Source organism: Bacillus sp. SYZHCR11 (genome assembly GCF_057196865.1).
This window is the reverse complement of the sequence record NZ_JBXUND010000002.1, coordinates 229558-344900: the sequence shown is the minus strand read 5'-3', so window position 1 is coordinate 344900 and position 115343 is coordinate 229558. Positions and strand designations below refer to the sequence as shown.

Below are 115343 nucleotides of genomic sequence, written 5' to 3'. Positions count from 1 at the left end.
AATGTGACGGCGTTTTTACTATCGGTGTTTTTATCAGTGTGGATGACGCCCTTTATTGTGAAAACATTAGGTGTTGAGGCTTTTGGGTTTGTCCATCTGACACAGAATATCATTAACTATTTCTCTATTATTACCGTTGCGCTGAGCTCAGTCGTTGTGAGGTTTTTCTCCGTCGCCGCCCACAGGGGGAACAGGGACGAGGCCAATGCGTATGTAAGCAATTATTTAGCCGCGTCTGTCGTGATATCTCTATTACTCGCTGTGCCGCTCGCCGGGACTGCTTTTTTTATTGACAGGATTATGAATGTACCGGCCGGGCTCTTAACGGATGTGAGGCTGTCTATCGTAATCGGCAGCGTGCTGTTTATGCTGACGTTTTTTATGGCGGGGTTCGCGACGGGGCCGTTTTTTGCCAACAAGCTTTATATCACAAGTTCCATTCAGGCCGTGCAAATGCTGGTCAGGGTGCTGTGTGTGCTCGCTCTGTTTACGTGCCTGCCGCCGAAGATCTGGCAGATCCAGCTTTCGGCATTAGCGGGAGCCGTCTGTGCAGCTGTGCTGACTTTTTTCTTCTTTAAGAAATTGATTCCGTGGTTTTCTTTCAGCCGTAAAACTTTGTCATTACAGACGAGCAAAGTGCTGTTTTCGGCCGGTGCCTGGAGTTCTGTCAACCAGATCGGCGTGCTGCTGTTTCTGCAGATTGACCTCATGACGGCCAACCTCGTGCTGGGGCCGTCTGAAGCGGGTGTCTATGCGGCGATTATTCAATTCCCGCTTCTGCTCAGAAGTCTTGCCGGGACGCTTGCTTCACTGTTTGCGCCGGTTTTGACTTCCTATTATTCAAAAGGCGATATGGAAGGTCTCCTGTCTTACGCCAATAAGGCCGTGCGGATGAACGGGCTTCTCCTCGCGCTTCCCGCCGCATTATTAGGAGGGCTTGCCGAACCGTTTCTGGCGATTTGGCTGGGCCCGTCGTTTGTGCAGACGGCGCCGCTTTTATATATTCACGCCGCGTATTTGGCGGTCAGTCTCTCTGTCATGCCGCTTTTTTACGTATGGACGGCTTTTAATAAACAAAAAACGCCCGCCGTCGTTACTTTATGTTTAGGCGGACTGAATGTCATATTGGCCGTGGTTCTCAGCGGACCGGCACATCTCGGGCTGTACGGCATCACCATTGCCGGGGCTGTCTCCCTCATTTTGAAAAATGCCGTCTTCACGCCGCTGTATGTTTCGCATATTACCGGCTTTCAGAAAACCGCGTTTTACAAAGGCATGTTCGGCCCGTTGGCGGCGGCCGTATTTGCCTGGGCCGTCTGCCGGGGTATCCGGCTGTTTTCACCGCTTGACAGCTGGGCCGGTCTGATCGCCGCGGGGCTTGCCGTATGCATAAGCTATGCCGCATTCGCTTTTTTCTTCATTTGTACGAAAGAAGAAAGGCGGCTTGCTTTACAGAAATGCCGAAAAGTGAAAGGAGCTGTTCAGATTTGAAGGTGAAACGTGTATTTGATATAGCGGCCGCGACGCTGTTATTGTGCGGCGCGAGTGTCATTCTTCTCTTCGCCATGGCAGCCGTCAGATGCGCCATCGGGTCTCCGGTATTGTTCAAACAGACGAGACCGGGGCATAACGGGCGTCCGTTTACGTTGTATAAACTCAGAACGATGACGGATGCGCGTGATGAAAACGGTGTGCTGCTTCCGGATCATCTGCGCCTGACCAAAACGGGAAGGCTGATCAGAAAACTGAGCATCGACGAGCTTCCCCAGCTTTTTAATGTGCTCAAAGGCGATATCAGTCTGGTCGGCCCCCGCCCTTTGCTGATGGATTATCTGCCGCTTTACACGGCGGAGCAGGCGCGGCGGCACGAGGTGAAGCCGGGGATTACGGGCTGGGCGCAGGTCAATGGGAGAAACGCGATTTCATGGGAGGAGAAATTCAAGCTCGACGTGTGGTACGTCGACAACCGCACCTTTCTTCTCGACTTAAAGATTCTGCTTTTAACAGTGAAAAAAGTTCTCGTGTCAGAAGGCATACACCAAGCCGGCCATGTGACGGCAAAGCGCTTCACAGGCAGCGGAGATATGTCATCGTGAAAAAGGTCGTGCTGATCGGAAACGGCGGACACGGAAAAGTCGTGACGGAAATCGTGCAGGCCCGTTCCGATATGGAGCTTGCGGGCATATTGGACGACGGATTCAGCGGTTTTACCGCTCGGAACGGTTTATATACGGGCCGGACGGAAGACGTGCACATGCTTCGGAAACTCGTCCCCGAGGCCGTGTTCACGATATGCATCGGCCGCAACGGCGTCAGAAAGCAGTTCGCTGAAACGCTTGGGATTGAAGATGCCGATTATGCTTCACTCATTCACCCCGGGGCGATCGTCAGTGAAACGGCTTCCGTCGGACACGGAACGGTTGTGATGGCGGGCGCCGTCATTCAGGCGGGCGCTGACATCGGCGCCCATTGCATCATCAATACGGGGGCGGTTGCCGATCACGACAATGCAATCGGAGATTACGTCCATCTTTCACCGCGCGCGGCGCTTGCCGGCGGAGTGAAAGTCGGGGAAGGAACGCACATCGGAATCGGCGCGTCCGTCATACCGCAGATGGACATCGGCCCTTGGTCCGTTATCGGCGCGGGGGCTGCGGTCATCAGCAGAATTCCCGGCCATGTGACGGCGGTCGGCGTTCCGGCCCGCGTCATCTCCCCTATCCATAATGAAAAAGGATGATTTCATGCAAACAAACAAACGGATTTATTTGTCTCCGCCTCATATGAGCGGAAAAGAACAGGAATACATCGCAGAAGCCTTCCGAACCAATTGGATTGCCCCGCTCGGTCCGCTCGTCAATTCGTTTGAAGCGCGGCTCGCGGAATATGCGGGAGTGAAAAGCGCGGCGGCCGTAAGCTCGGGAACGGCCGCCATCCATCTTGCCCTGCGGCTTGCGGGTGTGAAAAAAGGAGACGTTGTATTTTGTCCTTCCTTTACATTTGTCGCCACGGCGAATCCGATTGTGTATGAGCAGGCTGAGCCCGTTTTTATTGATTCGGAATGGGAGACGTGGAATATGTCGCCCGCTGCGCTTGAGCGGGCGCTCCGGGATGCAAAGCGGCGCGGCAGACTCCCGAAAGCGGTGATCGCCGTCAATCTTTACGGCCAAAGCGCGAAAATGGATGAATTAATGAGCCTTTGTGACGCATACGGCGTCTGTCTGATTGAAGACGCTGCCGAGTCCTTAGGATCAACATATAAAGGCAGGCGGAGCGGCACGTTCGGCCGTTTCGGCATTTATTCCTTTAACGGCAACAAAATCATTACAACATCGGGAGGCGGCATGCTCGTGTCTGACGATGAAGCCGCGATTGAAAAAGCGAGGTTTCTTGCGTCACAGGCGAGAGATGCCGCCGTTCATTACCAGCACAGCGAGCTCGGTTACAACTACAGGCTCAGCAACATTCTCGCAGGCGTGGGTATATCGCAGCTGGAAGTGCTTGAAGATCGCGTCCGGGCGAGGAGAGAAATCTTTCACCGGTATCGGGAAGCGCTCGAAACATATCCGGGCATCCGCATGATGCCGGAGCTTGAAGGAACGGTTTCAAACCGCTGGCTGACGGCTCTGACGCTTGATAACGGCGTGACGCCGGAAGAAGCCGTCGCCTGTCTTGCGGAACAGAATATTGAGGCCCGGCCGCTGTGGAAACCGCTGCATACGCAGCCGCTTTTCTCATCTTCCGTCTTTTATCCTCACAGCGACCATGAGCGTGTCTCTGAGAACCTTTTCAGCCGGGGGATTTGTCTGCCGTCCGGGTCTGACCTGTCTTCTGAGGAGCAGCAGCGTGTCATTGACGCACTTGCGCAACTGTTTAAAACGAAAGGGGAGAAAACATGGACAGCCGCCATGTTATGAGCCGATTAAAAGAGACGCTGACGGGTCTGCTCAGCGTTATACCGCCGCAATCCGACATCATATATGCCGACTATCCCCTCTACGGAAATGTAGGGGATTTATTGATTATGAAAGGGACGGAGGCGTTTTTTAAAGCGCACGGCATCCGCGTGAAACAGCGCTGGAATCCCGACAATTTTCCATTCGGGCGCCGGGCGGACAAAAAGACGATCATCGTCTGTCAGGGTGGCGGAAATTTCGGGGATCTCTATCCGTACTATCAGACGTTCAGGGAAAAAATCGTCAAATCCTTTCCGGAAAACAGGATCGTCATCCTGCCGCAATCGATTTATTATCAGGATGAGACACGGCTGCAAAAGACATCGGCGCTTTTTGCGGAGCACAAGGATCTCCACCTGTTTACGAGAGATCATGTGTCATGCGAGACTGCGAAACGCTTTTTTTCGGCGAATCATATCGGGCTTATGCCTGATATGGCCCATCAGCTGTATCCGATCGCGGCGTCAGCGGTTCCGTCACGCGGCAGGCTTTATTTTATCCGCACGGATGGGGAAATCAACCCGAAGCTGCAAAACAATTCTTCCGTTAAAAACTGTGACTGGCAGGATGTTCTGTCAGCAAGCGACCGCAGGGGAATCGCTTTTTTCCAAACGCTGAATGTTTTGAATAAAAAAGCAGGAAACCCGCTGCCGATTGCGCGGTTTTGGAAACGCTATTCCGATTACTTAACGAAAAAAGCGGTACTGTTTTTCAGCAGGTACGAATCGGTGGAAACGTCAAGGCTCCACGGCCACATCCTGTCCTCGCTTCTCGGGAAACCGAATACCGTCATTGATAATTCATACGGGAAAAACGCGAACTATTATTACACCTGGACGCACGAAGCGCCGGACGTCCGGCTGATCGGTGAAACCGCCGGCACGAAGGAAAACCTTCCGCTTTGAATGAGCGGAAGGTTTATTTTGTTTCTCCGCGTTTTACTTTGTTGTACGCCTCATCCAAATGCTGAATTCTTTTGAGCACAACCGAGTTTTTCGTCAGCTGATCCTGTACAAGGGTTGAGACGACGGAGCGGTAATAGCTGTTCATCGCATGAATTCGGTCTTCATTCGGATTCATTTCAATGTGCTGTGTAAAGTTTTCAATAAAATAGGGAACAGAAAAAAGTTCTGACATCTATAAAGCAACTCCTTTTAATAAGTATATACGGTATGAAACCAATCATGTACAATGAAAAAAGGGGAGTGAGCATGATGGATATCAAACTTCAGCAAACACAAATGTTAAAGCCTCAATTAACGCAAGAGCTTAAACAGGCCATCACATTACTCGGATACAATTCCGCGGAACTGGCCGGATATATTGATGAGCTCTCACTGGAAAACCCTCTGATTGAACGAAAGGAAACAGACACGCCGCCACTATCTTACCATAAAACAAATAAAAACAGGATGAAAGAACGGGACGGAAGCCAGCAGATCAGACTTACCCGCAAAACGCTGCAGGATTCGCTCAAACAGCAAGCCTTAGACATGAAGCTGTCCGATGATGAGAAAAAAATTTTCAATTATCTGATACATTCATTGGATTCAAACGGTTATTTAAAAGAGGACATACCAGCCGCCGCCGACCATGTATCCGCTTCACAAGAGGAGACGGAAGCGGTTCTGAAAAAGCTTCAATCCCTTGAGCCCGCGGGAATCGGCGCCCGGTCTTTGCAGGAATGCATCCTTCTTCAGCTCCGCCGTCTGCCCGAGCGGAACGAACAGGCGGAATGGATTGCCAAAGCCTATTTTGAGCTATTTGCAAGAAAGAATTGGAAAGCGCTTACACAGAAAACGGGCATTCCGCTTAAAGACATTCAGGACATCGCTGACATGATCAGCGCGCTTGATCCGAGGCCGGGGCTCCGTTATGCGCATGAGGAGCCGGGTTTTTACGTAGAACCGGATATTTTCATCACGGTGAAAAACGGCATCATTCAAGCGCGGCTCAACAGCCGTTCGTTTCCTGACATCCAGCTTCATGCCCATTATCAGCCGCTCCTGTCAGCCGCCGGGTGCCGTGACACGAAAAATTATCTGTCGGCAAAATATCAGGAATGGCGCTGGCTGAACCGGGCTTTGTCGCAAAGAAAACAAACGATCACGAGAATTATCGGCGTCCTGACTGAACGGCAGGAATCCTTTTTTCTCACAGGAAAAAGCGGAATGCAGCCGCTGACCCTAAGAGAGGTGGCGGAAACGCTGGAGCTCCACGAATCAACGATCAGCCGGGCCATCAAAGGGAAGTACGTTCAGACGCCGTACGGACTGTATGAAATGAAAACATTTTTCTCGGCGAAAGCTGAATCATCGGGGGACGGCGGCGCCTCCAATTATGCCGTAAAAGCGCATCTGGAAGCATTGGTCCGTAAAGAAGATAAAAAGAAACCTTTTTCAGACCAAAAGCTTGCCGATCTGCTGCATGAACAATATGACATCCGAATCTCAAGGCGCACCGTCGCCAAATACCGTGACCAATTAAATATTCCGCCGTCATCGGCGAGAAAACGGTACAGCTGAAACCTCCCCGAGCCAAACCCCGGGGAGGTTCTCCGTGTTACGGGATCATCCATGAAAACAGATGATGCTGTAAAAATGTAATGAGACAGACGAGCAGAAGCAAAAACAGACTGTGCTTAATCGTAAAGCGGAAAAGGTCGGCTTCCTTGCCCGCCAGACCGACAGCGGCGCAGGCAACCGCAATGGATTGCGGAGAAATCATTTTTCCGGTGACACCGCCTGATGAATTGGCGGCAACGGAGAGAACCGGGTCCATCCCGACAGATAGCGCCGTCACCTTTTGCAATCCGCCGAACAATAGGTTGGCCGATGTATCAGAGCCGGTAATAAATACGCCGAGCCAGCCGAGCACCGGCGAAAAAAAGGTAAACATCGCGCCCGTCATGGCAAGCGCAAGACCGAGTGTCGTGCTCATGCCGGAAGCATTCGTCACATATGCAAAGCCGACAACAGAAACAATGGTCACGACCGGAAGCGTTAACTCTTTCACCGTTTCTATAAACGCTTCGCCCCACGTCTTCCACGACATGCCGAGGGCGAACTTGGAGATGACGGCGGCAATCAGAATCGCCGTTCCCGCTGAACCGAAAAGCTCAAGTTTGTACACGGCTTCAATCGGCGTGCCGTCCGCCTGAAGAATCTGCTGATTTACAAATGGGACGGGAGGCGTGAAGGTCAATGCTTTCCCGGCTGCATTCAGCCAGGAAAGCCACATTGACGTTCCTTCATAATGACCGGTTAAAGCAGCCTTCACGCCGGGAATCCCCCAAACGGATATCATGGCCGTCAGAAGAAGGAAAGGAGACCACGCTTTAAACACCGCGGCGCCCCCGTACTTGATCGGCGCCCGGTCAGCGGCCGCTGCTGATTCCCGTTCTGCCGCGAAACGAAAGGCCGTTTTCGGTTTCCAAAATTTCAAAAATACAGCGAGCGCGGCCATGGAAACAAGCGCCGACAGCACATCCGGAAGCTCAGGCCCTAAAAAATTCGAGCTTGCGTACTGCACGGCCGCAAAGGAGACGCCGGAAACAAGAATGGCCGGCCATACTTCAAAAGCCTTTTTAAACCCGCTCATCAAAATGATTAAGTAAAGCGGAATAAAGACGGATAAAAAAGGAAGCTGCCGGCCGACCATTTGGGAAATTTCCATTGCCGGTATCCCGGTCGGACCTTCGACGGCGGTAATCGGAATGCCGATCGCGCCGAAGGCAACGGGCGCCGTATTGGCAATCAGGCAAATTCCCGCCGCATACAGCGGCTGAAAACCAAGTCCGACGAGCAAAGCGGCCGAGATCGCGACGGGAGCGCCGAAACCGGCGGCGCCTTCTAAAAATGCCCCGAATGAAAAGGCGATGAGCAGCGCCTGCAAACGCCGGTCATCTGTAATTGAGAGCACCGAACTCCGGATAATCTCAAACTGTCCCGTTTTCACGGTGATTTTATACAGAAAGACCGATGTGACGATAATCCAGCCGATCGGAAGCAGCCCGTACACCGCTCCCTGAGAAGCGGACATCACCGCTTTTTCCGCCGGCATGCCGTAAACAAATACCGCGATTAAAAGTGAAACGGCTAACGTTAAAAGCCCCGCTATGTACCCCTTCATCCGTTTCACCGCAAGCGCCCAAAAAAAGAAGATAATCGGCACGAGCGCGCAAGCTGCCGATAAAAGCAAATTTCCCCCTAAAGGAGCGTACCCCTGTGTCCATTGCATCCCTAAAAAACCCCTCCTTATGTCATGTAAACGATTACTTTTTATGATAAGGTCATCTGATGACCGGGTTAATTAGCATTATATTTTGAAAGTTTTGAAAGTACAATACTTTTCTTGAACAAATTGTCTGAACCTGTCGGCAACACAAAAAAAGAAGTATAATAGACGATAAACATCAAGATTCACAAGTGACGGGGTGATCGCGTTGAAATATAAACAAATTAAAACGAAAAAAATCTACGAAGAAGTCGCTGACGCATTGCTGGAGAAGATAAAAGCGGGCGAGCTTAAGCCGGGTGAAAAGCTTGATTCCGTTCAGGCGCTTTCCGAGAGTTTTCAGGTCAGCCGCTCGGCGGTCAGAGAAGCGCTGTCGGCTTTGAAAGCGATGGGGCTCGTCGACATGAAGCAGGGAGAAGGCACATACATAAGAGAATTTGAGCCGTCTCATGTTTCCCAGCCGCTTTCTTCCGCCCTCTTGATGAAAAAAGAGGACGTCAAACAGCTGCTCGAAGTCAGAAAGCTGCTTGAACTCGGCGTCGCCGCCATGGCCGCTGAAAAACGCACCGAAGACGATTTGCAAAAAATCCGCCAAGCTCTCATGGAGATGAAAGACATTGACGGAGACGAAGAATTGGGCGAAAAAGCAGATTTCTCCTTTCACATGGCGCTGGCGGAAGCATCACAAAACGGGCTGCTTAAGCATCTCATGAATCATGTCTCCGCGCTCCTTTTGGAAACAATGAGAGAAACGAGAAAAATTTGGCTGTTTTCTAAACGAACGAGCGTGCAGCGATTGTATGAAGAGCATGAACGCATTTACAGCGCCGTCGCCGCCGGAGACGCGGATGAAGCGGAAGCCGCGATGACGGCGCACCTGACGAATGTGGAAGAAGTGCTGGGGGCTTATTTTGAAGAAAATGTATAGAAGCTGACTTGTGAAAGGGGATAACATCACATGCAGGCCGAATCTTTTTTTTCTGACCATGTAAAGAAAGCTCTGACAAATGATCCTCCCGGGGAATGGATGCCGGCAGTTCCGAAAGCGTGCATCCCTCTGCATTCCGGCTATCCCGATCCCGCGCTCGTTCCTGATAAGGAGCTGAAAGAAGCCGTCTCCCGCCTTCTGGATGAGGAGCGCGATCTGCCGCTGCATTATATAGGAAGCCCGAGGACGGCCGTTTTCAAAAAGCAGATTCAAGAACGGTTAGCCATCCGCGGCATTCACTGCCGGGACGATGAGCTGATCGTGACGTCAGGCGCCTGTCAGGCGATAGATCTGGCTGCGCGGGTTTTCCTCGATGAACAAACCGCCGCTGCCGTTGAAGCACCGGTCTATATGGAAGCGCTCGAGATTTTTAAAAATTATACACCGCATATCATGAGCATTCCGACAGATCAAGAGGGCCTGCAAACAGAAACATTAGCCTTCATGCTTGAGGAAAGAAAACGAAAAGGGCTTCTGCTTCCCCGTCTTCTCTACACGACACCCGCTTTTCAGAATCCTGCGGGAACCGTAATGTCAGCGAAGCGGAGAACCCGCCTGCTTCAGCTTGCCGAAACGTATGATTTTCTCATCTTGGAGGATGATGCATACGGCGAGCTCGGATTCACCGATATTCCGCCGCCCTTGAAAGCCATGGATCAAAACGGCCGGGTGCTGTACGCCGGTTCATTATCAAAAGTCATCGCCCCGGGTATGAGGATCGGCTGGATTGCAGGAGACGCCGCATTCATCACGGCATTGTCATGGTTAAAAAAAGACTTAGGCCACCCGTTTTCCCAAGCGGTGACCGCCGTCTATCTGGAACAAACGAATATTGAAGAACGGCTCGCCGCCTTGCGGGAAGCATATCGAAGCAAACGTGATGTTTTGCTCGCCGCATCAGCGCGATATCTTCCGGAATCCGCATCCTGGCACGTACCTGAAGGCGGTTACTTTGTATGGGTGAAAGCGCCGGGGGCTGATACGTCCGCACTGCTGGCGAGGGCTCTGTCTCACGGCGTTTCCTATGTACCCGGAAAATATTTTTTTCCGCATCAGGAAGACGGTGCCGAATATCTCCGCCTGTCGTTCAGTTTTCCCGGTAAAGCCGCGATAAAAGAGGGTGTGCAAAAACTGGGACACCTGCTGAAAAACGGGATCTAGAGGAGCATGGGAAGCTTTCAGGCTTCTCTTTTTTTGCACCCTTCAGCGCATCGGGCGAAAGGATTTTTCAGAAAAACCTTCCAATCCATATTCAGAATAGTGTAGGATATTTATAGAGCTTTCCAAAAACAGGTCATCAGATGACCGGATCACATACTGAGGATGAAAGAGGGGTTCATCATGAAAGTCTCATTATTTGTCACGTGCCTTGTGGATATGTTTCAGACCAATGTCGGAAAGGCGACGGTTGAGGTGCTGGAACGGCTCGGGTGTGAGGTGGATTTTCCCGAGGGGCAGATTTGCTGCGGGCAGCCCGCATACAACAGCGGGTATGTGACGGATGCGAAAAAAGCAATGAAGCGGATGATTGCCGCGTTTGAAGAAGCGGAGTACGTCGTCAGCCCGTCAGGTTCCTGTACGACGATGTTCCGTGAATATCCGCATCTGTTTCAGGACGATCCGAAGTGGGCCGCAAAAGCGCAGCAGCTTGCGGACAAAACATATGAGTTAACGGATTTTATCGTCAACGTTCTCGGGGTGGAGGATGTCGGGGCGGTGCTGCATAAAAAAGCGACAGTCCATACATCGTGCCACATGACGAGGCTGCTCGGCGTGTCGGAGGAGCCGATGAAGCTTTTGCGCCATGTCAAGGGGCTCGAGCTGACCGCGCTTCCCGGAAAACACCAATGCTGCGGATTCGGAGGAACATTTTCTGTGAAAATGGCGCAAATCTCTGAACAAATGGTGGATGAAAAGGTCGCCTGCGTGGAAGACACGGAGGCCGAGGTGCTGATCGGGGCGGATTGCGGATGTCTGATGAATATCGGCGGGCGTCTTGACCGTAAGGATAAAAACGTCAGAGTCATGCACATCGCAGAAGTGCTGAACAGCAGATAAGACGAGAAACAACAAGGGGGTAAAATCATGGCGATGAAAATCGGTACCGCCGCTTTTAAAGAGCGGGTATCAGAAGGAATAGATAATGAGTTTATGAGAGGAGCCGTCTCCGGAGCGCAGGAACGGCTCAGGATAAGGAGGCTTCAGGAGGCCGAGGAATTGGGAAACTGGGAGGATTGGCGTTCACATGCGGAAGAAATCAGACAGCATGTGCTGGACAATCTTGATTTCTATTTGGAACAGCTCGCCGAAAACGTCGCCAACAGAGGCGGGCATGTCTTTTTCGCCGAAACGGCGGAAGAAGCGTCCTCCTATATCCGCGATGTCATCCGGCAGAAAAACGCCAAAAAAATCGTAAAATCCAAATCCATGGTGACAGAAGAAATCAATATGAACGAAGTGCTTGAGGAAGAGGGCTGTGAAGTCACAGAAACGGATCTCGGCGAATACATTCTCCAGATTGACGATCACGATCCGCCGTCACATATCGTTGCTCCCGCTCTTCACAAAAACAAAGAGCAGATCCGTGACGTGTTTAAAGAGAGACTCGAATACAAACAGACGGAAAAACCGGAAGAGCTCGTCATGCACGCGCGCAGCGTTCTCCGGAAAAAATTTCTCGAAGCGGATGTCGGCATCACGGGCTGCAACTTTGCAATCGCGGATACCGGATCGGTCAGTCTCGTGACAAACGAAGGAAACGGCCGCCTTGTGTCAGCGCTGCCGAAGACGCAGATCACCGTGATGGGAATGGAGCGGATCGTTCCTTCATTTTCTGAGTTTGAAGTGCTTGTCAGCATGCTGACGAGAAGCGCGGTCGGCCAGCGGCTTACAAGTTACATTACGGCGCTGACGGGCCCCCGGCAGCAAGGAGAAGCTGACGGGCCTGAGGAATTTCATCTCGTGGTTGTGGATAACGGGCGTTCCCGCATACTCGGCACGGAATTCCAATCGGTGCTGCAATGTATCCGCTGCGCCGCCTGCATCAACGTCTGTCCCGTGTACCGGCATGTCGGCGGACACTCGTACGGGTCCATCTATTCGGGTCCGATCGGCGCCGTCTTATCGCCTCTTCTCGGCGGATATGACGAATACAAGGAGCTCCCGTACGCATCTTCCTTATGCGCGGCCTGTACGGAAGCGTGTCCGGTTAAAATTCCGCTGCACGAGCTGCTGCTCAAGCATCGGCAGAACATTGTGGAAAAAGAGGGCAAAGCGCCGATCAGCGAAAAACTGGCGATGAAAGCCTTCGGGCTCGGCTCGTCATCCCCGTCCCTTTATAAACTGGGATCGAAATGGGCGCCTGCCGCCATGACGCCGTTTACGGAGGATGACAAAATATCAAAAGGGCCGGGGCCGTTAAAAGAATGGACGGCAATACGGGACTTCCCGGCGCCGCATAAAGCGAGATTCAGAGATTGGTTTAAAGACCGGGAAAAACAAAAGGGGGAAGAATGATGATGAAAGGGACGGTTACACATCAGGAATCCTTTCTAAACCGGATCGCCGGAAGTCTGGGCAGAGAGCGCAGGAAATCAGGCGTGTCCCTGCCTGAATGGAAGTATCAGCCTCAATATCAAACGCATGCGGACTGTACGGAAGACGATCTTGTCACGATGCTGAAAGACCACTGCGTCAACATTCATACCGAACTGATCGAAACGGATGCAGCCGGGCTTTACGACGCTTTGCGCACGCAGGTGAACCGCTTTGAAGGAGGGCCTGTCATCATTCCGAACGACAGCCGGTTTGAAATGTACGGCTTGCAGACCCTTATGACAGAAGAGTGGCCGGACGAAGGGATTCCCGTTTGGGAATGGGACGCGGAACAAGGAGCGAAAAATATTGAAAAAGCGGAACAAGCGAATGTGGGCATCACATTCAGCGAGATCACGCTTGCGGAATCAGCCACCGTCGTTTTGTATGCGTCAGAGCATGCCGGCCGTTCCGTCAGCCTGCTTCCGACCACCTATATCGCAATCATCCCGAAATCTTCCATTGTGCCGAGAATGACACAGGCCAGCGATATACTGAAACAGCAGATCAGAGACGGCGTCACCGTTCCTTCCTGCATCAACTATATTACCGGACCGAGCAACTCGGCCGATATCGAAATGGATTTGGTTGTCGGCGTCCACGGACCCGTTAAAGCCGCTTATATCCTTGTGAATGACCGATAAAAAACAAACCCCGGTTTGCGGCCGGGGTTTGTTTTTATATAAACGCGTTAATGATCATGATAAAACAGATCGCACTGACAGAAATAATCGTTTCCATCGCCGTCCATGTCAGGAACGTTTCTTTTACCGTCATTCCGAAATACTCTTTTATGAGCCAGAAACCGGAGTCATTGACATGTGACAGAATCAAAGAGCCCGCTCCCGTTGCCAAAACGAGAAGCTCGCTGCTGACGCCCGGCATGACAGATGCAATCGGAGCAACAATGCCGGCCGCCGTCATCATGGCGACAGTCGCTGAACCTGTGGCGACACGGATGACCGCCGCGATCGTCCAGCTTAAAAGAACGGGAGATAAGCTTGAGTGCTTCGCCATGTCAGCGATATACGTGCCGACGCCTGAATCAATCAGGACGTTGTTAAAAGCGCCGCCGGCTCCGATCACAAGCAGAATGGAAGCGATCGGTCCCAGACAGTCATTGCTGAATTTTAAAATGCTTTCCCTGTCGAAGCCCTGATAAAAACCAAGGCTGAAAAAGGAGTAAACCGTGGCGATCAAAAGCGCCGTGACAGGGTCTCCGATAAATTTAAAAGTTTCATAGAGCGTGCTTTTTTCCGGAAGCGCAATTTCGGCAAGCGTTGCCATAAGCATCAGGATCACCGGTACCAATATCGTAAACAATGTATTTGCGAATCCCGGAAGCTTGCGTTTTTCATTCCGTTCAATAAATTGTTTTTTCAACAGTTCGGGAACGGGTTTATGAATGCGCTTACCAATCCATTTTCCGTAAAGAGGCCCCGCGATGATGGCAGTCGGAATACCGACGATTAAAGAATACAAAATCGTTTTTCCGACATTGGCGTGATAAATGCCGACAGCCGCCATCGCCGCCGGGTGGGGCGGAACCAATCCGTGCACGACGGAAAGTCCCGCAAGGAGAGGAATCCCGATCGTCACTAATGAAACCCCGGTTTCAATCGCAATCGTAAACAAAAGCGGCACGAGCAGGACGAAGCCGACCTGGAAAAAGACCGGGATGCCGACAATAAAAGCGACGGCCATCATCGCCCAATGCACTTTCTTTTTGCCGAAGCGGCCGATCAGGGTGTGGGCGATCCGCTCCGCACCGCCTGATTCAGCCATCATTTTTCCGAGCATCGTACCGAGGGCCAGCACGATCGCAAGCAGAGACAGCGTATTGCCGAGCCCGGTTTTCATCGAAGTGATAATGTCCGGCAGATTCATGCCCGTTGCGAAACCGACAAGGATGGATGTAATCAAAAGACTGATAAACGGATTTAATTTAGCGACTGTAATCAATAAGAGTAAAACGATAATAGCGGCAATGACAATAAACAGTAACATGACCTTTTCACCCTTTCAAAGAAGAATTAACGGCTTTGTTTGAGCTGAAATTCACTGATGACGTCAAATTCATCTTTGAGCTTGTCATACAGCCGCTCGTATAAGTAAAACAGCTCAATATATGTTTCGCTGTTTTTGACGTTCGGTTCATGGCGGTGCGAAATTCTGATCCAGTCCTGAACATCCTCGATCCGTTCCATTTCGCCAAGGCTGTGCAAAGCGAGAACGGCCGCTCCGAGCGCAGAGGCTTCGTAACTTTCCGGAACGAGGACTTCCCGTCCCATCGTATCGGACAAAATCTGCCTCCACAGCGGCGATCTCGCAAATCCTCCCGAAGCCCGCACGTCTTTTGCGGGGCCCGCCAAATCTCTCAATGCGACACCGATTGAAAAGACGCTCATGATGACGCCTTCCAGCACCGCTCTGATAAAATGCTCCCGTTTATGGCGGAGGCTGATGCCGAAAAACGTTCCGCGGGCATTCGGGTTCCAAAACGGCGCGCGCTCCCCTGATAAAAACGGCAGAAACAGCAATCCCTCAGAGCCTGCGGGCACTTTATCAGCAATATCAATCATTAAATCGTACGGATCAATGCCGAGCCGCTTCGCCGTTTCAACTTCCGGAGAAGCGAATTCGTCTCGAAGCCAGCGCAGCATAATGCCTCCGTTATTCGTCGGGCCTCCGATGACCCAATGCTTGTCAGTCAGCGCGTAACAGAATGTCCGCGCTTTTTCATCCGTAATCGGCGCATCCGTCACCGAACGCACGGCTCCGCTTGTTCCGATCGTAACGGCCACTTCGCCTTTGCCGATCGCGCCGACTCCCAGGTTGGCGAGCACGCCGTCATTTGCGCCGATAATAAACGGTGTATCCGCATGGATGCCCATCCGTGCAGCGATTTCCGGCGCAAGGCCGCGCAGCTGATGAGTGGTCGGCACAATGTCCGACAGCTGATCTTCCCGGATTCCGGCAATCCTGAGCGCTTCTTCATCCCAGGAAAGCGTATCTAATCGGAACAGTCCCGTTGCCGAAGCGATCGAATAATCGACGACATAAGTTCCGAAAAACTCGTGCAGAATATATTCTTTAATACTGATGAATTTGGCGGTTTTCGCGAATGTCTCCTTGTCCTGTTCTTTCATCCACACAATTTTGGAAAGCGGAGACATCGGATGAATCGGCGTACCCGTTCTTTTATAAATATCAAAACCGTTCATCTCTTTTAAAATCCGTTTTGATTGCTCGGCGCTGCGGTTGTCCGCCCAAATGATGCTTTTGGTCAGCAGGCCGCCGTTTTGATCGACAGCTATCAATGAGTGCATGGCGGTGCTGATGCCGATCGCAAGCAGATTGTCAGGACTCAGTCCGGCCTTTGTGACGGCGCCCCTGATGCTTCCGATCACCGCTTCCAAAATGTGCTCAGGATCCTGCTCGGCCCATGCCGGCTTTGGCTGTATTAAATCATAGTGAACCGAATGCTTGGCTAACACTTTGCCTCTTGGTCCGAACAGAACGGCTTTCGTACTGGTCGTGCCGATATCCAGACCGATAACAGCTTGGGTTTCCTTCATAATATATCCCGCCTAATCTGATTGAATAATAAGATAGATTTATAATGTATGCCCTTACAAAGTCAATTATAGGAATAATTTTTTTATAAATCAACGATGAAGAAGAAAAATTTTTTCATAAAATTGCCTCAATTCCCGCTGTATCGGCTTTCTCTCTTTTGAAAAAAATATTTAGAAAACGATTACAAACGTTTGTGCGCGATCATTTTTCTGATTTGCTGCAAGTTGGCGAGCGTTTTCTCCTGCCGCAGCCGGGCCGTGGCGAAATACAGTGTATCAATGACCGACAGCTGGGCAAGCCTTGCGGACATCGCCTCCGTTCTGAAAGCCGTCTCCCTTGTTGATGTATACAGCACAACGTCGGAAATCTGGGTGAGCGGCGACTTTTGGTAGCTTGTAATGCCGATCGTGCCGGCGCCGAGCGATTTGGCCGTTTTCACCGCGTCGAGCACGTCCTTGTTGCTCCCCGAATGAGAAATGCCGATGACTGCACTCTCAGGACCGAGAAGACCCGCTGACATCGCCTGAAAGTGAGAATCCGTGTGCGCGATGCAATTTATACCCGTACGCATAAATTTATGATACGCGTCAGTGGCGATCAGCCCGGAACCGCCGTTTCCGTAAAATTCGATTCTGTCTGCGCGGTGGATCATTTCTGCCGCTTTTTCAACGTCGGCCGGATCTAATAATTGAAAGGTATCGGTCAGACCGGAAATGTTTGTGCGGAAAACTTTCCGGATGATGACTTCGATATCGTCGTCGGGGCTCATTTCTTCATGAATGTGCTGCACCGGCTCCTGAACGATCTCCTGAGCCAGCGCGATTTTTAAATCCTGATAGCCGGAAAAACCGAGCCGCTTGCACAGCCTGAAAATCGTCGCTTCAGAGCTTTTCGTTTTTTCGGCCAGCTGAATGATGGAAAGGTGAACCACGTCTTTCGGTTCCTTCACGATATGGTCTGCAATCGCTCTCAATTTTGGCGACAAACCTTTGCTGGCCGCCTGAATCTTCCCGATGCTGCTTGAATTCACAGGGGTCATACTATAACCTCCCTACTCGAATGTAAACGCATACTTTTATGATAAAGCAAGTTTCAATATAAGGAAAACAGAATTTTAAAATTGTTTTTTCAATTTTGTGTATAAAAAAAGAGAAAAAGCCGCCGATGATAGAAAGTGAGGAGGCATCTGAATGAAAAAAGCATGGATTCTCGTCATATCATTCGGCATTGCGCTTGCGCTGTTTTTATACGCAAACACAAAGGTGAAAGCGGAAAGCGCGGCGCCGGAAAGCAAAGCCTTGTGTCCGGATTTCAGCTGAAATTTCCGAATCACCGGGAAGGACAATAGACGGAAAAAATTAGTATTGACTTTGAAAATAGAAGACTGTATATTATGTTACTATATTCAGAAAATAAAAACTCAAGAGATTCATTTAACATAAAACACTGTGAACGGGAGCAGTAAGAGAATCCAGTCAGAAAAAGAGAGCCGCGGGTTGGTGAAACGCGGACTGATTGTTCTTTGAACTCGCCCGGAAGTGGCAGGGCGGAACGGAATTGTCGGAATATTCCCTATGTCCTAACGGCTGACCTTCGTTAAAAGGTTTTTAAGCTGGATTCCGGATATTCGGGATCAACAAGAGTGGTACCGCGGCTGCCTGAGGCACGCCGTCTCTTTTCCTAAAGAGGCGGCGTGCTTTTTTATGTGATGAACACTTTTTGCGAGAGGGCGTGTGATAGATGGAAAAGGACAAGCAAACGTTAAAACGGACGATGTCGTCCAGACACATTATGATGATGGCGCTTGGAGGCGCAATCGGGGCCGGGCTCTTTAAAGGCAGCAGCACGGCGATTGATGAAGCGGGGCCGTCCGTGCTGTTGGCCTACCTCCTCGGCGGAATTATTCTGCTGTTTATTATGCAGGGGCTGGCCGAAATGGCCGTCAGAAACAAACATGCAAGGACGTTCCGTGATTTGGTTCAGCAGTCTCTAGGATCGTACGCTGCATACTTTTTAGACTGGATCTATTGGAAAATGTGGGTGCTCAATATTGCCGCGGAGGCGGTCGTAGCCGCCATTTTCATTCAATATTGGCTGCCGGAATGTCCGATATGGATACTGGCTTTGATCATTTCCATCGTGGTGACGGTCGTAAACATGCTTTCTGTGAAACTGTTTGCCGAGACGGAGTACTGGCTCGCGCTCATTAAAATTACGGTGATTGTCATCTTTATATTATGCGGAATTCTGCTATTATTTTTCTCATTCGGCAATCACACGGCGCCGGGGCTGTCTCATTTAACGGATCACGGAGGGTTTTTCCCGCATGGAGCGGGGGGCGTCATTACGGCGATGCTCGTCGTGATCTACTCATACGGCGGAACGGAAATCATCGGCGTCACGCTGGCGGAGACAAAAAACCCCGAAAAGGTGATTCCGAAAGCTGTCCGAAGCACGTTAACGCGGATTGTCGCTTTTTACTTGCTGCCGTTTTTCATCATCGTCAGCCTGATTCCTTGGAATCAAGTCAACAGCGTTCCCGAAAGCCCGTTTGTCATAGTATTTAAGATGATCGGAATTCCGGGTGCCGACCATATTATGAATGCCGTCATTCTTCTTGCGATTATCTCGTCTATGAACTCGGGACTGTACGGATCATCCCGCGTCTTATTTACGCAGGCTTCTGACGGCCGGGTGCCGAAAATCTTTTCAAAACTTTCGAAGAAAAAGGTTCCTGTCTATGCGATTCTGACTTGTACGTCATTTTTATATGTAGGCGTCCTGATTTCTTTATTCGCAGGAAGCCGGACGTTTAATTATTTGATGGGTTCCCTCGGCTATACCGTGCTGTTCATCTGGCTGATTATCGGATTCGCCCATTTAAAATCAAGAAAACATTCAACAGAACAGCCGGCTTATTACGTCAAATGGTTCCCGTACACGACATGGTTCGCGGTGCTTGCGCTTTTGGCCATCCTGATCGGCGTAATTGCGACGACATCCATCGTCATCACATGCATCACTGCGGCCATCTATCTCCTCATTACGGCTGCGTATCTCGTAAAAGGGAGACGTCAATAAATAAAAAAACTCTTGCCCCGCGGCAAGAGTTTTTTTAATGAACGGCCTTTTTTTCTGCGGCCAGAGCAGGTGTTTTCAGTTTCTTCGGTGTTATATTCACAAAACAAATGCTTGTGACGATCAGAAGCAGTCCGGCTAAAAGGCTGACGGTCAGCGGCTCATGCAGAAATATCGAGCTGACGACAATGGATATGAGCGGGATCAGGAAGGTGTAAGAGGCAACCTTGCTTGCTTCCCCTGAACCGACAAGCGTAAAAAAGGCGAGCCAGCCGAGTGCGATGACAAATACCGAAATGAACAGAAGGCTGAGAATGAACGGAGCTTTCCATTGAATCGCTGAAAAGCTTTCTGAAAAATGGCCGGAGCTGACAAGCAGCACGCCGCCGATCAGAAGCTGAAGAGCGACCATCCAGATAGAGTCCGCGCGTCCGCCCGTTCTTTTCACATATACCGTGCCGAGCGCCCAGCTGACCGCGGAGCCCAGAGCCAAAAGAATGCCGGCGATGGAAATATGGCCTCCGAAACCGGCTGCGCTGATGACGGCGACACCGGCAAAGCCCAGAATAAGACCGGCTATTTTTAAAGGATACATCGATTCCCCGAGCCACAGCCAAGAAAAAACGCCCATTAACACCGGCTGGAAAAACACGATGGCTGAAAATAAGCCGGCAGGCAGGTAATTCAAGCCGACCGTTTGCAGGCCGTAAAATAAAGTAATATTTAAAATGGCAGAAATAAGATAGATCGGCCACGTTTCTTTAAAACGCAGCTTTTTAAAACGGGGCAGCGCCACCATTAATAATAGAAGTCCGCCGATCAGCGTGCGGATTCCGGCAAACAGAAGAGGCGGCGAATAGGCGAGCGCGGCTTTTGTCAGCGGCCAGTTAATTCCCCATACCGTGACTAGAAACGCCAGCATAAGAGCCGTCTGTATTTTCGAAAGCTGTTTCACGTCGTTCACTCCTTGTAGAACAATTCCATCATATGATACGGTAATCAGTAAGATAAATAAAATGAATCTTTTTTATAAGGAGCATAAGTAAAACGTTATGACGATTACACAACTGCGGGTTTTTGTTCAAATCGCTGAAACGGGAAGCTTTACAAAAGCGGGGCAGGCGCTGAATATGACGCAGCCCGCCGTCAGCCATGCCATCTCGGCGCTTGAGTCAGAGCTCGGCATCAAGCTGATCATCCGCGAGCGCCGCAACGGCGTAAGGCTCACGGACACGGGCGGAAAAATTCTCGTTCATATCAGAGAGGTGCTCAAAGGCATAGAAAAAGCCGAGCAGCTGGCGGCCGCGGAAAGAGGGCTTGAACAGGGAACGATTCACATCGGCACATTTCCGGCCGCTTCCGCTTATTTCATTCCAAAACTGATCAGCGTGTTTAAAAAACGGTATCCGAAACTTGAGTTGGTGCTTCATGAAGGAACGGTTAACGAAGTAAAGGAATGGCTCCGCTCCCGGGTAATAGATGTGGGGATCACTCTTTTTCCTACGGAAGACATGGAATATCTGCCGCTGAAAAAAGATAAAATGGCCGTCGTGCTTAGAAATGATCATCCGCTTTGCAGCTGTGAGTCAATTACTCTGAAAGATCTTGACCGCCAGCCGATGATCATCTGTGACGGAGGATACGAATCACCGTTTATTGATATGTTTAAGGAGGCAGGGTCTGTGCTGACTGCCGCATTCACTGTTTACAACGTCAATACGTCCATCAGCATGATCAAAGAGGGGCTGGGAATAGCGATATTATCACAAATGTCTATGTCCGGAATATCGCTGCCGGAAAATGTCGTGACAAGGGAACTCAATCAGGCGGTGTATCGTGATGTTCTGCTTGCCGTTCCTTCTGTAAAAGAGGCTTCATTGGCGGCAAAACTTTTTATTCAAATCGCGCAGGAGCTCACAAAGAATGAATAAAAAGACCCTAATGATCTTAGGGCCCTGAATCTTATCGGTTAATTTTAAAAGAGTTTGTCGTATTGACAAGTTTTGAACCGCTGAACGTAGCTTTGACACGATAATAACCTGTCTTGCATCCTTTTAAAGAGAATGACTTAGTCACCCTTACTGAGAAAGAAAAGGTTGTTTTTTTGCAAGTCGTCCATTTCTTTCCGGACTTTCGCTGTAAGTATAGGTTTCCTTTAAAGGTTCGATCTGACGGATACGCTGTACTGAGAGTGAAATCGACACTTTTCGCTTTTTTCGTGTAGTAGGAGGCATCGGTAAATCCGCTTACATTTAAATGCTGCTGAGTGCCGGAATAAAAGTCTGCGGCATATGCCTTATCGGTGTTTCCGGTAAAGAAGATTGCTGCCAGTAAAGCTGTTGTGAGTGCCATTAAGATTTTTTTACGCATATAGACTATGACTTCCTTCCTATTCAATATATGACATATGTTAACATTATTGGTTCTGTTCTTTCAATGATATCTTTTCATTTTTATATCATTCTAGGCTCTTCATATCTGAATGTAATAGATTCATTCATACAGAGTTCACTAGTGACGATCGCTGACTGATTGTTCGAAGATCATCGAATCAAATTGTTTAACTCACGGGAAAAGCTGTGGTAAGGTGTGTGGTAGAGACCTTGTTTAAGATCTGCTTACACTAAACCATAAAGGAGAAAACGATGGCTGAACATACATTGAAAGATACTGCGTTTTCCGTATTGAATTTATCGCCGGTCGTACAGGGGGGGACGGTTGCTGAATCGTTCCGCAACAGCATGGATTTAGCGCGCCGCGCCGAGGAGTGGGGCTATAACCGCTATTGGCTTGCGGAGCATCATAATATAGAAGGAGTCGCCAGCTCGGCAACGGCGGTGCTGATCGGCCATATCGCCGGCGGCACGAAAAAAATCCGTGTCGGTTCAGGGGGCATTATGCTGCCGAATCATTCGTCACTTATAATCGCGGAGCAATTCGGAACCCTTGAAACGTTATATCCGGGGCGGATTGACCTGGGGCTCGGGCGTGCGCCGGGAACCGACCAATTAACGGCGAGGGCCTTAAGAAGAAACATAAACAGCGGGGAGGATTTCCCGGAGCAGCTTGAAGAATTGAGAAATTACTTCAAACCGTCAGGCAATGTGCGCAATCAAGTCCGCGCCATTCCGGGCGAAGGGCTGGACGTGCCGATTTGGCTTTTGGGATCGAGCGGCTTCAGCGCGCGTCTTGCGGGAGAGCTCGGGCTTCCGTTCGCCTTTGCGGCTCACTTCTCACCGAAAAACACCGTGCCCGCCCTTGAGCTGTACCGAAGCTCCTTCCGTCCGTCAGACGTACTGGATCAACCGTACGCGATGGTCGGCGTCACCGTCATTGCCGCCGATACGGATGAAAAGGCGGAGCATCTGGCGACATCGCATTATCAAAGATTTTTAGACCTCGTCCGCGGCACGCCGAACCAGCTGAAGCCTCCTGTTGAAGACATGGATCAAATCTGGTCGCCGTATGAAAAAGCGATGGTCAATGAACAGCTCAGTTCAACGATCGTCGGCGGACCGGAGCGTGTGAAGGAAAAGCTGGAAAGCTTCATCCGGACAACACAGGCGGATGAAATCATGGTGAATTCAGAAAGCTTTGAGCATGCCGACAGAATGAGATCATTTGAGATCATCGCCGAATTAAAAAGCAGCTGAGCAAAAAAGCAATGTGCCGCGCACATTGCTTTTTTTATTCGCCGATCCGCCTGACGGAATTTCGGATGACGAGTTCCGGTTCATACACGACGTCATCCTTCTTCGGTTTTTTATGCTCTAAGCAGTCGATGACGTATTTTGCCGCCGCTTTCCCCATAATGGATTTCGGATGCTTGACAGAGGTGAGCTTCACCTCGGAAATCTGGGCGAAATGTGAATCATCATAGCCCATGATTGACACGTCATCAGGCACCTTTAATCCGAATTCTCTGAGAAGATTAATCGTCTTCAGCGCAATTTCATCATTATAACAAAGAATGGCCGTCGGGTATGATCCGCTGTTTTGCTCAAGGGTATGCTTAATTTTTTGAAGAAGCACGGTTTCTTTTTCTTCAGTCGTGTAAGTCACGATCATGTCCGGAGACGGAAAAATCCCGCGCTCCCGGTGCGCCTGAAGATAGCCGTTCATCCGTTTGACGCCCTGCGTGTCATCCGCTTTAAAGATTCCCATAATGTGCGTGTGGCCGAGGGACATGACGTATTCGCAAGCCATCATGCCGCCTTTGACATCATTGACGGAAAAGCTCGGTGCGGCCAGCTCCGCATAAGAGGCGTTAATCATGGCAAACGGAATGCCGTTTTTCTCCAGGTTGAGATAGTAGCCGATGTTGGGCGTCTGCAGCGCGCTTTTCGTAGGCTCGACAATCAGCCCGTCTATATTTTTGGACAGCAGGTTTTCAAGGCCCCGCCGCTCACTTTCTGTATTGTTGTTGGTGCTCGTCAGCAGCATGGAATAGCCCTGTTCGCTTAAATAAGATTCAATTCCCCTGATGATGCTCGGGAAAATATAGTCTGATATGTACGTTGTAATGACACCGATCGTTTTGTTTGAATGCATGGCTGATTTCGCCGTGCGTGAAGCGACAAAGGTGCCTCCGCCCTGAACGCTGTACAGCAGCCCCTGCGAGACCAAATCTCCGATCGCCTTTCTGATGGTATGGCGGCTGACCCCGAACTGCTGCATCAGCTCATTTTCCGTAGGCAGCTTTTCGTCCGGCTGTATTTTCCCCTGATTCAGCCATGAACAAATTTCTTCTTTTACTTGAGCATATTTCGGTAGCATATCAATTCCTCCAAAATGTATACGGACAAATTCCAGTATAACATAGTAAGCCCTTTCATCAAGCTGTAAAAATAATTGACAGATTATGAAAAACTGCTTATTCTTTATTTGTACGTACTAATTTTCCTTATTTTTAGATAAAATTCTTTATAAGTACGTACAAATGTGGCGGTTCTGAAGAAAACAAAGCAACTCAAGCGCCGCACTCTGTTTTGTAAGCGTTTTTATTCTATTATTCGCGGGAGGGTAAAATTCATGAAGAATCACCCGGCACCAATTGGCTCAAATGTACCTGTCACTCGGCAGCATTCGAAGTGGTTTGTCATTCTCATCTCATGCGCGGCCGGACTGGGAGGGCTTTTGTACGGTTATGACACGGCGGTGATTTCCGGCGCCATCGGTTTCCTGAAAGATTTGTACCGCTTAAGTCCTTTTATGGAAGGGCTCGTGATTTCAAGCATTATGATCGGCGGTGTTTTCGGCGTCGGAATTTCCGGATTTTTGAGTGACCGGTTCGGACGGAGAAAGATTTTGATGGCAGCGGCGCTGTTGTTTGCGGTGTCAGCGGTTGTCTCTGCGCTTTCTCAAAGTGTGTCTTCCTTAGTGATCGCCAGAGTCATCGGCGGTCTGGGAATCGGCATGGGCTCCTCGCTTTCTGTCACGTATATTACCGAAGCCGCTCCGCCGGCCATACGCGGCAGTCTTTCCTCACTGTATCAGCTGTTTACGATATTAGGGATCTCCGGCACTTATTTTATTAACCTTGCCGTCCAGCAGTCCGGCTCGTATGAATGGGGGGTGCACACCGGCTGGCGGTGGATGCTCGCTTACGGCATGATTCCGTCCGTCATCTTTTTTATCGTGCTGCTTATCGTGCCGGAAAGTCCGCGCTGGCTTGCGAAAGCGGGGCGCCGGAATGAAGCCCTCGCCGTGCTGACGCGCATTAACGGCGAGCAGACCGCGAAAGAAGAAATCAAACAAATCGAAACGTCTTTACAATTAGAAAAAATGGGTTCATTGTCTCAGCTGTTTAAACCGGGGCTGAGAAAAGCGCTTGTGATCGGGATTCTGCTGGCTTTATTCAATCAGGTCATCGGCATGAACGCAATTACGTATTACGGGCCGGAAATTTTCAAAATGATGGGCTTCGGACAAAATGCGGGGTTTATCACGACATGCATCGTCGGTGTCGTTGAAGTGATTTTCACCATTATCGCGGTTCTTTTAGTCGATAAGGTAGGCCGGAAAAAGCTGATGGGGGTCGGATCAGCCTTTATGGCGCTGTTCATGATCTTAATCGGGGCATCCTTTTATTTTCAGCTGGCGAGCGGTCCGGCTTTAGTCGTCATCATATTGGGATTCGTCGCCGCTTTCTGTGTATCAGTCGGGCCGATTACGTGGATCATGATTTCGGAAATCTTTCCGAACCACCTCCGCGCACGCGCCGCCGGTATTGCGACGATATTCTTATGGGGGGCCAACTGGGCGATCGGCCAGTTCGTGCCGATGATGATCAGCGGGTTGGGGCTCGCGTACACCTTCTGGATATTCGCCGTCATTAATATTCTCTGTTTCTTGTTTGTCGTGACGATCTGCCCTGAGACGAAAAATAAATCATTAGAAGAAATAGAAAAACTCTGGATAAAATGAAAGCGTTTTACGACAAAAGTCCGCTCCGGCGGGCTTTTGTCTGTCACCTTCATTCCGTTTCTGTATATAATGACTGTATCAAGGAGATACTGGTAAATCCTGCGAAGAATGTCGAGGAATTGACCTTTAACAGTTGAATTAACAATGTCATCCTGTTAAAATAATTAAAGAAAGCAGACATAATTTTTTTTGGCTATGATGGGACGTTTTTTGTCATAGCGGGACATTTTCTGTCCAGTATGAATAGGAAGGAACGTTTGAGTCATGAACCAGTTAATACAAGCTCAAAAAAAATTATTGCCTGATCTTTTGCTTGTGATGCAGAAAAGATTTGAAATCTTGCAGTATATCAGGCTTACAGAACCGATCGGCCGCAGAAGTCTTGCAGCCAGTCTCGGATTGACCGAGCGCGTTCTCAGAAGCGAGGTTCAGTTCTTAAAAGAACAAAATCTCATCGATATTAAAACAAACGGCATGACAATGACGGAAGAGGGCTATTCACTGCTTTCGATTCTGGAAGATACGATGAAGGATGTTTTAGGATTGACGCTTTTGGAAAAGACATTAAAAGAGCGGCTCAATCTGAAAGACGCCATTATCGTTTCCGGAGACAGCGACCAATCTCCTTGGGTCAAAAAAGAATTAGGGAGAGCGGCCGTTGCATGTATGAAAAAGAGATTTTCAGGCAAAAATATCGTCGCTGTAACCGGCGGTACGACAATTGAAGCCGTCGCCGATATGATGACGCCGGATTCAAAAAACCGCGAGCTCCTGTTTGTGCCCGCAAGAGGCGGTTTAGGCGAAGATGTGAAAAACCAGGCGAACACCATATGCGCGCATATGGCGGAAAAGGCTTCAGGCACTTACCGGCTTTTGTTCGTTCCCGGCCAGCTGTCACAAGGCGCCTACTCATCTATTATTGAAGAGCCTTCCGTAAAAGAGGTGCTTCACACGATTAAATCAGCGAGTATGCTCGTTCACGGAATCGGCGAAGCTAGAACAATGGCGGAGCGAAGAAACACGCCTTTGGAAGATTTGAAGAAAATAGATGACAATCATGCGGTGACAGAGGCATTCGGCTACTACTTTAATGCGGACGGAGAAGTCGTTCACAAGGTGCATTCAGTCGGAATGCAGCTCGATGACCTCGATGCCATTCCCGACATTATCGCGGTAGCGGGCGGATCATCAAAAGCAGAAGCAATCGAAGCTTATTTTAAAAAGCAGCGAAACACGGTTCTCGTCACGGACGAAGGAGCCGCAAAGAAGTTATTAAGGGATAACAGTCCCTCAATATAAATATCTCTCACTTATTTAAAGGAGGAAATAATCATGGCAGTAAAAGTCGGTATTAACGGTTTTGGTCGTATTGGACGTAACGTATTCCGCGCAGCATTAAACAATCCTGAAGTTGAGGTAGTAGCAGTTAACGATTTAACAGACGCTAACATGCTTGCTCATCTTTTACAATATGATTCCGTACACGGAAAATTAGATGCAGAAGTTAAAGTTGACGGCAGCAACCTTGTTGTTAACGGCAAAACAATCGAAGTTTCTGCTGAGCGCGATCCTGCGAAACTCAGCTGGGGCAAACAAGGCGTTGAAATCGTAGTTGAATCTACTGGTTTCTTCACAAAACGCGCAGACGCTGCGAAACACTTAGAAGCAGGCGCGAAAAAAGTTATCATCTCTGCACCTGCTAACGAAGAAGATATCACAATCGTTATGGGTGTTAACGAAGACAAATACGATGCGGCTAACCACCATGTTATCTCTAACGCATCTTGCACAACAAACTGCCTTGCGCCGTTTGCAAAAGTACTTAACGACAAATTCGGCATCAAACGCGGTATGATGACAACTGTTCACTCTTACACAAACGATCAGCAAATTCTTGATCTTCCGCACAAAGACTACCGTCGTGCGCGTGCAGCAGCTGAAAACATCATTCCTACATCAACTGGTGCTGCTAAAGCAGTTTCCCTTGTTCTTCCTGAACTGAAAGGCAAACTGAACGGCGGAGCTATGCGTGTGCCGACTCCAAACGTTTCTCTTGTTGACCTAGTTGCTGAACTTAACAAAGACGTAACGGCTGAAGACGTAAACGCAGCTCTTAAAGAAGCGGCTGAAGGCGATCTTAAAGGAATCCTCGGCTACAGCGAAGAGCCATTAGTATCCGGAGACTACAACGGCAATGCTAACTCTTCTACAATCGATGCTCTTTCTACAATGGTTATGGAAGGCAGCATGGTAAAAGTAATCTCTTGGTACGATAACGAAAGCGGCTACTCTAACCGCGTTGTTGACCTTGCAGCTTACATCGCAAAACAAGGTCTTTAATTCATAGCTCCCGGAAAGGGCCGGACTTGGTTCTTTCGGACAGAAACGCTATAATGAAAGCGGACAAGGGAAGGGGACGGACTCCCTTTCCCTTTTTCCATGAGAACCGGCTTTCAGAAAGCGCCGGATTGCTGCAGAACGTCCGCGTTTTGAAGTTTCCGCGGCACTTTCGTTTTCTGAGCCGCCTGCCCTGGCTCAGAAGACGATCTGCCCCGTGCCCGGAAGCTGCAATCTGCCCCGCGGCGGAAGCATCATGAGGCGGTTTCACGTTTCACGTTTTTCGTGCTATGCAAACCATTTTGAAGGAGGATCTCCTAAGGCATGAATAAAAAAACAGTAAAAGACATCGACGTAAAAGGCAAAGTCGTATTCTGCCGCGTTGACTTTAACGTTCCAATGAAAGACGGGGAAGTAACAGACGATACTCGTATCCGAGCTGCGCTTCCAACAATCAAACACCTTGCAGACCAAGGCGCGAAAGTCCTTCTTGCGAGCCACTTAGGCCGCCCGAAAGGCGAAGTGGTTGAGGAGCTTCGTTTAACTCCTGTCGCTGCACGCTTAGGCGAACTGCTCGGAAAAGAAGTGAAAAAAGCGGATGAAGCTTACGGCGATGCTGTAAAAGCACAAATTTCTGATATGAAGGACGGAGACGTTCTTGTATTGGAAAACGTACGTTTCTACCCTGGTGAAGAGAAAAACGATCCTGAGCTTGCTAAAGCATTTGCTGAGCTTGCGGATGTATATGTCAATGACGCATTCGGTGCTGCCCACCGTGCTCACGCATCTACAGCCGGAATTGCCGAGCATCTGCCGGCGGTTGCAGGATTCCTGATGGAAAAAGAGCTTGACGTTCTCGGCAAAGCCGTGACAAATCCTGAGCGCCCGTTTACGGCAATCATCGGCGGCGCGAAAGTAAAAGACAAAATCGGCGTAATCGAAAGTCTGCTTGATAAAGTGGACAACCTGATCATCGGCGGAGGTCTTGCTTACACATTCGTAAAAGCGCTTGGCTATGAAGTCGGTAAATCTCTTCTTGAAGAAGATAAAATCGAACTTGCAAAATCATTCATGGACCGCGCGAAAGAAAAAGGCGTTAAATTCTATATGCCGGAAGACGTTCTCGTTGCTGATGATTTCTCTAACGATGCAAACGTTCAAATCGTGCCGATCTCTGAGATCCCAAGTGATTTAGAAGCGATCGACATCGGAACGAAAACCCGCGAAACGTACGCTGAAGTTATCAAAAACAGCAAACTTGTCGTATGGAACGGACCTATGGGCGTATTCGAAATCGACTTGTTCGCTCAAGGCACAAAAGCAGTGGCTGAAGCATTGGCAGAGGCAAACGATACATACTCTGTCATCGGCGGAGGAGACTCTGCGGCAGCCGTTGAAAAATTCGGCCTTGCTGACAAAATGAGCCATATCTCAACAGGCGGCGGCGCATCCCTTGAATTCATGGAAGGCAAAGAGCTTCCGGGTGTAGCTGCGCTGAACGATAAATAAAAACTGCTATAAGGAAGTGGAACAGATGAGAAAACCAATTATAGCCGGTAACTGGAAAATGAACAAAACACTCGGCGAAGCTGTCAGCTTCGTTGAAGAAGTGAAATCTTCCATTCCAGCAGCAGACAAAGCGGAAGCCGTTGTTTGCGCACCAGCTCTTTTCTTAGAAAAGCTGACTTCTGCTGTTAAAGGAACTGATCTGAAAGTCGGCGCCCAAAACATGCATTTTGAAGAAAACGGTGCGTTCACAGGTGAAATCAGCCCGGTCGCTCTGAAAGACCTTGGCGTGGATTACTGCGTCATCGGACACTCTGAGCGCCGTGAAATGTTCGCTGAAACTGATGAAACAGTTAACAAAAAAGCGCATGCCGCTTTTAAACACGGCATTGTGCCGATCATTTGCGTAGGTGAAACGCTTGAAGAGCGCGAAGCCGGAAAAACAAATGATCTTGTTGCCGATCAAGTGAAAAAAGGGCTTGCGGGTCTTTCTGAAGAGCAAGTAGCCGCTTCCGTTATTGCGTACGAGCCAATCTGGGCAATCGGAACAGGCAAATCTTCTACAGCGAAAGATGCAAATGACGTCTGCGCGCATATCCGTAAAGTCGTTGCTGAAAGCTTCAGCCAGGAAACTGCTGACAAGCTCCGCATTCAATACGGCGGCAGCGTAAAACCTGCAAATATTAAAGAATATATGGCAGAGTCCGATATTGACGGTGCTTTGGTCGGCGGCGCAAGCCTTGAACCGCAGTCATTCGTTCAATTATTGGAGGAAGGTCAATATGAGTAAAAAACCAGCTGCACTCATCATTCTTGATGGGTTCGGATTACGCAATGAAACAGTCGGAAACGCAGTCGCACAAGCGAAAAAACCGAATTTCGACCGTTATTGGAACCAATACCCTCATCAGACGCTGACGGCATCAGGCGAAGCAGTCGGACTGCCTGAAGGACAGATGGGGAACTCTGAAGTCGGTCATTTAAATATCGGCGCCGGACGTATTGTGTACCAAAGCTTAACACGCGTGAACGTTGCCATCCGCGAAGGCGAATTCGAACGCAATCAAACGTTCCTTGACGCCATCAAAAACGCGAAAGACAACGACAAAGCGCTGCACCTGTTCGGCCTTCTTTCTGACGGAGGCGTACACAGTCACATCAATCATTTATTCGCGCTGCTGAAACTTGCGAAAAGTGAAGGACTGACGAAGGTGTATATTCACGGTTTCCTCGACGGCCGCGATGTAGGTCCGCAAACGGCGAAAACTTACATTCAGCAGCTGAATGAGCAGATCGAAGAAATCGGTGTCGGCGAAATCGCCAGCATTTCCGGACGCTACTACTCCATGGACCGCGACAAACGCTGGGACCGTGTGGAAAAAGCGTACCGCGCAATGGCTTACGGCGAAGGCCCGTCTTACCGCAGCGCGATGGATGTAGTCGACGATTCTTATGCGAACGGCATTCATGATGAATTCGTCATTCCGTCCGTCATCACAAAAGAAAACGGTGAACCCGTTGCGAAAATTCATGACGGCGATTCTGTGATTTTCTATAATTTCAGACCAGACCGCGCCATCCAGATTTCAAACACGTTTACCAACAAAGATTTCCGCGATTTCGACCGCGGTGAAAATCATCCGAAAAACCTGTATTTCGTCTGCCTGACTCACTTCAGTGAATCTGTTGACGGATATGTGGCTTTTAAACCGGTAAACCTTGACAATACGGTCGGTGAAGTATTAGCACAGCACGGGTTAAAACAGCTTCGCATTGCAGAAACTGAAAAGTATCCGCACGTTACGTTCTTTATGAGCGGCGGCCGCGAAGAAGAATTCCCGGGTGAAGAGCGCATCCTCATTAACTCGCCGAAGGTCGCGACATATGACCTGAAGCCTGAAATGAGCGCGTATGAAGTGAAGGATGCTCTTGTAAAAGAAATCGCGGCTGACAAGCACGACGCGATCATCCTGAACTTTGCAAACCCTGACATGGTCGGCCACTCCGGAATGGTCGAACCGACGATTAAAGCAATTGAAGCAGTGGACGAATGCTTAGGCGAAGTGGTTGACGCCATTATCGCTAAAGGCGGACATGCCATCATTACCGCTGATCACGGTAATGCGGACATTCTGATTACAGAAACAGGCGAACCGCACACTGCCCATACGACAAACCCAGTCCCTGTCATTGTGACGAAAGAAGGCGTGACGCTGCGCGAAGGCGGAATCCTAGGCGACCTCGCACCAACGTTATTAGACCTTCTCGGTGTTGAAAAACCGAAAGAAATGACCGGAACATCTTTAATTCAAAAATAAGCGTAAATCAAAAGGAGAGACAAACTCATGCCATACATTGTTGATGTTTATGCACGCGAAGTCCTTGACTCCCGCGGCAACCCGACAGTTGAAGTTGAAGTATATACAGAAACAGGAGCTTTCGGCCGCGCATTAGTGCCAAGCGGAGCTTCTACAGGTGAATACGAAGCGGTTGAGCTTCGTGACGGCGACAAAGACCGTTACCTTGGAAAAGGCGTGTTAACTGCTGTTAACAACGTAAACGAAATCATTGCTCCAGAGCTTCTCGGCTTTGACGTAACTGAACAAAACGCAATCGATCAGCTTTTAATCGAGCTTGACGGTACTGAAAACAAAGGCAAACTCGGTGCGAACGCAATCCTTGGCGTATCTATGGCTTGTGCGCGCGCAGCTGCTGATTTCTTACAGATTCCTCTTTACCAATACCTTGGAGGATTCAACTCAAAAACGCTTCCTGTACCGATGATGAACATCGTAAACGGCGGAGAGCATGCTGACAACAACGTAGACATTCAAGAATTCATGATTATGCCTGTAGGCGCGCCTAACTTCCGTGAAGCGCTTCGCATGGGCGCTCAAATCTTCCACAGCCTGAAATCAGTTCTTTCTGCTAAAGGAATGAACACAGCTGTAGGTGACGAAGGCGGATTCGCTCCGAACCTTGGTTCTAACGAAGAAGCGCTTCAAACAATCGTTGAAGCAATCGAAAAAGCCGGCTTCAAACCTGGCGAAGAAGTGAAGCTTGCTATGGATGCTGCATCTTCTGAGTTCTACAACAAAGAAGACGGCAAATACCATCTGTCTGGCGAAGGCGTTGTGAAAACATCTGCTGAAATGGTTGACTGGTACGAAGAAATGGTGTCTAAATACCCAATCATCTCTATCGAAGACGGACTTGACGAGAACGACTGGGAAGGCCACAAACTTCTTACAGAGCGTCTTGGCAAAAAAGTTCAGCTTGTCGGTGACGACCTTTTCGTTACAAACACGAAAAAGCTTGCTGAAGGTATCAAAAACGGCGTAGGCAACTCTATCCTGATCAAAGTAAACCAAATCGGTACATTGACTGAAACATTCGATGCGATCGAAATGGCGAAACGCGCAGGCTACACTGCCGTTATCTCTCACCGTTCCGGTGAAACTGAAGACAGCACAATCGCTGACATCGCTGTGGCAACTAATGCAGGACAAATCAAAACAGGTGCTCCGTCCCGTACGGACCGTGTTGCGAAATACAACCAGCTTCTTCGCATCGAAGATCAGTTGGCTGAAACTGCTCAATACCACGGTATCAACTCTTTCTATAACTTAAATAAGTAATGTAATGGACGCCGGGAGAATATCTCCCGGCGTTTTTTTATGGTCCCGGGCTTTTCCCTCCTTTTTCATCATCTTCATTTGGTCAATAATATTCATTTTTCCCCTTTTTAAAGGAATCAGTGTTCTTCAATCGAAAGGGAAGAGGTGTTAATAAGAGGAGGGATTATGATGAAATTTTCATTTATGTCAGCCGCGGTGGCAGCAAGCGTCATATGGGGCGCGTCTGCCGGGCCGCTGTCCGAAACTCATGCTTATTCAACTGTGACCGCGCCGGTTTTTGATGCTGATGAGGCATTGGACACTATGCATGATCTGAGTGAAACCATCGGTCCGCGGGAAACCGGAACTGCGAAAGAAAAGGAAGCGGCTGAATACATATCGAATCGTCTGCGGGCTCAGGGCGCCAGTGTCAAAGTACAGTCATTTCCATTGAAAAAGTACTTTTCAGGTTCAGTCACAGCGGGAGATCATGAATTCCCGCTCCGCTCCGCTGATCAATCCGCTGTTGAAAAAGAGCTCAAAATAGAAGGCGGGATTTTTGACGGCGGCTGCGGATCACGCAATGACGTAACAGGAGCCAAAGGAAAGATTGCAGTGATACGCGAAGGAAAGATCCCCGTTTCTCAAAAGATCAAACATGCCGAACAAGCGGGAGCCAAAGCAGTCATTATTTATAATCAGACAACAAAACCGCTCGCCGTCCGTCCGCATACCGATAAAGGAATCACGATACCGGCGGCGGGTATGAAAAAAGAAGACGGTGAAGCATTGCTTCAGGAAAAGAAGGCAGTCATTCAATTTAAAAACTATAAAAACCGCACCTCACAAAATATTATAGGAACGCGCAAAGCGGCACAGGCCAACTCTTCTGATGCTGATATTATTTATGTCACAGCGCATTATGACAGCGTAAAAGGCGCGCCCGGAGCGGATGATAACGCCTCAGGCACATCTGCCGTTCTGGAAATCAGCAAGCAACTCAAACATATACCGAAAGACAAAGAGATCCGCTTTATCCTGTTCGGTGCAGAAGAATTATGGTCTGCGGGTTCATCTTATTACGTCAGTACACTCACGAACAATGAAAGAAAGCACAGCCGGGCCAATTTTAATGCCGATATGATTGCGACTGACTGGGAAGAAGCGAGTCAAATGTGTGTCACGACTCCTGACGGCAGGGAAAACCCGAGTGTCCGGTATGCTGAAAAAGCCGCTGAAAAATCCCGGTTGGTCAAGCCAAACCTGATTCAGCTCGGTTACTCAGACCATGTCTCTTTTTATGAAGCGGGGATTCCGTCGGCTAACTGGATTTGGCTCAGCCCCGATACACAGGAGCCGGGGCCCTGGTACCACACCGAAAATGATAATATGAAACACATCAGCAAAGAACGGCTAGAGAAAGCTGGAGCACTCGTTTCCGCGGCAGTAACTGAGGCAATGAAGGAATAAAAAACAGGCTTCGGCCTGTTTTTTTATATTATTTTCTGTATATTCTATCAATTAAGGGAGATTTTCTCACTCGTTACCAGATATATACCATTTAACAGGATTTTATTTTACAAATAAAAGAAAAATAAATAGATAATACCTAATTCACAAAAGGATGTAAAACTCATTTATCAAATTTTAACTTTTGTTATAATTGCGATATCGATCGATATTTGTTTTAAATTGTAAAAAACAATACTCTTTTCTATCTATTAGGGGGCGAAAAATGAATACTGTCACAAAAGAAGCCAGCAACCTTGGTCAAAAACGGCTGTTACATCTGATTGAAACGAAGCAGGCGATAGTAGGCGTGTTAGGCATGGGATATGTGGGATTTCCTCTTGCGCTGGAATGTGTCGATAAAGGATACAATGTTATCGGATTTGACAAAAACAGTGAAAAGGTTTCCTTGTTAGCCGCCGGAAGCAGCCATATTCAAGATATAGAGGACGGCAGACTGAACTCGGCTTTACAAACAAAACGCTTTCAAATCAGCGCCGACATGTCGCTCATCCAAAAATGCGACATCATTGTGATATGTGTGCCGACACCCCTGAACAAAAAAGACAAGATCCCCGATTTAACCTACATCGACAGTGCAGTTGACAGCATGATCGCTTATGGAAGGCAGCATCAGCTTTTAATTTTAGAAAGCACCACCTATCCCGGAACAACGAAAAAAAAGATTGCCGACAGAATGGCATCAAGCCGCGGCATGAAAATAGGAACAGACTTTTTTACGGCTTATTCTCCGGAAAGAATCGATCCGGGCAACAGGCAATATGAAGTTTCAGATATTCCTAAAGTAGTCGGCGGAACCACACAGACTTGCACAGAACTTGCCTCAGCGTTTTACAACACCATTGTTACAAGCATTCACCCGGTCACCTCACCCGAAGTAGCTGAAACAGCTAAACTCCTAGAGAATACTTATCGTTATGTCAATATAGCTCTTATCAATGAAATGGCGCTTAATTGCCGTGAACTTGATATTGATATATGGGAAGTCATCTGCGCGGCGGACACGAAGCCGTTCGGCTTTCAAAAATTTATCCCTGGCCCCGGAGTCGGAGGCCATTGTATCCCGATTGATCCTTTTTACTTCAAATGGATCGCGAATGAAAAAGGGCTGCAGACAAAATTAATTGATCTGGCGGACGAAATCAATTCTAACATGCCGATTTCTGTCTCTGACTATGCTTTGAAACTGGCGGGCAAAGACAAATGCAGCATCTTAATAATAGGGGCCGCTTATAAAAAAAATACAAATGACCCGCGTGAATCCTCAGTGTTTACGATAATGGAAGAATTGATGGACAAGGGATGCGCGATTGATTATCATGATCCGTTTATCAGCGAGATCCGCTTGAATGACGGAAGCCGCAAACAATCTGTCCCTTTCACAAAAGAACAAATCAATCAGTACGACGTCATCATCATTCATACAGATCACGATGTAATCGACTACAGTATTTTGAAGGATGCCTCACCGATTATCTTTGACACAAGAAATGTATGCAGGGAAAAATCAGCCGACAATTGCAGAGTTGTCACTTTATAGGAGGGAAGGGTCATTAGTAATCGATTTATCTCTTTTCACAGACCTGATATGACAAACGAAGAAATCGCAAGCGTAACCGAAACGATTCAGTCGGGCTGGATTTCGAAAGGCCCGAAGGTAATCGATTTTGAAAAAAAGCTGGGAGAATGTATTGGAGCCGAACACGTCATCAGCTGTAATTCAGGAACCGCTGCCTTACATATGGCTTTATTGGCGCTCGGTGTGGGAGAAGGCGATGAAGTCATCGTGCCGAGCTTCACGTTCTGTTCCAGCGTCAATGTCATCCTGCACGCCGGAGCCGTTCCGGTGTTTGCGGATATATGCGAGAAAAGTCTATGTGCCGATCCTGAAGATGTCAGGAAGAAAATAACGCCGCGCACAAAAGCGGTAATTGCGGTTCATTTTGCCGGCTATCCGGCTGATCTGGAAAACTTGCAGTCCATTTGTAAAGAAAACGGATTGTATCTGATTGAAGACGCCGCTCATGCGCTCGGTACAAAATATAACGGAAGCATGATCGGCACTCACGGTGATGCCGTGTGCTTCAGCTTTTATGCCACCAAAAATATTACAACGGGGGAAGGCGGAGCCCTCGTCATGAAAGACGAACAGGCCGCAGAAAGAGCGAGGCTGTACGGCTGGCACGGCATCACAAAAAATGCCTGGAACCGGTACGGTGAAAAAGGCAGCTGGAGATACGACGTGTTACTGCCGGGTTTTAAATATAATATGACGGATATTCAGGCCGCGCTCGGTCTGGTTCAATTGAAGCGCGCAAACGAAATTCAAGAAAAACGGGCACAGATCGCTCAATTTTATGTACGTGAACTGTCGGGCCAATCTGACAAAGCAGCGCTTCCGCTTTCTGACATTCCGAACGGCATAACGCACTCATGGCATTTATTTATTTTGCGGATCCGAGAGAACGGCGGCATGGACAGAGATCTGTTTATTGAGAAAATGAAAGAAAAACAGATCGGGCTGAGCGTGCACTTTATTCCCGTGCATATGCATCCTTACTATCAAAAACATTTTCCGGCCGAGCTTCCGGTTACTGAACGTGTTTTCCGGGAGATCGTGTCACTGCCTCTTTACAGCCAGTTATCAGATGAGGATTGCAGCTATATTGTCAAGTCTATAAAAGAAGTTTTGACTATCAGCCAGGAGGTAGGATCATGAAACATATTGCGATTATCGGAGGAGCCGGTTTTATCGGAAGCGAATTGGCGGCATTATTACAGGCTAAAGGTTATCACACCATTATTGCAGACCAAAAAGAGCCGGCTTTTGACACTGAATACCGCCAAACGGATATCCTTGACCGGACGTCCCTCCGCGAATCACTGCAGGGAGCGGATGCGGTTGTCCATTTGGCGGCAATGGTCGGTGTAGACAGCTGCCGAAGCAATGAAGAAGACGTCATACGGGTTAATTTTGAAGGAACGAAAAATGTCACCGAGGTATGCGGTGAATTGGGAATCAGCACACTTCTTTTCTCATCGAGCTCAGAAGTATTCGGAGATTCACCTGATTTTCCTTATACCGAGACAAGCAGAAAGCTTCCGAAATCGGCTTACGGAAAAGCCAAACTGCAATCAGAGGAATATTTGAGAGAACAGGCTTCCGACGAGCTTCATATTCGGGTCGTCCGGTACTTTAATGTATACGGGCCGAAACAGCGCGAGGATTTTGTCATCAACAAGTTTTTCAGCCTGGCCGAGAATGGCTCTGAGCTGCCTCTTTACGGGGACGGCGGACAAATACGCTGCTTCAGCTACATCAGTGATATCGTCACCGGAACTTATCTCGCGCTCATTCATGAGGGAGCCGTCTTTGAAGACTTTAATATCGGGAACGACCAGCCGATCACGATAAAAGAACTGGCTGAAAAAGTCAATGTGCTCTCTGGCAGAGAGAAGGATAACTATCTGTTTAAAAAGCTGGGCGAAGACGGCGTGAGGGGAAAAGACATCGAGATTTTTAAACGGGCGCCGTCAATCGAGAAGGCGAAACGTTTACTTGGTTACGCTCCAAAAGTAAGTCTGAATGAAGGCCTGGAGATCATAAAAGATGAAAGACAAAAGCACAAACTTTCACTTTCCTGAAAACCCGGAAGTAGTCAAATATCCCGTTTATCCCGGACAGCTTTCCGTCAGGGGCCGTCTGCGCGCGGTGAAGCACTTGCTTACTGGCGGACAAAGCGGACTGACTGAAAAACTGGAAAAACGGTATGGAAAAGGGGTTGTGCTGACCTCCAGCGGCAGTGCGGCACTGGTGCTCGCCTTAACTTATTCGGGAGCCGGGCCGGGGAAAGAAGTGATTTTCTCATCCTTCAGCTGCCCGAATGTCATTGATGCCGTATTGCAATCCGGTGCAACGCCTGTTTTTGCGCAGCTGGATGAGCATCTTTCTTTATCGTTTGAGGATGTCAAAAAAAAAGCGACGCGGCAGACGTGTGCGGTTATCCTCACGCACGTATACGGCCGGAGAGAAAATACCGCCATCATTGACTGGGCGAAGGAACACGGTATTTTTGTCATTGATGATGCCGCTCAAGCCATGTTTACAAAACAAGCGGATACATATGCCGGCGGTCTGGGCGATTTCGGTGTTTTAAGCTTCGGCCCGTCAAAACCGCTTGCGAGTATCGGAGGCGGCGCGTTAATCGCGCCGAAAGAATGGCTTCGGCAAAAAGCAAATCTCCCGATGGAACAGCGCAGCCAAGTGGCAGCTGACTATCGAATTTATATCAGAAATCAAAGAATACAGGCTGTTATGAAACGGAAACGGCATCATCCCCTTTCATATATTTATAGGAAAGCGGGCGTCATGCCTTCCATGAAAGCCACTAAGCTCGAAGCTCTGCCGGATAAACCGGCTGTTGTACCGGTGCTTCGCATGCATCCGGCAAGGGAAGCCATTATTGAAGATCAGCTTTCACGTATGGATCAGCTTGTAACAGCTTCGCTCCGAAACTTACAAGCGGCGGGAGAAATCTTTATAAAGGCGGAAGAGACGTACGGCATAAAGATGATCCAGCCCCAAGAAGGAGAACATCTGAATTATTTAACGATTGTATTCCCCCGGGATGAAGAGCGGTACGGGTGTTCCGTTTATTTAGCTGAAAGAGGCATCCAAACATGCTGGAACTATCTTCCCCTCGGACGTATTCCGATTTATGAAACATATGCGGCGGAAGAAGGGGAAGATCCGCTTTGGAAAAGAGTTCTTTCTCTGCCGTTTAAACCTCCTCTTCAAAAGGAGCAAGTCAGATATATAGCCGAATCCGTTTTATCATATTGTGAGCAAAAGAATAAGACTGAATAGTGGTGATAACAATGCAAAAAACAGCAGTATGCACGAGCCGCCAGGCATGGGATCGGGCCGCTGACATGTATCAGGCGGGGTTGTTTCAAAGCTATGATTGGGGAATTCTCATGGAAGAGCTTCCCGGCACGTCATTTCACCCTGTCAGACTGACAACGGACGGAGGACAGGTCATCTATCTTCCGCTTTTTGAACAGAAGGGCGTATTATCCGGCAATATGATCGGATACGGCGGCGTTATTTCAGATCGCCCCATCTCATTTGAATGGCTTCAAAGTGAAATCGAGGCCATATTCGGCCGGAACATATCCCGGATGCTGCTGCCGTACGGTCAGACTTCTTTTACAGAAGAAATCGGGGAAGGGTGGACGGAAAAGGCGACACGGATTCTTACGCTTCCGGACACGTTTGACGAACTTTGGACGGGCATTTCCGGAAAAGCCCGGACGGCAGTCAGATACGCTGAAAAAGAGAATATTGTCACCAGGCTGATCGGGCGACAAGAACTTGAATCATTTTACGACCTCTACAAGGAGCATACGGCGGCAATCGGCGCTGCTTATGTGCTGAGTCAAGGATTTTTCCAAAAACTGCTTGACACGTTTGGGGACCGGATGTTTTGGGTCGGAGCATATCAGGATGAGACGCTGATCAGCAGCAGTATTTTTCTCTATGACCGCTCTCATTTCTATTATTGGCAGAATGTAAACAGCCTTGCGGGAAAAAAAGCGCAGGCCTCTTACTTGTTGATGCGTGACGCTTTGCAATTCGCCATTTGCCGCAAGCTTCAATGGGCTGATTTTGGCTATTCACACAGTAAAGAAATCGCAAGACCGAAACGATATTGGGGAGCTGAAGAAAAACAATGCCGACTTTTTACGAAACCGGAATGAAAACAATAAGCGGCCATCAATCCAGTTATCTGCCGTGGTACGGTTTTTTTGAAAAAATGTATAAGTCGGATCTGTTTGCCATTCATGACACGGCTCAATTTGAGAAAAAAGGGTTTCTGAACCGCAACAGAATCAAAACGCCGCAGGGCCCCAGATGGCTGACGGTGCCTTTGCAGATGAAACAATATAAAGACATAGAGCTTCGGCATATGAAAATCGACCAGACACAGGATTGGCGGAAAAAACATTGGATGGCGATTAAGATGAACTATGCGAAAGCTCCCTATTTTGAGCGGTACCAGCATTTTTTTCAAGATGTCTATCAGAGGGAGTGGGAATATCTCCATGATTTGAATATGCACATCATTGAATTTTTCCGAAAAGAGCTCCGAATCGAAACGCCGCTCTGTTATGTCTCTGAGCTTGAATGCCGGAAGGAGAAAAAAAGCGATTTTGTTTTAGCGCTTTGTCAGGAGCTGGGGGCGGATCGTTATTATTCAGGCAGTCAGGGTTCCGACTATTTAATAGAAAGCGATTTTGAAAGAAACGGAATTGTCATTGAGTATCAGCAGATCCGGCATTTTGACTATCCTCAATTATTCGGGGAGCATATCCCTCACCTCTCCATGCTTGATATGCTGATGAACTGCGGAGCGGATACAGCTGAAATGTTAGTTAAAGGAGGGCAATATGATGAAAGTAATGGTATTTGCAGCGCATCCCGACGATGAAATTATCGGCGTCGGCGGCACGCTCGCCAAACATGTCCGCCAAGGTGACAGCGTGTCGGCAGTCATTATGGCGGAAGGCAAGTCATCAAGAAAAACGGATTATGAGAAGCCTGAAGAGTCTGTTATGCAGCATTCTGCTCAAGAAACGGAACAAGCGCTCAGCACTTTGGGCATCCATGATTTTGTCAGGCTGAACCTTCCTGATAACAGAATGGATTCAATGGATTTGCTGGATGTCGTGAAGGAAGCGGAGAAACAAATCAATCGTTTTCAGCCTGACATTGTATATACCCAGTACGGCGGTGACATTAATATTGACCACTCCGTCGTATTCAGAGCGGTCATGACCGCAACCCGTCCGCTTCCCGGCCATACGGTAAAACGGGTTTTTGCCTATGAAACATTGTCTTCGACGGAATGGAATTATTGTCAGAAGGATCAGTTTCATGCCAATTTCTTCGTTAATATTGAAGACGAGCTTGAAACAAAATTGAAATCGATGGCGTGTTACGGCTCCGAGCTCAGAGACTTCCCTCATCCCCGCTCTTTGCAGGCAATCGAACATAATGCCCGTGTATGGGGAGCAAAATCGGGTTTTTCCGCTGCGGAAGCGTTTATGCTTGTGAGAGGAACATGGTGACTGTCCTATGATTGCTCAAATTCCGTTTTTCGGACTTGATCCGAAGCAAATCGATGAGAAATGGGTGGAAGCGGGATACGGTCTGGAAGCGAATATTTTTGACGGCCGCTCCTTTAGTGAAGCGGATTATCTCAAAACATTCAATCAGACGCTGGAATATGCAAAACAGCTTGATCCTTCATTATTGACGCTGCATTTCCCGACAGATCATGCCGATTATGTGCATGAAGATCACATCAAAAAACAGCTTTATCACTTTGCGGAGCTCGCTGTGAAATACGGCGCCAAAGGCATAACCGTTCATGCGAATCAATTTATGACGGTTGAGGAATTTCAAGTGTATGACCTGGAAGGAAACCGTAAAAAAATCATTGAGTTTTTCGCAGAGTTTGATGAGCAGCTGAAAGGGACGGACATTTGGATCGGTGTGGAAAACCTTCCGATCATCGGGAATCTGGGAGAGGATTTTGATCCGATTTTCATTTATCCTGAGGATTTTACAGAGCTGGTTCAGCTGGATCTGAAGCATGTCGGTATTACGTGGGATCTGTGCCATTGGGCGATTACCTATCAGACTCACTTGTCTTCCGCGCTTATGTTCAGAAATGACCAGCTGAGATACCCGGATTTCTTTCAGTTTCTCTCGATAAAAGAGAGCATTAAACATTATCACTTCAGCTCATTTCGCCAGCTTGCGTTCCCGCATGGCGGCGTCCGCTGTTTTGAGGGCCGCCATCCGAGTGAAGGGACGATCGCTGAGGAGCTGCTGAGACGGGCTGCCGATACTTTGCAGGAGCTTTATCGGAATCAAGATACCGGCATTGTATTTGAGGTGATGGAAGAGGATTATACGGAAAGACGGGAATCATGGAGAACGCTGGAATGGTTCGGCGGTGTTTCTGATGCCGAGGATCAAAAAAGGGCCTGATATGACATATCGAACACCGAACTATGCAAAGCTTTGGTGTGCGCAGGTGTTTTCTTCAGCGGCGGACGGTATCTGGCTTATTGCACTGCCGCTGTTAGTGCTGGAATTGACCGGCAGTAAAATTCTTGTCGGCGTTATTTCTTTTATCGAACTCGTGCCGTTGACATTTGGCGTGCTGGCGGGACCGCTGATTGATTTATTCCGAAAAAAATCGATCTTGTATTTGTGCAATACGGGCCGGGCCGTCATCATGATCCTCTTGGCGGTGCTCAGCGCGAACGATTTATTAACCGTGTGGATAGCAGGGGTGTGCGCCTTTTGTCTATCTCTGCAATCGATGCTGTTTGCGCCGGCGAAAGTCGCGATCATTCCGCTGCTCGTCCGCAAACAGCATCTTGATCAGGCGACATCTCTGATCAATACGAGTGACTTGATCGGACTCATCGTCGGAAAACTGATCAGCGGAATCATGATTGCGGCTATTCCGTTCGGGCTGCTGTTTGCCATAAACGGAACTGCTTTTTTTATCTCCGCGGCATTTATCGCGTTCATTCGTATTTCAGAACAGCCCAATGAAAAAAGCAACGGGGCTGAAGATGTAAAAGCCGGCTACAGAATGCTGAAAGGAAATGCGGCATGGCTGACATCGGTCGGATACTTTTTCGTCGTAAATCTCGTCATTGCCGGTCTTATTTCAGTAATGGGGCCGATTCTTGCTGTGGAACGTTTTCAGCAGAACTATTCTGTATGGTTTGCCGTCATGTATTCAATGTTTCAGGCGGGGATGCTTTTGGGCAATCTGGCCGTATTTTTCAAATGGAATACAAAACGCTTGAACCGGCTGTATCCGCGGACGTTAACGGCAGCGGGACTGCTCATTTTGGTGCTGTTTTTTCCGCTTCACGGGTTTGAGTGCATCATTTTCCTGGTGCTTGGCATCATCATCTCGTATATTGATGTGCAAACGGTGCTGTATTTCCAAAAGACGGTTCCGGCCGCATATTTCGGAAGGGTTTTTGCACTGATTTTTTCCATTGTCAAAATGGGTGAACCGCTGTCTGCCGCTGTCTACACAGGGCTTCTGCTGTTGATGAATGCGGATTATATTTTTGCGGCGGTCGGACTGACCCTTACGATCGTTTTTGCTGTTTTTTCAGTCAGACAAGGGAGTCAAAGAAATTCAGAGAAACAAGCGGATCAATCCGTCTGAATGGTAAACGAAGGGGCGCCGGTATCAGCCGGCGCCCTTTTTATCATAAATCCAAATAAAGCCGTATCATATCCCGGCATTGAATGCCGTTTTCAAAAATGTCTTCATCATAATGTCTGATAAAAAAATCATGGTCGACAGCCTGAATGCGGAATCCGCATTTTTGATAGAGTGACAGCTGATGAATACTGGAATTTCCGGTGCCGATTTCAATCGTGTCAGCTCCCGATTGTCTCGCTTTTTCAATGGCATCTTGCACCAGCTGTTTTCCGAATCCCCTGTTCTGCAGCGATTCTTTTACCGCGATGTTTACGATTTCTATCGTTTTAGGCCTTGTTTGCAATAAAACGTAAACCCCTGCAAGCTCGTCTGACGTCCAAGCCGTATAGCATTCTCCTCTTACAAGATAATCATCGACAATCTCTTTCGACGGATCGGCCAGCAGCAATAGTTCATACAGCGCTTCATCCGGATCCGCGGCTTTTCGGATGCTCAGTTTTTGCATGTCCGTTTCTCCTCCTCCGTTATGATCGACAGCTATTTTTCAAAATAACTCCAAAATCATTCTACTTTATTATAAAATATGAAACATAGGAAAAGTTATACAAGTTTTGCAGATTGAATAGGAGGAAAGTCATGTTTTTTTGTAAGTATTGCGGCCGACAGAACAACGAAGAGGCGCATTTCTGTAAAGAATGCGGAAAACCGATCGGGAAAGGAAGCCGGCTTGAACGGCAGGCGGCTGTAAGAGCGGCTGAACCTGCTTCACAAATGAGAAAGCCGATCCCTAAAAAAACGCTCTTCATATGGGGCGGCATAGCCGCAGCGCTGATCTTATTGATTGCCGCATATAAAACCGGAGCCTGGCTGACATCTGAAAAAAGGCTCACGGATCAATTCGAACAGGCGGTTCATGACGGGGACACGAAAAAGCTCGCAGCCCTGCTCACTCCTTCAGACAAAAAACTGAAGCTGAATGAGACCAATGTCAAACCGCTCCTTGCATACGCAAAGAAACACGATGAACTGCTGGAAACGCTTCGCGGCAATTCATCAGAAAAAGATGCGGTATACGTCAAAAAAGAGGGTAAAACCCTTCTTTTGTTTGACCATTACGAACTGAAAGTCGATCCGGTTTATTTCCGCGTCACCAGCAATTATAAAGGCGCCGATCTTTATATCAACAGCGAGAAAACAGGGACGGTCAAAAAAGCCGATGAAACCCAAATCTTCGGCCCGTATGCACCCGGTGTCTACACGGCGGAAGCCAAGCTTAAAAATGACACGGTTGACGTTGTCAAAAAGCAAGAGGCAGAGGCGGCCGGCAGCCGGAATGTTGATTTTGATCTGCCGTTAGACGCCGAGGATGTGACGTTCACTCCGGCAGACAGCTTCAAAAGCGCGAAAGGCGATCTGCTGATAAACGGCAAGTCCGTCCATAAAGATCCGTTTACATCCGTTACATACGGTCCGCTCTTAACTGACGGTTCCATGACAGCCGCCGTGGAGGCTGATTTTCCTTGGGGAAAAATGAAAACTGCCGATGTTCCGATCAACGGTACTGATATGGAATTAACGCTTATCCCGGATCAAGATACACAACAAACAATCATGGACACGATTGTCAAAACAACGAAGCAGTATACAAAAGCGATGGCAGACGGAAATACCGATCAGATGACCGAGGCTGGTTCCGCCTGGAAAGAGCAGACGAAAGAAGTGGTATCCGGCATGAAGAGTTCCGGCACCTTTTTGAAAGATCAGTATAAAGAGACAAGCTTTGATCTGGATTCATTTGCGATTTCTCAAGAGAACGGCCGCTGGCAAGTAACTGTTACGGGTAAAGAGCTTCATGAGTCTGCTTATTTCGACGGGAATACGAAGCCTGATATGGAAGAGGCTGAGCCGAGCTTTCATTATGTACTCTCATATGATACAAAACATAAAAAATGGGTTTTTGAAAAAGCTGATCCAGCCTCAGATTCTTCTGGGACAAATGTAAAAAAAATAAAAAACGACCAGCCGAAAACCTATACATCCGCATGGGCATCTTCCAAAGGAAATACAGCTTCAGGCAGCGTGACAAACGAGCAAGTCACATCGTTTATGACTGATTACCTGACAAATCAATCAAGCGCCGTCAGCCTTAACAATTTTGCCATCATGGCGGGCAATTTAGAAGAGGGAAGCCCTTTGTATGCTGATCAGCAGAAACTGGTCAAAAAACTGTACAGCGAGGGGACGACTGAAGTATTTAATAAAGTGAATGTCAAAAGCTTTTCACAGAAAGGCTCTCATCTGACGATTCATACGTACGAGGAGTTTTATATTACGAAAGCCGGCGGCAGTCCGAAGCTCAGAACATACAATTGGACGTATGGCGGCGTTGTCAAAGACGGAAGAATTTATTTAACATCCATTCAATAAAAAAACCCCCGCGCCAATCAGGCGGCGGGGGTTTCCGTTTTTAAAAGAAGAAATAATTCATGAGTTCTTTCATATAATGCTTGATCGTGAATTGAAACGTTACGCAAATGATCAAATAGATGACGATAACAGAATAAATGATATCCGCCTTAGCAGTGAGCTGATGCTGATAGCTCGCCAGCATGAGCGGAGGCACGGCAAACGCCGCTCCTAAAAGACCGACAGCCAGAATGGTAAAGCAAACGGTTGTATGAAGCAGCATAAAAATGAGGGCAAGAAGCAAAATAGCTGTAAACGGAATCAAAAATGCTCCGAATCTGGACAGCGAATCTTTAAATGACACCTGCGCGCCGCCGGCCTTCAAAGCGATAAAAATCAAGAGATACAGGCAGAAAACGCATAATGCAAAGGTAAGCGCCGGTTTGATCACAACCGCGGTAAAACTGACGTCACGAAAGCCGTCTGATAAGAGAATATAAAACATAATCGGCGTCACCAGGCAGAAAAGCACCATGTTGATGATGCTGCTGACAAGCTGTTCGCCGCCTGTCGTTTTACATGTTTGATACGGTCTCTTTAACACATCAAGCACGAATAAGGCAAATTGCTTTGAAGCCTGCTTAGCCGCGGCGCCGGCCTGAGCGGCCTGACCCTGTGTTTGGCCTGCGCCTCCCTGCCCGGGCTGGGGCGCACCGCATTTTTCACAAAATTTTCCGCCATCAGTATGATGGCCGCATTGAGAACAATACATTCTAAAACTCCTTTTACAAGTAATATAGGGATTTTGTTCAATATTTACATTATAAAAGAAAATAGGACGGATGTAACGGAGTTTTCTAAAGATATATAAATCACCTTCTCTATGAATTGATAATAGAGAAAAAGTACCCATTATGGTAGAATTTTATTGGAGCTGATAGATATCATGTCTCTCGGCGCATTGATTCAGAGTGAAAAAGGAAATTAACGCATGCTAAAAAAATTGAAAATGCTTTATCGGCTGTTGAAATTCGGAAAAGGCTTATGGAGATAGCAAACAGAAAAAAACCGTCCTTACAAGGACGGTTTTTTTCTGTTTTCCGGATCGTCCGGCTGAGGTTATAAAAAGCAGACCCCGGGGTAAAAATCATGCATAAGAAACAGCGGAGAACAAAACATAACTCAATAACGGCAAGTCATAAGGAGGTACGCATGTTTTCATTCATCATTCATGTCTTCATTTCACTGTTTGCAGTCTCCAATCCCATCGGAAACGTGCCGATTTTTCTTTCACTGACGGAAGGATACCCGGAGAAAGAACGGACAGCGATCGCACGCAAGGCTTCCGTGCTGTCGTTTATCATCTTGGCTGCTTTTTTAATCTTCGGCCATCTGATCTTTAAACTGTTCGACATTAACATTCATGCCTTGCGTATCGCGGGCGGCATTTTTATTTTCGGCATCGCTTATAATCTTCTGAACGCGAAGAAATCTCATGTACAGTCCCTTCATCATGAAGAGAAAGGGGAGAGCAAGGAGAAAGCCGATATATCCGTGACGCCTTTGTCGATTCCGATTATCGCCGGACCCGGTACGATCGCGACGGTGATGAGTCTGTCGGCCGGCCATGGCGGCATCATCCATTACATCAGCGTGCTTATCGGCATTGCGGCCGTCATCGCGATGACGTTCATCTTCTTTCACTATTCTTCTTTCATCAGCAATAAGCTCGGGAAAACCGAAATGAACGTCATTACCCGACTGATGGGGCTGATTTTAGCGGTGGTGGCGATCGGCATGATCGGTGCCGGTCTGAAAGGCATGTTCCCGATATTGGTTTCCTGACTTAAAAAAGCAGCGCCCGGTTATCTTCGGGGGCTGCTTTTTTCTATTTTCGGCACATGCTGAAACACTTCTTCACTCTCAAAAAATTCTATCAAACGGCTCAGCCAGTCATAATAATGGAGCCAATCCGTCAGTTCATCCAAAAGCTGACGGGCTTTTTCTTCAATATCGGGACTGAGATTTTCCGATTCCAGAAGCTCAGTCAGCTCGCGGTTCAGCTTTTTATAGAGCATTTTGTTTTTGCTGACCGCCTTTGTCCAATTTGCCGTAAACAGGGAGATAAACGTCTGGTAATAATCACGCTCCACGTCGTAAAGGTCTTTGCGAACGCCTTTTTCAAACACTTTTTCCGCCAGATTGGCATCAGTCATTTCACGGACCACCTGGCTCATCCTCGTTTTGCTCATCCCGGTTGCCTCTGACAGCTCATTTAACGTCATCGGCTTGCGGTTCATATAAATAATACCGAGCACACGACCAAGTGTGGCCGGCATTCCGAATGTATGCATATTCTCGGCGATTCTCTCAATGAGATGCTCTTCAGCATGCCCGATGATATCAAGAGCGTTTTTTTCCACGGCTGATCATCCCTTCACTGGCTTTTCATGCTGACAATATATCATATTTTTTACAGTTGATGAAAAAGATGATGCGGCAGGATATGCGAGCTATCGGGAGCGATTGTAAGAACATCCGCATTGTCAGCGGGATAACATGAAAAAATACGTATATTGTATATAATTTCAACACATTATAAACTTTTTATTTTACAAATTTCATCTTATAATAAAGATTATACTTTTCAGAAAAATAACGGAACCCTTCGGAGGTGCACGGATTGCTGAGATTAGAAAATGTATCGAAAGTCTATAAAGGCGGAAAAAAAGCTGTCAACAGCATTGATTTAAATATCGAAAAAGGCGAGTTTATTTGTTTTATCGGGCCGAGCGGCTGCGGAAAAACGACGACGATGAAAATGATTAACAGACTGATTGAGCCGTCATCCGGAAAGATTTTTATCGATGGCGAAAACATTATGGAGCAGGACCCGGTGGAGCTGAGACGGAAAATCGGCTACGTCATTCAGCAGATCGGACTTTTCCCTCATATGACCATTCAGCAGAACATTTCTCTCGTGCCGAAACTGCTGAAATGGCCGGAACAAAAGCGGAAGGAACGGGCGCGGGAGCTTTTGAAGCTCGTCGATATGGGCCCGGAATATTTAGACCGCTATCCTCACGAGCTGAGCGGGGGACAGCAGCAGAGAATCGGCGTGCTGCGCGCCCTTGCGGCGGAACCGCCTCTTATTCTTATGGATGAACCGTTCGGAGCGCTTGACCCGATTACACGGGATTCCCTTCAGGAAGAATTCAAAAAACTGCAAAGAACATTGAATAAAACGATTGTGTTTGTAACCCACGATATGGATGAAGCGATTAAGCTGGCTGACCGGATCGTCATTTTAAAAGCGGGAGAGATCGTTCAGGCCGGCACTCCTGATGACATTCTCCGGAATCCGGCTAATGAGTTTGTCGAAGAATTTATCGGCAAAGAACGGTTATTGCAATCAAGACCGGACATTGAGCGCGTCGAGCAGATGATGAACAAAAAGCCTGTCACCGTTACGGCGGACAAAACGCTTTCGCAGGCGATCCAAGTGATGCGGGAGCACCGTGTCGATTCCCTGCTTGTCGTTGATGACCTGAATGTGCTGCAAGGGTATGTCGATGTCGAGATCATTGATCAGAACCGGAAAAAAGCGAGCCTCGTCGGCGACGTGCTCCGCTCTGATCTGTATACGGTCGAGCAGGGTACACTGCTGCGTGATACCGTACGCAAAATTTTAAAGCGCGGAATGAAATATGTACCCGTCGTTGATGAACAAAGGCATTTAGTCGGAATTGTCACGCGGGCGAGCCTTGTCGACATCGTTTACGATTCAATCTGGGGCGAGGAAGACCAGCTGGTGACAGGCTGACAAGGGGAGGAACGCTTACAATGAATGAAATGATCAAGTTTTTGCAGACGAACGGCGGAGAACTGTTATATAAAACGTGGGAGCATTTATACATTTCGATCATCGCCGTCATATTAGGCATTGTCGTCGCCGTTCCGCTCGGAGTGGCGCTGACGAGAATGAAAAAGGGCGCAGGCGCCGTCATCGGCGCCGTCAACATTGTGCAGACCTTGCCGAGTCTCGCGATACTGGCGTTTTTTATCCCGCTGTTAGGCGTGGGAAAGGTGCCCGCGATCGTCGCGCTGTTTTTCTATTCGGTGCTGCCGATTCTCCGAAACACGTATACCGGCATTCAAGGCGTAAACAAAAATCTGCTGGAATCGGGAAAAGGCATCGGGATGACGGTCTGGGAGCAGATCAGGCTTGTGGAACTGCCGCTTGCGGTTCCGGTGATCATGGCGGGCATCCGCACATCCACCATTTATCTGATCGGCTGGGCGACGCTTGCTTCCTTTATCGGGGGCGGCGGGCTCGGAGACTATATTTTTATCGGCCTGAATCTCTATCAGCCTGAATATATTATCGGCGGCGCCGTGCCCGTCACCATTTTAGCCATTATCATTGATTATCTGCTGGCGGCGACGGAACGGAAGGTGACGCCGAAAGGGCTGAAAGGACTGAAGGAAGTATCATAAGGAGTTGGCTGTTTTGAAAAGAAACCAAAAGAGATGGATGTGCGCACTGGCGCTGTCAGCTGCTCTGCTTCTGGGCGGCTGTTCCCTTCCCGGCCTGAGCGGGGCTTCCGATGATACGATTAAAATCGGGGCGCAAAGCATGACGGAATCAGAAATTATCGCCAATATGCTCGCACAGATGATTGAGCACAATACAGACTTGAATACGGCATTAATTAAAAACCTCGGATCGAACTATGTCCAGCAGCAGGCGATGCTCGGCGGTGAAATCGATATCGCCGCGACGCGCTACTCGGGAACGGATTTAACGAGCACCCTCGGCATGGAAGCGGAAAAAGACCCGAAAAAAGCATTATCTATCGTCCAGAAGGAATTTGAGAAGCGCTTCCATTACAAATGGTTTGATTCTTACGGATTTGAGAACACATACGCTTTTACCGTCACGAAAGAGCTTGCGGAAAAAGATCATTTAGACAAAGTATCCGATATTAAGAAGCATGCGGATCAATTTAAGCTTGGTGTAGACAATGCGTGGCTGAAAAGAAAAGGCGACGGCTATAAGGGCTTCACCGACACGTACGGTTTTGAATTCGGCACAACCTATCCGATGCAGATCGGACTTGTATACGATGCCGTGAAAAACGGGAAAATGGACGCCGTCCTCGCTTATTCAACGGACGGAAGGATTAAAGCGTACGATCTGAAAATTTTAAAAGACGACAAGCAGTTTTTCCCGCCGTATGACTGTTCGCCGGTCATTCCCGACAGCGTGCTGAAGCAGCATCCTGAACTGAAGGGCATTGTGAATAAACTGATCGGCAAAATCGATACGGAAACGATGCAGGAATTGAATTACGAGGTGGACGGCAAGCTGAAAGAACCGTCCGTCGTCGCTAAAGAATTTTTGGAGAAACATCATTATTTTGAATAAGAAATGAGGTGGGGCAAATGGAAGTGCTGCAGCAGCTCGGCACTTATTATTCTCAAAACGGCGCCTATGTGCTTCAGGAGTTTTACCGCCATTTTCTCATGTCGGTATACGGCGTTTTATTTGCGGCGATCGTAGGTGTCCCGCTCGGCATCTTCATTGCCAGGTACAGAACATTAAGCGGCTGGGTATTCGCGGTGACAAACGTGATTCAGACCGTGCCGGCGCTTGCGATGCTTGCGGTGCTGATGCTCGTCATGGGGCTCGGCGCCAATACGGTGATTTTGTCGCTGTTTTTATATTCGCTTCTTCCGATCATCCGGAATACGTACACAGGAATCGCCAGCATTGAACACGCTTATCTAGAATCGGGAAAAGCGATGGGCATGACCAAATTTCAGGTGCTCCGCATGGTGGAACTGCCGCTTGCGCTTTCCGTCATCATGGCGGGGCTGCGGACGGCCCTTGTCATCGCGATCGGCATTACGGCAATCGGAACATTTGTCGGCGCGGGCGGACTCGGTGACATCATTGTCAGGGGCTCAAACGCCACGAACGGAACAGCGATTATTTTAGCCGGCGCCATTCCGACAGCGCTGATGGCCGTTATCGCAGATCTTGTGATGGCATGGCTGGAGCGGGCGCTGAGTCCGGTGAGAAAGAAAAAACGAACCAAAGCGCCGAATGCGGCATGAAAAAAACGCCTTGCGGGTCAGGGCGTTTTTTTCTTATGGCTTCGGAACATGCTTGAATATTTCTTCGCTTTCAAAAAACTCGATCAGACGGCTGATCCAGTTGTAGTAATCAAGCCAATCCTTTAATTCTTTCAGCAGTTCGTTGATTTTTTCCTCAGCTTCTTCCGGCACGCCGTTTTCAAGGACGGCCGTCAGTTCGCGGTTCAGTTTTTTATGCATCATCTTATTTTTGCTGACGACCTTGCTCCATGTGGCCGTAAACAGCGTAATAAAGGTTTGGTAGTAATCCTGCTCGACGTCGTATAAATCTTTGCGGACGCCTTTTTCAAACACTTTTTCCGCCAGATTGACGTCAAGCATTTCACGGACCGCCTGGCTCATTCTCGTTTTGCTCATGCCGGTCGCTTCTGATAATTCAGTTAAGGTCATCGGCTTGCGGTTCATATAAATAATGCCTAAAATGCGCCCCACCGTCGCGGGCATTCCGAATGTATGCATATTTTCAGCGATTCGTTCTATCAAATGATCTTCAGCTTGTTCGATTACGTGTAACGGATCTTTCTCCAACAGTTTCAATCCTTTCAGTCAGCAATTCCGATGTCAATATACCACATTTTTAAACCGGCGGAAATGCTCTTCCGAGAGAATTTGGCAGTAATTCGGAGCAATAAGAAGAACTTTGCCGGTCAATACGGGTAAATCAGTGCTTACACATACTTTATATATAATATGGACAAATTGTAAACTTTTTAATTTACAAAGTTTAATTTATAATGGGAAACGTTCAATTGTCTGAAAAGTTAAATTTGAATTTAACGATTTGAACAAATTTAATATCGGAGGTGTGAGTGTTTGCTGACATTAGAAAATGTCTCGAAAACGTATAAAGGCGGGAAAAAAGCCGTCAATAGCATCAACCTGAATATCGACAAAGGCGAATTTATTTGTTTTATCGGACCGAGCGGCTGCGGCAAAACGACGACGATGAAAATGATCAACCGCTTAATTGAACCGACAGAAGGCAGAATCCTGATAGAGGGCCGAAACATTATGGAACAAGACCCGGTGGAACTCAGAAGAAGCATCGGCTATGTCATCCAGCAGATCGGGCTGTTTCCGCATATGACCATTCAGCAGAACATTACGCTCGTTCCGAAGCTTTTAAAGCATTCTGCCGAAAAACGGAAGGAACGGGCGCGCGAGCTTTTAAAGCTCGTTGATATGGGGCCTGAATATTTAGACCGTTACCCTCATGAACTGAGCGGAGGACAGCAGCAGCGAATAGGTGTATTACGGGCACTTGCCGCAGAGCCGCCGCTTATCTTAATGGATGAACCGTTCGGGGCGCTTGACCCGATTACGAGAGATTCCCTTCAGGAAGAATTTAAAAAACTGCAAAAAACCTTACATAAAACCATCGTATTTGTTACCCATGATATGGACGAAGCCATCAAGCTTGCGGACAGAATCATCATTCTGAAAGCGGGAGAAATCGTCCAGGCCGGAACGCCTGATGAGATTCTCAGATTTCCGGCGAATGAATTTGTTGAGGAGTTTATCGGCAAGGAACGGCTGATTCAATCATCCAGCCCTGATATTGAACGGGTGGAGCAGATCATGAATCCCGATCCCGTGACGGTAACACCTGAGAAAACACTGTCAGCCGCCATTCAGCTGATGCGTGCCGAGCGGGTGGATTCGCTGCTCGTCATTGATGAAAAGAACGTTCTCCAAGGTTATGTCGATGTGGAGATGATTGACCGCAAACGAAGACAAGCGGTAACCGTCGCGGAAGTGCTTGAACGGGATCTGTACACGGTCAGAAGCGGCACTCTGCTTCGCGACGCCGTCCATAAAATTTTAAAAAGAGGCGTGAAATTTGTGCCGGTCCTTGATGAGGACGGCCGGCTAACGGGAATCGTGACAAGGGCAAGCCTCGTTGACATCGTCTATGACTCCATCTGGGGAGAAGAGAATCAGCTCGCGGTGATGTCATGAGGAGGCTTCAATTGATATGAATCAGACCGTGCAATTTTTACAGGCAAATGGAGGAGAGATGCTTTATAAAACATGGGAGCATCTGTACATCTCATTAATCGCCGTCATGGCGGGCATTCTCGCCGCCGTTCCGCTCGGCGTCCTGCTGACGAGGATGAAAAGAGGAGCCGGCGCCGTCATCGGCATCGTCAACATCATTCAAACCTTGCCGAGCCTTGCCATTCTTGCGTTTTTTATTCCGCTTTTAGGCGTAGGAAAGGTCCCGGCCGTTGCGGCGCTGTTTTTCTATTCCATGCTGCCGATTCTCAGAAACACGTATACGGGGATTCTCGGCGTCAATCGGCATCTTCTGGAATCGGGAAAAGGAATCGGCATGACGGCATGGGAGCAGATCAGGCTTGTAGAGCTCCCGCTTGCCGCCCCGGTCATCATGGCGGGCATCAGGACGTCTTCGATTTATTTAATCGGCTGGGCGACGCTCGCCTCCTTTATCGGCGGAGGCGGGCTGGGAGATTACATTTTTATCGGCTTGAACCTTTATCAGCCGGAGTATATTATCGCAGGCGCCGTTCCGGTCACGATGCTGGCGGCCGCCGTCGATTACATGCTGGGGATGACAGAACGGAAAGTCACGCCTGACGGGCTGAAAAGCATAAAGGACGCTTCATAAGGAGGAGGTCTCACATGGGGAATAGATGCAAAAAACGGCTGCTCGCAATCGCCTGTCTCGGCATGCTGCTCCTTGGCGGATGCTCGCTCCCGGGATTGAGCGCCGCATCGGAGGACACCATTAAAATCGGCGCGCAAAGCATGACCGAATCGGAAATCATCGCAAGCATGCTCGGACAGATGATCGAACATCACAGCGGGTTGAAAACATCCGTTATTAAAAATCTCGGCTCCAACGCCGTACAGCAGCAATCCTTGATCAACGGTGATATTGATATCGCCGCGACGCGCTATACAGGAGACGCGCTGACCGGGACGCTTCGCATGGAGCCGGAAAAAGACCCGGACAAAGCGCTGCGGCTCGTTCAGCGTGAATTTCAAAACAGATATGACATGAAATGGTTTGATTCTTACGGCTTTGATAATACATACGTCTTTACCGTTTCCGGACAGCTTGCCAGCAAGTACCATTTAGAAACGGTATCCGATGTCAAAAAAGAAGCATCCCATCTGAAATTCGGCGTAGATAACTATTGGATGAAGCTGAGAGGCAACGGATATCAGGATTTTATGAAAACATACGGAATGTCATTTGAAGGCACGTATCCAATGCAGATCGGCCTCGTATACGACGCGCTGAAAAGCAGAAAGATGGATATCGCGCTCGCTTATTCCACCGACGGAAGAATCATCGCTTACGGACTGAAAACGCTGAAGGATGATAAGCGGTTCTTTCCTCCGTATGACTGTTCACCCGTCGTTCCGGATCATGTATTAAAAGAGCATCCCGAACTGGAGGGCGTGATCAATAAAATGATCGGCGCGATTGATACAAAGATGATGCAGAAAATGAATTACGAAGTTGACGGCCGATTAAAAGAGCCGTCCGTCGTGGCCAAGGAATATTTAGAAAAACATCATTACTTTGAATAACGGAAAGGAGATGTGCGGATGGACACGATGAAAGAGCTGTTTACGTATTACGCTCAAAACGGCAGCTATGTTCTGTATGAGTGCTGGCGGCACTTTCTCATGTCGGCGTACGGCGTCGTTTTCGCCGCCGTTTTCGCCATTCCGGCCGGAATTGTGACAGCCAGGCACGGGCGTCTCGCCGGCTGGGTGTTTGCTGTGGCGAACGTGATTCAAACCGTTCCGGCGCTTGCGATGCTCGCCGTCCTGATGCTTGTCATGGGGCTCGGCGCCAATACGGTCATCACGGCTTTGTTTTTGTATTCACTGCTGCCGATTCTCAGAAATACGCACACGGGCATTATCAATATCGAGCACGCTTATCTCGAGTCGGGAAAAGCGATGGGCATGACGAAATATCAAATCCTTCGTATGGTGGAGCTGCCGCTTGCGCTTTCCGTCATTATGGCGGGTCTCCGAACGGCGCTCGTCATTGCCATCGGCATCACGGCGATCGGCACTTTCGTCGGCGCAGGCGGTCTCGGGGATATGATCGTCAGAGGCTCGAACGCGACAAACGGAACCGCCATTATTCTGGCGGGCGCCATTCCGACCGCGCTGATGGCGGTGGCCGCAGACCTGCTGATGGCGTGGCTGGAACGAGCCCTCAGCCCTGTGAAAAAACAAAAAAGAAAGCTGATCGTACGCTCAGCCTCATGAAAAAAAGCATTCTTCCGCGTGAAGGATGCTTTTTTTGATTTCTTGATTAAATTTTGATAACTGCGCTGTAAAGTCTTACATATCAAATAACAAAGCAGAGGGGTAATCATATGAGCAACATCATAGAAACGAGACAGCTGCAAAAATCATTCGGCAGACAACAGGCAGTGGCTGATGTGTCTCTATCGGTTAAACGCAACAGTATATACGGCCTGCTCGGTCCGAACGGCGCGGGAAAATCGACGACTCTCAAAATATTGACCGGCATGCTGCAGCAAACATCCGGCGAGGTTCTGTTCGACGGACATACATGGAAGCGCGAAGATTTGAAAAGCATCGGTTCCCTGATTGAAGCACCGCCGCTTTACAGCAACCTGACAGCCGCTGAAAATCTGAAAGTCCGCTGCGTGATGCTCGGACTGCCTGATTCAAGAATTGCGGAGGTGCTGGAAATCACGGGATTAACGGGAACCGGAAAAAAGCGCGCCGGACAATTTTCCATGGGAATGAAACAGCGTCTCGGCATCGCGTTAGCATTATTAAACCGTCCGTCGCTCTTAATTCTTGACGAGCCGACAAATGGATTGGACCCGATGGGGATTCAGGATTTGCGGGAATTTATCCGCTCCCTGCCCGGACAGGGAATGACGGTTATTTTATCAAGCCACCTGTTATCAGAAGTCGAGCAGATCGCAGACCATATCGGAATCATCAGTGACGGCGTTTTAGGATATCAGGGAGAAATCAGCCGGGAAGACGATCTGGAGCGGCTGTTTCTGGAGGTTGTCAAATCAACACGGGAGAAAGCGGGGACAGGAAAATGATTCAGTACATGCAGGCGGAACACCTTACATCTAAAAGAACATTTATCAGAAAGCTGATCATTCTGATCCCGCTTCTGAACACGGCTTTTTCTTTTCTGCTGAATACGGCTTATTTTATGACGGGCACGTTCAATTGGTGGGCGGTTATTTTCATGCCGCTCATGATTGCTCTAATGTGCGGTTTATCTGTTAAAAAAGAGAAAAAATCTGCGAATGACCGCGCGGTGTACTCATTGCCGGCAGATTTAAAAAGCATATGGCTCTCAAAAATAAGCTTGATCGCGCTGTATTCACTCCTGTCGCAAATCGTCTTTTTCATCATCATGTTTTTACTTGGCCTTGTATTTCCGGCAATTGCTGCGCTGCAGCTGAAAGGCGTTGAAGCAGGCTTCCTTTTATGGCTGACGACGCTTTGGGAAATTCCATTGTGCTTATGGATTGCCAGGCAGTTCGGATTTACGGCAGTCATTCTCGTGAATATGATCGCCGCCTTTGTTTTGGGTATTGTGCCGGCGTCCGGCTCATTGTGGTGGCTGAGCCCATGGAGCTGGTCAGTCCGGGTGATGTCACCGATTCTCGGGATCCATCCGAACGGAATTCCGCTTCCCGCAAACAGCGGCTTATTAAACGGAAACGTGATCTTTCCGGCTATTATTCTTTCTATCCTTTCTTTTATCGCAATAAGTTTTGTTTCCGCAGTGTCATTTTCAAAAGGAGGAAACCGGTCATGACCGTGCTTTTACGATATATGTGGGCCGATGTATTAAAAATGAAGCGCACGCCGCTCATATGGATGCATGCTGCGGCGCCGGTTTTATGCGCGGGATTTTTCCTGTTATATATGTATGGAAGGGTTCAGGAGCCTTATATGCTGTACAGCGTCTTTTTCAGCGTGATTGCCGTTTTATACCCTTTAATCATCAGTTTTGTCTGCGGCATGTCTGCCTCCGTCGAGGAACAGGCGGGTTATTTTCAGATGATGCTGGCGGTTCCGCATTCGAAAATCGTCAGTTTTGCGGGCAAGCTGCTTTTGCTGCTCCTATTGAATGTGTTATCGGCAGGTCTCGCCATCTGTCTTTATTTGGCGGGGTTGAAATTTGTTCTTCACATCAATGATCTCCCGTATCTTCTCTTTTTAAAAGGAGGGGCGTGGCTGATTGCCGGCAGTATTCCGCTTTATATGATTTCTTTTTCTGTCGGCATACAGTACGGCATGGGACCGTCCGGGCTTTTAGGGGGGGCGGGATTATTAATGGCGGCGCTCATGAATACGGGACTTGGCGATATCATCTGGCGTTTTTTCCCGTGGGCATGGAGCGTGCGGCTTTCAGGCCTTGCAGGACTGCTGCATTTTGACAAAGTCAAAAAAGAGTTCCTCCCTTATGTAAGATACGATATGAGATTCGGAGAAATAATGTTATATTTTTCTATAGTGATATTATGTCTGGCCGGCCTCTATTGGTGCAGAAGATGGGAAGGGCGGCGTTCATATGAATAAAGGCAAGGAGCGATTCGGCCGGTGGCAAACATTTTAGCAATTGATGATGAAAAAGATATTCTCGTTCTGATCAGAAACATTTTACAGCGTGATCAGCATACAGTAACGATTCTCGAAAAAGCGGAAGATCAGTCATTGGATTTTTTTCAAGGCTATGATTTGATTCTTCTTGATGTCATGATGCCCGGAACGGACGGGATTGAACTCTGCCGGCGGATTCGGCCGCTGGTGGACAGCCCGATCCTGTTTTTAACGGCAAAGTCTGACGAAGAATCCATTGTGAAAGGCCTCATGACAGGCGCTGATGATTACATCACAAAGCCGTTCGGCGTACAGGAATTGATGGCAAGGGTAAACGCGCATGTCAGAAGGGAACGGCGGGAAAAGCATCAGACGAAACGGCTGATATCAGGCTTCATGTTTGATTTTGACAATAAAGAAGTATGGATGGATGACCGGAAACTGCCTCTTACGAAAAACGAATATAAAATCGTTGAATTTCTGGCACAGCATAAAAACAGAACATTCTCACGGGAGCAGATTTACGAGGAAGTGTACGGCTTGGACGGCGATGCGCTCTATTCAACCATTACGGAGTTTATCAGAACCATCCGGAAAAAATGTAAAGAACACGGGGCTGATCCGATCAAAACGGTGTGGGGTGTCGGATACAAATGGGAATAGCAAAAGGAAAATCCAGCATCCGCAAAGAGCTTGTCAAATTTACCATCACTTTGTGTCTGAGCACGATGGGGGTGGCGGCATTATGCGTCGCCTTAAATGCCATTGCCATGAATGCCGGAGCGATCCTGCCCGCAAACTACAGCGAGCATGAGGCGGAACAGATCAAACCCCGCCTGAAATCAGCGGAAAAGATAACAGAAGACATGATCCCCGCAGGTATGACATACGCCGTTTTTGATAAAAAAACAAAGCGGATGACAAAAGGAACGATGACGGAACAAGATGCGGCCAACGCCAGAAAAAAGATTCAGCATCAGCCGTATTTTAATTATGCTCAAAAAGGATTCATGGTGATAAATCGGAAAGATGAATACGGCGTTCTCCAATATTCACTCAGGTCGGAATTTCAGTCGCCGCTGTTAAGGCGCTATCTGCCGAATTATGAATGGACGGGTCTTACGATTCTGATCACTTTGCTTCTTTTGACTGTTTTTATCGTGACGACGCGTTTCGCCAATCAGCTGAGACGGCATTTCAGCACACTCAGCTCCATTACGGCAAGCATTCAAAAACAGAATTTAAATATCAATCCAAAAAGGTCGCGTATAAAAGAATTTGACGATGTCATTGACTCTCTGCTGAAAATGAAAGACGCGCTTCAGGCATCTCTGGCGGCGCAGTGGGAGGCGGAGCGGATAAAGAAAGAACAGATCGGCGCGCTTGCGCATGATATTAAAATTCCGGCAACGATCATTAAAGGAAATGCCGAGCTGCTCCAGTTAACAGAACCTGATGAGGAGCAGGCGGAATATGCGCAGTATATCCTGGATGCCGGAAACAAAATCGAGCATTATGTCGGACAGCTGATCCAGCTTTCCAAAGCAGAGGAGGCAGTTGCCGTTCATGTCGAATATACCGACCTCAAAGAGTGGATTCAAAACATATATCGTGACGCGGCGGCGCTTGCGGGGCCGAAGCAGATTGATCTCGTCCTCAGCGAACGGGGAATTGACCGAATAGAAGCGCCGATCGATCATGAGCTGCTCCACAGGGCGGTCATGAATATCGCGGCAAATGCCGTCGACTATACGCCGGAAGGAGGGGAAATCCGTGTGGACGTCCTGTGCACCGATTCCGCCCTCCATCTTGCCGTATCCGACAGCGGAAGCGGGTTCTCGCCGGAGGCGCTGAAAAGAGCGACACAGCTTTTTTACACGGAGGATAAAAGCAGACATTCGGCGGGGCATCACGGCATGGGGCTTACATTCGCCCATCACGTCGTACATCTTCATCACGGCGAATTAATACTTGAAAATCAGGAGTCTGGAGGAGCCCGGGCGGAGATTCGAATTCCGCTGGAAGGCGTCAGACAAAAACAAGCCCTGCACGCCTGAGGGCTTGTTTTTCTGTATAAGAAAAGCAAAAATAAAAACGGCTGTCCGTTTGAGAGATCAGCCGCTTATGCGGAAAAGAGTTTATCAGGAAGGATCAATCCATGTTGAAGACCACTTGGAAATTTCCTCTAAAATAGGGGCTAATGCGCAGCCTTTTTCCGTTAAAGAATACTCAATGCGGACAGGCGTTTCGGGGATAACATCCCGTTTGATGACACCTTCTGTTTCAAGTTCTTTCAGACGTTCTGACAAGACTCTTCCGCTTAAATTCGGAAGCGCCGCTTCAATTTCGCTAAATCGCTGCTGTCCGTTCAATAACTGAAAGACGATTAGAGCCACCCAGCGTTTACTTAGGATGTCGACCGCTTTTTCGAATCTGGGGCACATTTCTGATTGGTTCATGCTTTTTCACCTCGTCTTCTGCTATTATACCGCAAAATCGGAGGGAACGTACGTCTGGCGCTTGTTAAGTTGAGGAGAGGATCAAAAAGAGGATGAGGAATCCGGGGAGCGTTTTTTCGCTTCAGCCGCAATAAAATCAAAGTATTTGCTGACGCTTTCAATATCTTCTTTTGTGAAGTGCTGCCACTTTTTGCTGTCAAACAGCGGCAGATGCTCCGCGCCTCTGTCAACGGCGGTCTGATAGATGGCGCAGATGGATTGATAGCTTTCGGAGGTTTCACGGATTTCCTCCTGAAATGCCTTGATGTGTCCGGCCCGCGCCATTAACTCCTCGTACGGGATTTTTAATGTGTCCGCCAATTTTCTGATGGTCGCGGGTTTAGGAATGCCGCGGTGCCCGTTTTCAATTCTGGAAATGGTCGCCGAGCTGACGCCGGAATAGACGGCAAGCTGATTGACGGTAAGCTTCCGGGCGCGGCGCAGCTCTCTTAATTGCTTTCCGAATGTGTTCAATAAGATCGCCTCACATGTGCAAAGTCATGAGTCTTCATTTGTTCTTTTTTTGGCTTCCGCCGATAAGAACGCAAAGTATTTATCAAGCAGAACCAAGTCTTCTTTCGACAGGTGCCGCCAGTTCTCCCGCTCCAAAAGGGATAAATCATGCAGCTCATACGTTTCGGCTTTTTCCAGCAAGGTGCAGCCCGTGTCGTACGGGGCTCTCGTTTCCTGGACGGTCTCTATGTATCCCGCCGTCTGCATCAGTTCCTCATACGGGATTTTTAACGCATCTGCGAGCTTTTTAATGGTTGCAGGTTTCGGCACCCCGCGTTTGCCGTTTTCAATCCGCGAGATTCCCGCGGCGCTGACGCCTGAATACGTTGCCAGCTGATTCACTGTCAGATGCCTTTTTTCCCGTAATGTCCGCAATTGTTTCCCGAAGCTTTCCACAGTCTCTCCCCCTCCCGCGGTCTATTTATATTCTAGTATGTTTATTGACTAAAGGGAATAGCCAGGCTGGAAAAGTATTGACAAAAGTTAACAAAAGCCGTATCTTTATGTATAAGAAAGAAAGTATTTGACAGAACGGAAGGTGAAGAAAGTGGTCGAAAAGATACAGATCAGAAGAGATTATGTGCTGCAGTATATGGTCAATAATGACTACTCGTTAAACCAGCTCGCCCTGGAGATCGGAATATCTCCCGCCACACTGAGCCGTGTACTGAATGGAGAGCGGAGGCCGGGCCAGCTGGTCATCGGAAAAATGCTCTATTACTTTGACATGAAATTTGAAGATCTTTTTTACTACGACTTTGTTGACAAAAGTCAATGATGATGGAAGATTCAAACGCATTTCCGTTTTTCTGACATGATGTACACCGATACGGCGTGACATGCCTTTGTTTTTCATGTAAAATAGAAGCAATGTAGGCCAGTCAGTCTGGAGGTGTATGGGATGCACACATTATTGATTACCTTATTGGTTATCGTCAGTATTGCACTTATTATTGTCGTATTGCTTCAAACCAGCAAAAGCGCCGGTTTATCGGGTGCAATTTCAGGCGGGGCGGAGCAGCTTTTCGGAAAACAGAAAGCAAGGGGCCTTGATCTGATTCTTCACCGCACAACCGTTGTGCTGGCAGTCTTGTTTTTCGTGTTGACGATTTCGCTAGCGTATATCGTATAAGGCAATGTTTGTATAAGGTCTGATTTAATATCAGGCCTTTTTCTTGTTGAGAGACGGCGTTTGTTTCTCGCAAAACTGTGGAAAACTAAATTGAATGTGCAAAAAAGGGGTTATGAGCATGAAAATTGTGACACCAAAACCATTTACATTTAAAGGCGGAGACAAAGCGGTGCTTCTGCTGCACGGATTTACGGGAAATACGGCAGACGTCAGAATGCTCGGCCGCTACTTGAATGAGCGCGGCTACACTTGTCACGCGCCTCAATATAAAGGGCACGGCGTTCCGCCGGAAGAGCTGGTACATACGGGACCTGAAGATTGGTGGAAAGACGTCATGGACGGTTATGAGTATTTACGGTCTGAAGGCTATGAAAACATTGCGGCGTGCGGACTGTCGCTTGGCGGGGTTTTTTCATTGAAATTGGGTTACACTGTACCCATAAAGGGAATTGTTCCTATGTGTGCGCCGATGCACATTAAAAGTGAAGAGGTTATGTACGAAGGAGTTCTCTCCTACGCGCGCAATTATAAAAAATTCGAAGGAAAACAGCCGGAGCAGATTGAAAAGGAAATGAAGGAGTTTGAAAAAACGCCGATGAATACGCTCAAATCGCTCCAGGAGCTGATTGCCGATGTGCGCAAAAACGTCGACATGATCTATTCCCCGACATTTGTGGTTCAGGCACGGCATGACCATATGATTAATACAGAAAGTGCGAACATCATTTTCAACGAGGTGGAAACGGACGACAAACAGCTGAAATGGTATGAAGAATCAGGACATGTCATTACACTCGATAAAGAACGGGACCTCGTTCATCAGGATGTGTACGAATTTTTAGAGAAACTCGATTGGTAACAAACAGGAGGTCGAATAATGGAAAAAGAAGCGTTTATGGACCGTCTTCTCGCGTTTATGAAGGAAGAGGCGTACAAGCCCCTTACCATTCAGGAACTCGAGGAGATGCTGAACATCAAGGAAGCCGATGAATTTAAAGAGCTGGTAAAAGCGCTGGTGGCGCTCGAGGAGACGGGACAGATCGTCCGCACCAGAAGCAACCGCTACGGGCTTCCGGAAAAAATGAATTTAGTAAAAGGAAAAATTTCCGCGCATGCGAAGGGCTTCGCGTTTCTGCTGCCGGAGGATACCTCTTTAAGCGACGTGTTTATTCCGCCGAACGAGCTGAATACGGCCATGAACGGCGATATCGTCATGGTGCGGCTCAATTCCCAGTCAAGCGGATCGAGACAGGAAGGCACGGTCATCCGCATCCTGGAAAGAAGCATCGACCGCGTCGTGGGCACATACACAGAAACGAAAAGCTTCGGCTTTGTCATCCCGGATGATAAGAAAATCACGAGTGATATTTTTATTCCGAAACATGCCAATAACGGCGCTGCGGAAGGCCATAAAGTCGTCGTCAAACTGACAAGCTATCCTGAAGGCAGAATGAACGCCGAAGGGGAAATCGTTGAAATACTCGGCCATAAAAATGATCCGGGCATCGATATTTTATCCATCATCCATAAGCACGGCCTGCCGGGAGATTTTCCGGCTGAAGCGATGGAGCAGGCAACAAGCACGCCCGATACCATCGATGAAAAAGACATCAAAGACCGCCGTGATCTCCGCGATCAGGTCATTGTCACCATTGACGGCGCCGATGCGAAGGATCTGGATGACGCCGTCACCGTGACAAAGCTTGATAACGGCAGCTACAAGCTCGGCGTTCATATTGCCGACGTCAGCCATTACGTTACGGAGAATTCCCCGATTGACAAAGAAGCGCTGGAAAGAGGGACAAGCGTGTACTTGGTTGACCGGGTCATTCCGATGATCCCGCACAGACTGTCTAACGGAATCTGTTCGTTAAATCCGAAGGTCGACCGGCTGACGCTTTCCTGCGAAATGACAATCAACCAGCAGGGACAGGTGACGGAGCACGAGATCTTCCAAAGCGTCATTAAAACGACGGAAAGAATGACCTATTCAGATGTCAACCGGATCCTTACAGAAGACGACGCCGAGCTGAAAGAAAGATATGAGCCGCTCGTCCCGATGTTTAAAGACATGGAACGTCTGGCGGAAATTCTCCGGGCGAAACGGATGGACCGCGGCGCCGTGGATTTTGATTTCAAAGAGGCGAAGGTGCTCGTCGATGAGGAAGGCGCCGTAAAAGACGTCGTCATCAGAGAGCGCTCAGTAGCGGAAAAGCTGATCGAAGAATTCATGCTTGTGGCAAACGAAACGGTGGCCGAACACTTCCATTGGATGAACGTGCCGTTTATTTACCGGATTCACGAAGAGCCGAACGCCGAAAAACTGCAAAAGTTTCTCGAGTTCGTGACGACATTCGGTTATATCGTCAAAGGGAAAGCCGGAGACATTCATCCGCGCGCGCTGCAAAGCATTCTTGATGAAGTGCGGGACCGTCCGGAAGAAACGGTGATTTCAACCGTCATGCTCCGTTCCATGAAGCAGGCGAAATACGACCCGCAAAGCCTGGGCCATTTCGGGCTGGCGACTGAATTTTATACGCACTTCACATCGCCGATCCGCCGATATCCTGACTTAATCGTTCACAGGCTGATCAGAACGTATTTGATCAATGGACAATCGGACGAAGCAACTCAGGAAAAGTGGGCCGAACGCCTTCCGGAAATCGCTGACCATACGTCAACGATGGAACGGCGCGCCGTTGATGCCGAGCGGGAAACCGACGATCTGAAAAAAGCGGAATATATGCTTGATAAAATCGGCGAGGAATTTGACGGCATGATCAGTTCCGTCACGAATTTCGGAATGTTCGTCGAGCTGCCGAATACGATTGAAGGGCTTGTGCACGTCAGCTTTATGACGGATGATTATTACCGTTTTGACGAGCAGCATTTCGCCATGATCGGTGAACGCACGGGCAACGTTTACCGCATCGGAGACGAAATCACGGTCAAAGTCGTCGACGTCAATAAAGATGAGAGAAACATCGACTTTGAAATTGTCGGCATGAAAGGCACCCGCCGTCCGAGAGAAACAACAGGCGACCGCAGAAAACGAGGCAGACCGGCGCGGAAACGCGTGTTAAACAGCAATACCCCGGCTTCACCGCCGAAATCGGAGGAAAAAGGGGAATGGTTTACAAAACCGAAGAAGAAAAAGAAAAAACGCGGTTTCCAAAACGCGCCGAAACAAAAACGCAAAAAGAAGAAGTAAATGCGAAAAGCAAATAGGGCATAATGCTCTGTTTGCTTTCTTTCGCAAGCCGCATTTTCATTGTCGCGGAACGCTCCATTTGCTAAAATAAAGCGTATCGCACACATGAACGGTTTTTGCGGAGAGAGGAGGATAAGGCATGCCAAAAGGATCAGGCAAAGTATTATCGCAAAACAAAAAAGCAAACCATGATTACTTTATAGAAGAAACCTATGAAACAGGCATCGTGCTGCAGGGAACGGAGATTAAGTCCATCCGCGCCGGCCGCGTAAACATGAAGGATTCCTTTGCGAAAATCGAGCGCGGCGAAGTGTTCCTCCACAACATGCACATCAGCCCGTACGAGCAGGGAAACCGCTATAACCACGACCCGCTCCGGACGAGAAAGCTTTTGATGCACCGGAAAGAAATCAATAAGCTGATCGGCCTGACGAAAGAGAAAGGCTATTCCCTCGTGCCGCTGAAGCTGTACTTGAAAAACGGCTTCGCCAAAGTATTAATCGGCCTCGGAAAAGGGAAGAAAACATACGATAAACGTGAAGATTTAAAACGAAAAGACGCCAAAAGAGAAATCGAAAGAGCGTTCAGAGACAGACAAAAAGGCTTCTGATGCCTGAGCCTTGATGTGATGATATGCCCTGTGCTATACTGTTCACACATCAGATTCACAGGCTGTTTATTGAAGATATTCCCAATTGAATTTGCCTGTGATCATGGTATAATAACAGTACAGCCAGTTGAGCTAGAGCTTGATAGATCTCCCGTATACCCTTAACAAGGGGACGTTACGGATTCGACAGGGATGGATCGAGCTTGAGCTGCGAGCCGAGAGGCGATCTCGTTAACACGCACCTAAATATAACTGGCAAAACTAAAAGTTTTAACCAAAACTTAGCACTAGCTGCCTAATAAACGCAGCGAGCTCTTCCTGACATTGCCTATGTGTCCGTGAAGAGCACATCCAAGTAGGCTACGCTTGCGTTCCCGTCTGAGAACGTAAGAAGAGACTGACAGACTAGCTCTCGGAAGGCCCGCCCGCAGGCATGAAGACGAGTGAAACACGAAATATGCAGGCTACGCTCGTAGACGCTTAAGTAATCGATGTTTCTGGACGTGGGTTCGACTCCCACCGTCTCCATACATAACGCCAAAACCGCAGTGTTATCAAGGCTTTCAAAGCTTTCGATGGCACTGCGGTAACATTTTGGCAACATTTTTTAAAATTCTTCGTTTTCTCCCTTTGTGCTGAAAGGAAGATGGCTTTCGTGTTAATGCCATATCTCCTCATATCTAAATTCCTGCCTGTTCATTTTAATTTCCTTACTACTCATTCAATACTTAAAAAGGATAATCTAAAAGATGTGCTGTTTTTGTTTTATCCTATTATTTTGTATTTGATTTTGGCAAATATTAAGCTATCCAGGAAATACAGTAAAGATTAGAGATAAAGCCAACAGAATTACTATGCTCTTTGTTTATCTGTTTTCAGAATGAAATGAAAGATAGGGATCGAATTGCGGAGTATTTTCTTTAGTCTCGTACATGGATTTTAAAGGAAATTGTTTGAATTTTTCGGTTTATACTTGAAGTTAGTGAAGAGTATTAGCTATTTCGGGAATTACATACAATATAAACTAGAATTAATTCATGTTATCATTGTTTTATGGGAGGTGACGACATGAGTAAGATGAAAGGCTCAATGTACCAACCTAAACGAAAGATTAAGCACTTAACCACAATAAGTATTTTTGATGAGCGCGGAAAAAATTTATAGTAAGGATTGAAAAGATTCAAGAATAGGGAGGGCAGATCATTGTTTTTTAAAACTAGTAGAAATACGGATGAAAAGAGCACTAATATAGCTTTCTATTCTTCATTCATCTATTGGTCAGGTTTTTTATTGATAAATAGTATCCTTGATTTTTTTAACAAGGGTTTAAAGATAAATTCACTTTTGTTATTAATATCAGGCTTAATAGTTTTTTTTGTTAGTGAATTTATATCAAAATGTATCAGAAAAATAAAAAATAAAAAAGTGTGAGCGAAAGCTCACACTTTTTTATTGAGATCTGCAACTATATGTATTCGTTGCTCCTGAACCCATTTTTGTAATAATAATGCCTTTTCCTTTAGAATTGCAGGCATTTATAGTACCCATACCTAAAAGCGGTACCGCACCTAACATTAATGTAAGTGCAGTTGGGCTTTTAGCAAAAATCTTAGCTATAGCTGTAGCTGTACCCCAAAATCCACTATTAATTCCAACAGCAGCACTCAATTGTTTTATTTGTGAGTTGCTAATTTTATATTCTTTATAGTTTATAACTCCCATTGTTGTTACAATGTGTTCAACAGGTTTAATAACTTCACTGCTATTTAGCTCGTCAATATACTCTTTGAATATGATCAACGCGTCAGTGCCTGTCAAAGAAGCTGATGTTTGATTTTCATAATTTACAATAGTATCATACAGCGTTTTTGCTGCTAAACTCAGTTGACTTATATCTTCTGGAGAATTAGATGATAGATTTTTCATATCCAATTTCTCATCTAATTCATTGATAGCATCAACTAATACTGCAGTGTTTTTTACATCTTTTCTAGGTACAGTTATCGTGTCATCTTCTGACGTTTTCACGATGGCTAAAGTGCTAATAGGAAAAATGCTAAATAAAAGCACTAGCGATAATAGAAAAACAAAAGATTTTTTCATCTATAACCCTCCTCATAAGATTCAATTAAATTCTACCAATAATAAATAATACAGTAAATAACTAGAATATTAATTTCTCCTTAACAAGTGTGAGGTGAGTTATAATAACGGGTCGAAGGTAATGGATCAAGGTGTATCCTGCTAAATATAATTCTAAGAATAAAGGAGTTCATTTGAATGATAGTCGTCATCATAGACGGAAAAGATGTTACAAGCACAGAAGCTTTACACCGAATTTTAAAAGATCAATTAGATTTCCCGGACTTTTATGGTGAAAATCTGAACGCCTTATGGGATTGCCTGACAGGATGGATCGAACTTCCGCTGACTTTGGTGTGGAAGAATTTTGAGGCCAGTCAAATGGCATTGGGTTCGGATGCTGATGATGTCTTGGAGCTGTTTCAAGAGGCTCAGGAAGAGTTAGAGAATCGGTTTGTCATTCAAATCGATCAGCCGTCAGCCGGGACAACGGACAGGCACTAAAAAGTGCGTACTTCCCCTCATCCATTTTTCTATCCGATAATAGGGACGGAAGGTTTCAGGCTTTCGATTTCTGTCCATATATAAGAAGAGACTTACGATAGGGAGGAATGGATGATGGACTTGCAGTTGAAAGGGAAGACGGCGCTTGTGACGGGATCTACGTCAGGCATCGGGAAGGCGATTGCGGCTTCGCTGATTGCAGAAGGTGCGGCCGTGATCATTAACGGCCGCCGTGAAGAAAAGGTAAACGAAACGATCCGGGAACTAGAGAAACAGACGCCGGATGCCCGTCTCTATCCGGCCGCATTTGATTTAGGCACGGCGGAAGGATGCGGCGCGATTTTTCAGCAGTATCCGGATGTGGATATTCTCGTCAACAATTTAGGAATCTTTGAACCTGCGGAATACTTTGATATTCCTGACGAAGAGTGGCTCCGGTTTTTCGAGGTGAATATCATGAGCGGCGTGCGGCTGACACGCCGGTATGCAAAGCGGATGATTGAGCGGAAGGAAGGACGGGTGATCTTTATCGCGAGTGAAGCGGCCGTCATGCCTTCTCAGGAAATGGCTCATTACAGCGCTACGAAAACAACGCAGCTGTCGCTGTCACGCAGCCTGGCCGAGCTCACGGAAGGGACGAATGTGACGGTGAATACGGTCATGCCCGGCTCCACGAAAACAGAGGGCGTCAAAACGATGCTGGAGTCGCTTTATCCCGGTGAAAACCTGACAGCGGCTGAAGCGGAGAGACGATTTATGAAGGAAAATCGTCCGACGTCGATCATTCAGCGATTGATCCGTCCGGAGGAGATCGCCCACTTTGTCGCCTTTTTAAGCAGCCCGCTGTCGTCTGCCATTAACGGATCTGCATTGCGGATCGACGGCGGCTTGGTGCGGAGTATTATATAAGATGAACATAAAAAACCCCCGCAAAGTGGCGGGGGTTTTTTTAATGCGGATCACGCTGAAACCGGCTGATGATCCTGCTGATTAAATCTTTTGTTGCACAGTCAAAGTGCTCTTCTTTTTGGTTTGTCAAAAGCCCGACAGGCGGTGAAATTGTTAAGTTATGGATCGGAATGACCTTCGTGCCCTCGATCGGCTCTGAATGCGCCGTCGCCGTAAAGATTGAGACGCCGATATTTTCCCTGACATAGTATTGATGAGCCATGCTGCTGGTCAGCTCCATTTTTCGATAGCGGCTCCCGATGGCCCGCTGCAGGTGCTGTTCAATTTGAATCCGGATCGGGCAATTGGCGGGCGTAAAAATCAGGCATTCATTTTCTAAATCTTCGAGATTAACGCTTGCTTTGGCGGCAAGGGGATGTCTGTCTGACACGATGACATTGAGCGAGTCATGGAAAAACGGATCGAAATAATTTTCCAGAATCAGCTCCGGCTCGCCGCATACCGCAAAATCAATGGCGCCCTCCAGCAGTTTGCGGCTGCATGTATTGGCATCATCCACGCTGACATTGACCGACATGTCCGGATAATCATTTAAGAAAGCCCGCAGCACGGCAGGGAAGATCAGGCTTGCCGTCGGTTCGGATATGCCGATCTGAATAAGGCCGGCCTGGCCCTGTCTGATATCGGCCAGAGTATGGTCAAGCACCTCGTATTGCGCGAGAAGCTGCCCGGCCCGCTCATGAAACAGCCGCCCCGCCCTTGTCAGCTTCAGCTTCTTTCCACGTTCAAACAGCTGCGCGCCTACATCCTGTTCCAGCTGTTTAATCCGCATTGAAATCGTCGGCTGTGAGTAGTTCAGAATTTCTGCGGCCTTATAAAAGCTGCCTGACTGTACGATGGTATGAAACGTTTTAATGGTTCGTAGTTCCAACGAAATCCCCTCCCGGCTGTTCATTAATTTTCTTGAACCTTTCCTTTACTTTTTTTGATTAGTCAAACAAATCAGTTTGCTTTATAGTATAAACAATCAAAGCTTAGTAAACAAATTGGAATTATATATTTTTTGCGGGGAGAGTGACCGGAATGAGTGAAGACATATTTCGATTGGCTGAGAAAAAGGATGCGCCGGAGTTTTTAGAGCTGCTGTACAGCGCGTTTCAGCCGATCCGCAATTTGGAGATTGACTGGCCGTCGGCGCGGGCCGACATCGATATGGTAACGGAAAATATTGAAAATCATTCAGCCGTCGTGCTCGAACGGGATGGACGGCTTCTTTCAACCATTACGATCCGTTTTCCGTGGGAGAGTGACACGCCTCCGTCAAAATATCCGTTTGTCTGGTGGTTTGCGACGCTTCCTGAGCTGAAGGGGCAGGGCATCGGCAGCAAACTTTTGACTTATGTGGAGGAACATGTGCTGCGGGATACGCTGAAGGCCCCGGCCATCACGCTCGGCACTTCGGCGCGCAAGCATCCCTGGCTTGTAGATATGTACAGACGGAGGGGATATGAAGTGTATTTTGAGCAGGAGAAAGACGGAGACATCGGAGTCATGATGAGAAAGGTGCTCATACCGGAGCGGTTTGACGCGTCGCTGTTAGGCACACCGAGCTGGGCGCAATGATCAAAAAACGGATCAGAGCCGGCTGTCTGCTTCTGCTGCTCGGCGTGCTGGCCGGGTGCGGGCAAGGAGAAAGCACAAAAGCGGAGAGCGGCGTGCAGACCGTCATCGTCGGCACGGGAACTGATTTTCCGAACATTGCTTTTATGGATGAAAAAGGCGAGCTGACCGGCTATGACATTGAAGTGATGAAAGCCATTGATGAACAGCTGCCGCAATACAAATTTGTCTTTAAGACGATGGATTTTTCGAATCTGCTTACAAGTCTCGGAAACCGGAAAATTGACGTGATCGCGCACAATATGGCGAAAAACAAGGAACGGGAGAAACGCTTTTTGTATCACAAAATCCCGTATAACTACTCGCCGATGTACATCACGGTGAAGGCGGATAATGACGCGGTACGCACGCTGCGTGATTTAAAAGGGAAAACCGTCATCGTCGGCGCGACGTCAAATGCGGCGGATTATATGACGGCATACAACAAAACCCACGGCAGCCCGATACATTTGAAATACGCCGGGCAGGGCGGCAATGATACAGCGAACCAAATTGAGACAGGACGCGCTGACGCCACCGTATCCACGCCGTTTGCCGTCGATTTTCAAAATAAGACGCACGCGTTCAAACAAAAGACGGTCGGTGATGTGCTGCTCGATACCGAGGTGTATTTTATGTTCAATAAAAACAGCCAAACCCTGGCGGACGATACGGACCGGGCGATTCAAAAGCTTGAGAAGGACGGCACATTGAAAAGGCTGAGTGAAAAATGGCTCGGCGCGGATTATTCAAAATCAAGTTTCACGAAATAATTGAAGCAGAAAACGGGGCGATCACATGAAAATAAGACTGGCGGTCATGTCATTAACAATTGCGGCAACGGCGGCGTTATCAGCCTGCGGCGCGGGAGGGGAGGCGGCATCAGGCAATCAGAAAAACGTGAAGAACATTACGGTCGGCACGGGGACTCAGTTTCCGAATATTTGCTTTATTGATGATAAAGGCAAATTGACGGGCTACGACGTTGAGCTGGTGAAAGAGCTTGACAGGCGCCTGCCGGACTATCGATTTACCTTTAAAACGATGGATTTCTCCAACCTGCTTGTCAGCCTCGGCCAGCATAAAGTCGATATCGTGGCTCATCAAATGGAGAAAAGCGCCGAACGGGAGAAAAAATTTCTGTTCAATCAAGTCGCGTATAACAACTTCCCGCTGAAAATCACGGTGCTCCAAGATAATGGGGACATTCACGGCATTAATAACTTGAAAGGAAAGCGGGTCATTACAAGTCCGACGTCAAACGGCGCGCTTGTCCTGAAAAAATGGAATGAAAAACACGGCAGTCCTTTTGAAATCGCCTATGCCGGCCAAGGTTCAAACGATGCGGCCAATCAGCTGAAATCCGGCCGCGCCGATGCAACGATTTCAACGCCGTTTGCTGTCGATTTTCAAAACAAAACGAGCGCGATCAAAGAAAAAACGGTCGGCGGGGTGCTGTCAAATGCCAAAGTGTTCTTTATGTTTAACAAAAATGAACAAACGCTGAGCGATGACATTGATAAAGCGCTCAAGGAAATCATTGATGACGGCACGCTTAAAAAGCTGAGTGAAAAGTGGCTCGGCGCGGATTATTCAAGGGAGCAATATTAAGTGAAAAAGAGAGGGACCGGCAATGGAAAAAGCGTTTGATATCAGTATGATCGCGTCCTTTGTGCCGACATTGCTCGGGTATTTGCCCGTCACGCTGTATATATTGGCGGTGTCTTTGCTGTTCGGCTTTCTATTGGGGATGCTTTTGGCGCTGCCCCGCATCTATCGCATTCCCGTTTTGAATCAGTTTGCGAAGCTGTATATCTCTTTTTTCAGAGGAACGCCTATCATGGTGCAGCTGTTCATTGTATTTTACGGCATTCCGGCGCTCACGGCGCTCGCCGGAATTGATACCTCTAAAATGGACCCTTTGTATGCGGCCATCGCCACGTATGCGCTGAGCAGCGCGGCAAGAGCGGCCGAAATCATCAGGGGAGGTGTGAACAGCGTCGGCCGCGGGCAGGCGGAGGCGGCGTTCAGCATCGGGCTGAACGGGGGGCAGACATTCCGGCGCATCATTCTGCCGCAGGCGCTCGTGCAGGCCTTTCCCAACATCGGGAATATGGTGATCGGTTTCTTAAAAGATACATCACTCGCTTTTTCGATCGGGGTGATGGATATGTCGGGCAGAGGACAGACCTTGATTACATCGAGCAATCATTCTCTTGAAGTGTATATCTCGCTGTCTGTTCTGTATTATGCGGCCGCCCTTTTATTTGAATGTGTATTCAGATGGGCCGAAAAACGAATCAAGAAAGATGAGACGCGCCTTGTGACGGTTTTTGACATGAGCGCGCACGGCTGAAAAGGAGGGAGAACAGTGGAGCTGGACATTCCATTTATCGGCACTGCGATAAAACAAATGTTGAAAACCGTTCCGCTTACATTGGCGATGACGATCATTCCGATTATTGCCGGATTTTTCATAGCTCTCGGCAATATCACGGTGCGTATATTCCGCATCAAATGGCTGCTGGCCTGCTCAGCGTTTTACGTGTCTTTTTTCCGCAGCACCCCGGCGATTCTCCATATCATGCTGATTTATTTAGGGGTTCCGCTGATTGCCGATCAATTCAGCCGCGCGTTTCATCTCGGCTGGTCGGCCAATCAGATTCCGGTCGCCGTGTTTGTCATCATGGCACTGTCATTAACGGCAGGCGCTTATATGACGGAAATTCTCCGATCCGGGATCATGGCCGTCGATACGGGGCAGGCGGAGGCGGCATATTCAATCGGTCTGACGCGGGGCCAGATGATTCGGCGCGTAATTCTGCCGCAGGCGTTCATGATATCGCTGCCGAACTTCACCAATATAGGCATCGGCTTTTTGCATACCACTTCCATCGCGGCAATTGTTGCAGTGCCTGAAATTACAGGAACGGCGACGATTGCGGCATCCGATAACTATGCGTTTCTGGAAGCATTTATCGGGGCGGCCGTGATTTATTGGGGATTAACGCTGATTCTCGAAGCTGTAAACAGTCTGGCGGAAAAAAGAGCGGCCAGATATCAAGGAGGCGCATTATGATCGAAATCCGAAACATTCAGAAATATTTTGGCAGTCATCACGTGCTAAAGGGGATCAATTTAAGTGTCCGGAAAGGAGAAGTCGTGACCATCATCGGCCCGAGCGGTTCCGGGAAAACCACTTTTCTGCGCTGCCTTAATTTGCTTGAGCGGCCGGATGAGGGCGCCATTTCACTGCACGGAGAAGTCATTAACTGCAAAAAGCCTGCCAAAAAAGACATTCTCAGATTGAGGAAACAGACAGCGATGGTTTTTCAGCAATATCATTTGTTTTCGCATAAAACGGCGATTCAAAATGTCATGGAAGGCCTGACGGTCGCAAGGAAAATGAAAAAAACAGACGCGTACGCCATTGCCGAGCGGGAACTGGCCAAGGTGGGGCTTCAGGATAAACTACACGCCTATCCGAATCAACTGTCGGGAGGACAAAAGCAGCGGGTCGGGATTGCCAGGGCGCTTGCCATTCATCCTGATGTGATGCTGTTTGATGAACCGACCGCCGCCCTCGATCCGGAGCTTGTCGGCGAGGTGCTTGAGGTGATGCTTAACATTGTGCGGACCGGCGCTACCATGATCATTGTCACACATGAGATGGAATTCGCCAGAAGAGTGTCCGACCGAATTGTGTTTATGGATGAAGGAGCAATCGTGGAACAAGGAACGCCTGAGGAAGTTTTTCACAAGACGAAAAAAGAAAGAACGAAGAAGTTCCTCCGCCGCGTGCTGCCTGATTACGGTTATGACATAAAAGAGCGCATAAAGGAGCCTGTCGTATGATTCGTTTAAGCATTTTAGATCAAAGTGTCACCGCGGAAAACCAAACCGCAGAAGAAGCCTTGCGGCAAACGGTGAAATTGGCTCAGGAGGCCGAACAATACGGATATGACCGTTTCTGGGCGGCGGAGCATCATAACAATGAAGAGATAGCGGGATCAGCGCCGGAAATTGTTCTGGGGTATCTTGCCGCAAGCACGAAAAAAATCCGTCTCGCATCCGGCGGGGTGATGCTGCAGCATTACAGTCCTTATAAAGTGGCGGAGCAGTTCCGGGTTCTGTCCGCCCTTGCTCCCGGCCGTGTGGCGCTCGGTGTCGGCAAAGCGCCCGGCGGATTTCAGCTGTCAACCGATGCGCTGCAGCGGGAGCTTATCCAGCCCGCCCGTTTGTTTGAAGAAAAACTTGAGGAGCTGACTCATTTCATCCGAAATGATTTTCCGGACTCGCACCGCTACGCGTCATTGCGGCCGACGCCGCATACTGAGTATGCGCCTGACATCTTTTTGCTCGGCGGCAGCGCGGAAAGCGCGATATCCGCGGCCAAACTCGGCATTTCCTTCGTTTTCGCCTATTTCATAAACGGTGAAGAGGCTGCGTTAGAAAAAGCGCGCCACGCCTTTGACGAGCATCTGCCGAAAGGATCGAAGGCGGAATTTCACCTTGCGCCGATGGTATTTACCGCGCATACAAAAGCAGAAGCGGAAAAACACGTCGTATCGCGTGAGTCGGTCAAAATCATTCTCGAAGACGGCAAAAAGGTGAATGTCGGTTCCCGGGAACAAGCGGAAGCGTTTCTGGAACAAGTCACGCAGCCATATAAGCTGATCACACAAAAGACGGGTGTGATTGCCGGGACAAAAGAAGAGACCGCCGCCGAGCTGAGACGATTATCCGTTCAATACAGCATTACCGATTTTGTGATTTTGTCGCCTATCAAAAACGCTGAGGAAAAACGATTGTCTTACCGGCTGTTAAGCGAAGCGGTGCAGCCGGCCCCACAATTATAGGAGGGATGAACATGAGTCATGAAGTAAACGTAGTGGTCTGGAGCAAACAGGGCTGCTCCTATTGCGATGAAGTGAAAGGATATTTGCGGGAAAAAGCCGTTGCATACGAAACAATTGATGTGACAGAACGGGACGAATTGCGTGACGTGCTGCAGACGAAGTACGGCATCCGTCATGTCCCCGTCGTTGAAATCGGCAGCGGTGACAGCCGTGTGTATCAGGCCGTTACTCAAGTCGGCATTGATCATGTAGAACGGGCGCTTGCCGATTACGAGGGGAAAAAGGGGGAGAGAAAATGAGCCGGACGGATCTAATTCAATTCGGAGCCATGATTCACGGTGTCGGCGGCACAACGGACGGCTGGCGTCATCCCGACGCCGATCCGACAGCAAGCACGAATGCGGCGTTTTACAGGCAAAAAGCGCAGACTGCTGAAAGAGGGCTGTTCAGCTTTGCTTTTATTGCGGACGGCTTGTTCATTTCTGAAAAGTCCATCCCGCATTTCTTAAATCGGTTTGAGCCGATCACTATTTTATCGGCGCTTGCCGCCTCTACAACCCATCTTGGTTTAATCGGCACATTTTCCACCTCGTTCACTGAGCCGTTTACCATCGCAAGACAGCTGATGTCTCTTGACCATATCAGCGGCGGCCGGGCGGGCTGGAATCTCGTCACCTCTCCGCAGGCGGGAGCCGCGCGCAATCACAGCAAAGAAAGTCTTCCCGACCACAGCCGGCGCTACGCCATCGCTCAAGAACATGTGGACGTGGTGCGCGGTCTGTGGAATTCCTGGGAAGAAGATGCCTTCGTCCGCAACAAAGAAACCGGGCAGTTTTTTGATCCTGACAAACTGCATCGCCTGTATCATAAAGGCGAGTATTTTCAAGTGGAGGGCCCGCTGAATATCGGCCGGTCCAAACAGGGAGAGCCGGTCGTTTTCCAAGCGGGGTCTTCAGAAACCGGCCGGTCGTTTGCCGCGCGTAATGCCGATGCAGTCTTTACGCACTCCAATTCACTTGAGGAAACGAAAGCTTTTTATGATGATGTGAAGAAGCGGGCGGCGGATTACGGCCGCGACGCTTCCAAGCTGCGGATCTTTCCTGGAATCAGTCCGATTATAGCCGGTTCACAAGAAGAAGCGGAAGCGAAATATCAGGAATTCGCCGAGCTGATACCGATAGAGAACGCCGTTAAATATGTGGCCAGATTTTTTGACGATTATGATCTGAGCCGTTTTCCGCTGGATGAGCCGTTTCCTGATTTGGGCGACGTCGGGAAAAACGCGTTTCAAAGCACGACAGACCGTATCAAAAGAGAGGCCAAAGCCAGGAATCTTACGCTGCGTCAAGTGGCGCGCGAAGCCGCGTTTCCGCGAACCAACTTTATCGGGACACCGGAACGTGTGGCATCATTAATTGAAACATGGTTTCAGCGGGAAGCGGCGGACGGGTTTATCATTCACTCTGACATCCCGGGCATGCTTGAAGCCTTTGTGGATCAAGTCATACCGATCCTTCAGAAAAAGGGGCTGTACCGAAAAAGCTATCCGGCGGATACATTGCGGGGGAATCTCGGGTTGGATATTCCGATCTGCAAACCAAATCCGATTTTGAGCAGAAACTAAATGTTTCTGCTTTTTCTGCTGCTTGCCATTCCCGTCATTAATAAGAAAAGAGCCGAAATTTACCCCGTTTAGAGTAAATCGGCTCTTTACTATTTAAAAGAAGGAATGAAAACCTGTTGAATGCAATCCTTCAAACTTATATTCCCTCTGAAATTGTTATAAAAATAAGTTAAATATTTAAGAGATTAGCAATGTTCCCGCCCAGTACTCGTTGTACGACTTCTTCACTTGAAGCATGGCGTTCAACTGCCAGCTTATTTAGGAATGGATCACCATATGGAAAATCAGAACTAAATAAAGTTTTCTCTGGGAGTTCTTTTATGGCCAAAGATAATGCATAGGTTGTATAAAATGCAGAGATATCCAGGTAGGCGTTTTTTGTTTCTTTTGTTAATGCAATAACTTGCAGCCAATGTATCCCTCCCAAATGGCCAAAGATTACAGGGACAGTAGGATATTTTCGAGTTAAAGCGAACAATTCCCGAATATCATTTAAATTGAGTGGATGGAATGTATGCACCCAAATCGGAAAGGAATTATAATCACTAGCTGCCTGGAATACAGGCTCAAGCATTTTAATTTGGCCTGAACCCAGAGTGAATTCTCCAAGTCCCTTCATTTTGTAATCTTTTACAATATTATCCATCCAATCACGCAGTTCCCCGTAGGAACTTAAAAGGGGAACTGATCCAAATCCAATAAAACGGTCAGGATATTTTGCGATAGCATCCCTTAATTCTTCTAGAGCTTTTGATCGTGCTTCTAGGGGATTTATCTCGTTATTTAAAATCTGATTCAGTACATCCATTTCCTGAATAAATTCATCGTAGCTTTCACTTTTTTCTGGATGAACAAGCGTAGAGAATAAAATAGTTTTATCTATCCCGCTTGAATCCATCATTTCAATGTGTTTTTCTACAGGTAGAACTACGTGGGCATGACTATCAATAATCATTTTTTACTCTCCTTCCAATAAATTGGCTGACAGCTGATTTCGTCTTTTAGAAAATACTTCGTTAGCTATTGTTAAAATGGTATTTAATGCGACAGGAAAGCCTGCATAAATTAACATTTGCATCATAGCTTCCATAATTTCTTCTTCGGTCCATCCGACATTTAAAGCTCCGTTAATATAAAACTTTAATTGTTCCGTATTTCCTAAAGCAGTCAGACCAGCAACTGCTGCAAGAAGGCGGGATTTTAAATCTAATCCCGGTCTGGAAAAAATTTGACCGTAATTAAATTCCACAGCCAAAGTTCCCAAGTCAGGTGCTGCTGAATCTTTAAAACTGTTCACGATATTCAGGTAGTTGTCCGGATCTATTTTTGATAATACTTCCAATCCTTTTTTAAAATTTTCTTTATTTTCAGACATTAGATATGACTTCCTTTCTCGAACTCTCTATTTTTTACTGTTCTTTTTTTAGGCAAGCTAAATAAGGAACTAAAAGCAATACCTATCATGAGTATCCCAACTGTACATACTCCATACCAATGCCATTTGCTCCAAGCAAGTACACCTAGATATGACCCTAAAGATCCGCCTAAGAATGTAGATACCATGTATAAACCATTTAATCTGCTTCTCTTTTCAGGAGATAGTTGAAAGATAGCAGCTTGACAAGCAACTTGATTTGCTTGCGTGCCAACTGTTACTAATAGTGCGCCAAGAATTAATCCTGGTAACCAAAATCCTAAGAATATGAAGATTAGAAAAGCGATTAAAGAAATAAACATACATAAGGTATTAGCAAATTTTGATCCTTTTTTATCGATCACCCGGCCAATCATGGGAGTTGCAAAGGCTCCAGCTATTCCCACTAAACCTATTAAACCTGCCGCGGTGCTCCCATAAGAATACGGAGAAGTATTTAATAAAAAAATAAGAGTTGTCCAGAAGGCACTAAAGGAACCAAACATCATTCCTTGACTAAGACAAGCTTTTTGCAACACTTTTTCCTTTTTAAATAACGTGCCTAAAGATGCAAGTAATGTTTTATACTGCATTGCATGATTTCCTTTGCTTTTTGGGAGATACATTGCCATTAAAATGATCATTATCATTGTGCCGGCAAAAGAAGCCCAATACATTGATCTCCATCCAAAATGGGAATCTGCAAAGCCGCTGATAAATCGAGCGCCTAAAATCCCGCACACTAAGCCAATGGCAACATTCCCTAACACTTTTCCTCTGTTCTCTTCTGAAGCTAAATTAGCAGCAAGAGGAACAATAATTTGAGGGACTATGGTAACAAATCCAAGAATTAAGTTTGCTGCAATCAGCCACGTTACATTCATCGATAAAGCTGTTGCGGCTAAAATCATACATACAATTGATAATAAACTTAGGATCAATTTTCTTCGTTCAAAAATGTCACCTAATGGTACCAATAGAAGATTTCCCAATGCATATCCCACTTGAGTTAAAGTTGCTACAATTCCTATATAGTTTTCAGAAACGTGAAAAGTATTTGCCATACTGACTAAGAGCGTTTGATTTAAATAGACATTAGCTACTGTAAAACCGCATGCTGCAGCCATGAGAAGAACTAATCCTTTCGGAAAAGGTTCAGCCCTATTTTTGAAAACCATAAACTCACCTCCTTCATTTATTAGAATAGATGAAGGTTTATAATGGGAATAGGAGTGTGTTTATCCTATTATTAAAACTACTACTTATAAGGGGAGAAGTTCATGTTAAGTGACAAAGAAAGAAGGAAAGAACTAGGGGATTTCTTAAAAACACGACGGGCGCGATTATCTCCTCAAGACTTTGGTTTACCGATTGGGCCGCGCAGAAAAACAGAAGGACTGCGCCGAGAAGAAGCAGCTCAGCTGGCAGGGATAGGAATAACTTGGTATACATGGTTAGAGCAAGGGCGTGATATACAGGTATCTTCAGACGTATTGGAGGCTATTTCGCGTGTATTCAGGTTAAATGAAGAGGAAAAAGAGCATCTATTTTTATTAGCGAATCAGCCATTGCTATCTAAGGCGGGAAGACCGCTCGTTGAAAGTGTAAATAGCGTCCTGAAAAATGTATTGAGTCAATTAGAATACTGCCCTACCTATGTAACCGACGAAAAATTGAACATAGTAAGCTGGAATAAAGCTGCTGCGGTGGTTTTTGGTGATTTTGATAAAATGAATGATCGAGATCGTAATGCAGTCCGGCGTTGCTTTACGTCTAAAGAATACCGAGAGCTCTTTCTTAATTGGGAAGATCATGCGCAACGCTTGATTGCTCAATTTCGTTTAGCCTATACACGTTTTGTCGGTGATGAGTGGTTTAAAGATATCATTAAAGAACTTACCAATAAGAGCCCTGAGTTTCGTAATTGGTGGCCTAAGCATGAAGTTCTAGGTACTCCTTGCGGCAAAAAAACACTTCTGCACCCTTTAGTTGGAGAAATGATTATGGACCATATTACTCTTCAGGTGTACGATGCGCCTGAACTAAAATTAACCATTTACCAACCTCGCCAAGAAGGTGAAACAGAACAGAAAATGAAGCGTTTGTTAAACTGGCAAGCAGACCTGCAATAAAAGAGTGTGATAAATACGAACGTATTAAGCGGAAATCGTTTGTCTCTAATATAAGAGCAGGAACATTTTGCACGAATACATTATCTGAAATGAAACAGCCGATTTAGCCTTAAGGTGGTCAAGATCGGTCTTTTCTTTGTCGAAATTTGCTTAACTCGGGTTTTTTTCGATTTGCTGGAGGCACTTCTTGCAGCCTTTTTTAAAAAATATACTGATTTCGAGATATTATTGTTGCGAAAAGAATTTTTTGTAACTATAATTATTACAGAACTGATCAGTATAAAAAAACATTCATATTTCATAATAAATGTGTGTGTAATTTGAAAACGAAAGGGCTGTTTACAATGGCAAAAGTACTTTATATCACTGCTCATCCTCATGATGAAAAGACATCTTACAGCATGGCGACAGGAAAAGCGTTTATCGATTCTTATAAAGAATCAAACCCGAATGATGAGGTTGTACATATCGACCTTTACAAAGAGAACATTCCTCATATCGACGCGGATGTATTCAGCGGCTGGGGAAAACTTCAATCAGGCACAGGATTTGAAGAGCTTTCTGAAAACGAAAAAGCGAAAGTCGGCCGTCTGAACGAGCTGAGCGATCAATTCGCGTCAGCTGACAAATACGTATTCGTCACACCGCTTTGGAACTTCTCATTCCCGCCTGTTATGAAAGCGTACCTTGATTCTGTGGCTGTAGCCGGAAAATCATTCAAATATACAGAGCAAGGCCCGATCGGTCTGTTGACTGACAAAAAAGCGCTCCACATTCAGGCGCGCGGAGGCTATTACTCTGAAGGCCCGGCGGCTGACATGGAAATGGGCCACCGTTACATCGGCATCATGATGAACTTCTTCGGCGTTCCTTCTTTTGACGGTTTAATCGTTGAAGGCCATAATGCTGAACCGAATAAAGCACAGCAAATTAAAGAAGATGCGATTGCCCGCGCGAAAGAAGCCGGAAAATCATTCTGATCTTAAAAAAAACCTCCCCGCCGTACGGCGGGGAGGTTTTTTATATTAAAGGGCAATCGTCCGTTTTTGCTCGCTGCTTTTCATCGCCGCTTCAATGACACGGATGACATCGATGCCTTCTTTTGCCGTAACGGGAAGCTGTTTTCCGTTTAAGATGCTGTCCGCCAGCAGTTTGTAGTACGTAAGGTAAGAGCCGTTCTCAGAGGGGATTGTTTCTGTATGCCTTTTTTCATCCGCTGCGATTGTCAGCTCTCCGAAGTTGTCAGGGTCATCGGCGCCCCAGCTGTCGTCAATCGGCTTTTGGCCGGCTGAAAGCGCCTCTTCCTGTCCGTCCTTTCCGTATTTGATAAAGCTTGCATTCCGTCCGTGAATCTGATAGCGCGGGCCGTTTGCCGCATTCATAGAGCCGGATTGAAGAATGACCTGAAGTTTGCCGTAATGGAGCGCGGCCAGAAAATAATCGACGGTTTCACTGTTGTCCCGCTGTTTCATCACATGTGCCGTGACGGATTCCGGCATTCCGAAAAGCAGGAGTGTCTGGTCAATAATATGTGAACCGAGATCATACAGCGTTCCCGTGGCGGGTCCGCTTTTTTCGCGCCATCTTTCTTGGACAACCGGATTGTACAGATCGTAGTTGACTTGATATGTATGAATGTCTTGAAGCGCCCCGTCCCGAATCAGCTTTTGTATCGTTAAAAAGTCATTGTCCCAGCGCCGGTTGTGGTACACGCTCAGTAAGACGCCTTTATCTTCAGCCGTTCTTCTCAGTTCCTCCGCTTCTGCTGAAGTCGCCGTCATCGGTTTTTCCACGACGGTGTGTTTTCCCGCCAGGAGACATTTCATCGCTGATTCATAATGCATTCCGCTCGGTGTCGTGACGATGACGAGGTCAATGTCAGGATCACCGGTAATGTCTTCAATCGCGCGCACGGCTTCAGCCCCCGGCAGATCACGTTTGACCTCCTCCGTTCTGGACGTCATGACTTTTTTGATCTGATAATCATCAAGGACGTCCAAAAGCGGCGCATGAAAGACTTTACCCGACAAACCATATCCCAATATGCCAACCTGTATCGTTTTCAATGAATTTCCCCCTCTTGATATGTGATAACATTATATACCCCGCGGGTGTACTGGTAAAACTTGTGTGTTGAAAATTTTTTACACCGGATTTTCAAGTCTGTATAATGAAGATAACGAAGAAAAAAACCGAGGTGGAAAATGGACAAACATACCGAGCATCAATCGTTAAATCATAAAAGCGCCAAAGAAAAAGACCAGATCCTGAACCGGCTGAAACGGATTGAAGGCCAAGTCAGGGGCATTCAGAATATGGTGGATAACGAACGATACTGCGTGGATATTCTCGTGCAGATTTCAGCCGTGCAGGCGGCCATGCAGAAAGTCGCGTTTCATCTGCTGGAAGATCACGCCCATCACTGCGTAGCCGGCGCCATTGAGAGCGGAAACGGGGAGCAGGCGATTGCCGAGCTGCTTGACGTTGTGAAAAAAATCGCAAAATCGTAAAATAAAATGTTTTGAAATACCCTACAGGGGTATGGTAACATGAAGAAGAAAAAACAAGACGTGGAGGGAATCATCATGGAACAAAAAACACTGCAAGTGGAAGGCATGTCCTGTCAGCACTGCGTAAAAGCAGTAGAGACCGGAGTGGGAGAACTGAACGGAGTGACGGCGGTTCAGGTGAAATTGGAAGCCGGACAGGTGGATGTGACGTTTGATGAGAACAAAGTCTCCGTATCAGATATAAAAGACGCAATTGAAGATCAAGGGTATGACGTCGTATAAGGTTTATCGCGCTGCGGGAACGGGCGCGGTTTTCTTTTATCATAATTATACCCCCGTGGGGTTTATGAAGAGAGATGAGGACATTGAGTGAACCGAAAGAAATGACCATTCAAGTGGGGGGCATGACATGCGCCGCCTGCGCTTCAAGAATTGAAAAAGGGCTGAAACGGATGGACGGCGTCAATGACGCTTCAGTCAATCTTGCGCTTGAGACCTCAAATATTTCTTATCAGCCTGACAAAATCGAAGCTGGCGCCATAAAGGATAAAATTGAAAAACTCGGCTATCACGTCGTGACGGAAAAAGCCGAGTTTCAGATTGAAGGCATGACGTGCGCCGCTTGCGCCAACCGGATTGAAAAGCGCCTGAACAAAACAGAGGGCGTTGTGAGCGCACCGGTGAATTTCGCCCTGGAAACAGTCACCGTTGAATACAATCCGAAAGAGGTGACGCCGAAAGAGCTGAAAGAGACCGTGGCAAAACTCGGCTACCGATTAGACGGGAAGAAAGCGGTTGATGGAGACGGCGGATTATCCCAAAAGGAGAAAGAGCAGCGAAAGCAGCTGATCAGGCTCATATTTTCTGCCGTTCTCTCCTTTCCGCTTTTATGGTCGATGGTCAGCCATTTTTCTTTTACTTCTTTTATCTGGATGCCGGATATCCTGATGAATCCGTGGCTGCAATTTGCGCTTGCCACCCCGGTGCAGCTCGTCATCGGCTGGCCTTTTTATACGGGAGCGTACAAGGCGCTGAGAAACAAAAGCGCCAATATGGATGTTCTCGTTGCGCTCGGAACGACGGCCGCTTACGCATACAGCCTGTACATGACGATTGCGTCTCTCGGGCGAGACGGACATGCTGAGGGGCTTTATTATGAAACGAGCGCCATTTTGCTGACTTTGATATTGCTTGGAAAGCTTTTAGAGATGAAAGCAAAAGGCCGCTCATCAGAAGCGATTAAAAAGCTAATGAAGCTTCAGGCGAAGACGGCGGCGGTTGAGCGGGACGGCAAAGTACAGGTGATTCCGATTGACGAGGTCCGGACGGGGGATATCGTATACGTGAAACCTGGAGAACGCGTTCCTGTCGATGGCGAAGTGATTGAAGGCCATTCCGCGATTGATGAATCGATGATTACGGGAGAGAGCATGCCTGTCGATAAGTCTCCCGGAAGCACCGTCACAGGGGCGACGATCAATGCAAACGGCTTTCTCAAAATCAGAGCGGTGAATGTCGGGAAAGATACCGCGCTTGCACACATTATTAAAATCGTGGAAGAAGCCCAAGGATCAAAAGCCCCCATTCAGCGGCTCGCGGATCACATTTCAGGCATTTTCGTCCCGATTGTGCTGGGGCTGGCCGTGCTGACTTTTCTCATTTGGTATGTATGGGCGGCGCCGGGACAGTTTTCTGAAGCGATCGGCAAATTCATCGCCGTGCTTGTCATTGCCTGTCCGTGCGCACTGGGGCTCGCCACTCCGACGAGCATTATGGCGGGCTCCGGCCGTGCAGCTGAATTCGGCATTCTCTTTAAAGGCGGGGAGCATCTAGAAAAGACCCAGCGTCTGACGACCATCGTACTGGATAAAACCGGAACGGTGACAAACGGCAGACCGGTGCTGACAGACGCCGTACCGGCAGATGAAATGAACGAAGAGGAACTCCTGCGGCTGGCGGCAGCCGCCGAAACGGGATCAGAGCACCCGCTCGGAGAAGCCATCGTGTCAGGAGCCGAAAAACGGGAGATTGCCATCCCGAAAATCACCCGGTTCCAAGCCCGGATCGGTTCCGGAATCTATGCCGAGGCTGACGGCAGAACGATTCTTGCCGGATCAAGACGGCTGATGGAATCAGAACACATTGAACATGAGGCACTGCTTCCGCACATGGCCCGCTTGGAGGCGGAAGGGAAAACGGTGATGATTATTGCGGCAGACGGCAAAGCGGCGGGGCTTATCGCAGTCGCCGATACGATCAAGGAAACATCTCCGGCCGCGGTGAAACGTCTGAATGATATGGGGCTTGACGTCATCATGATGACCGGTGACAACAAAAAGACCGCGGAGGCCATTGCAAAAGCCGCGGGCATCGGCAGCGTGATCGCCGAAGTGCTTCCCGAACAAAAGGCGGCGGAAATTTCCCGGCTGCAAAAAGAAGGCCGGCGCGTGGCGATGGTCGGTGACGGCATCAATGATGCTCCGGCGCTGGCTGTGGCCGATATCGGAATGGCCATCGGCACCGGCACCGATATCGCAATGGAAGCAGCGGACATTACGCTGATCCGCGGAGACCTGAACGGCATTGCCGACGCCATCGGCATGAGCCGGCTGACTATGAGAAACATCAAGCAGAATTTAGGATGGGCATTGGGCTACAACAGCATCGGCATTCCGATTGCGGCAGCCGGCTTTCTGGCTCCGTGGGTGGCAGGCGCCGCCATGGCGTTCAGCTCGGTATCGGTCGTGCTTAATGCTTTGCGTTTACAGAAGGTGAAAAAAGACAAAATCGGCTGATGCCGGTTTTGTCTTTTTTATTGACACTTTATTCAAAGCCTGCATATAATAGAGAAAACACTTATATGAGTATATGTTCATATATATAAATTCGTTTACCTGTATTGATGTTATGGGAATCCTATTACGGAAAGTAGGGTGAGTCGAAAATGAAAGCAGCCAAAGGTGAATTTGTATTAGACGGACTTGATTGCAGCAACTGTGCAAAAAAAATAGAAAACGGCGTAAAAGCCATTGACGGCATAGACGGCTGTGCTGTCAATTTTGCGGCAAGCACCATCACGGTCTCAGCCGGCGGGAAAAACGAGCAATGGATGAAAGATGAAGTCACGAAAAAAGTAAAGTCCATTGATCCTCATGTGACCGTTCGTTCGAAGCACGAAGACAAACCCGGTGAGGATGAATACCGCAAAAAGCTGCAGCTGATGTTAGTGAGATTGGCGGCGGGCGCCGTTTTGGCCGTCATCGCTTACTTCGCGCACACGGGCGCCGTCCTTGAGTTTCTGCTCTTTTTTGCTTCATATTTGATCATCGGCGGCGATATCGTAGCCAGAGCGGGAAAAAATATTGTCCGCGGCCAGGTATTTGATGAGCATTTTCTGATGGCGCTTGCCACAATCGGCGCATTTATCATTCATCAATATCCGGAAGGCGTCGCGGTCATGCTGTTCTACCAAATCGGTGAATTGTTTCAGGGAGCGGCCGTCAGCCGATCCAGAAAATCGATCAGCGCGTTATTGGACATCCGTCCTGAGTACGCCAATGTGAAAACGGAAAACGGCATGGCTGCCGTTCCCCCGCAGGACGTCAAAGTCGGACAGGTCATCATCGTGAATCCCGGAGAACGGATTCCGCTGGACGGAAAGGTGCTGAGCGGTTCCTCGATGGTTGATACATCCGCTTTAACGGGCGAATCCGTGCCGAGAAAAGCGGAGCCGGGGCAAGATGTGATGGCCGGATTTATGAATCAGAACGGCGTGCTTCATATTGAAACCTCTAAAGGATATGAAGACTCTGCCGTGTCAAAAATATTGGATCTGGTCGAAAATGCGGCCGGGCGTAAAGCGAAAACGGAAAACTTTATTACGAAGTTTGCCAAGTACTATACACCGGCCGTTGTCATTGTTGCGGTGCTTCTCGCCTTTTTACCGCCGCTTCTCGTGCCTTCAGCCGCACTATCCGACTGGGTGTACCGCGCGCTGATTTTCCTTGTGATTTCTTGTCCGTGCGCACTCGTCGTCTCCATTCCGCTCGGGTTTTTCGGCGGTATCGGAGCTGCGTCTAAAGCAGGGGTGCTCGTGAAAGGCAGCAACTATTTAGAAGCGCTCAATCAGGTGGCATACGCCGTGTTTGATAAAACGGGAACCTTAACGAAAGGCAATTTCGCCGTTACTGATATCAAGCCGGCGGCAGGGTTTACGAATGACAGCCTGCTTCATGCAGCCGCGCTTGCAGAAGTCCATTCCAATCATCCGATTGCTTCTTCCATACGTGAGGCTTACAATCAACCGCTCGCGGCTGAGGAGATTGAAGAATATGAAGAAATACCCGGACACGGCATTCGGGTGAAAACCGGCGGATCAACGATTTTGGCCGGAAATCAAAAACTGCTGGCAAAAGAACAAATCGCTTTCGGCACAGCTGAAAACAACGGAACCGTCGTTTATGTCGCCGTGGATCAGCAGTATGCGGGGGCGATCGTGATCGCCGATGAAATCAAAGAGGACGCCAAACAGGCCATTGCCAATTTAAAAGCGCTCGGCGTGAAGCGGACAGTGATGCTGACGGGTGATTCAAAGCAGACCGGAGAAGCTGTCGGCCGAGAGCTCGGTATTGATGACGTGTACACAGAGCTTTTGCCGGGTGACAAGGTAGACCGCGTCGAAGAACTTGAAGCGGCGCTTTCACCGAATGAAAAACTGATGTTCGTCGGCGACGGGATTAATGATACGCCTGTGCTTGCCAGAGCTGACATCGGAGCTGCCATGGGGGCTCTCGGTTCTGATGCCGCCGTCGAAGCGGCCGATGTCGTCCTGATGACAGACCAGCCGTCAAAAGCAGCCGAAGCCATCCGGATTGCACGCCGCACACGCCGGATCGTCTGGCAGAACATCGGATTTGCTTTAGGCGTAAAAATCATTTTTCTCTTGCTTGGCGCATTCGGATTCGCCACCATGTGGGAAGCGGTCTTTTCAGATGTAGGCGTCACGCTGATCGCCGTTGCCAACGCGATGCGCGTCATGAGAGTGAAAGCGGAATAATTGTCAAAGATAATTCGTTTTTCAGGGTTTTCTTAAACAAGGTTGTCTTGGTAAAATAGAGAAGCGGGCCATCCGGCATCCGCTTCTTTTTTATTTTAAAAACAATGAGGTGTCTGAGTGAAAAAGAAACAATCGTCTGCGAAATTTGCGGTGATTCTGACGTTAATCGTTGTCGTTTTATTTGCGGCCATCGTAATTATTAACAACCAAACGGAAAAAGCGGGCGAAACAGTCGCCGAACAGCCTTCCATTAAAGGACAGCCCGTGCTCGGCAAAGACAGCGCGCCTGTTACGGTAGTTGAATTCGGAGATTACAAATGTCCGTCATGCAAAGTATTTAACAGCGATATCTTTCCGAAAATCAAAAAAGATTTTATCGATAAAGGCGACGTGAAATTTTCATTTGTGAACGTCATGTACCACGGAAGCGGCTCGCGTCTGGCGGCTCTTGCTTCAGAAGAGGTGTGGAAGGAAGACCCGGCATCATTCTGGGCTTTTCATGAGAAGCTGTTTGAAGAGCAGCCGTCAAGCGAACAGGAATGGGTCACGCCTGCATTGCTTGAAAAAACGGTCAAAAGCACCGCGAAAAAGGTTGATCCTGACAAGCTGAAGGAAAACCTTGATAAAGAAACCTTCGCAAAAGAGCTGAAAGCTGACACTGACCTGAATGATAAATTAAATATCACGGCGACACCGACGATTTACGTAAATGACAAAGTGATTAAAGACTTCTCTGATTATGAGGAGATTTCAAAAACGATTAAGAAAGAGCTGAAAAATGAAAAATAGAATCGTATTTTTATATGCTTCTTGGGTGATAGCTCTTGCTGCCATGCTCGGCAGCCTTTATTTCAGCGAGATCAGAAAATTCATACCGTGCGAGCTGTGCTGGTATCAAAGAATTCTCATGTACCCGCTTGTCCTGATTTTAGGAATCGCCACCTTCCAGGGTGACACGCGCGTGAAAAAATATGTGCTGCCGATGGCCGTCATCGGCGCGTTTATATCGATCATGCATTACCTTGAGCAGAAGGTGCCCGGTTTCAGCGGCATCAAGCCGTGTGTGTACGGCGTGCCTTGCTCATCTGAATATATTAACTGGTTCGGTTTCATTACCATTCCTTTCTTGGCATTGACGGCATTTATTCTCATTATTATCTGCATGTGTTTTGTCAAAACGGAACGCACGGCAAAATAAAGAGCCTGCTCCATGGGAGCGGCTCTTTTTCTATTATTTGTACCAAGCTTTGTTTGTCGCAATCTGTCTGTTATGGGAGCTGTCCCAAATATCAACGGAATAGGCATAATCATAATTCATGACGCAGCGGATGCCGCTGCCTTGGGCGTCATGCTGAAGTCCGAAGTTATGGGAAAACTCGTGCTGTGCCGCTTTCGCCGTGTTGGCCGTTCCTTGATCAAGGTTCACGCTGAAAGCCGGGCCGCTCGGTTTGCCGTTATATACATACGCGATACCGCCGGCGTCAAAACTCGATTTTGCGGTAAAACCGACGACGAAATGATAATTTTGATTTCTGAAGCTGCTTTGGAGATTCGATAAAATCTGAGAACTGTTTGAGCCGGAAGAATTCCAAGCCTGCACGGCCTGTACGACGAAATCAATGTTATGATCACGGTTAAAAGCGACATCCGCCTGCTCCACGATCTGGACGATTCGCGTTTGCCAGTCGCTGTATTTGGCGCGGTATTCAGCGTCCGCCACCGCCAGCACTCTGACCTTCTGGCTGCCCGTGCTGGCTTTAGTTGAGGCTTTATCCTGACTGACATTGGCATTGAATCGTTTCGTGCCGGCCTGCTTGCCGTTCTCATCCAGAATTTTTGTGTCAACCGTCTGTTCAACTTGGACCGGGCCTTTCAGATCTTTAAAATGATCGGCTTTCGGAAGCGGGTCCGTATACACCGTTTTCGCCGGCTCCGCATGAGTGTGCGAATGCGTATGGCTTTCGGCTGACGGCAGGCCGGGAATTAATCCGGCGGCCAATAAAACAGGAAAAACAAGTGAACTGATTTTCATCTCATAACCCCCTTTTTGTTAGAGAAAGTATTCAATGAAACTCCTAATAAACCTTCCATTAAAGTATAAAATAGGAAAATATTCTTGCTTTCAGCCGTTGCGGATGAGGTTGTCCCGGATCAGGAATCAGAATCTTTCAAAAATAAGGTTGATTTTAAGAGAAAGCGATTATAAAATCTAATGGTCGTCAGAAAATTTAACAAATAAAAAGGAGCATATGGAATGGCCTGGGAGCTGCTTAGTGTAATCGGCATCATTGCGTTTGCGGTCAGCGGAGCGATTGTTGCGATGGAAGAGGAGTATGATATTTTAGGCGTGTATATCTTGGGGATTGTAACGGCGTTCGGCGGCGGAGCCATCCGAAACCTGCTGATCGGTGTTCCGGTCTCCGCCTTGTGGGAGCAAGGCGCGTTTTTTCAAATCGCTCTCGCATCAGTTACGATTGTCTTTTTGTTTCCGAAGCTGCTGTTAAGGCATTGGAGTAAATGGGGCAACCTATCCGATGCCATCGGGCTTTCGGCGTTTGCCATCCAAGGCGCTTTATATGCCGTGAAAATGGGCCACCCGCTCAGTGCGGTGATTGCGGCAGCGGTCCTGACCGGCAGCGGGGGCGGCATCATACGGGATCTGCTCGCGGGCAGAAAGCCGCTTGTGCTCAAGGCGGAAATTTATGCAGTCTGGGCCGCGCTCGGAGGGTTAATCGTGGGCCTCGGCTGGGCCGGGGATGCCGCCGGTTTGTATGTGCTGTTTCTTGTGCTTGTGGCATGCCGCATCTGCAGTTATGTGTTCAGGTGGCGCCTGCCGATTCGTTCCTATCATATAGAACAGTAAAAAAACCGATTTCACAAACGAAATCGGTTTTTTTGCATAACGGCTTCTGATAAAAAAAGACGCCCGATATGATAAGAAAAAGGGTATTTGACCATAATGCTGAATAATATGTTGCATATATGTTTGTATGATGAAAGCCGGACTTGTCAGCTTGATGTCGGAGGTGCCGCTGATGGCAAAACGTGATAAAGAATGGAAAGAAGAGCAGGAAAGAATCAATTTTGTCATGAAGGAATTGGAACAGAAACAAACTCATCTTGAAGCCTCATCGGGCGGATTGAAGCAGGATATTGTCGGCCTGAGAAAAACGTTTTGGGATGATGTCACCGTGAATATGGATGACGCCCATGAAGCGGCTGAGACATTTTCAAGCATTAAACAGCAGGCGGAAATGCTTTCAGAACGTGAACGGACGCATCGGCTTCAATACCGGCAGCTTCAAAAAATCCAAAAGCTGAAAACCTCTCCTTACTTCGGCCGTGTCGATTTTACGGAAAAAGGGGAGTCCTCTTCCGAGCGGATTTATATCGGGCTGACTTCTTTAATGGATGAAAACAACGAGCAATTTCTCATTTATGATTGGCGCGCGCCCATCTCATCTCTTTACTATCAATATTCCCCGGGAAAAGCCCGCTATGAAGTTCCGGAAGAAACGATAGAGGGAGACATCACACTGAAGCGGCAGTTCATCATTAAAAACGGGACGCTTAAAGCGATGTTTAACACGGATATGACGATTGGTGACGAAATGCTGCAAGAGGTGCTGAGCGGCCATTCCGGACAGCATATGAAAAATATCGTGTCGACCATCCAAAAAGAACAGAACGAGATCATCCGGGATGAAAAAAGCAAATATCTCATCGTTCAGGGAGCCGCCGGAAGCGGGAAAACATCCGCGGCGCTTCAGCGGGCCGCTTACTTGCTGTACCGCGGGCGCGGGGTGCTTGATGCCCGTCAGATTGTATTGTTTTCCCCGAACATTTTGTTCAACAGTTATGTGTCCGCCGTATTGCCGGAATTGGGAGAAGAGAATATGGAGCAGGCCACCTTTCAGGAATATATCATCCGCCGTCTCGGACGAAAGTTTGATTGTGAAAGCCCGTACGAGCAGCTTGAATATTGCCTGACTGAACAAAACCAGGACGCACTTTCCGTAAGGCTCGCAGCCATTGCTTACAAAGCGTCGTCAGCTTTCCAGGCCCTGATTGACCGCTATGCCGGGTCGCTTTCGGTCTCCGGCCTGATATGTAAACAGATCAGCTTTCGGGGAGACATCCTGATTTCAAAAGAGCGGATTGAAGCCTATTTTTATTCGCTTGATCAGCAGCTGCCGATTCCGAACAGAGCGGAGCTGACGGCGGAATGGCTTCTCGCGGAAATCAGCGTTCTCGAAAAAAAGGAGCGTAAGAAGGAATGGGTCTTGCAGGAGAGCGAGCTGCTTGATAAGGAAGACTATGCTGAGGTTTATCAAACACTCAAGAAGCAGGCGGCAGATGATGAACCTGCATTTGACGACCATCAGCGCGAACAGCGCCTGCTTGGCGCCATTATTGTCGGCAAAGCCTTTAAACCGATTAAGCAGGCCGTCAGACGGCTCGGCTTTCTCGATATAAAACGGATGTATCTCCGGCTGTTTTCAGACTGGGGAGCTGATGAAAAGCCCGATCATTGGGAGAGCATCGGCGCTTTGACCGGAAACGCATTTGCAGAACGGTCGCTTCCGTATGAAGATGCCGCTCCGTATCTGTATTTGCAGGATCTGTTAGAAGGAAAGAGAAAAAACACACAAATGAAGCACGTCTTCATTGATGAAGCGCAGGATTATTCCCCATTTCAGCTCACGTATATTCAAACCATCTTCCCGGCGGCAAAGATGACGGTGCTCGGTGATGTCAGCCAGTCGATTTATGCCCATACCATTACGGGCCCTTCTTCCCTCGCCGGCTGCTTTCGCAATGGTGCAGAAAAGTATGTCAGCCTGAAGCGGACTTACAGATCGACGCGGCAGATTGTTGAATTTACGAAAGCGCTGCTGGCTGACGGCGATGACATTGAGCCTTTTAACCGGAACGGGGAAAAACCGCGTGTTTTGCGGACGGATACAGAAAATGCGCGGCGGGAACAATTGGCGGATACAATCCGGGAGCTCAGACAAAAAGGCTGGGAGACGGTCGCTGTCATCTGCAAAACGGCCGCGGAAGCCAAAAAAGTGTTTCAGACAGTCAGCGCCGAGAGCGGTGTCCGTTTAATCAATAAAGAAAACCAGCCTTTTCAAAAAGGGGTATGCGTCATTCCCGTTTATTTGGCAAAAGGCATTGAGTTTGACGCCGTCATTGCCGCTGACGCCTCTGCTGCCCAGTACAATAGCGAACATGACCGTAAGCTGTTATATACGGCCTGTACGCGGGCGATGCATCATTTGACCGTATTGTCTCCGGGAGAACCCTCTCCTTTTATAAAAGAAGTGCCCGCCGGCTTATTCGTATAAGCCCTTTGCTGAGTGCAAAGGGCTTTTTATCATTAGTAATCTTAATCGTTGTCATCATGATTATATATTTTACTTACATACAAACTTTCGGTAAAGTTTCAATTAGAATATTATTTTGACAATTCCTATAGAAATAACGTACGTTACGTTTAATTCCTTGTGAGGTGGATATCGTTGCAACTTCAGGTCATGAACAGTCCGTTTAATCAGGAGCAGGCAGAGCTCCTTAACCGCCTTCTGCCGACCTTGACAGAATCACAGAAAATCTGGCTGAGCGGCTATTTGGCTGCGGCCCGGTCCGAATCCGGTGAAACAGCCGCGCCCGCTGCTCAGGCTCCTGCTGAAAGCCCGGCAGTCTCGAAAGAAGTGACCGTATTATACGGATCGCAAACGGGAAATGCGGAAGGTCTTGCGAAACAGACGGTAAAGACGCTTGAGGAACGGGGATTCCAGGTCACCGTCGCGTCGATGAACGATTTTAAGCCGAATAATCTGAAAAAAGTAAACAATTTACTGATCGTGGTGAGCACACACGGAGAAGGCGATCCGCCGGATAACGCGCTGGCCTTTCATGAATTTCTTCACGGCAGACGCGCGCCGAAGCTTGAAGAGCTCCGTTACTCCGTTTTGGCGCTCGGGGACAGCTCGTATGAATTTTTCTGCCAGACCGGCAAAGAGTTTGACGAGCGTCTTCAAGAGCTCGGCGGCACCCAGCTTGCGCCGCGGGTTGATTGCGATCTTGATTATGATGAGCCGTTTTCGGAATGGCTTGACGCGGTCATCGGCGGTTTGAACGAAGGAGCGGGAAATCAAACAGCCGAAGCGCCTGCCGAGACGCCCGCTCTCGGTGAATCCGTTTATTCCAGAACGAACCCGTTTCGGGCGGAGGTTCTTGAGAACATCAATCTGAACGGACGCGGTTCAAATAAAGAAACACGTCATCTCGAGCTTTCGCTTGAAGGATCGGGCCTCGCGTATCAGCCCGGAGACAGCCTCGGCATCTATCCGGAAAATGATCCGGCGCTCGTTGATGAGCTGATCAATGAGCTGAAATGGAATCCGGAACAGGAAGTGGCGGTGAATAAACAAGGAGAGCGCCGTCCGCTGAAAGACGCGCTTACTTCTCATTTTGAAATTACCGTCTTAACAAAGCCGCTTTTGCAAAAGGCCGCACAGTTTACGGCTGATCAAAAGCTGAGTGAACTTCTGGCCGAAGGAAACGAAGAGCAGCTGAAAGCATACACCAACGGCCGTGATCTGCTTGATCTCGTCCGGGATTTCGGTCCGTGGGAAGCTTCCGCGGAAGACTTTCTTTCGATCCTGCGTAAAATGCCGGCCCGGCTCTATTCGATCGCAAGCAGTTTAGAAGCGAATCCGGAAGAGGTGCATCTGACAATCGGAGCGGTCAGATATGACGCGCACGGCAGAGAACGCAAAGGCGTCTGCAGCATTCTTTGTGCGGAAAGACTCCAGCCGGGAGATACGCTTCCGATTTACATTCAGCACAACCAAAACTTCAAGCTGCCGGAAAATCCGGATACACCGATCATTATGGTCGGGCCGGGGACAGGCATCGCACCGTTCCGTTCCTTTATGCAGGAGCGTGAAGAAACCGGAGCTGAGGGGAAAACATGGCTGTTTTTCGGGGATCAGCACTTTGTCACTGATTTTCTGTACCAGACGGAATGGCAAAAATGGCTGCAAAACGGTGTTCTCACAAAAATGGACGTCGCTTTTTCCCGGGATTCGGAGGAAAAAGTATATGTGCAGCACCGCATGAAAGAACAAAGCAAAGAGCTGTATGAATGGCTGCAGCAGGGAGCCGCCGTATACATCTGCGGTGATGAACAGCATATGGCGCATGACGTGCACCAGGCGCTTCTCGATATCATTCAGGAAGAAGGCGGCATGAGCCGTGAAAAAGCGGAAAGCTTCCTGGCAGACATGCAGCAGAAAAAACGCTATCAGCGTGACGTATATTGATTTTGGTTTGAAAGGAGCTTATTCAGCATGGTGAACAACATTTTAAAAGCGCCGGAAGGCCCTCCAAGTGATGTTGAGGAAATTAAAGAAAAAAGCGATTATTTGCGCGGCACATTGAAAGAAGTCATGCTCGACCGGATTTCAGCCGGCATCCCGGACGATGACAACCGGCTGATGAAGCATCACGGAAGCTACTTGCAGGATGACCGCGATCTCCGTAATGAACGTCAAAAACAAAAGCTTGAACCGGCTTATCAGTTCATGCTGCGCGTCCGGATGCCAGGCGGCGTGTCAACTCCGGAACAATGGCTTGTCATGGATGAACTGGCGCAAAAATACGGAAACAATACATTGAAGCTGACAACGCGTGAAACGTTCCAAATGCACGGAATTTTAAAATGGAACATGAAAAAAACGATTCAGAAAATCAATGCGGCGCTGCTTGATACCATTGCGGCCTGCGGAGATGTCAACCGAAACGTCATGTGCGCTTCAAATCCGCACCAGTCTGAAATTCATGCGGAAGTATACGAATGGTCGAAGAAATTGAGCGATGACCTTCTTCCGCGCACGAGAGCCTATCATGAAATCTGGCTTGATGAGGAACGTGTGGCGGGAACTCCTGACACGGAAACGGAACCGATGTACGGGCCGCTGTATTTGCCGAGGAAATTCAAAATCGGAATCGCCGTGCCTCCGTCCAATGATATCGATGTCTTTTCTCAAGATCTCGGCTTCATTGCCATCGTGGAGGAAGGCCGTCTTATCGGGTTCAACGTGGCAATCGGCGGCGGTATGGGAATGACGCACGGCGATACGGCCACTTATCCGCAGCTTTCAAAAGTCATCGGCTTCTGCAAACCGGAGCAGCTGTATGATGTAGCGGAAAAAACCATTACGATTCAGCGCGATTACGGAAACCGTTCCGTCAGAAAGAATGCCAGATTCAAGTACACCGTTGACCGTCTCGGGCTGGAAAACGTAAAAACCGAGCTGGAAAACCGCCTCGGCTGGCAGCTGGATGAAGCAAAACCTTATCATTTTGACCATAACGGCGACCGTTACGGATGGGTGAAGGGCGTAAAAGGGAAATGGCACTTTACGATGTTCATCGAAGGCGGCCGCGTCACGGACTATGAGAATTATAAGCTGATGACGGGATTGCGTGAAATCGCCAAAGTCCATACGGGAGATTTCCGTCTCACCTCTAATCAAAACCTGATTATCGGCAATGTCTCGAGCCAGAAAAAGAAACAAATCAGCGCATTAATCGAACAATACGGTCTGACAGACGGCTGGCAGCATTCCGCCCTCCGCCGCAGTTCAATGGCTTGCGTCGCGCTTCCGACATGCGGGCTCGCCATGGCCGAAGCCGAGCGGTATCTGCCGAAGCTGATTGATAAGATTGAAGACATTGTTGACGAAAACGGGTTGCGGGATGAAGAAATCACCATCCGTATGACCGGGTGCCCGAATGGCTGCGCCCGCCATGCGCTTGGCGAAATCGGATTTATCGGAAAGGCGCCCGGAAAATATAATATGTATTTAGGAGCGGCGTTTGACGGCAGCCGTTTGAGCAAAATGTACCGGGAAAATATCGGTGAAGAGGAAATTCTGAATGAGCTTCGCACCATTCTCCCGCGCTACGCAAAAGAGCGTGAGGAAGGCGAACACTTCGGGGATTTCGTCATCCGCGCGGGCATCATTAAAGCGACGTCAGACGGCACGAATTTTCACGAATAAGATGAGCACTTAAAACCAAGGATAGAGACACACTGACAGTGCGTTCTCTATCTTGAGCGCATAAACGCTGCACCGCGTCATGAAACAGATGACGCAGCTTGCGAAAAAGCCTGTTTTCAGAGAAAACAGGCTTTTTCTTTTTCCGGAAAAAATGTAGCTGAAGGCAAAAAAAGTTCGCCGTGAGCGCGTTATGAGAAATTTTAAATAAAAACGGGTAAAATAAAAGAAGAATGGTTGCGTGCGGAAAATATATTGAATCTGCCCGATTATCGGCTCCGGCCTTTGACAAGGGCAGAGAACAGGCAATAATGATATGATGCAGCAGATGAAGGAGGTCAGCTTTGGACATATTTTTAGTCGTACTCGTACTTTTAACCATTATCGCGATCTCAAATATCGTAAATCGGTTTGTCCCCTTTATCCCGGTGCCTCTGATTCAGGTGGCGCTCGGTATCATTGCGGCGTCATTTCCGCAGGGGCTTCATTTTGAACTGAATACTGAATTGTTTTTTGTTTTGTTTATCGCGCCGCTGCTTTTTAATGATGGAAAACGGACGCCGCGTGCGGAACTTTGGAATTTAAGAGCGCCGATTCTGCTGCTTGCGCTCGGGCTTGTGTTTGCCACGGTGATTGTCGGCGGTTACACGATTCATTGGATGATTCCGAGCATTCCGCTGGCCGCCGCGTTCGGGCTGGCGGCGATTCTGTCACCGACTGATGTTGTCGCGGTCAGCGCACTGTCAGGGCGTGTGAAGATGCCAAAAGGCATTCTGCGTCTCCTTGAAGGAGAAGGGCTGATGAATGACGCATCCGGCCTGGTCGCTTTTAAATTTGCGATTGCGGCTGCCGTGACGGGCGCATTTTCGCTGGCGCAAGCCGCGTTCAGTTTCGTTCTGATTTCAGCCGGCGGTTTACTCAGCGGTGTCGTCATTTCTTTTTTGATTATCCGTTTCCGGCTGTTTATGCGGCGCCTCGGCATGCAGGATGTCACGATGCATATGCTGATTCAAATTCTGACGCCGTTCGTCATCTATCTCGCGGCTGAAGAAATCGGCGTTTCCGGCATTTTAGCGGTTGTGGCCGGCGGCATCACGCATGCGGTGGAGCAGGACCGTCTTGAATCAACGATGGTCAAACTGCAAATCGTCTCTTCAAGTACGTGGAATATTATTTTGTTCATTCTGAACGGTCTTGTTTTCGTTATTTTAGGTGCGCAAATACCGGATGTGGTTTCCGTCATCTTTAATGATACCGCGTTTAACAATATGATGGTCATCGGGTACATTATCGTCATTACGCTGACGTTAATGATTCTCAGGTTTTTGTGGGTGCTGTTTTTTTGGAACGGCAAGTGGTTTTTTAACAAGGATCAGAGCATTTATAAACCCGGCCTGCGCTCGACCCTGCTGATTTCGGTTTCAGGCGTCAGGGGAGCGGTCACGCTTGCGGGTTCCTTTTCCATTCCTTACGTGCTCTCTGACGGCTCACCGTTTCCTGAACGGAATTTGATTCTCTTTTTAGCCGCGGGCGTTATTTTGTGCACATTGGTGCTGGCGACAATCGTTCTGCCGATTTTGACAGATAAGCCGGAAGACAATGTGAAAGAAAAGAAAGTCAAATTGCTGACAGCGAGACGGAAGCTGATAAAGGCTGCCTTAACCGCCATTAAAGAAAATATGAATGAGTCAAACAAAACGGCTTCTTTTGCGGTCATTGCCGAATACAATGAGAAAATGAAAAATCTCAGGTTTCAGCAGTTCACCGTCAAAAACCGCACGAAAAAAGATGAGCGGAAAGTCCGCGCCCAAGGGATTCAGGCAGAACAGGAAGAATTGCTGCGGCTGATTGAGCGGGGCGACATACCGGAAGAAACGGCTGACAGCCTTCAGGAACGGTTTGATGAACTGGAAGTGCTTTATACGAACCCGTTTAAAGTCGGCTTATCTAAGAAAAAGCTGAAACGCCTGATGTACTGGATCTTTTTCGGCGAACATAAAAAGCCGGAAATGTCGATTTTAAATGAAGAAGGCCTCATTCGCTCCACAAGGGTTAAAACGGCAAAAGCGGCCATTGAAAGCCTGAAAAAACACATGACTGAAGAAAATAAAGATGTGACGCTTGCCGTCATTTCCTTTTACAATCACTTGATTTTCAGGCTGGGGCACTCGTATCATGAACAGAGTCCGAGCCGCCGTTTTGAAAATCAAAAACTCGAAATCAAACTGCGGGCCGTGCAGGCCATCCGCAACGAAATCCAAACATTATTCGAAGAGCGGGAAATTTCCCGCGACATGTCGCATGAGCTTCGCCAATACATCAATGATGTGGAAGCGGCCATGCTTGACGGGGATGAATAAAAAAAGTCCGGCATCTGTTCGCCGGACTTTTTTAGATTACGGACGATGGAATTCGACGTGATCGCCGTCGCGGTCAAACCAGCCTCTGAAGGCCCAGTTGATCCAGCCACCATCTCCTTTGTTGGTGAAGCTTCCGTCTTCAAACACCCAAATGCCGTACGTGATGCCGTCATAAACGGCGGAACCGTAAAACTGAACGCCGTTAAAATGATCTTCATATTCCTGGCTTAAATTAAACACCATGACATTATATTTTTGTCCGGAAGCGTAGAATGAAGATTCCATTAAGTTTTTGACGAAGCCGTCACGGTTTTGCGCCGACTTAATCGCGTCAGCAATCGAATTGCCGATGCCGAGCAGGTCAACGTCAATGTTTAATCCGACATCTTTTGCTGAGACATCTGATGTTTGCTGAGCCATGTTTTGAGGGGCCGGGTTTTCTTTTGCGGATACAAAGGACAGAGGAGTCAGAGACAAAGCGGCGCCAAGGGCAACGGACATCGGGATACGCATACGTTTCATATGATTTCCTCCTTCAATTGTGTGGTGGCTACAGTAGCGATTTACCCGGACAGTTACCCGATTAACCGTAATTTTTGAAAAATAGGAAAATAATAACGTCAGTGGTGCTTGGGCACTAAAGATGGTTTTTGTGATAACGATGAGCGTATAATTGGTTTCTTACGGCGGAAATGTGAGATAATAATAACCGTTTACATAATGACTAGAAAGGATGGTTCAACGTGGCAAAAAGCTTAAAAGATACTGTAAAGCTTCATAATGGCGTTGAAATGCCGTGGTTCGGCCTTGGCGTCTTCAAGGTGGAAAACGGAAGCGTAGCGGCGGACTCCGTCGAAGCGGCAATCAGAAACGGCTACCGCAGCATTGATACGGCGGCTATTTATAAAAATGAAGAGGGTGTCGGCGAAGGCATCAGAGCTGCGGGCGTTGCCAGAGAAGAGCTGTTCATCACGTCAAAAGTGTGGAATGAAGATCAAGGATACGAAACGACACTTGACGCGTTTGAGAAAAGCCTTGAGCGCCTCGGCCTCGATTACCTCGACCTTTACCTGATTCACTGGCCGGGCAAGGATAAATATAAAGACACATGGCGCGCTCTTGAAAAGCTGTACAAAGACGGAAAAATCCGCGCCATCGGCGTCAGCAACTTCCAAGTGCATCATTTAGAAGAACTGCTGAAAGATGCTGAAATCAAGCCGATGGTCAACCAGATTGAATTCCACCCGCGCCTGACTCAAAAAGAAGTAAGAGATTTCTGCAAAGCGCAGGGCATTCAAGTGGAAGCGTGGTCTCCATTGATGCAGGGACAGCTCCTCGATAACGAAGTGCTGTCACAAATTGCGGAAAAACATAACAAATCGGTTGCTCAAGTGATTTTGCGCTGGGATCTTCAGAACGAAGTCGTTACCATTCCGAAATCAATTAAAGAGCACCGCATCATAGAAAATGCCGATATTTTTGATTTCGAACTGTCACAGGAAGAAATGGAAAAGATCAGCGCATTGAACAAAGACGAGCGTGTCGGCCCGAATCCGGACGAGCTTCTGTTCTAAGAAAAAACAGCCCTTTACGGGGCTGTTTTTCTTTACATAAATGTCTGTGTCTGACGTTTTACGCTGAACCTGTATGCGGCTATTAATAACAGGGCGGCGGCGAAGGCTCCCAAAATGATGATGTTCAGCGTCAGGCTTTGGAGCGTGCGGCCGTGCTGCAATTGATCGACCGTATCAAGCACCCAGCGCTGAGGCAGAAATTCGGCGATTGTCTGCACTGTTTTCGGCATAATATTGCCCGGAAAAAAGCAGCCGGCGAGCAAGCATGTCGGTACAACGATCAAGTTCAAAAGCGCCGATGCCGAAGAGCTGCTGTTGGAAAAACCGACGGCAATAAAGGCGATCCCGATTGCGCTTAATGCAAACAGCATCATCAGGACGAACAGCTGCCACAGCGGGAATGACGGATGAATATGAAAAGCGGCGCCCATAAAGAGAACGGCGAATATAATTTGGACGGCCATGATAATGATATTCACTGCCGCATTCGCCAATACATACTGCTTTGACGTGATCGGCGTTGACAGAAGCCTGTAGTACGTCCTGTTTTCTCTCTCTTTAATCATCAGTTCCGTCAGGTTGCCGGCGGAATAGAGCATAATGATAATGAGATACCCGATGACTGAGTAAGTCATTTCTTTATGGTTCGAAGTATCTTTCAAAACAGCGGACTCCGTTTGAATCGGAGAATGCTTGAAATCGGCGTACATCGCCTGAAAGGCTTTCTCGTCTCCGCCGGAAGATTTGCCGATTGAGGCGGCGCTGTTCATATAATTGTACAAATAAGAGCTGACATATCCGGTGACCTGGGCGCCCTTCAGCGAGGTCATGCCGATGTGAGACGGTTTCCCGTCTTTTACGCTTTGGGAGAAGCCTTTTTCAAACGTAATGAGCGCCTCCATTTTTCCTGAAGCGATCTTTGATGAGGCGGACGCATCCGTTTCCTCCGAAATCTTCACATGATCCAGTCCTTTTAAAAACGTGACCGTATCCTGTGCCACTTCTCCGCCGTCCTGATCGAGAATGCCGATATTGAGCGTTTCGGCTCCGCCGTTGGCATTGGTCATGAAGGAGAGGAAGACGCCGATCAGCGGAGCCCCGATATAAAGAATGAGCTGTTTTTTGCTTTTTGTAATTCCTTTGAGAGTGTGTGCAAACAGCCACCAGAAGTTTTTCATATTACAGTCCCTCCCGTCTTTGAAACGTAAATGCGGCGATCAGCAAAAAGAGTGCCGCCAATGCTGTATTTAAACCGAGTGCAGGCCATGCCGCTGATACATCATTTGCGTAAATGATGTTGTTAATCGCCTTATTGATCCAGGATAAGGGCGACAGGGCGGAAATCCCCCCTCCTTCATATTTGTAATAGGCGCCGCCGATAATGGACATCACCTGCACGATGATGACGGTGATTAATCTGGCGCTTTCGGGTTTTCTGGTCAAATAGCTCAGGCTGAGCCCGAAGCTGACGGCCAAAAGAATTTCAGAAACGAGAATCAACAGCACAAGTCCCATGTGGCTGCCCCAGTTCGCTTTCAAGATAAATTTGCTGAAGGCGACAACGGCAAGAATCGTCAGAACATTCACAGCCAAAATGCCGAGCATCTTTCCAAGAAAGATATCGCTTTTCCGGAGCGGGGCGGCGATCAGGCGATCCGCGGTGTGCCGTATTCTTTCCCCGCGGAATAAGGAGCTTGCAAAAATCGAGGCGTACAGCCCGATCATCGTCGTCATGGATATCGCGTAAAAATCTTTCGCCTTCGGTTCTTTTGCTTTGTGTAAAGACGTCTGCTTCATATAATCGCTTTTGATTTGTCCGGCGGAAGGTGGCTTATGCGCCTTGTAAGCGGCGGCGCCTGCTTTGTATTGATTGGTAAAAGCGCTCAGCATGCCTTGGACGATCGTGCCGTTGATGCCGCTCCGGTCATTTGTATAGACTTGAAAACCGGTGTTTTTTACAGTGACGAAAGCATCCGCCTGATTTTCACGAACCTCGTTTTTGCCTTTTGCCTCCGTGTCCGCTTTTTGAAAATAGACATGCTCTTTTTTGGCGTTTTTCATAAACTCAGTAAAGTAATGAGAAAGTGTCCCGTTTGATTGGTCCGTATATACGACCTTGATGTTCCCGACCGTCACCTCTGAATCAAAGGCGTTTGATAATGCCGCGGTAAAAATCAGCATGAAGACGATCGGAAAAGCAAGCATGAAAATAAAAGTCCGTCTGTCGCGGAAACTGATTTTGATTTCTTTCCCGGCGATGTGCAGAATATTCATTTGCAATCCTCCTTCCAGTGGGGTCAGTCGCGCAGGCTTCTGCCTGTCAGCGTGAGAAATACCGTTTCTAAGTCAGGTGCCTGTTCCTGCAAGGAGCGGATTTCAATGCCTTTGTTCATGAAGTACCGGATCAGGCTGTTTAAATTGTTGACCCCTGTGTCAGAGCTGATTTTCACGCTGTTTTCTTCCAGTGCGGCGGCTCTGACGCCGGGCAGCTCCTGAATATCGCCGAGGCTGATGCCGTTTCGGGATGACAGCTCAATCACGACGTCCTTCGTGTCGGTAATGATGGAGGTCAGCTGTTCTTTTGTGCCTTCTGCGATGACTTTTCCGTGGTCGATGATGGCGATGCGCGTGCATATTTCTTCCACTTCCTCCATGTAGTGGCTCGTGTAGATGATCGTGCAGCCCATTTCATTCAGCTTTTTCACTGATTGCAGAATATAATTTCTTGATTGCGGGTCAATACCGACCGTCGGTTCATCCATGATGATCAGTTTCGGCCGGTGGGCAAGGGCGCAGGCGATATTAAGCCGGCGTTTCATTCCCCCGGAAAAATGCTTCGGCAAATATTTGTGTTTATCGCTCAAGCCGACGAATGTCAGGGCTTCCTCGACCCGTTCTTTCAGAGCCGCCCCTCTCAGGCCGTACAGACCTGCGAAGAACTTCACATTTTCATAGGCGTTTAATTCTTCGTAAATCGCGAGGTCCTGAGGGACGATGCCGATATTCATTTTCGTTGCTTTGCTATATTTGAAAATATCTTTTCCGAGAAACAGAATGTCACCGCCTGAAGGTTTTAAAAGACCTGAGATCATATTGATCGTCGTGCTTTTTCCGGCTCCGTTTGCGCCGAGAAACCCGAAAATCTCACCTTCTTTTACGGCAAGCGACATCTGGTCAACGGCGGCATAATCACCGAATTTCTTACTCAGCTGTTTGAGCTCCAAAATGTTCATGTTTCCACCTCTATGTCTTATGATGCTCTTATTATAAAAAAAAGAATGAACGGCCGTTAGTGCAGCTGTTCATTCCTTTGACATGAGAATCTTCATATTTTTCACATGAAAACATTCACTTATTCAACCGGAAGCAATGTCGTGACGGAAAAACCGGCCGTGCCATCAAAAATAACGGTTCCGTGCAGGACGGCCGCCCGTTCTTCCATACCGAGCATGCCGAGGCCTTTTTTAAAGCGGACGGCGCCGTTTCCGTTATCTTTCACTTCCGCTTTCACGGCTTTATTCAGCACATGGATATCAATGAAAATCTGCGTGGCATCGGCGTATTTCATCGCATTGGTTAAAGCTTCGGTTACGTTTTCCTGAATGACTCTCCAATGCATTTGCGTCAGCCTGTCCAAATCGCCTTGATGCGTAAACGGAACCGGCATCCCGTTTTTGGCCGAAAATTCATCAATAAACGTTCTTAATCTGTGAATGCCCATTTGTTCAGCGGGCGGTTTCATATTTTTCAGCGTTATGCGGATATCCTCTATGCCCTCTTTGGAAATGGTAATGGCGTTTTGGAGCAGTTCAGCCGCTTTGTCCGGATGGGAGCCGAGCATCCGCTTCGCCGCTTCCATCTGAATGAGCGCGCCGGTCATCGAATGGCCGATTTTGTCATGGATGGCTTGGGACAATCTGTTTCTTTCCTCGAGTTTGCCGGTGTACTCCGATTGTTTGATATATTCTGTGCTGCTGTGCAGCTGTTTCGTCAGTTTTTCAATGCTTGAGCGCATGCTGTCCGACTGTTCTTCATATTTCTTCAGCCGATTGCCGGACCGGGCGGCCAAAACGAAAATCGCCAGACAGAACAAGGTTATGACGATATAAGTCGGAAGGTCGCCGTACGGGATAAATAAAAACGGCAAAAACACGAGCAGGCAGAACACATAGCGGTGAACCGGATATTCGGCAAGAACCGCAAAAATGGCGGGCGGCAAAAGAAACAGAAACGCCGGATGGCCTAAGGCGGAAAGCCAAGCGGTCAATGCCAGCGTCATGAGGGTGATCCCGCGCCTCCAAGCGGGCGGCCTGATCATGCAGACCGCGATGCCCAAAGACAGATAAAGCAGCAGAAACAAGACGGCGTACGGCGTGTAAGGGCGGTCTGCCGATACGAACAAAAAAGCCGTATAAAAAATAGCGATCAGTCTGCTCATCAGCATCCAAAAATCCATACCGTTCAACGCCCGTTATCCACCTTCCCGGTGATATAAAAAATGGCAATCTGCGTTCTGTGCTCAAGCCCCGTTTTCCCTAAAATAGATGAAATATAATTGGCCGTCGTCCCTTCAGAAATGAAAAGCTGTTTTGAAATTTCCCTGTTCGAGAATCCTTTCGCAATAAGCGACATGATGCTGAGCTCTCTTTCAGTAAACTGGCTTTCATCAATCTGATGTGCGGCTTCCGCCGGCCGGAAAAGGCTGTCTTTTATTTTGTCCAGCACGGTGTCCTGAAGAATGCTGTGCCCGTTGAAAACGCTTTTGATCGCATCGCGGATCCGTTCCGGTTCGGTGTTTTTTAATAAATATCCTTTCGCGCCGTTTTTAACTGCTTCTAAAATATACTCATCGTCGTCAAATGTCGTCAGGATCATCGGCTTCGTATCCGTTTCCTCAGCGATCCGTTTTGCGGCTTCGACGCCGTTCATCACCGGCATGCGGACGTCCAGCAAGGCGATATCGACGGGGTTGTGCTTACAATACTCTGCCGCCTCGAGTCCGTTTTCCAACGTTGCTGATACAGTAAATTCCTCATATGTATGCAAAATGATTTTCATTCCTTCTCTGATGAAAGAATTATCATCCGCGATAATGACATTAATCTTCATAGCCGCACCCTTTGTGTGTTTTTGTTTCATTATATACCATCCGATTTTAAATCAAAAAGCCTCCCGGCGAAAGGTGCGCGGAAGGCAGATCGGTCAAGCGGGCTTTTTCAATTGGATGAAAAACAGCATCAGAAAAGAAATGATCACAATACAGATCACCCACACCCAGGCGAGTGTTTCATTGCCGGAGTCCATCGCGACGTAAATCGCCGTCGGCAGCGTTTGGGTGACGCCGGGAATATTTCCCGCAAACATTAAAGTCGCCCCGAATTCACCTAGCGCCCTTGCAATACTGAGAATGCTTCCGGTCAAGAGGGAGGGAAAGGCAAGCGGGACGGAAATACGGGTGAACACCTGCCACCTGCCGGCTCCGTCTACTTTCGCCGCTCCCTCGATGTCAGCATCAACCGCGGCGAAGCCGGTTTTAGCGGACTGATACATAAGCGGGAAGGCGACAATGGCCGAAGCGATCACCGCGGCCGACCACGTGAAAATGACGGGCTGGTGAAAAATCCGCTCAATCGCCCGGCCGATAAAGCTGTGTTTCCCGAAAATGATAATGAGAATGAAGCCGACAACGGTAGGCGGAAGAACGAGCGGGAGCATAAACAGGGTCTCCACAGCCGTTTTTCCGGGAAATCGCGCTTTCGCCATCCAGGCGCCGGCAAGCGTTCCGAGAATGATGACGGCGATGCCCGACGCCAAAGCCACCTCAAATGACAGTACGACGGGAGTGAAAAACTCCGAAGCCGTAATGTTACTTGGCAGTAAATCCATATTTCTTAAACACTTTCATCGCTTCATCTGACTGCAGATACTGATAAAACGCTTCTGCTTCTTTACGGTGCTTTGTATCCTTGACGATGCCGACAGGATACACGATCGGATCGTGTGTTTTCGCCGGTGCTTCATCGGTGATTTTCACCTTTTTCGAAATCAGCGCGTCTGTTTTATAGACAAGCCCGGCATCGACATTTCCGGTTTCAACATAAGAAAGCACCTGGCGGACGTCTTTTGCATAGACGGCTTTATCTTTTACCTTGTCCCACAGGGATAATGCCGTCAGTGACTGTTTGGCGTATTGTCCGGCCGGAACGGACTCAGGCGTGCCGAGCGCGATTTTTTCCGTGCTGTCTTTTTTCAGGTCATTCAGATGTGTCAGGTGTGCGCTGTTTTTCTCAGGCACGATCATGACGAGATCATTTTTCAAAAGATCCGTGCTGTCCTTTTTGTCGATATCTCCGTCATGAACGAGCTTTTCGAATTTATCTTCGGCTGCCGAGAAGAATAAATCAGCTCCCGCGCCTTGTGAAATTTGTTTTTGCAATGTGCCTGATGATCCGAAGTTGTCTTGAATGGTTACGTTTGAATGTGATTTTTCGTAGTTGGTCTGGATTTCTTCAAGTGCATCCTGAGCGCTGGCTGCTGCAGAAACGGTCAGCGTGACGTTTTCGTTTTGTCCGCCTTTGGACGATTGTCCGGATGAGCAGCCCGCAGTTGCGAGGAAAACGGCCATAGCCGCAGTTGTGAGTAGTGTCGCTTTCTTTTTCAACATTGTGCACCCCTTATAGCTAAATATCATTAGATCAAACTAATTATAACGCAATTGTACGTGATGGTGCGGTTTTTTTTCAATATCTGAACAGTTATAATAAAAACGGAGCGTGATAATATGACAGAAGCCACTTCCTATACAATAGAAGAAGTTGCGGGCCTTTTGAAGGTCTCCAAACTGACAGTATATGATTTGATAAAAAAAGGACTCATTCCGGCGTACAGGGTCGGAAGACAGATGAGGGTCGATGAAGAGGACTTAAAACAATATAAAGCAAACATGAGAATGTCAAAAAAGCCATCCGCAGCAGAAGCGCCTGACCCGTCACGCGGGCGGGAGCCGGAAAAAAGGCAGTCTGTTATCATCAGCGGGCAGGATGTGTCGATGGACCTCCTCAGCAAACAGCTGGAACAAACAATACAGGCGGCTCCGCTCCGCAAGTACAGCGGCAGTTTGAACAGCCTGATCGAGATGTACCGCGGGGCTTGTGACATCGTCAGTCTGCATTTATACGATGGGGAGACGGGGCAGTATAACATCCCGTATGTGAAGCGCATTCTTTCAGGGGAGCCGTTTGCGCTTTTTCATGTCGTGCTGCGGCAGGCCGGATTATATGTGAAAAAGGGCAATCCGCTGAACATTCAGGGCTTTCAGGACATGAGCCGAAAGGATGTCCGCATCGTCAATCGCGAAAAAGGATCAGGCGCGAGGGTGCTGCTGGATGAACAGCTCAGATCAATCGGCATCACGCCGTCTGATGTCGCCGGATATCATGACATTGTCACGGATCATCTGTCAGCGGCTTCACAAGTATCAAGCGGAAAGGCGGATATCGGAGTCGGGTCGCTGCATGCGGCGCATATGGCAGGCACGGACTTTATCCCGGTGATCAGTGAGCAGTACGATGTGGTCGTCTTAAAACAAAACCGGGAGCTTGTTCAAAGCGTGCGGGACATTCTTAATTCTGAGGAATTCAAGTCTCAGCTTTCTCAATTATCCGGATATGATACGAAAATGACAGGACGGCTCATATATGAAACATGAAAAATCCCTCCATATAACGGAGGGATTTTTTTATTGCTTATAAAACCGCAGCAGGTCGCCGTTTAATATTTTATCGGAAAGCATCAGCTCTTGTTCCGCTTTTTCTTTCTCATCGCTGCACGCGCTCATGTCAGAAAGCGGTTCACCCGTTTTACGGCTGTAACACGTATTTTTCGTATAAATATGGTCATTCGTGATAAAGCTGCCGTTTCTCAGCACCGCAAACGGAGTCCGCTCTCCGGAAAACAGATCATTGCCGAACTGAATGCTGCCTTTCGTTTCAATGCCGAGCAGGTGAAGCAGCGTCGGCCTTACATCAACCTGTCCCGCGGCCGAAGCAATCGTTTCGGGCGCACGGTCGGTCACCCCGGGAATATGAATGATAAACGGCACGCGCTGAAGCTGAACCGTATCAAACGGAGTGATTTCCTCTTTTCCTAAGAATTCGGCAAGTCCTTGATTATGGGCTTCGGATATACCGTAATGATCTCCCATCAGGACGATCATCGCGTTGTCATACAGCCCTTCTTTTTTCAGCTTCTTGAAAAAGTGTTTCAGAGCCTCATCTTCATAGCGGACCGTCGTCACATAGCGGTTTAATAACTCGCTGCTTGTGTCCGGTTCCTCAATGAGCTGATCCTGTTGATCAATTTCAAAAGGGAAATGGTTGGTCAAAGTCAGCAGACTTGCGTAAAACGGCTGCGGAAGCTTCTTTAATTTTTCCGCTGACTGTTCGAGAAACTCCTTATCCTTCAGGCCCCAGCCTGTTGAATTTTCCTGTGTCACCTTAAATTCATCCGCGTCGAAAAAACGGTCGATTCCGAATGCCCCGTACATCTCATCCCGATTCCAAAAGGCTTTATGATTGGCATGCAGAACGGCTGAGTAGTATTGATGATCTTTTAACATATGGTACATCGTATTGAACCGGTGGCCGCTTTTTGTAAAAAAAACGGCGCCGCTTGAAGACGGATACAGCGAATTCGCAGTAATGAATTCTGAATCTGATGTTTTTCCCTGTTCAGTCTGCTGATAAAAATGAGTGAAGTCATAACTTTTTTTTCGCAGTTTGTTTAAAAACGGGGTAATCTCCCGTCCGCTGACCCGCTCATCCATTACAAAACGCTGTGTTGATTCGAGCGTAACAAAAATCACATTGCGCCCCTTTGCAAGCCCGAATTTTGAATCGGACGGCCTGCTGTAGCCGGCTTGAGTGTAATTCGCGACCGCCGCAAGGCTGTCTTCATCGGCGAACGCTTTAGCCCCTGCATTCAGCGTCTGCGAAATGGTGTCATACAAATGAAAGTGGAACAGGCCGATTCCTTTTACGAGCGCTTCACGATCAAAAGGGTGCTTGAACAGCTTCGGCTGCTCGGCCTCAGACAGCGCAAGGTTGCACAGCATGAGGCCGGCTGATGCCCACGCATACGCTTTAACGGTACGGGCGCCCGCTTTTCCTTTATCGGCTTTATGCCTTTTTCCAAGATAAAACAAAATCGCAATATCCAAAAATAAAGCGATATAAAGCGGGTGAAACAGCTCTTGGACGCTGCTTCCCATATCACCCATATTGCTTGCCTGAAACAAAACCGGTATGGTGATAAAATCAATATAAAACCCGTAAAACACCGTATTCGCGATTAAAATTCCCGTCAGCATCACATTTGCCGAAAGCAGAAAGATCCGCTGTTTTTTTTCCGTCAGCAAGAGGGCGATGCCGAACAGCGGCACAATGAAGCTCAGCGGATTAATAAGGAGCAGACATTCCTCAAGAACCGAATTGTTCTGCAGACCGAAACCGAGCTTATACACGGCATAGGTTTTCATCCACATGAACAGGATGGACAGGCATAAAAACCGATGATTGCTGAAAAAGGTTTTCTTCATATGTATGACTCCTCACCCTAAAAGCGAAAAGACGCTTTTTGTTTAAGAGATGCGGCCGTGAACCAGTTCGTATAAATAATAGCAGGATACAATCGTTAAGCCGGCCAGCACAAGCTGCTCCGAAAAGCTCCCCGTTCTCATATAAAGGGGAAGACGGAAGCGGATGGCGGACGGAAACAGCAGTTTAATGCCGTTGACGGTCCATGCGTCAAGTACAAGATGGCTTGCCATTCCGATCATCAGTCCGGCGGAAATGCTCGGATTCGGAATATACGAGGCCGTAATGAAAAACATAATAAGCATAAACAGCAGGCTGTGTGTAAACGTTCTGTGCCCGAACACCGTGCTTACGACTTTGGACAGAACGGGCAGCGTCCTGCCGATTTTGCTTTTCGTATGGCATATGTCGGGAATCAGCGCCCCGAGGGCACCCGCTGAGGTCATAAGGACCGGATCATACCCGTAATAATACGCAATTGCGGAACAAGAAGCGATGCCTCCCATGATGTGTGTTTTTCCTGTCATTTTTCGCTTCTCCTTTTTATTTTTGCCAAAATCCCCTGAATTACAAATATATCAAGAGAATGCATGTTTGATCAACAAACTTTACCTGTTCCGCCAAAAGGAAGGAGACGCGGATTCCGCATATTCTGCCGCGGAAAAAGACACATTATAGGTGTACCTATATTTGATAAAGAGGTGATACAGATGGCTTTCTTTAACAAAGAAAAAGGAAAAAACAGCGATAAAAACAAAAACGTCATTCAAGGCGCGCTTGACGACGCCAGTGCAGCTCTGAAAGACGATCCGCTTCAAGAAGCTGTTCAAAAGAAAAAAAACAACCGCTGACCATATAAGACGGGTAGGGCGAACGCTCTATCCGTTTTCCATCTAATATTTCCCTTTGACAGATCTTTTTATCTCTGATAACCTCTGAGTAGAATTGAATGATAAAAATCCTCACTCTTTCTCGGTGAGGTAGAGGTTGCGCTTGATGATGAGTCGCACATGCCAGGCTGATAAGGGGCCGCAAAACATGTGTTAAAGGCATCAGCGCCGAAGTGTAAAGAAAGCCGATCCTTCTTTATGCTGGGACTGTATCTGAATAAGTGCAGGACTGCCGCGTGCTTTTTCGCGGAGGGCTATCCGGAGATCAAGGGTGTGTGTGTTTCTTTAAGCATGGACTTTTGTTCAGGCTTTTTTTGCGTGTAAATATGGTCTCGGGGTCTGGTCCGTACGAATGAACAACCAGGAGGTACAGGAATGGAACAGACGAAAAAATGGGGTTTTTGGTTATTAACGGCGTTTGTCGTAGGAAATATGGTAGGCTCGGGCATCTTTTCGCTCCCGAGTACGCTCGCAAAAATCGCGAGCCCGTTCGGCGCCACATCGGCATGGCTTTTAACGGGAGCCGGTGTGTTAATGATCGCGCTGGTCTTCGGCCACTTATCCATCCGCAAGCCTGAGCTGACGGCGGGGCCGCAAAGCTATGCGCGTGCGCTGTTCAGCGATCGGAAAAAAGGGAATGCTGCGGGCTTCACGATGGTGTGGGGCTACTGGGTGGCGAGCTGGATCAGCAACGTGGCGATCATCACGAGCCTTGCCGGATATTTAACATCATTTTTCCCGATTTTAACGGATAAGCGTGAAATGTTTTCGATCGGCGGTCAGGCGGTTACGCTCGGCCAGCTGCTGACGTTTGCCGTATGTACGGTTTTATTATGGGGCACTCACACAATCCTCGTCACCAGCATTAACGGTGCGAGTAAATTAAATTTCGTCACGACGTTTTCAAAAGTATTAGGATTTATCTTCTTTATCATTGCAGGTTTGTTTGTATTTCAAACGTCGTTTTTCGATCATTTTTATTTTCCTGTTCAAACAGGTCCTCACACGGTTGAGGGAATCGGCGGACAGATCCACAATGCGGCGATTTCAACATTATGGGCGTTCGTCGGAATTGAATCGGCAGTCATTTTATCCGGGCGCGCCCGTTCGCAGCGCGACGTGAAACGCGCCACCATTACCGGATTATTGATCGCGCTTGGCATCTATATCATCGTGACATTGATTACGATGGGCGTGCTTCCGCATGGTAAGCTTGTCGGCTCGGAAAAACCGTTTGTTGACGTATTGTACGCGATCGTCGGCAGCGCGGGAAGCGTCATCATGGCGATTCTGGCGATTTTGTGTCTGTTCGGAACGATGCTCGGCTGGATTCTTCTCGGTTCTGAAGTTCCGTATCAAGCGGCGAAATCAGGAGACTTTCCCGCTGCTTTTGCAAAAACGAATAAACAGGGAAGCCCGGTTGTGTCGTTAATCGTAACGAACGTAATGTCACAGATCTTTATCTTTTCGGTTATTTCCCGGACGATCAGTGACGCGTTTACGTTTTTAACGACGGCGGCGACGCTCGCTTATCTGATTCCGTATCTCGTGTCAGCGTTTTACAGCCTGAAGCTCATTTTTACGGGTGAAACGTATGACGAGATAAAGGGTTCAAGAGTAAGAGACGGTATCATCGCCATCCTTGCCTGCATTTATTCTTTTTACGTCATTATTACCGGAACGGCCGATTTAACGACCTTTATTCTCGGTATCGGGCTGTTTTTCGTCGGTTTGCTGTTATATCCTTTCGTCTCAAAGAAATTTGCAAACAACAGACCATCGGTATGACAAAAAGACATCTCACGTCTGTGAGATGTCTTTTTTTGTTTGCGGCAGCGGATTACTTTTTGACGGCGTG

General features: G+C 48.1%; 113 protein-coding genes, 1 other RNA gene, 1 riboswitch and 1 other annotated feature (2 of these 116 only partly in view). Of the genes, 81 read left to right on the top strand and 33 right to left on the bottom strand.

What is annotated here, in order from left to right:
* The 5 genes in view from AC2CGA_RS08400 to AC2CGA_RS08380 are tightly spaced (at most 4 nt apart) and all read left to right on the top strand, a layout consistent with a single transcriptional unit that may run on beyond the window.
* Window positions 1-1491, top strand: the 3' portion of a protein-coding gene (locus AC2CGA_RS08400) for an MATE family efflux transporter (protein ID WP_041481923.1). 27 nt of this gene lie to the left of the window's left edge; the window shows 1491 of its 1518 coding nt (coding positions 28-1518); its start codon lies off the left edge, out of view; it ends in the stop codon at window positions 1489-1491.
* The gene (locus AC2CGA_RS08395; RefSeq protein ID WP_015387678.1) at window positions 1488-2096 is read left to right on the top strand and encodes a sugar transferase; all 609 of its coding nucleotides are present in this window, start codon (window positions 1488-1490) and stop codon (window positions 2094-2096) included. Before AC2CGA_RS08400 ends, AC2CGA_RS08395 begins: the two co-directional genes overlap by 4 nt.
* Entirely contained in the window at window positions 2093-2740 is a 648-nt protein-coding gene (locus AC2CGA_RS08390; RefSeq protein ID WP_484480166.1) for an acetyltransferase, read from the top strand. The genes AC2CGA_RS08395 and AC2CGA_RS08390 overlap by 4 nt, the downstream gene beginning before the upstream one ends.
* A gap of 4 nt (window positions 2741-2744) precedes the next feature.
* Window positions 2745-3917 (top strand): DegT/DnrJ/EryC1/StrS family aminotransferase, encoded by a 1173-nt coding sequence (locus AC2CGA_RS08385; protein WP_119891466.1) that lies wholly within the window; start codon window positions 2745-2747, stop codon window positions 3915-3917.
* On the top strand, window positions 3896-4861 hold the full coding sequence (locus AC2CGA_RS08380) for a polysaccharide pyruvyl transferase family protein (protein ID WP_349686216.1): 966 nt from the start codon (window positions 3896-3898) through the stop codon (window positions 4859-4861). The genes AC2CGA_RS08385 and AC2CGA_RS08380 overlap by 22 nt, the downstream gene beginning before the upstream one ends.
* Before the next feature lie 13 nt (window positions 4862-4874).
* Here AC2CGA_RS08380 and yvfG read toward each other — a convergent pair whose 3' ends face one another.
* Window positions 4875-5093, bottom strand: coding sequence for a protein YvfG (gene yvfG, locus AC2CGA_RS08375; protein ID WP_003151570.1), 219 nt, complete (start codon window positions 5091-5093; stop codon window positions 4875-4877).
* A 77-nt stretch (window positions 5094-5170) separates the two neighbouring features.
* Here yvfG and rpoN point away from each other — a divergent pair, with 77 nt between their 5' ends.
* The gene (rpoN, locus tag AC2CGA_RS08370) at window positions 5171-6481 is read left to right on the top strand and encodes an RNA polymerase factor sigma-54 (RefSeq protein ID WP_052587370.1); all 1311 of its coding nucleotides are present in this window, start codon (window positions 5171-5173) and stop codon (window positions 6479-6481) included.
* A gap of 37 nt (window positions 6482-6518) precedes the next feature.
* On the opposite strand, the gene lutP is transcribed toward rpoN, so the two are convergent.
* Window positions 6519-8195, bottom strand: coding sequence for an L-lactate permease LutP (gene lutP, locus AC2CGA_RS08365; RefSeq protein WP_014305865.1), 1677 nt, complete (start codon window positions 8193-8195; stop codon window positions 6519-6521).
* 205 nt (window positions 8196-8400) lie between these two features.
* Between lutP and lutR the strand changes: the two genes are divergently transcribed.
* From lutR to AC2CGA_RS08340, 5 genes are all read left to right on the top strand, one after another.
* The gene (gene lutR, locus AC2CGA_RS08360) at window positions 8401-9120 is read left to right on the top strand and encodes an L-lactate utilization/bacilysin biosynthesis transcriptional regulator LutR (RefSeq protein ID WP_024085825.1); all 720 of its coding nucleotides are present in this window, start codon (window positions 8401-8403) and stop codon (window positions 9118-9120) included.
* A gap of 30 nt (window positions 9121-9150) precedes the next feature.
* Entirely contained in the window at window positions 9151-10341 is a 1191-nt protein-coding gene (locus AC2CGA_RS08355) for an aminotransferase-like domain-containing protein (RefSeq protein WP_103695164.1), read from the top strand.
* A 180-nt stretch (window positions 10342-10521) separates the two neighbouring features.
* Window positions 10522-11238: a (Fe-S)-binding protein gene (locus tag AC2CGA_RS08350; RefSeq protein ID WP_007613889.1), complete on the top strand. Its 717-nt coding sequence runs from the start codon at window positions 10522-10524 to the stop codon at window positions 11236-11238.
* Window positions 11239-11265: 27 nt separating this feature from the next.
* Window positions 11266-12696, top strand: a complete 1431-nt coding sequence (locus tag AC2CGA_RS08345; protein WP_139885386.1) for a LutB/LldF family L-lactate oxidation iron-sulfur protein — start codon at window positions 11266-11268, stop codon at window positions 12694-12696.
* Window positions 12696-13418: a LutC/YkgG family protein gene (locus tag AC2CGA_RS08340; RefSeq protein WP_041481921.1), complete on the top strand. Its 723-nt coding sequence runs from the start codon at window positions 12696-12698 to the stop codon at window positions 13416-13418. The genes AC2CGA_RS08345 and AC2CGA_RS08340 overlap by 1 nt, the downstream gene beginning before the upstream one ends.
* A gap of 34 nt (window positions 13419-13452) precedes the next feature.
* Here AC2CGA_RS08340 and AC2CGA_RS08335 read toward each other — a convergent pair whose 3' ends face one another.
* The 3 genes from AC2CGA_RS08335 to AC2CGA_RS08325 all read right to left on the bottom strand — a co-directional run bounded on the left by AC2CGA_RS08335 (window position 13453) and on the right by AC2CGA_RS08325 (window position 17392).
* A complete protein-coding gene (locus AC2CGA_RS08335) occupies window positions 13453-14781 on the bottom strand; it encodes a GntP family permease (protein WP_484480165.1) in 1329 nt (442 codons plus the stop codon).
* Window positions 14782-14807: 26 nt separating this feature from the next.
* Complete coding sequence (gene gntK, locus AC2CGA_RS08330; RefSeq protein WP_007407372.1) at window positions 14808-16352, bottom strand: gluconokinase; 1545 nt, start codon at window positions 16350-16352, stop codon at window positions 14808-14810.
* Window positions 16353-16534: 182 nt separating this feature from the next.
* Window positions 16535-17392: a MurR/RpiR family transcriptional regulator gene (locus tag AC2CGA_RS08325; RefSeq protein ID WP_032858358.1), complete on the bottom strand. Its 858-nt coding sequence runs from the start codon at window positions 17390-17392 to the stop codon at window positions 16535-16537.
* A gap of 151 nt (window positions 17393-17543) precedes the next feature.
* Here AC2CGA_RS08325 and AC2CGA_RS08320 point away from each other — a divergent pair, with 151 nt between their 5' ends.
* Both AC2CGA_RS08320 and AC2CGA_RS08315 read left to right on the top strand, forming a co-directional pair.
* Complete coding sequence (locus AC2CGA_RS08320) at window positions 17544-17672, top strand: hypothetical protein (protein WP_003151590.1); 129 nt, start codon at window positions 17544-17546, stop codon at window positions 17670-17672.
* A gap of 120 nt (window positions 17673-17792) precedes the next feature.
* Window positions 17793-18032, top strand: a binding site (T-box leader).
* Window positions 18033-18093: 61 nt separating this feature from the next.
* Window positions 18094-19434, top strand: a complete 1341-nt coding sequence (locus tag AC2CGA_RS08315) for an amino acid permease (RefSeq protein ID WP_003151592.1) — start codon at window positions 18094-18096, stop codon at window positions 19432-19434.
* A gap of 34 nt (window positions 19435-19468) precedes the next feature.
* Here the strand turns inward: AC2CGA_RS08315 and AC2CGA_RS08310 are convergent, their stop codons facing one another.
* Window positions 19469-20386: a DMT family transporter gene (locus AC2CGA_RS08310; protein WP_003151595.1), complete on the bottom strand. Its 918-nt coding sequence runs from the start codon at window positions 20384-20386 to the stop codon at window positions 19469-19471.
* 97 nt (window positions 20387-20483) lie between these two features.
* Between AC2CGA_RS08310 and AC2CGA_RS08305 the strand changes: the two genes are divergently transcribed.
* Window positions 20484-21362 (top strand): LysR family transcriptional regulator, encoded by an 879-nt coding sequence (locus AC2CGA_RS08305; protein WP_003151597.1) that lies wholly within the window; start codon window positions 20484-20486, stop codon window positions 21360-21362.
* Window positions 21363-21393: 31 nt separating this feature from the next.
* Here the strand turns inward: AC2CGA_RS08305 and AC2CGA_RS08300 are convergent, their stop codons facing one another.
* The gene (locus tag AC2CGA_RS08300; protein WP_003151600.1) at window positions 21394-21801 is read right to left on the bottom strand and encodes a hypothetical protein; all 408 of its coding nucleotides are present in this window, start codon (window positions 21799-21801) and stop codon (window positions 21394-21396) included.
* A gap of 275 nt (window positions 21802-22076) precedes the next feature.
* On the opposite strand from AC2CGA_RS08300, the gene AC2CGA_RS08295 reads away from it, so the two are divergent.
* Window positions 22077-23084, top strand: coding sequence for an LLM class flavin-dependent oxidoreductase (locus AC2CGA_RS08295; RefSeq protein ID WP_003151601.1), 1008 nt, complete (start codon window positions 22077-22079; stop codon window positions 23082-23084).
* A 34-nt stretch (window positions 23085-23118) separates the two neighbouring features.
* Here the strand turns inward: AC2CGA_RS08295 and araR are convergent, their stop codons facing one another.
* Window positions 23119-24207, bottom strand: coding sequence for an arabinose utilization transcriptional regulator AraR (gene araR / locus AC2CGA_RS08290; RefSeq protein WP_003151603.1), 1089 nt, complete (start codon window positions 24205-24207; stop codon window positions 23119-23121).
* A 255-nt stretch (window positions 24208-24462) separates the two neighbouring features.
* Here araR and araE point away from each other — a divergent pair, with 255 nt between their 5' ends.
* The 17 genes from araE to AC2CGA_RS08205 all read left to right on the top strand — a co-directional run bounded on the left by araE (window position 24463) and on the right by AC2CGA_RS08205 (window position 44116).
* On the top strand, window positions 24463-25857 hold the full coding sequence (gene araE / locus AC2CGA_RS08285) for an arabinose-proton symporter AraE (RefSeq protein ID WP_003151605.1): 1395 nt from the start codon (window positions 24463-24465) through the stop codon (window positions 25855-25857).
* A gap of 264 nt (window positions 25858-26121) precedes the next feature.
* On the top strand, window positions 26122-27156 hold the full coding sequence (gene cggR / locus AC2CGA_RS08280; protein WP_003151607.1) for a gapA transcriptional regulator CggR: 1035 nt from the start codon (window positions 26122-26124) through the stop codon (window positions 27154-27156).
* Between the two features lie 33 nt (window positions 27157-27189).
* Entirely contained in the window at window positions 27190-28197 is a 1008-nt protein-coding gene (gene gap / locus AC2CGA_RS08275) for a type I glyceraldehyde-3-phosphate dehydrogenase (RefSeq protein WP_003151611.1), read from the top strand.
* Window positions 28198-28518: 321 nt separating this feature from the next.
* Entirely contained in the window at window positions 28519-29703 is a 1185-nt protein-coding gene (locus AC2CGA_RS08270; RefSeq protein ID WP_003151616.1) for a phosphoglycerate kinase, read from the top strand.
* A 25-nt stretch (window positions 29704-29728) separates the two neighbouring features.
* Entirely contained in the window at window positions 29729-30490 is a 762-nt protein-coding gene (tpiA, locus tag AC2CGA_RS08265; protein ID WP_003151618.1) for a triose-phosphate isomerase, read from the top strand.
* Window positions 30483-32018, top strand: a complete 1536-nt coding sequence (gene gpmI, locus AC2CGA_RS08260) for a 2,3-bisphosphoglycerate-independent phosphoglycerate mutase (protein ID WP_003151620.1) — start codon at window positions 30483-30485, stop codon at window positions 32016-32018. The genes tpiA and gpmI overlap by 8 nt, the downstream gene beginning before the upstream one ends.
* 27 nt (window positions 32019-32045) lie before the next feature.
* The gene (gene eno / locus AC2CGA_RS08255; RefSeq protein ID WP_003151625.1) at window positions 32046-33338 is read left to right on the top strand and encodes a phosphopyruvate hydratase; all 1293 of its coding nucleotides are present in this window, start codon (window positions 32046-32048) and stop codon (window positions 33336-33338) included.
* Between the two features lie 168 nt (window positions 33339-33506).
* On the top strand, window positions 33507-34787 hold the full coding sequence (locus AC2CGA_RS08250; protein WP_043867438.1) for a M28 family peptidase: 1281 nt from the start codon (window positions 33507-33509) through the stop codon (window positions 34785-34787).
* Between the two features lie 265 nt (window positions 34788-35052).
* Window positions 35053-36387, top strand: coding sequence for a nucleotide sugar dehydrogenase (locus AC2CGA_RS08245; protein WP_003151628.1), 1335 nt, complete (start codon window positions 35053-35055; stop codon window positions 36385-36387).
* Between the two features lie 48 nt (window positions 36388-36435).
* Window positions 36436-37566, top strand: a complete 1131-nt coding sequence (locus AC2CGA_RS08240; RefSeq protein ID WP_014305849.1) for a DegT/DnrJ/EryC1/StrS family aminotransferase — start codon at window positions 36436-36438, stop codon at window positions 37564-37566.
* On the top strand, window positions 37563-38492 hold the full coding sequence (locus AC2CGA_RS08235) for an NAD-dependent epimerase/dehydratase family protein (protein WP_014305848.1): 930 nt from the start codon (window positions 37563-37565) through the stop codon (window positions 38490-38492). Before AC2CGA_RS08240 ends, AC2CGA_RS08235 begins: the two co-directional genes overlap by 4 nt.
* Window positions 38458-39714 (top strand): aminotransferase class V-fold PLP-dependent enzyme, encoded by a 1257-nt coding sequence (locus AC2CGA_RS08230; RefSeq protein ID WP_265423105.1) that lies wholly within the window; start codon window positions 38458-38460, stop codon window positions 39712-39714. The genes AC2CGA_RS08235 and AC2CGA_RS08230 overlap by 35 nt, the downstream gene beginning before the upstream one ends.
* A gap of 11 nt (window positions 39715-39725) precedes the next feature.
* A complete protein-coding gene (locus tag AC2CGA_RS08225) occupies window positions 39726-40607 on the top strand; it encodes a GNAT family N-acetyltransferase (RefSeq protein WP_046560068.1) in 882 nt (293 codons plus the stop codon).
* A complete protein-coding gene (locus tag AC2CGA_RS08220) occupies window positions 40580-41338 on the top strand; it encodes a WbqC family protein (RefSeq protein ID WP_003151633.1) in 759 nt (252 codons plus the stop codon). Before AC2CGA_RS08225 ends, AC2CGA_RS08220 begins: the two co-directional genes overlap by 28 nt.
* Window positions 41301-41978 (top strand): PIG-L deacetylase family protein, encoded by a 678-nt coding sequence (locus AC2CGA_RS08215; protein WP_003151634.1) that lies wholly within the window; start codon window positions 41301-41303, stop codon window positions 41976-41978. Before AC2CGA_RS08220 ends, AC2CGA_RS08215 begins: the two co-directional genes overlap by 38 nt.
* Window positions 41979-41985: 7 nt before the next feature.
* The gene (locus AC2CGA_RS08210; protein WP_015387694.1) at window positions 41986-42906 is read left to right on the top strand and encodes a TIM barrel protein; all 921 of its coding nucleotides are present in this window, start codon (window positions 41986-41988) and stop codon (window positions 42904-42906) included.
* Window positions 42881-44116: an MFS transporter gene (locus tag AC2CGA_RS08205; protein ID WP_043867435.1), complete on the top strand. Its 1236-nt coding sequence runs from the start codon at window positions 42881-42883 to the stop codon at window positions 44114-44116. The genes AC2CGA_RS08210 and AC2CGA_RS08205 overlap by 26 nt, the downstream gene beginning before the upstream one ends.
* Window positions 44117-44159: 43 nt before the next feature.
* Here the strand turns inward: AC2CGA_RS08205 and AC2CGA_RS08200 are convergent, their stop codons facing one another.
* The gene (locus AC2CGA_RS08200) at window positions 44160-44621 is read right to left on the bottom strand and encodes a GNAT family N-acetyltransferase (protein ID WP_024085812.1); all 462 of its coding nucleotides are present in this window, start codon (window positions 44619-44621) and stop codon (window positions 44160-44162) included.
* Between the two features lie 131 nt (window positions 44622-44752).
* On the opposite strand from AC2CGA_RS08200, the gene AC2CGA_RS08195 reads away from it, so the two are divergent.
* Window positions 44753-46543, top strand: a complete 1791-nt coding sequence (locus AC2CGA_RS08195; RefSeq protein WP_003151641.1) for a zinc ribbon domain-containing protein — start codon at window positions 44753-44755, stop codon at window positions 46541-46543.
* 40 nt (window positions 46544-46583) lie between these two features.
* Here the strand turns inward: AC2CGA_RS08195 and AC2CGA_RS08190 are convergent, their stop codons facing one another.
* Window positions 46584-47294, bottom strand: a complete 711-nt coding sequence (locus AC2CGA_RS08190; protein ID WP_015387695.1) for a hypothetical protein — start codon at window positions 47292-47294, stop codon at window positions 46584-46586.
* 440 nt (window positions 47295-47734) lie between these two features.
* Here AC2CGA_RS08190 and AC2CGA_RS08185 point away from each other — a divergent pair, with 440 nt between their 5' ends.
* Window positions 47735-48367 (top strand): NAAT family transporter, encoded by a 633-nt coding sequence (locus AC2CGA_RS08185; protein WP_003151647.1) that lies wholly within the window; start codon window positions 47735-47737, stop codon window positions 48365-48367.
* A 20-nt stretch (window positions 48368-48387) separates the two neighbouring features.
* On the opposite strand, the gene AC2CGA_RS08180 is transcribed toward AC2CGA_RS08185, so the two are convergent.
* Window positions 48388-48945, bottom strand: a complete 558-nt coding sequence (locus tag AC2CGA_RS08180) for a GbsR/MarR family transcriptional regulator (protein WP_003151649.1) — start codon at window positions 48943-48945, stop codon at window positions 48388-48390.
* A 260-nt stretch (window positions 48946-49205) separates the two neighbouring features.
* Between AC2CGA_RS08180 and opuCA the strand changes: the two genes are divergently transcribed.
* Genes opuCA through opuCD form a run of 4 tightly spaced genes read left to right on the top strand, consistent with a single transcriptional unit; the run spans window position 49206 to window position 52642 of the window.
* Entirely contained in the window at window positions 49206-50345 is a 1140-nt protein-coding gene (opuCA, locus tag AC2CGA_RS08175; protein WP_003151651.1) for an osmoprotectant ABC transporter ATP-binding protein OpuCA, read from the top strand.
* 20 nt (window positions 50346-50365) lie between these two features.
* Window positions 50366-51019 (top strand): ABC transporter permease, encoded by a 654-nt coding sequence (locus AC2CGA_RS08170; protein ID WP_003151654.1) that lies wholly within the window; start codon window positions 50366-50368, stop codon window positions 51017-51019.
* A gap of 37 nt (window positions 51020-51056) precedes the next feature.
* Complete coding sequence (gene opuCC, locus AC2CGA_RS08165) at window positions 51057-51950, top strand: osmoprotectant ABC transporter substrate-binding lipoprotein OpuCC (protein ID WP_088005516.1); 894 nt, start codon at window positions 51057-51059, stop codon at window positions 51948-51950.
* A gap of 17 nt (window positions 51951-51967) precedes the next feature.
* Window positions 51968-52642 (top strand): glycine betaine/carnitine/choline/choline sulfate ABC transporter permease OpuCD, encoded by a 675-nt coding sequence (opuCD, locus tag AC2CGA_RS08160; protein ID WP_003151658.1) that lies wholly within the window; start codon window positions 51968-51970, stop codon window positions 52640-52642.
* 33 nt (window positions 52643-52675) lie between these two features.
* On the opposite strand, the gene AC2CGA_RS08155 is transcribed toward opuCD, so the two are convergent.
* On the bottom strand, window positions 52676-53209 hold the full coding sequence (locus tag AC2CGA_RS08155) for a GbsR/MarR family transcriptional regulator (protein WP_003151660.1): 534 nt from the start codon (window positions 53207-53209) through the stop codon (window positions 52676-52678).
* 285 nt (window positions 53210-53494) lie between these two features.
* Here AC2CGA_RS08155 and AC2CGA_RS08150 point away from each other — a divergent pair, with 285 nt between their 5' ends.
* The 9 genes from AC2CGA_RS08150 to AC2CGA_RS08110 all read left to right on the top strand — a co-directional run bounded on the left by AC2CGA_RS08150 (window position 53495) and on the right by AC2CGA_RS08110 (window position 61338).
* On the top strand, window positions 53495-54640 hold the full coding sequence (locus tag AC2CGA_RS08150; RefSeq protein ID WP_240679802.1) for a betaine/proline/choline family ABC transporter ATP-binding protein: 1146 nt from the start codon (window positions 53495-53497) through the stop codon (window positions 54638-54640).
* A gap of 16 nt (window positions 54641-54656) precedes the next feature.
* Window positions 54657-55310 carry an ABC transporter permease gene (locus tag AC2CGA_RS08145; RefSeq protein WP_014305838.1) on the top strand — a complete coding sequence of 218 codons (654 nt, stop codon included), beginning with the start codon at window positions 54657-54659 and terminating at the stop codon, window positions 55308-55310.
* A gap of 14 nt (window positions 55311-55324) precedes the next feature.
* Window positions 55325-56242, top strand: a complete 918-nt coding sequence (locus AC2CGA_RS08140) for an osmoprotectant ABC transporter substrate-binding protein (RefSeq protein WP_015387699.1) — start codon at window positions 55325-55327, stop codon at window positions 56240-56242.
* Between the two features lie 18 nt (window positions 56243-56260).
* Window positions 56261-56938 carry an ABC transporter permease gene (locus AC2CGA_RS08135; RefSeq protein ID WP_007613829.1) on the top strand — a complete coding sequence of 226 codons (678 nt, stop codon included), beginning with the start codon at window positions 56261-56263 and terminating at the stop codon, window positions 56936-56938.
* Window positions 56939-57048: 110 nt separating this feature from the next.
* Window positions 57049-57762 carry a lantibiotic protection ABC transporter ATP-binding protein gene (locus tag AC2CGA_RS08130; RefSeq protein ID WP_003151665.1) on the top strand — a complete coding sequence of 238 codons (714 nt, stop codon included), beginning with the start codon at window positions 57049-57051 and terminating at the stop codon, window positions 57760-57762.
* Window positions 57759-58493, top strand: coding sequence for a lantibiotic immunity ABC transporter MutE/EpiE family permease subunit (locus AC2CGA_RS08125; RefSeq protein ID WP_196616110.1), 735 nt, complete (start codon window positions 57759-57761; stop codon window positions 58491-58493). The genes AC2CGA_RS08130 and AC2CGA_RS08125 overlap by 4 nt, the downstream gene beginning before the upstream one ends.
* Complete coding sequence (locus tag AC2CGA_RS08120) at window positions 58490-59260, top strand: lantibiotic immunity ABC transporter MutG family permease subunit (protein ID WP_484480164.1); 771 nt, start codon at window positions 58490-58492, stop codon at window positions 59258-59260. Before AC2CGA_RS08125 ends, AC2CGA_RS08120 begins: the two co-directional genes overlap by 4 nt.
* Window positions 59261-59281: 21 nt before the next feature.
* Window positions 59282-59944 (top strand): response regulator transcription factor, encoded by a 663-nt coding sequence (locus AC2CGA_RS08115; protein ID WP_003151668.1) that lies wholly within the window; start codon window positions 59282-59284, stop codon window positions 59942-59944.
* Window positions 59935-61338 carry a sensor histidine kinase gene (locus AC2CGA_RS08110; protein WP_015387701.1) on the top strand — a complete coding sequence of 468 codons (1404 nt, stop codon included), beginning with the start codon at window positions 59935-59937 and terminating at the stop codon, window positions 61336-61338. Before AC2CGA_RS08115 ends, AC2CGA_RS08110 begins: the two co-directional genes overlap by 10 nt.
* Before the next feature lie 84 nt (window positions 61339-61422).
* Here the strand turns inward: AC2CGA_RS08110 and catR are convergent, their stop codons facing one another.
* The 3 genes from catR to rghR all read right to left on the bottom strand — a co-directional run bounded on the left by catR (window position 61423) and on the right by rghR (window position 62688).
* Window positions 61423-61740, bottom strand: a complete 318-nt coding sequence (catR, locus tag AC2CGA_RS08105) for a catDE operon transcriptional regulator CatR (RefSeq protein WP_003151672.1) — start codon at window positions 61738-61740, stop codon at window positions 61423-61425.
* 81 nt (window positions 61741-61821) lie between these two features.
* A complete protein-coding gene (locus tag AC2CGA_RS08100; RefSeq protein ID WP_003151674.1) occupies window positions 61822-62253 on the bottom strand; it encodes a helix-turn-helix domain-containing protein in 432 nt (143 codons plus the stop codon).
* 24 nt (window positions 62254-62277) lie between these two features.
* Window positions 62278-62688, bottom strand: a complete 411-nt coding sequence (gene rghR / locus AC2CGA_RS08095; RefSeq protein WP_003151677.1) for a transcriptional repressor RghR — start codon at window positions 62686-62688, stop codon at window positions 62278-62280.
* 196 nt (window positions 62689-62884) lie between these two features.
* On the opposite strand from rghR, the gene AC2CGA_RS08090 reads away from it, so the two are divergent.
* The 6 genes from AC2CGA_RS08090 (at window position 62885) to ssrA (ending at window position 67776) form a co-directional block, all read left to right on the top strand.
* Entirely contained in the window at window positions 62885-63070 is a 186-nt protein-coding gene (locus AC2CGA_RS08090) for a helix-turn-helix domain-containing protein (protein ID WP_087920807.1), read from the top strand.
* A gap of 123 nt (window positions 63071-63193) precedes the next feature.
* Window positions 63194-63424, top strand: a complete 231-nt coding sequence (gene secG / locus AC2CGA_RS08085; RefSeq protein WP_003151681.1) for a preprotein translocase subunit SecG — start codon at window positions 63194-63196, stop codon at window positions 63422-63424.
* A 118-nt stretch (window positions 63425-63542) separates the two neighbouring features.
* On the top strand, window positions 63543-64283 hold the full coding sequence (locus tag AC2CGA_RS08080) for an alpha/beta hydrolase (protein ID WP_014305833.1): 741 nt from the start codon (window positions 63543-63545) through the stop codon (window positions 64281-64283).
* 18 nt (window positions 64284-64301) lie between these two features.
* A complete protein-coding gene (rnr, locus tag AC2CGA_RS08075; protein WP_003151684.1) occupies window positions 64302-66635 on the top strand; it encodes a ribonuclease R in 2334 nt (777 codons plus the stop codon).
* A gap of 139 nt (window positions 66636-66774) precedes the next feature.
* Window positions 66775-67245, top strand: coding sequence for an SsrA-binding protein (gene smpB / locus AC2CGA_RS08070; RefSeq protein ID WP_003151688.1), 471 nt, complete (start codon window positions 66775-66777; stop codon window positions 67243-67245).
* 168 nt (window positions 67246-67413) lie between these two features.
* Window positions 67414-67776, top strand: a transfer-messenger RNA (tmRNA) gene (gene ssrA / locus AC2CGA_RS08065).
* 918 nt (window positions 67777-68694) lie between these two features.
* Here ssrA and AC2CGA_RS08060 read toward each other — a convergent pair.
* Entirely contained in the window at window positions 68695-69348 is a 654-nt protein-coding gene (locus AC2CGA_RS08060; RefSeq protein ID WP_014305832.1) for a hypothetical protein, read from the bottom strand.
* A gap of 177 nt (window positions 69349-69525) precedes the next feature.
* Here AC2CGA_RS08060 and AC2CGA_RS08055 point away from each other — a divergent pair, with 177 nt between their 5' ends.
* Both AC2CGA_RS08055 and AC2CGA_RS08050 read left to right on the top strand, forming a co-directional pair.
* The gene (locus AC2CGA_RS08055; RefSeq protein WP_003151695.1) at window positions 69526-69831 is read left to right on the top strand and encodes a barstar family protein; all 306 of its coding nucleotides are present in this window, start codon (window positions 69526-69528) and stop codon (window positions 69829-69831) included.
* 114 nt (window positions 69832-69945) lie between these two features.
* Window positions 69946-70740, top strand: coding sequence for an SDR family NAD(P)-dependent oxidoreductase (locus AC2CGA_RS08050; protein ID WP_232673827.1), 795 nt, complete (start codon window positions 69946-69948; stop codon window positions 70738-70740).
* 40 nt (window positions 70741-70780) lie between these two features.
* On the opposite strand, the gene AC2CGA_RS08045 is transcribed toward AC2CGA_RS08050, so the two are convergent.
* The gene (locus AC2CGA_RS08045; protein ID WP_165625775.1) at window positions 70781-71671 is read right to left on the bottom strand and encodes a LysR family transcriptional regulator; all 891 of its coding nucleotides are present in this window, start codon (window positions 71669-71671) and stop codon (window positions 70781-70783) included.
* Between the two features lie 152 nt (window positions 71672-71823).
* Here AC2CGA_RS08045 and AC2CGA_RS08040 point away from each other — a divergent pair, with 152 nt between their 5' ends.
* From AC2CGA_RS08040 to AC2CGA_RS08000, 9 genes are read left to right on the top strand one after another with little or no spacing between them, the layout of a single operon-like run.
* Entirely contained in the window at window positions 71824-72363 is a 540-nt protein-coding gene (locus AC2CGA_RS08040; RefSeq protein WP_003151702.1) for a GNAT family N-acetyltransferase, read from the top strand.
* Window positions 72360-73172, top strand: a complete 813-nt coding sequence (locus AC2CGA_RS08035; RefSeq protein WP_003151704.1) for an amino acid ABC transporter substrate-binding protein — start codon at window positions 72360-72362, stop codon at window positions 73170-73172. Before AC2CGA_RS08040 ends, AC2CGA_RS08035 begins: the two co-directional genes overlap by 4 nt.
* A gap of 25 nt (window positions 73173-73197) precedes the next feature.
* The gene (locus tag AC2CGA_RS08030) at window positions 73198-74010 is read left to right on the top strand and encodes an amino acid ABC transporter substrate-binding protein (RefSeq protein ID WP_057080219.1); all 813 of its coding nucleotides are present in this window, start codon (window positions 73198-73200) and stop codon (window positions 74008-74010) included.
* A 22-nt stretch (window positions 74011-74032) separates the two neighbouring features.
* Window positions 74033-74755 carry an amino acid ABC transporter permease gene (locus tag AC2CGA_RS08025; RefSeq protein WP_484480163.1) on the top strand — a complete coding sequence of 241 codons (723 nt, stop codon included), beginning with the start codon at window positions 74033-74035 and terminating at the stop codon, window positions 74753-74755.
* 15 nt (window positions 74756-74770) lie between these two features.
* Window positions 74771-75478 carry an amino acid ABC transporter permease gene (locus tag AC2CGA_RS08020; RefSeq protein WP_015387708.1) on the top strand — a complete coding sequence of 236 codons (708 nt, stop codon included), beginning with the start codon at window positions 74771-74773 and terminating at the stop codon, window positions 75476-75478.
* Window positions 75475-76254, top strand: a complete 780-nt coding sequence (locus AC2CGA_RS08015) for an amino acid ABC transporter ATP-binding protein (protein WP_043867428.1) — start codon at window positions 75475-75477, stop codon at window positions 76252-76254. Before AC2CGA_RS08020 ends, AC2CGA_RS08015 begins: the two co-directional genes overlap by 4 nt.
* Complete coding sequence (locus tag AC2CGA_RS08010; RefSeq protein WP_003151713.1) at window positions 76251-77258, top strand: LLM class flavin-dependent oxidoreductase; 1008 nt, start codon at window positions 76251-76253, stop codon at window positions 77256-77258. Before AC2CGA_RS08015 ends, AC2CGA_RS08010 begins: the two co-directional genes overlap by 4 nt.
* Before the next feature lie 11 nt (window positions 77259-77269).
* A complete protein-coding gene (locus AC2CGA_RS08005) occupies window positions 77270-77557 on the top strand; it encodes a glutaredoxin family protein (RefSeq protein WP_014305823.1) in 288 nt (95 codons plus the stop codon).
* Entirely contained in the window at window positions 77554-78882 is a 1329-nt protein-coding gene (locus AC2CGA_RS08000; RefSeq protein ID WP_015387710.1) for an LLM class flavin-dependent oxidoreductase, read from the top strand. The genes AC2CGA_RS08005 and AC2CGA_RS08000 overlap by 4 nt, the downstream gene beginning before the upstream one ends.
* Before the next feature lie 169 nt (window positions 78883-79051).
* Here AC2CGA_RS08000 and AC2CGA_RS07995 read toward each other — a convergent pair whose 3' ends face one another.
* The 3 genes from AC2CGA_RS07995 to AC2CGA_RS07985 are packed head-to-tail and all read right to left on the bottom strand — an operon-like array spanning window position 79052 to window position 81474.
* Window positions 79052-79837, bottom strand: a complete 786-nt coding sequence (locus AC2CGA_RS07995; RefSeq protein ID WP_024085794.1) for an amidohydrolase family protein — start codon at window positions 79835-79837, stop codon at window positions 79052-79054.
* Between the two features lie 3 nt (window positions 79838-79840).
* Entirely contained in the window at window positions 79841-80257 is a 417-nt protein-coding gene (locus AC2CGA_RS07990; protein WP_014305820.1) for a carboxymuconolactone decarboxylase family protein, read from the bottom strand.
* Window positions 80257-81474, bottom strand: coding sequence for an MFS transporter (locus tag AC2CGA_RS07985; RefSeq protein ID WP_014305819.1), 1218 nt, complete (start codon window positions 81472-81474; stop codon window positions 80257-80259). The genes AC2CGA_RS07990 and AC2CGA_RS07985 overlap by 1 nt, the downstream gene beginning before the upstream one ends.
* A gap of 102 nt (window positions 81475-81576) precedes the next feature.
* Here AC2CGA_RS07985 and AC2CGA_RS07980 point away from each other — a divergent pair, with 102 nt between their 5' ends.
* Complete coding sequence (locus tag AC2CGA_RS07980) at window positions 81577-82428, top strand: helix-turn-helix transcriptional regulator (protein ID WP_014305818.1); 852 nt, start codon at window positions 81577-81579, stop codon at window positions 82426-82428.
* Between the two features lie 344 nt (window positions 82429-82772).
* Window positions 82773-83408, top strand: coding sequence for an FMN-dependent NADH-azoreductase AzoRB (gene azoRB, locus AC2CGA_RS07975; RefSeq protein WP_003151719.1), 636 nt, complete (start codon window positions 82773-82775; stop codon window positions 83406-83408).
* A 45-nt stretch (window positions 83409-83453) separates the two neighbouring features.
* Here azoRB and AC2CGA_RS07970 read toward each other — a convergent pair whose 3' ends face one another.
* Window positions 83454-84494, bottom strand: a complete 1041-nt coding sequence (locus tag AC2CGA_RS07970; RefSeq protein ID WP_057080215.1) for an oxidoreductase — start codon at window positions 84492-84494, stop codon at window positions 83454-83456.
* Window positions 84495-84632: 138 nt separating this feature from the next.
* Here AC2CGA_RS07970 and csoR point away from each other — a divergent pair, with 138 nt between their 5' ends.
* From csoR to AC2CGA_RS07940, 6 genes are all read left to right on the top strand, one after another.
* Complete coding sequence (gene csoR / locus AC2CGA_RS07965; protein WP_003151723.1) at window positions 84633-84938, top strand: copper-sensing transcriptional repressor CsoR; 306 nt, start codon at window positions 84633-84635, stop codon at window positions 84936-84938.
* Between the two features lie 75 nt (window positions 84939-85013).
* Entirely contained in the window at window positions 85014-85220 is a 207-nt protein-coding gene (gene copZ / locus AC2CGA_RS07960) for a copper chaperone CopZ (protein WP_015240581.1), read from the top strand.
* Window positions 85221-85303: 83 nt separating this feature from the next.
* The gene (locus AC2CGA_RS07955; protein ID WP_095315457.1) at window positions 85304-87733 is read left to right on the top strand and encodes a heavy metal translocating P-type ATPase; all 2430 of its coding nucleotides are present in this window, start codon (window positions 85304-85306) and stop codon (window positions 87731-87733) included.
* Window positions 87734-87882: 149 nt separating this feature from the next.
* Window positions 87883-89994, top strand: coding sequence for a heavy metal translocating P-type ATPase (locus tag AC2CGA_RS07950; RefSeq protein WP_303302621.1), 2112 nt, complete (start codon window positions 87883-87885; stop codon window positions 89992-89994).
* 117 nt (window positions 89995-90111) lie between these two features.
* Entirely contained in the window at window positions 90112-90783 is a 672-nt protein-coding gene (gene bdbD / locus AC2CGA_RS07945; protein ID WP_230639636.1) for a disulfide bond formation protein BdbD, read from the top strand.
* Window positions 90773-91192, top strand: a complete 420-nt coding sequence (locus AC2CGA_RS07940; protein ID WP_007410015.1) for a disulfide oxidoreductase — start codon at window positions 90773-90775, stop codon at window positions 91190-91192. The genes bdbD and AC2CGA_RS07940 overlap by 11 nt, the downstream gene beginning before the upstream one ends.
* A gap of 33 nt (window positions 91193-91225) precedes the next feature.
* Here the strand turns inward: AC2CGA_RS07940 and AC2CGA_RS07935 are convergent, their stop codons facing one another.
* The gene (locus tag AC2CGA_RS07935) at window positions 91226-92026 is read right to left on the bottom strand and encodes a zinc-dependent metalloprotease (RefSeq protein ID WP_024085792.1); all 801 of its coding nucleotides are present in this window, start codon (window positions 92024-92026) and stop codon (window positions 91226-91228) included.
* A 222-nt stretch (window positions 92027-92248) separates the two neighbouring features.
* On the opposite strand from AC2CGA_RS07935, the gene AC2CGA_RS07930 reads away from it, so the two are divergent.
* The 5 genes from AC2CGA_RS07930 to AC2CGA_RS07910 all read left to right on the top strand — a co-directional run bounded on the left by AC2CGA_RS07930 (window position 92249) and on the right by AC2CGA_RS07910 (window position 101428).
* Window positions 92249-92857: a trimeric intracellular cation channel family protein gene (locus AC2CGA_RS07930; protein WP_003151732.1), complete on the top strand. Its 609-nt coding sequence runs from the start codon at window positions 92249-92251 to the stop codon at window positions 92855-92857.
* A gap of 172 nt (window positions 92858-93029) precedes the next feature.
* A complete protein-coding gene (gene helD, locus AC2CGA_RS07925) occupies window positions 93030-95345 on the top strand; it encodes an RNA polymerase recycling motor HelD (protein WP_484480162.1) in 2316 nt (771 codons plus the stop codon).
* 174 nt (window positions 95346-95519) lie between these two features.
* Complete coding sequence (locus AC2CGA_RS07920) at window positions 95520-97328, top strand: assimilatory sulfite reductase (NADPH) flavoprotein subunit (RefSeq protein ID WP_044052904.1); 1809 nt, start codon at window positions 95520-95522, stop codon at window positions 97326-97328.
* A 27-nt stretch (window positions 97329-97355) separates the two neighbouring features.
* The gene (gene cysI / locus AC2CGA_RS07915; protein WP_484480161.1) at window positions 97356-99071 is read left to right on the top strand and encodes an assimilatory sulfite reductase (NADPH) hemoprotein subunit; all 1716 of its coding nucleotides are present in this window, start codon (window positions 97356-97358) and stop codon (window positions 99069-99071) included.
* A gap of 341 nt (window positions 99072-99412) precedes the next feature.
* Entirely contained in the window at window positions 99413-101428 is a 2016-nt protein-coding gene (locus tag AC2CGA_RS07910; RefSeq protein ID WP_003151737.1) for a Na+/H+ antiporter, read from the top strand.
* A gap of 36 nt (window positions 101429-101464) precedes the next feature.
* On the opposite strand, the gene AC2CGA_RS07905 is transcribed toward AC2CGA_RS07910, so the two are convergent.
* Window positions 101465-101950: a hypothetical protein gene (locus AC2CGA_RS07905; RefSeq protein ID WP_003151740.1), complete on the bottom strand. Its 486-nt coding sequence runs from the start codon at window positions 101948-101950 to the stop codon at window positions 101465-101467.
* A 221-nt stretch (window positions 101951-102171) separates the two neighbouring features.
* Between AC2CGA_RS07905 and AC2CGA_RS07900 the strand changes: the two genes are divergently transcribed.
* Window positions 102172-103002, top strand: a complete 831-nt coding sequence (locus tag AC2CGA_RS07900; protein WP_007410023.1) for an aldo/keto reductase — start codon at window positions 102172-102174, stop codon at window positions 103000-103002.
* A gap of 32 nt (window positions 103003-103034) precedes the next feature.
* Here the strand turns inward: AC2CGA_RS07900 and AC2CGA_RS07895 are convergent, their stop codons facing one another.
* The 7 genes from AC2CGA_RS07895 to modA form a co-directional block, all read right to left on the bottom strand.
* On the bottom strand, window positions 103035-104180 hold the full coding sequence (locus AC2CGA_RS07895; protein WP_003151747.1) for an ABC transporter permease: 1146 nt from the start codon (window positions 104178-104180) through the stop codon (window positions 103035-103037).
* Window position 104181: 1 nt separating this feature from the next.
* Window positions 104182-105276: an ABC transporter permease gene (locus AC2CGA_RS07890; RefSeq protein WP_484480160.1), complete on the bottom strand. Its 1095-nt coding sequence runs from the start codon at window positions 105274-105276 to the stop codon at window positions 104182-104184.
* A gap of 23 nt (window positions 105277-105299) precedes the next feature.
* Complete coding sequence (locus AC2CGA_RS07885) at window positions 105300-106235, bottom strand: ABC transporter ATP-binding protein (protein WP_069448978.1); 936 nt, start codon at window positions 106233-106235, stop codon at window positions 105300-105302.
* Between the two features lie 119 nt (window positions 106236-106354).
* Window positions 106355-107458, bottom strand: a complete 1104-nt coding sequence (locus AC2CGA_RS07880; RefSeq protein WP_024085790.1) for a sensor histidine kinase — start codon at window positions 107456-107458, stop codon at window positions 106355-106357.
* A 5-nt stretch (window positions 107459-107463) separates the two neighbouring features.
* The gene (locus tag AC2CGA_RS07875) at window positions 107464-108111 is read right to left on the bottom strand and encodes a response regulator transcription factor (RefSeq protein WP_069013267.1); all 648 of its coding nucleotides are present in this window, start codon (window positions 108109-108111) and stop codon (window positions 107464-107466) included.
* A gap of 93 nt (window positions 108112-108204) precedes the next feature.
* Window positions 108205-108888 carry a molybdate ABC transporter permease subunit gene (gene modB / locus AC2CGA_RS07870; protein WP_014305804.1) on the bottom strand — a complete coding sequence of 228 codons (684 nt, stop codon included), beginning with the start codon at window positions 108886-108888 and terminating at the stop codon, window positions 108205-108207.
* Window positions 108869-109666 (bottom strand): molybdate ABC transporter substrate-binding protein, encoded by a 798-nt coding sequence (gene modA, locus AC2CGA_RS07865; RefSeq protein WP_014305803.1) that lies wholly within the window; start codon window positions 109664-109666, stop codon window positions 108869-108871. The genes modB and modA overlap by 20 nt, the downstream gene beginning before the upstream one ends.
* Before the next feature lie 117 nt (window positions 109667-109783).
* Here modA and AC2CGA_RS07860 point away from each other — a divergent pair, with 117 nt between their 5' ends.
* Complete coding sequence (locus AC2CGA_RS07860; RefSeq protein ID WP_484480159.1) at window positions 109784-110710, top strand: substrate-binding domain-containing protein; 927 nt, start codon at window positions 109784-109786, stop codon at window positions 110708-110710.
* Window positions 110711-110740: 30 nt separating this feature from the next.
* On the opposite strand, the gene AC2CGA_RS07855 is transcribed toward AC2CGA_RS07860, so the two are convergent.
* The gene (locus AC2CGA_RS07855; protein WP_014305801.1) at window positions 110741-112597 is read right to left on the bottom strand and encodes an LTA synthase family protein; all 1857 of its coding nucleotides are present in this window, start codon (window positions 112595-112597) and stop codon (window positions 110741-110743) included.
* Window positions 112598-112639: 42 nt separating this feature from the next.
* Complete coding sequence (locus AC2CGA_RS07850) at window positions 112640-113122, bottom strand: metal-dependent hydrolase (protein WP_014305800.1); 483 nt, start codon at window positions 113120-113122, stop codon at window positions 112640-112642.
* Window positions 113123-113305: 183 nt separating this feature from the next.
* Here AC2CGA_RS07850 and sspJ point away from each other — a divergent pair, with 183 nt between their 5' ends.
* A complete protein-coding gene (gene sspJ, locus AC2CGA_RS07845; protein ID WP_003151760.1) occupies window positions 113306-113446 on the top strand; it encodes a small acid-soluble spore protein SspJ in 141 nt (46 codons plus the stop codon).
* 122 nt (window positions 113447-113568) lie between these two features.
* Window positions 113569-113750: riboswitch (Lysine riboswitch) on the top strand.
* A gap of 110 nt (window positions 113751-113860) precedes the next feature.
* Window positions 113861-115273: an amino acid permease gene (locus tag AC2CGA_RS07840; protein ID WP_014305798.1), complete on the top strand. Its 1413-nt coding sequence runs from the start codon at window positions 113861-113863 to the stop codon at window positions 115271-115273.
* Window positions 115274-115325: 52 nt separating this feature from the next.
* Here the strand turns inward: AC2CGA_RS07840 and AC2CGA_RS07835 are convergent, their stop codons facing one another.
* A protein-coding gene (locus tag AC2CGA_RS07835) for a class I SAM-dependent methyltransferase (RefSeq protein ID WP_139885428.1) crosses the window boundary here: on the bottom strand, window positions 115326-115343 show its 3' end. The gene runs 897 nt beyond the window's last position; the window shows 18 of its 915 coding nt (coding positions 898-915); its start codon lies off the right edge, out of view; the stop codon is at window positions 115326-115328.

Coding starts and splice junctions, on each gene's coding strand:
- csoR (WP_003151723.1), top strand. CDS start 84,633: ATGGACAAACATACCGAGCATCAATCGTTAAATCATAAAAGCGCCAAA.
- catR (WP_003151672.1), bottom strand. CDS start 61,740: ATGAACCAATCAGAAATGTGCCCCAGATTCGAAAAAGCGGTCGACATC.
- eno (WP_003151625.1), top strand. CDS start 32,046: ATGCCATACATTGTTGATGTTTATGCACGCGAAGTCCTTGACTCCCGC.
- AC2CGA_RS08205 (WP_043867435.1), top strand. CDS start 42,881: ATGCCGAGGATCAAAAAAGGGCCTGATATGACATATCGAACACCGAAC.
- AC2CGA_RS08295 (WP_003151601.1), top strand. CDS start 22,077: ATGGCTGAACATACATTGAAAGATACTGCGTTTTCCGTATTGAATTTA.
- AC2CGA_RS07860 (WP_484480159.1), top strand. CDS start 109,784: ATGACAGAAGCCACTTCCTATACAATAGAAGAAGTTGCGGGCCTTTTG.
- modA (WP_014305803.1), bottom strand. CDS start 109,666: ATGTTGAAAAAGAAAGCGACACTACTCACAACTGCGGCTATGGCCGTT.
- azoRB (WP_003151719.1), top strand. CDS start 82,773: ATGGCAAAAGTACTTTATATCACTGCTCATCCTCATGATGAAAAGACA.
- AC2CGA_RS08215 (WP_003151634.1), top strand. CDS start 41,301: ATGAAAGTAATGGTATTTGCAGCGCATCCCGACGATGAAATTATCGGC.
- AC2CGA_RS08035 (WP_003151704.1), top strand. CDS start 72,360: ATGATCAAAAAACGGATCAGAGCCGGCTGTCTGCTTCTGCTGCTCGGC.
- opuCC (WP_088005516.1), top strand. CDS start 51,057: ATGTGCGCACTGGCGCTGTCAGCTGCTCTGCTTCTGGGCGGCTGTTCC.
- AC2CGA_RS08125 (WP_196616110.1), top strand. CDS start 57,759: ATGATTCAGTACATGCAGGCGGAACACCTTACATCTAAAAGAACATTT.
- tpiA (WP_003151618.1), top strand. CDS start 29,729: ATGAGAAAACCAATTATAGCCGGTAACTGGAAAATGAACAAAACACTC.
- sspJ (WP_003151760.1), top strand. CDS start 113,306: ATGGCTTTCTTTAACAAAGAAAAAGGAAAAAACAGCGATAAAAACAAA.
- AC2CGA_RS07980 (WP_014305818.1), top strand. CDS start 81,577: ATGTTAAGTGACAAAGAAAGAAGGAAAGAACTAGGGGATTTCTTAAAA.
- AC2CGA_RS07905 (WP_003151740.1), bottom strand. CDS start 101,950: ATGAAACGTATGCGTATCCCGATGTCCGTTGCCCTTGGCGCCGCTTTG.
- AC2CGA_RS08135 (WP_007613829.1), top strand. CDS start 56,261: ATGGACACGATGAAAGAGCTGTTTACGTATTACGCTCAAAACGGCAGC.
- AC2CGA_RS07950 (WP_303302621.1), top strand. CDS start 87,883: ATGAAAGCAGCCAAAGGTGAATTTGTATTAGACGGACTTGATTGCAGC.
- opuCD (WP_003151658.1), top strand. CDS start 51,968: ATGGAAGTGCTGCAGCAGCTCGGCACTTATTATTCTCAAAACGGCGCC.
- AC2CGA_RS07890 (WP_484480160.1), bottom strand. CDS start 105,276: ATGAATATTCTGCACATCGCCGGGAAAGAAATCAAAATCAGTTTCCGC.
- AC2CGA_RS08030 (WP_057080219.1), top strand. CDS start 73,198: ATGAAAATAAGACTGGCGGTCATGTCATTAACAATTGCGGCAACGGCG.
- AC2CGA_RS08110 (WP_015387701.1), top strand. CDS start 59,935: ATGGGAATAGCAAAAGGAAAATCCAGCATCCGCAAAGAGCTTGTCAAA.
- AC2CGA_RS07895 (WP_003151747.1), bottom strand. CDS start 104,180: ATGAAAAACTTCTGGTGGCTGTTTGCACACACTCTCAAAGGAATTACA.
- AC2CGA_RS08170 (WP_003151654.1), top strand. CDS start 50,366: ATGAATGAAATGATCAAGTTTTTGCAGACGAACGGCGGAGAACTGTTA.
- AC2CGA_RS08230 (WP_265423105.1), top strand. CDS start 38,458: ATGAAAGACAAAAGCACAAACTTTCACTTTCCTGAAAACCCGGAAGTA.
- AC2CGA_RS08355 (WP_103695164.1), top strand. CDS start 9,151: ATGCAGGCCGAATCTTTTTTTTCTGACCATGTAAAGAAAGCTCTGACA.
- AC2CGA_RS08130 (WP_003151665.1), top strand. CDS start 57,049: ATGAGCAACATCATAGAAACGAGACAGCTGCAAAAATCATTCGGCAGA.
- AC2CGA_RS08300 (WP_003151600.1), bottom strand. CDS start 21,801: ATGCGTAAAAAAATCTTAATGGCACTCACAACAGCTTTACTGGCAGCA.
- AC2CGA_RS08250 (WP_043867438.1), top strand. CDS start 33,507: ATGAAATTTTCATTTATGTCAGCCGCGGTGGCAGCAAGCGTCATATGG.
- rpoN (WP_052587370.1), top strand. CDS start 5,171: ATGGATATCAAACTTCAGCAAACACAAATGTTAAAGCCTCAATTAACG.
- AC2CGA_RS08055 (WP_003151695.1), top strand. CDS start 69,526: ATGATAGTCGTCATCATAGACGGAAAAGATGTTACAAGCACAGAAGCT.
- AC2CGA_RS08305 (WP_003151597.1), top strand. CDS start 20,484: ATGACGATTACACAACTGCGGGTTTTTGTTCAAATCGCTGAAACGGGA.
- AC2CGA_RS08140 (WP_015387699.1), top strand. CDS start 55,325: ATGGGGAATAGATGCAAAAAACGGCTGCTCGCAATCGCCTGTCTCGGC.
- AC2CGA_RS08340 (WP_041481921.1), top strand. CDS start 12,696: ATGATGAAAGGGACGGTTACACATCAGGAATCCTTTCTAAACCGGATC.
- AC2CGA_RS08185 (WP_003151647.1), top strand. CDS start 47,735: ATGTTTTCATTCATCATTCATGTCTTCATTTCACTGTTTGCAGTCTCC.
- AC2CGA_RS08350 (WP_007613889.1), top strand. CDS start 10,522: ATGAAAGTCTCATTATTTGTCACGTGCCTTGTGGATATGTTTCAGACC.
- gap (WP_003151611.1), top strand. CDS start 27,190: ATGGCAGTAAAAGTCGGTATTAACGGTTTTGGTCGTATTGGACGTAAC.
- copZ (WP_015240581.1), top strand. CDS start 85,014: ATGGAACAAAAAACACTGCAAGTGGAAGGCATGTCCTGTCAGCACTGC.
- lutP (WP_014305865.1), bottom strand. CDS start 8,195: ATGCAATGGACACAGGGGTACGCTCCTTTAGGGGGAAATTTGCTTTTA.
- AC2CGA_RS08235 (WP_014305848.1), top strand. CDS start 37,563: ATGAAACATATTGCGATTATCGGAGGAGCCGGTTTTATCGGAAGCGAA.
- AC2CGA_RS08145 (WP_014305838.1), top strand. CDS start 54,657: ATGAATCAGACCGTGCAATTTTTACAGGCAAATGGAGGAGAGATGCTT.
- AC2CGA_RS08315 (WP_003151592.1), top strand. CDS start 18,094: ATGGAAAAGGACAAGCAAACGTTAAAACGGACGATGTCGTCCAGACAC.
- AC2CGA_RS07935 (WP_024085792.1), bottom strand. CDS start 92,026: ATGAAAATCAGTTCACTTGTTTTTCCTGTTTTATTGGCCGCCGGATTA.
- AC2CGA_RS08040 (WP_003151702.1), top strand. CDS start 71,824: ATGAGTGAAGACATATTTCGATTGGCTGAGAAAAAGGATGCGCCGGAG.
- AC2CGA_RS07930 (WP_003151732.1), top strand. CDS start 92,249: ATGGCCTGGGAGCTGCTTAGTGTAATCGGCATCATTGCGTTTGCGGTC.
- AC2CGA_RS08005 (WP_014305823.1), top strand. CDS start 77,270: ATGAGTCATGAAGTAAACGTAGTGGTCTGGAGCAAACAGGGCTGCTCC.
- AC2CGA_RS08245 (WP_003151628.1), top strand. CDS start 35,053: ATGAATACTGTCACAAAAGAAGCCAGCAACCTTGGTCAAAAACGGCTG.
- AC2CGA_RS08210 (WP_015387694.1), top strand. CDS start 41,986: ATGATTGCTCAAATTCCGTTTTTCGGACTTGATCCGAAGCAAATCGAT.
- gpmI (WP_003151620.1), top strand. CDS start 30,483: ATGAGTAAAAAACCAGCTGCACTCATCATTCTTGATGGGTTCGGATTA.
- cggR (WP_003151607.1), top strand. CDS start 26,122: ATGAACCAGTTAATACAAGCTCAAAAAAAATTATTGCCTGATCTTTTG.
- AC2CGA_RS07850 (WP_014305800.1), bottom strand. CDS start 113,122: ATGACAGGAAAAACACACATCATGGGAGGCATCGCTTCTTGTTCCGCA.
- secG (WP_003151681.1), top strand. CDS start 63,194: ATGCACACATTATTGATTACCTTATTGGTTATCGTCAGTATTGCACTT.
- yvfG (WP_003151570.1), bottom strand. CDS start 5,093: ATGTCAGAACTTTTTTCTGTTCCCTATTTTATTGAAAACTTTACACAG.
- AC2CGA_RS08060 (WP_014305832.1), bottom strand. CDS start 69,348: ATGAAAAAATCTTTTGTTTTTCTATTATCGCTAGTGCTTTTATTTAGC.
- araE (WP_003151605.1), top strand. CDS start 24,463: ATGAAGAATCACCCGGCACCAATTGGCTCAAATGTACCTGTCACTCGG.
- AC2CGA_RS08240 (WP_014305849.1), top strand. CDS start 36,436: ATGACAAACGAAGAAATCGCAAGCGTAACCGAAACGATTCAGTCGGGC.
- AC2CGA_RS07875 (WP_069013267.1), bottom strand. CDS start 108,111: ATGAAGATTAATGTCATTATCGCGGATGATAATTCTTTCATCAGAGAA.
- AC2CGA_RS07940 (WP_007410015.1), top strand. CDS start 90,773: ATGAAAAATAGAATCGTATTTTTATATGCTTCTTGGGTGATAGCTCTT.
- AC2CGA_RS08015 (WP_043867428.1), top strand. CDS start 75,475: ATGATCGAAATCCGAAACATTCAGAAATATTTTGGCAGTCATCACGTG.
- AC2CGA_RS08190 (WP_015387695.1), bottom strand. CDS start 47,294: ATGTATTGTTCTCAATGCGGCCATCATACTGATGGCGGAAAATTTTGT.
- AC2CGA_RS08220 (WP_003151633.1), top strand. CDS start 40,580: ATGCCGACTTTTTACGAAACCGGAATGAAAACAATAAGCGGCCATCAA.
- AC2CGA_RS07995 (WP_024085794.1), bottom strand. CDS start 79,837: ATGATTATTGATAGTCATGCCCACGTAGTTCTACCTGTAGAAAAACAC.
- gntK (WP_007407372.1), bottom strand. CDS start 16,352: ATGAAGGAAACCCAAGCTGTTATCGGTCTGGATATCGGCACGACCAGT.
- AC2CGA_RS08050 (WP_232673827.1), top strand. CDS start 69,946: ATGGACTTGCAGTTGAAAGGGAAGACGGCGCTTGTGACGGGATCTACG.
- AC2CGA_RS07990 (WP_014305820.1), bottom strand. CDS start 80,257: ATGTCTGAAAATAAAGAAAATTTTAAAAAAGGATTGGAAGTATTATCA.
- AC2CGA_RS08010 (WP_003151713.1), top strand. CDS start 76,251: ATGATTCGTTTAAGCATTTTAGATCAAAGTGTCACCGCGGAAAACCAA.
- modB (WP_014305804.1), bottom strand. CDS start 108,888: ATGGATTTACTGCCAAGTAACATTACGGCTTCGGAGTTTTTCACTCCC.
- AC2CGA_RS08320 (WP_003151590.1), top strand. CDS start 17,544: ATGAAAAAAGCATGGATTCTCGTCATATCATTCGGCATTGCGCTTGCG.
- AC2CGA_RS08385 (WP_119891466.1), top strand. CDS start 2,745: ATGCAAACAAACAAACGGATTTATTTGTCTCCGCCTCATATGAGCGGA.
- AC2CGA_RS07880 (WP_024085790.1), bottom strand. CDS start 107,458: ATGGATTTTTGGATGCTGATGAGCAGACTGATCGCTATTTTTTATACG.
- araR (WP_003151603.1), bottom strand. CDS start 24,207: ATGCTACCGAAATATGCTCAAGTAAAAGAAGAAATTTGTTCATGGCTG.
- AC2CGA_RS08335 (WP_484480165.1), bottom strand. CDS start 14,781: ATGTTACTGTTTATTGTCATTGCCGCTATTATCGTTTTACTCTTATTG.
- AC2CGA_RS08200 (WP_024085812.1), bottom strand. CDS start 44,621: ATGCAAAAACTGAGCATCCGAAAAGCCGCGGATCCGGATGAAGCGCTG.
- AC2CGA_RS08270 (WP_003151616.1), top strand. CDS start 28,519: ATGAATAAAAAAACAGTAAAAGACATCGACGTAAAAGGCAAAGTCGTA.
- AC2CGA_RS08325 (WP_032858358.1), bottom strand. CDS start 17,392: ATGACCCCTGTGAATTCAAGCAGCATCGGGAAGATTCAGGCGGCCAGC.
- AC2CGA_RS07985 (WP_014305819.1), bottom strand. CDS start 81,474: ATGGTTTTCAAAAATAGGGCTGAACCTTTTCCGAAAGGATTAGTTCTT.
- helD (WP_484480162.1), top strand. CDS start 93,030: ATGGCAAAACGTGATAAAGAATGGAAAGAAGAGCAGGAAAGAATCAAT.
- AC2CGA_RS08025 (WP_484480163.1), top strand. CDS start 74,033: ATGGAAAAAGCGTTTGATATCAGTATGATCGCGTCCTTTGTGCCGACA.
- AC2CGA_RS07885 (WP_069448978.1), bottom strand. CDS start 106,235: ATGAACATTTTGGAGCTCAAACAGCTGAGTAAGAAATTCGGTGATTAT.
- AC2CGA_RS08080 (WP_014305833.1), top strand. CDS start 63,543: ATGAAAATTGTGACACCAAAACCATTTACATTTAAAGGCGGAGACAAA.
- AC2CGA_RS08120 (WP_484480164.1), top strand. CDS start 58,490: ATGACCGTGCTTTTACGATATATGTGGGCCGATGTATTAAAAATGAAG.
- AC2CGA_RS08380 (WP_349686216.1), top strand. CDS start 3,896: ATGGACAGCCGCCATGTTATGAGCCGATTAAAAGAGACGCTGACGGGT.
- AC2CGA_RS08000 (WP_015387710.1), top strand. CDS start 77,554: ATGAGCCGGACGGATCTAATTCAATTCGGAGCCATGATTCACGGTGTC.
- AC2CGA_RS07840 (WP_014305798.1), top strand. CDS start 113,861: ATGGAACAGACGAAAAAATGGGGTTTTTGGTTATTAACGGCGTTTGTC.
- AC2CGA_RS08345 (WP_139885386.1), top strand. CDS start 11,266: ATGGCGATGAAAATCGGTACCGCCGCTTTTAAAGAGCGGGTATCAGAA.
- cysI (WP_484480161.1), top strand. CDS start 97,356: ATGGTGAACAACATTTTAAAAGCGCCGGAAGGCCCTCCAAGTGATGTT.
- AC2CGA_RS07855 (WP_014305801.1), bottom strand. CDS start 112,597: ATGAAGAAAACCTTTTTCAGCAATCATCGGTTTTTATGCCTGTCCATC.
- AC2CGA_RS08195 (WP_003151641.1), top strand. CDS start 44,753: ATGTTTTTTTGTAAGTATTGCGGCCGACAGAACAACGAAGAGGCGCAT.
- AC2CGA_RS08090 (WP_087920807.1), top strand. CDS start 62,885: ATGGTCAATAATGACTACTCGTTAAACCAGCTCGCCCTGGAGATCGGA.
- smpB (WP_003151688.1), top strand. CDS start 66,775: ATGCCAAAAGGATCAGGCAAAGTATTATCGCAAAACAAAAAAGCAAAC.
- rnr (WP_003151684.1), top strand. CDS start 64,302: ATGGAAAAAGAAGCGTTTATGGACCGTCTTCTCGCGTTTATGAAGGAA.
- AC2CGA_RS08225 (WP_046560068.1), top strand. CDS start 39,726: ATGCAAAAAACAGCAGTATGCACGAGCCGCCAGGCATGGGATCGGGCC.